Source organism: Magnetospirillum aberrantis SpK (assembly GCF_011022235.1).
GTDB lineage: Bacteria > Pseudomonadota > Alphaproteobacteria > Rhodospirillales > Magnetospirillaceae > Magnetospirillum > Magnetospirillum aberrantis.
Genome location: NZ_JAAIYP010000037.1, coordinates 170,464 through 254,366 on the forward strand (window position 1 = coordinate 170,464; position 83,903 = coordinate 254,366).

81 protein-coding genes, 2 tRNA genes and 2 pseudogenes (1 of these 85 running past the window's edge) are annotated in these 83,903 nt (G+C 65.2%); 41 read left to right on the forward strand and 44 right to left on the reverse strand.

The annotated features are described in order from the left end of the window. Positions 1 to 262 carry the start of a multidrug resistance efflux transporter family protein gene (locus G4223_RS10630; protein WP_163679018.1) on the reverse strand. 659 nt of this gene lie to the left of the window's left edge, so only the first 262 of its 921 coding nucleotides appear in the window; the start codon lies at positions 260 to 262; the stop codon falls past the left edge of the window. Positions 263 to 497: 235 nt separating this feature from the next. Here G4223_RS10630 and G4223_RS10635 point away from each other — a divergent pair, with 235 nt between their 5' ends. Beyond that, positions 498 to 809 carry an ArsR/SmtB family transcription factor gene (locus G4223_RS10635; protein WP_163679021.1) on the forward strand — a complete coding sequence of 104 codons (312 nt, stop codon included), beginning with the start codon at positions 498 to 500 and terminating at the stop codon, positions 807 to 809. On the opposite strand, the gene G4223_RS10640 is transcribed toward G4223_RS10635, so the two are convergent. Further along, positions 806 to 1,819, reverse strand: a complete 1,014-nt coding sequence (locus tag G4223_RS10640) for an MBL fold metallo-hydrolase (protein WP_338086869.1) — start codon at positions 1,817 to 1,819, stop codon at positions 806 to 808. The genes G4223_RS10635 and G4223_RS10640 overlap by 4 nt on opposite strands. Before the next feature lie 109 nt (positions 1,820 to 1,928). Between G4223_RS10640 and G4223_RS10645 the strand changes: the two genes are divergently transcribed. Then, positions 1,929 to 2,834 carry an ROK family protein gene (locus G4223_RS10645; protein ID WP_241004061.1) on the forward strand — a complete coding sequence of 302 codons (906 nt, stop codon included), beginning with the start codon at positions 1,929 to 1,931 and terminating at the stop codon, positions 2,832 to 2,834. 39 nt (positions 2,835 to 2,873) lie between these two features. Here G4223_RS10645 and G4223_RS10650 read toward each other — a convergent pair whose 3' ends face one another. Further along, on the reverse strand, positions 2,874 to 3,806 hold the full coding sequence (locus G4223_RS10650; RefSeq protein WP_163679024.1) for a histone deacetylase family protein: 933 nt from the start codon (positions 3,804 to 3,806) through the stop codon (positions 2,874 to 2,876). A 98-nt stretch (positions 3,807 to 3,904) separates the two neighbouring features. On the opposite strand from G4223_RS10650, the gene G4223_RS10655 reads away from it, so the two are divergent. Beyond that, complete coding sequence (locus tag G4223_RS10655) at positions 3,905 to 4,648, forward strand: TlyA family RNA methyltransferase (RefSeq protein WP_163679027.1); 744 nt, start codon at positions 3,905 to 3,907, stop codon at positions 4,646 to 4,648. Next, on the forward strand, positions 4,648 to 5,247 hold the full coding sequence (locus G4223_RS10660; protein WP_241004062.1) for an SOS response-associated peptidase: 600 nt from the start codon (positions 4,648 to 4,650) through the stop codon (positions 5,245 to 5,247). Before G4223_RS10655 ends, G4223_RS10660 begins: the two co-directional genes overlap by 1 nt. Here the strand turns inward: G4223_RS10660 and G4223_RS10665 are convergent, their stop codons facing one another. From G4223_RS10665 to G4223_RS10685, 5 genes are all read right to left on the reverse strand, one after another. Next, positions 5,248 to 5,505, reverse strand: coding sequence for a hypothetical protein (locus G4223_RS10665; RefSeq protein WP_163679033.1), 258 nt, complete (start codon positions 5,503 to 5,505; stop codon positions 5,248 to 5,250). A 280-nt stretch (positions 5,506 to 5,785) separates the two neighbouring features. Beyond that, positions 5,786 to 6,661: a universal stress protein gene (locus G4223_RS10670; protein WP_163679034.1), complete on the reverse strand. Its 876-nt coding sequence runs from the start codon at positions 6,659 to 6,661 to the stop codon at positions 5,786 to 5,788. 77 nt (positions 6,662 to 6,738) lie between these two features. Beyond that, positions 6,739 to 8,277, reverse strand: a complete 1,539-nt coding sequence (locus G4223_RS10675) for a bifunctional aminoglycoside phosphotransferase/ATP-binding protein (protein ID WP_163679036.1) — start codon at positions 8,275 to 8,277, stop codon at positions 6,739 to 6,741. 67 nt (positions 8,278 to 8,344) lie between these two features. Then, positions 8,345 to 8,527, reverse strand: coding sequence for a hypothetical protein (locus G4223_RS10680; protein WP_163679039.1), 183 nt, complete (start codon positions 8,525 to 8,527; stop codon positions 8,345 to 8,347). Positions 8,528 to 8,645: 118 nt separating this feature from the next. Then, positions 8,646 to 9,077 (reverse strand): NUDIX hydrolase, encoded by a 432-nt coding sequence (locus G4223_RS10685; protein ID WP_163679041.1) that lies wholly within the window; start codon positions 9,075 to 9,077, stop codon positions 8,646 to 8,648. A gap of 72 nt (positions 9,078 to 9,149) precedes the next feature. Here G4223_RS10685 and G4223_RS10690 point away from each other — a divergent pair, with 72 nt between their 5' ends. The 4 genes from G4223_RS10690 to G4223_RS10705 are packed head-to-tail and all read left to right on the forward strand — an operon-like array spanning position 9,150 to position 14,837. Then, positions 9,150 to 10,334 (forward strand): ABC transporter substrate-binding protein, encoded by a 1,185-nt coding sequence (locus G4223_RS10690; RefSeq protein ID WP_163679043.1) that lies wholly within the window; start codon positions 9,150 to 9,152, stop codon positions 10,332 to 10,334. After that, the gene (locus G4223_RS20385; RefSeq protein ID WP_163679045.1) at positions 10,331 to 12,463 is read left to right on the forward strand and encodes an ATP-binding protein; all 2,133 of its coding nucleotides are present in this window, start codon (positions 10,331 to 10,333) and stop codon (positions 12,461 to 12,463) included. The genes G4223_RS10690 and G4223_RS20385 overlap by 4 nt, the downstream gene beginning before the upstream one ends. A gap of 14 nt (positions 12,464 to 12,477) precedes the next feature. After that, a complete protein-coding gene (locus tag G4223_RS10700) occupies positions 12,478 to 12,930 on the forward strand; it encodes a response regulator (RefSeq protein ID WP_163679047.1) in 453 nt (150 codons plus the stop codon). Next, entirely contained in the window at positions 12,927 to 14,837 is a 1,911-nt protein-coding gene (locus G4223_RS10705) for a hybrid sensor histidine kinase/response regulator (RefSeq protein WP_163679050.1), read from the forward strand. The genes G4223_RS10700 and G4223_RS10705 overlap by 4 nt, the downstream gene beginning before the upstream one ends. Before the next feature lie 297 nt (positions 14,838 to 15,134). Here G4223_RS10705 and G4223_RS10710 read toward each other — a convergent pair. Beyond that, positions 15,135 to 15,350 (reverse strand): annotated as a pseudogene (locus G4223_RS10710) (transposase); the annotation flags it as partial. 311 nt (positions 15,351 to 15,661) lie between these two features. Here G4223_RS10710 and G4223_RS10715 point away from each other — a divergent pair. The 5 genes from G4223_RS10715 to G4223_RS10735 are packed head-to-tail and all read left to right on the forward strand — an operon-like array spanning position 15,662 to position 20,387. Then, positions 15,662 to 16,795: a 4Fe-4S dicluster domain-containing protein gene (locus G4223_RS10715; RefSeq protein WP_163679054.1), complete on the forward strand. Its 1,134-nt coding sequence runs from the start codon at positions 15,662 to 15,664 to the stop codon at positions 16,793 to 16,795. Between the two features lie 12 nt (positions 16,796 to 16,807). After that, positions 16,808 to 17,461: a cyclic nucleotide-binding domain-containing protein gene (locus G4223_RS10720; protein ID WP_163679057.1), complete on the forward strand. Its 654-nt coding sequence runs from the start codon at positions 16,808 to 16,810 to the stop codon at positions 17,459 to 17,461. A gap of 2 nt (positions 17,462 to 17,463) precedes the next feature. After that, the gene (locus G4223_RS10725; protein WP_241004063.1) at positions 17,464 to 18,312 is read left to right on the forward strand and encodes an FAD/NAD(P)-binding protein; all 849 of its coding nucleotides are present in this window, start codon (positions 17,464 to 17,466) and stop codon (positions 18,310 to 18,312) included. A gap of 10 nt (positions 18,313 to 18,322) precedes the next feature. Beyond that, positions 18,323 to 19,099 (forward strand): NADH-quinone oxidoreductase subunit B family protein, encoded by a 777-nt coding sequence (locus G4223_RS10730; protein WP_163679065.1) that lies wholly within the window; start codon positions 18,323 to 18,325, stop codon positions 19,097 to 19,099. Continuing rightward, a complete protein-coding gene (locus tag G4223_RS10735) occupies positions 19,092 to 20,387 on the forward strand; it encodes a Ni/Fe hydrogenase subunit alpha (protein ID WP_163679067.1) in 1,296 nt (431 codons plus the stop codon). The genes G4223_RS10730 and G4223_RS10735 overlap by 8 nt, the downstream gene beginning before the upstream one ends. A 12-nt stretch (positions 20,388 to 20,399) precedes the next feature. Here the strand turns inward: G4223_RS10735 and G4223_RS10740 are convergent, their stop codons facing one another. After that, positions 20,400 to 20,939 carry a flavin reductase family protein gene (locus G4223_RS10740; RefSeq protein ID WP_205762468.1) on the reverse strand — a complete coding sequence of 180 codons (540 nt, stop codon included), beginning with the start codon at positions 20,937 to 20,939 and terminating at the stop codon, positions 20,400 to 20,402. A gap of 86 nt (positions 20,940 to 21,025) precedes the next feature. On the opposite strand from G4223_RS10740, the gene G4223_RS10745 reads away from it, so the two are divergent. Further along, complete coding sequence (locus G4223_RS10745; RefSeq protein ID WP_163679070.1) at positions 21,026 to 21,694, forward strand: hypothetical protein; 669 nt, start codon at positions 21,026 to 21,028, stop codon at positions 21,692 to 21,694. Further along, the gene (locus tag G4223_RS10750; RefSeq protein ID WP_163679073.1) at positions 21,691 to 22,143 is read left to right on the forward strand and encodes a hydrogenase maturation protease; all 453 of its coding nucleotides are present in this window, start codon (positions 21,691 to 21,693) and stop codon (positions 22,141 to 22,143) included. The genes G4223_RS10745 and G4223_RS10750 overlap by 4 nt, the downstream gene beginning before the upstream one ends. 109 nt (positions 22,144 to 22,252) lie before the next feature. On the opposite strand, the gene G4223_RS10755 is transcribed toward G4223_RS10750, so the two are convergent. After that, the gene (locus G4223_RS10755; RefSeq protein ID WP_163679076.1) at positions 22,253 to 23,353 is read right to left on the reverse strand and encodes an NADH:flavin oxidoreductase/NADH oxidase; all 1,101 of its coding nucleotides are present in this window, start codon (positions 23,351 to 23,353) and stop codon (positions 22,253 to 22,255) included. A 122-nt stretch (positions 23,354 to 23,475) separates the two neighbouring features. Here G4223_RS10755 and G4223_RS10760 point away from each other — a divergent pair, with 122 nt between their 5' ends. Next, complete coding sequence (locus G4223_RS10760; protein ID WP_205762469.1) at positions 23,476 to 24,369, forward strand: LysR family transcriptional regulator; 894 nt, start codon at positions 23,476 to 23,478, stop codon at positions 24,367 to 24,369. 70 nt (positions 24,370 to 24,439) lie between these two features. Next, on the forward strand, positions 24,440 to 24,772 hold the full coding sequence (locus G4223_RS10765; protein WP_163679081.1) for a hypothetical protein: 333 nt from the start codon (positions 24,440 to 24,442) through the stop codon (positions 24,770 to 24,772). 98 nt (positions 24,773 to 24,870) lie between these two features. On the opposite strand, the gene G4223_RS10770 is transcribed toward G4223_RS10765, so the two are convergent. From G4223_RS10770 to G4223_RS10785, 4 genes are read right to left on the reverse strand one after another with little or no spacing between them, the layout of a single operon-like run. Further along, complete coding sequence (locus G4223_RS10770; RefSeq protein ID WP_163679084.1) at positions 24,871 to 25,737, reverse strand: M48 family metallopeptidase; 867 nt, start codon at positions 25,735 to 25,737, stop codon at positions 24,871 to 24,873. 11 nt (positions 25,738 to 25,748) lie between these two features. Further along, positions 25,749 to 26,366 carry a hypothetical protein gene (locus tag G4223_RS10775; RefSeq protein ID WP_163679087.1) on the reverse strand — a complete coding sequence of 206 codons (618 nt, stop codon included), beginning with the start codon at positions 26,364 to 26,366 and terminating at the stop codon, positions 25,749 to 25,751. Beyond that, on the reverse strand, positions 26,363 to 27,538 hold the full coding sequence (locus G4223_RS10780; RefSeq protein WP_163679089.1) for a M48 family metalloprotease: 1,176 nt from the start codon (positions 27,536 to 27,538) through the stop codon (positions 26,363 to 26,365). The genes G4223_RS10775 and G4223_RS10780 overlap by 4 nt, the downstream gene beginning before the upstream one ends. After that, positions 27,535 to 28,248 carry a hypothetical protein gene (locus G4223_RS10785; RefSeq protein WP_163679092.1) on the reverse strand — a complete coding sequence of 238 codons (714 nt, stop codon included), beginning with the start codon at positions 28,246 to 28,248 and terminating at the stop codon, positions 27,535 to 27,537. Before G4223_RS10785 ends, G4223_RS10780 begins: the two co-directional genes overlap by 4 nt. 360 nt (positions 28,249 to 28,608) lie before the next feature. Between G4223_RS10785 and G4223_RS10790 the strand changes: the two genes are divergently transcribed. Continuing rightward, positions 28,609 to 28,908, forward strand: a complete 300-nt coding sequence (locus G4223_RS10790) for a hypothetical protein (protein WP_163679094.1) — start codon at positions 28,609 to 28,611, stop codon at positions 28,906 to 28,908. Positions 28,909 to 29,421: 513 nt separating this feature from the next. Continuing rightward, the gene (locus tag G4223_RS10795) at positions 29,422 to 30,570 is read left to right on the forward strand and encodes an ABC transporter substrate-binding protein (protein ID WP_163679097.1); all 1,149 of its coding nucleotides are present in this window, start codon (positions 29,422 to 29,424) and stop codon (positions 30,568 to 30,570) included. Between the two features lie 12 nt (positions 30,571 to 30,582). Here G4223_RS10795 and G4223_RS10800 read toward each other — a convergent pair whose 3' ends face one another. Genes G4223_RS10800 through G4223_RS10810 form a run of 3 tightly spaced genes read right to left on the reverse strand, consistent with a single transcriptional unit; the run spans position 30,583 to position 32,107 of the window. Continuing rightward, positions 30,583 to 31,002, reverse strand: a complete 420-nt coding sequence (locus G4223_RS10800) for a hypothetical protein (protein ID WP_163679100.1) — start codon at positions 31,000 to 31,002, stop codon at positions 30,583 to 30,585. A 19-nt stretch (positions 31,003 to 31,021) separates the two neighbouring features. Then, positions 31,022 to 31,258 carry a hypothetical protein gene (locus G4223_RS10805; RefSeq protein ID WP_163678627.1) on the reverse strand — a complete coding sequence of 79 codons (237 nt, stop codon included), beginning with the start codon at positions 31,256 to 31,258 and terminating at the stop codon, positions 31,022 to 31,024. 9 nt (positions 31,259 to 31,267) lie between these two features. After that, positions 31,268 to 32,107: a S49 family peptidase gene (locus G4223_RS10810; protein ID WP_163679103.1), complete on the reverse strand. Its 840-nt coding sequence runs from the start codon at positions 32,105 to 32,107 to the stop codon at positions 31,268 to 31,270. 120 nt (positions 32,108 to 32,227) lie between these two features. Between G4223_RS10810 and G4223_RS10815 the strand changes: the two genes are divergently transcribed. After that, on the forward strand, positions 32,228 to 32,818 hold the full coding sequence (locus tag G4223_RS10815; protein ID WP_241004064.1) for a rhodanese-like domain-containing protein: 591 nt from the start codon (positions 32,228 to 32,230) through the stop codon (positions 32,816 to 32,818). Here G4223_RS10815 and G4223_RS10820 read toward each other — a convergent pair. Further along, positions 32,802 to 33,569, reverse strand: coding sequence for a tRNA1(Val) (adenine(37)-N6)-methyltransferase (locus G4223_RS10820; RefSeq protein WP_163679108.1), 768 nt, complete (start codon positions 33,567 to 33,569; stop codon positions 32,802 to 32,804). The two genes, G4223_RS10815 and G4223_RS10820, sit on opposite strands and share 17 nt — an antisense overlap. Before the next feature lie 114 nt (positions 33,570 to 33,683). On the opposite strand from G4223_RS10820, the gene G4223_RS10825 reads away from it, so the two are divergent. Continuing rightward, positions 33,684 to 34,703, forward strand: coding sequence for a polyprenyl synthetase family protein (locus tag G4223_RS10825; RefSeq protein WP_163679113.1), 1,020 nt, complete (start codon positions 33,684 to 33,686; stop codon positions 34,701 to 34,703). Between the two features lie 3 nt (positions 34,704 to 34,706). Here G4223_RS10825 and G4223_RS10830 read toward each other — a convergent pair whose 3' ends face one another. Beyond that, the gene (locus G4223_RS10830; protein WP_163679116.1) at positions 34,707 to 35,813 is read right to left on the reverse strand and encodes a DUF2252 family protein; all 1,107 of its coding nucleotides are present in this window, start codon (positions 35,811 to 35,813) and stop codon (positions 34,707 to 34,709) included. A gap of 189 nt (positions 35,814 to 36,002) precedes the next feature. On the opposite strand from G4223_RS10830, the gene G4223_RS10835 reads away from it, so the two are divergent. Then, positions 36,003 to 36,368 (forward strand): rhodanese-like domain-containing protein, encoded by a 366-nt coding sequence (locus tag G4223_RS10835; RefSeq protein WP_163679119.1) that lies wholly within the window; start codon positions 36,003 to 36,005, stop codon positions 36,366 to 36,368. A 1-nt stretch (position 36,369) separates the two neighbouring features. Here G4223_RS10835 and G4223_RS10840 read toward each other — a convergent pair whose 3' ends face one another. After that, a complete protein-coding gene (locus G4223_RS10840) occupies positions 36,370 to 37,284 on the reverse strand; it encodes a sulfite exporter TauE/SafE family protein (protein WP_163679121.1) in 915 nt (304 codons plus the stop codon). A 158-nt stretch (positions 37,285 to 37,442) separates the two neighbouring features. Between G4223_RS10840 and G4223_RS10845 the strand changes: the two genes are divergently transcribed. The 3 genes and pseudogenes from G4223_RS10845 (at position 37,443) to cimA (ending at position 41,112) form a co-directional block, all read left to right on the forward strand. After that, a complete protein-coding gene (locus G4223_RS10845; protein ID WP_163679123.1) occupies positions 37,443 to 37,826 on the forward strand; it encodes a response regulator in 384 nt (127 codons plus the stop codon). A 463-nt stretch (positions 37,827 to 38,289) separates the two neighbouring features. Next, positions 38,290 to 39,093 (forward strand): annotated as a pseudogene (locus tag G4223_RS10850) (IS256 family transposase); the annotation flags it as partial. A 366-nt stretch (positions 39,094 to 39,459) separates the two neighbouring features. Beyond that, positions 39,460 to 41,112 carry a citramalate synthase gene (gene cimA / locus G4223_RS10855; protein WP_163679127.1) on the forward strand — a complete coding sequence of 551 codons (1,653 nt, stop codon included), beginning with the start codon at positions 39,460 to 39,462 and terminating at the stop codon, positions 41,110 to 41,112. A gap of 10 nt (positions 41,113 to 41,122) precedes the next feature. On the opposite strand, the gene G4223_RS10860 is transcribed toward cimA, so the two are convergent. Genes G4223_RS10860 through G4223_RS10870 form a run of 3 tightly spaced genes read right to left on the reverse strand, consistent with a single transcriptional unit; the run spans position 41,123 to position 44,192 of the window. Beyond that, positions 41,123 to 41,599, reverse strand: a complete 477-nt coding sequence (locus tag G4223_RS10860; RefSeq protein ID WP_163679129.1) for a ferritin family protein — start codon at positions 41,597 to 41,599, stop codon at positions 41,123 to 41,125. A gap of 16 nt (positions 41,600 to 41,615) precedes the next feature. Continuing rightward, positions 41,616 to 42,452 (reverse strand): 2-oxoacid:ferredoxin oxidoreductase subunit beta, encoded by an 837-nt coding sequence (locus G4223_RS10865; protein ID WP_163679131.1) that lies wholly within the window; start codon positions 42,450 to 42,452, stop codon positions 41,616 to 41,618. 3 nt (positions 42,453 to 42,455) lie between these two features. Further along, on the reverse strand, positions 42,456 to 44,192 hold the full coding sequence (locus G4223_RS10870) for a 2-oxoacid:acceptor oxidoreductase subunit alpha (protein WP_163679133.1): 1,737 nt from the start codon (positions 44,190 to 44,192) through the stop codon (positions 42,456 to 42,458). A gap of 327 nt (positions 44,193 to 44,519) precedes the next feature. Between G4223_RS10870 and G4223_RS10875 the strand changes: the two genes are divergently transcribed. Next, entirely contained in the window at positions 44,520 to 44,759 is a 240-nt protein-coding gene (locus G4223_RS10875; RefSeq protein ID WP_163679135.1) for a YfhL family 4Fe-4S dicluster ferredoxin, read from the forward strand. Between the two features lie 203 nt (positions 44,760 to 44,962). On the opposite strand, the gene G4223_RS10880 is transcribed toward G4223_RS10875, so the two are convergent. From G4223_RS10880 to G4223_RS10900, 5 genes are all read right to left on the reverse strand, one after another. Next, complete coding sequence (locus G4223_RS10880; RefSeq protein ID WP_163679136.1) at positions 44,963 to 45,367, reverse strand: hemerythrin domain-containing protein; 405 nt, start codon at positions 45,365 to 45,367, stop codon at positions 44,963 to 44,965. A 378-nt stretch (positions 45,368 to 45,745) separates the two neighbouring features. Beyond that, complete coding sequence (locus G4223_RS10885) at positions 45,746 to 47,158, reverse strand: homospermidine synthase (RefSeq protein ID WP_163679138.1); 1,413 nt, start codon at positions 47,156 to 47,158, stop codon at positions 45,746 to 45,748. A 569-nt stretch (positions 47,159 to 47,727) separates the two neighbouring features. Continuing rightward, positions 47,728 to 48,630 carry an agmatinase gene (gene speB, locus G4223_RS10890; protein WP_163679140.1) on the reverse strand — a complete coding sequence of 301 codons (903 nt, stop codon included), beginning with the start codon at positions 48,628 to 48,630 and terminating at the stop codon, positions 47,728 to 47,730. A 27-nt stretch (positions 48,631 to 48,657) separates the two neighbouring features. After that, positions 48,658 to 49,998 (reverse strand): NAD(P)H-dependent oxidoreductase, encoded by a 1,341-nt coding sequence (locus tag G4223_RS10895; protein WP_163679143.1) that lies wholly within the window; start codon positions 49,996 to 49,998, stop codon positions 48,658 to 48,660. Positions 49,999 to 50,064: 66 nt separating this feature from the next. Continuing rightward, entirely contained in the window at positions 50,065 to 50,955 is an 891-nt protein-coding gene (locus G4223_RS10900; RefSeq protein WP_163679146.1) for a LysR substrate-binding domain-containing protein, read from the reverse strand. Between the two features lie 77 nt (positions 50,956 to 51,032). Here G4223_RS10900 and G4223_RS10905 point away from each other — a divergent pair, with 77 nt between their 5' ends. Next, entirely contained in the window at positions 51,033 to 52,244 is a 1,212-nt protein-coding gene (locus G4223_RS10905; protein ID WP_163679149.1) for an MFS transporter, read from the forward strand. 84 nt (positions 52,245 to 52,328) lie between these two features. Here G4223_RS10905 and G4223_RS10910 read toward each other — a convergent pair whose 3' ends face one another. Next, positions 52,329 to 55,907: a tetratricopeptide repeat protein gene (locus tag G4223_RS10910; protein WP_163679152.1), complete on the reverse strand. Its 3,579-nt coding sequence runs from the start codon at positions 55,905 to 55,907 to the stop codon at positions 52,329 to 52,331. A 181-nt stretch (positions 55,908 to 56,088) separates the two neighbouring features. On the opposite strand from G4223_RS10910, the gene G4223_RS10915 reads away from it, so the two are divergent. The 3 genes from G4223_RS10915 to G4223_RS10925 all read left to right on the forward strand — a co-directional run bounded on the left by G4223_RS10915 (position 56,089) and on the right by G4223_RS10925 (position 59,603). After that, positions 56,089 to 58,020, forward strand: coding sequence for a FecR domain-containing protein (locus G4223_RS10915; protein ID WP_163679155.1), 1,932 nt, complete (start codon positions 56,089 to 56,091; stop codon positions 58,018 to 58,020). An 81-nt stretch (positions 58,021 to 58,101) separates the two neighbouring features. After that, on the forward strand, positions 58,102 to 59,085 hold the full coding sequence (locus G4223_RS10920) for an NAD-dependent epimerase/dehydratase family protein (RefSeq protein WP_163679158.1): 984 nt from the start codon (positions 58,102 to 58,104) through the stop codon (positions 59,083 to 59,085). A 38-nt stretch (positions 59,086 to 59,123) separates the two neighbouring features. Then, positions 59,124 to 59,603, forward strand: coding sequence for a DUF192 domain-containing protein (locus G4223_RS10925; RefSeq protein WP_163679161.1), 480 nt, complete (start codon positions 59,124 to 59,126; stop codon positions 59,601 to 59,603). A gap of 3 nt (positions 59,604 to 59,606) precedes the next feature. On the opposite strand, the gene G4223_RS10930 is transcribed toward G4223_RS10925, so the two are convergent. The 6 genes from G4223_RS10930 to G4223_RS10955 form a co-directional block, all read right to left on the reverse strand. After that, positions 59,607 to 59,750, reverse strand: a complete 144-nt coding sequence (locus tag G4223_RS10930; protein WP_163679164.1) for a hypothetical protein — start codon at positions 59,748 to 59,750, stop codon at positions 59,607 to 59,609. Further along, complete coding sequence (gene feoB, locus G4223_RS10935; protein WP_163679167.1) at positions 59,747 to 61,642, reverse strand: ferrous iron transport protein B; 1,896 nt, start codon at positions 61,640 to 61,642, stop codon at positions 59,747 to 59,749. Before feoB ends, G4223_RS10930 begins: the two co-directional genes overlap by 4 nt. After that, complete coding sequence (locus G4223_RS10940; protein WP_163679170.1) at positions 61,642 to 61,932, reverse strand: FeoA family protein; 291 nt, start codon at positions 61,930 to 61,932, stop codon at positions 61,642 to 61,644. Before G4223_RS10940 ends, feoB begins: the two co-directional genes overlap by 1 nt. A gap of 153 nt (positions 61,933 to 62,085) precedes the next feature. Then, positions 62,086 to 63,168 carry an NAD(P)H-dependent amine dehydrogenase family protein gene (locus G4223_RS20235; RefSeq protein ID WP_163679173.1) on the reverse strand — a complete coding sequence of 361 codons (1,083 nt, stop codon included), beginning with the start codon at positions 63,166 to 63,168 and terminating at the stop codon, positions 62,086 to 62,088. Positions 63,169 to 63,320: 152 nt separating this feature from the next. Then, positions 63,321 to 63,395: transfer RNA gene (locus tag G4223_RS10950), tRNA-Gly, on the reverse strand. Positions 63,396 to 63,397: 2 nt separating this feature from the next. Further along, positions 63,398 to 63,472: transfer RNA gene (locus G4223_RS10955), tRNA-Asn, on the reverse strand. Between the two features lie 88 nt (positions 63,473 to 63,560). On the opposite strand from G4223_RS10955, the gene G4223_RS10960 reads away from it, so the two are divergent. Beyond that, entirely contained in the window at positions 63,561 to 64,244 is a 684-nt protein-coding gene (locus G4223_RS10960; protein WP_163679176.1) for a hypothetical protein, read from the forward strand. 84 nt (positions 64,245 to 64,328) lie between these two features. Here G4223_RS10960 and G4223_RS10965 read toward each other — a convergent pair whose 3' ends face one another. From G4223_RS10965 to G4223_RS10975, 3 genes are all read right to left on the reverse strand, one after another. Next, the gene (locus tag G4223_RS10965) at positions 64,329 to 66,437 is read right to left on the reverse strand and encodes a TonB-dependent copper receptor (protein WP_163679179.1); all 2,109 of its coding nucleotides are present in this window, start codon (positions 66,435 to 66,437) and stop codon (positions 64,329 to 64,331) included. A 336-nt stretch (positions 66,438 to 66,773) separates the two neighbouring features. Further along, positions 66,774 to 67,190 carry a DUF2946 family protein gene (locus G4223_RS10970; protein ID WP_338086870.1) on the reverse strand — a complete coding sequence of 139 codons (417 nt, stop codon included), beginning with the start codon at positions 67,188 to 67,190 and terminating at the stop codon, positions 66,774 to 66,776. Positions 67,191 to 67,303: 113 nt separating this feature from the next. Continuing rightward, on the reverse strand, positions 67,304 to 67,714 hold the full coding sequence (locus tag G4223_RS10975; RefSeq protein WP_163679184.1) for an acyl-CoA thioesterase: 411 nt from the start codon (positions 67,712 to 67,714) through the stop codon (positions 67,304 to 67,306). 95 nt (positions 67,715 to 67,809) lie between these two features. Here G4223_RS10975 and parE point away from each other — a divergent pair, with 95 nt between their 5' ends. The 6 genes from parE (at position 67,810) to G4223_RS11005 (ending at position 72,232) form a co-directional block, all read left to right on the forward strand. Further along, positions 67,810 to 69,801, forward strand: a complete 1,992-nt coding sequence (gene parE / locus G4223_RS10980) for a DNA topoisomerase IV subunit B (protein ID WP_163679186.1) — start codon at positions 67,810 to 67,812, stop codon at positions 69,799 to 69,801. A 43-nt stretch (positions 69,802 to 69,844) separates the two neighbouring features. Then, on the forward strand, positions 69,845 to 70,267 hold the full coding sequence (locus G4223_RS10985; protein WP_163679188.1) for an RDD family protein: 423 nt from the start codon (positions 69,845 to 69,847) through the stop codon (positions 70,265 to 70,267). Next, positions 70,264 to 70,590, forward strand: a complete 327-nt coding sequence (locus G4223_RS10990) for a YbjQ family protein (RefSeq protein ID WP_163679192.1) — start codon at positions 70,264 to 70,266, stop codon at positions 70,588 to 70,590. The genes G4223_RS10985 and G4223_RS10990 overlap by 4 nt, the downstream gene beginning before the upstream one ends. Positions 70,591 to 70,661: 71 nt before the next feature. After that, on the forward strand, positions 70,662 to 71,012 hold the full coding sequence (locus G4223_RS10995; RefSeq protein ID WP_163679195.1) for a metalloregulator ArsR/SmtB family transcription factor: 351 nt from the start codon (positions 70,662 to 70,664) through the stop codon (positions 71,010 to 71,012). A gap of 138 nt (positions 71,013 to 71,150) precedes the next feature. Continuing rightward, positions 71,151 to 71,981, forward strand: a complete 831-nt coding sequence (locus G4223_RS11000) for a permease (protein WP_338086871.1) — start codon at positions 71,151 to 71,153, stop codon at positions 71,979 to 71,981. A gap of 14 nt (positions 71,982 to 71,995) precedes the next feature. Then, the gene (locus G4223_RS11005) at positions 71,996 to 72,232 is read left to right on the forward strand and encodes a thioredoxin family protein (RefSeq protein WP_163679198.1); all 237 of its coding nucleotides are present in this window, start codon (positions 71,996 to 71,998) and stop codon (positions 72,230 to 72,232) included. 4 nt (positions 72,233 to 72,236) lie between these two features. Here the strand turns inward: G4223_RS11005 and G4223_RS11010 are convergent, their stop codons facing one another. The 4 genes from G4223_RS11010 to G4223_RS11025 form a co-directional block, all read right to left on the reverse strand. Further along, entirely contained in the window at positions 72,237 to 73,379 is a 1,143-nt protein-coding gene (locus tag G4223_RS11010) for a DUF3095 family protein (protein ID WP_163679201.1), read from the reverse strand. A 45-nt stretch (positions 73,380 to 73,424) separates the two neighbouring features. Then, positions 73,425 to 73,928, reverse strand: a complete 504-nt coding sequence (tpx, locus tag G4223_RS11015) for a thiol peroxidase (protein ID WP_163679204.1) — start codon at positions 73,926 to 73,928, stop codon at positions 73,425 to 73,427. A gap of 184 nt (positions 73,929 to 74,112) precedes the next feature. Further along, a complete protein-coding gene (gene ccoG / locus G4223_RS11020; protein WP_163679208.1) occupies positions 74,113 to 75,576 on the reverse strand; it encodes a cytochrome c oxidase accessory protein CcoG in 1,464 nt (487 codons plus the stop codon). 129 nt (positions 75,577 to 75,705) lie between these two features. Then, on the reverse strand, positions 75,706 to 75,888 hold the full coding sequence (locus G4223_RS11025; RefSeq protein WP_163679211.1) for a hypothetical protein: 183 nt from the start codon (positions 75,886 to 75,888) through the stop codon (positions 75,706 to 75,708). Between the two features lie 86 nt (positions 75,889 to 75,974). Here G4223_RS11025 and G4223_RS11030 point away from each other — a divergent pair, with 86 nt between their 5' ends. From G4223_RS11030 to G4223_RS11040, 3 genes are all read left to right on the forward strand, one after another. Beyond that, positions 75,975 to 76,505 carry a GNAT family N-acetyltransferase gene (locus tag G4223_RS11030; RefSeq protein WP_163679214.1) on the forward strand — a complete coding sequence of 177 codons (531 nt, stop codon included), beginning with the start codon at positions 75,975 to 75,977 and terminating at the stop codon, positions 76,503 to 76,505. Further along, positions 76,502 to 76,957, forward strand: a complete 456-nt coding sequence (locus G4223_RS11035; RefSeq protein WP_163679217.1) for a YaiI/YqxD family protein — start codon at positions 76,502 to 76,504, stop codon at positions 76,955 to 76,957. The genes G4223_RS11030 and G4223_RS11035 overlap by 4 nt, the downstream gene beginning before the upstream one ends. A 254-nt stretch (positions 76,958 to 77,211) precedes the next feature. Continuing rightward, complete coding sequence (locus G4223_RS11040; RefSeq protein WP_163679220.1) at positions 77,212 to 79,266, forward strand: methyl-accepting chemotaxis protein; 2,055 nt, start codon at positions 77,212 to 77,214, stop codon at positions 79,264 to 79,266. An 87-nt stretch (positions 79,267 to 79,353) separates the two neighbouring features. Here the strand turns inward: G4223_RS11040 and nifJ are convergent, their stop codons facing one another. After that, complete coding sequence (gene nifJ / locus G4223_RS11045; RefSeq protein WP_163679223.1) at positions 79,354 to 82,938, reverse strand: pyruvate:ferredoxin (flavodoxin) oxidoreductase; 3,585 nt, start codon at positions 82,936 to 82,938, stop codon at positions 79,354 to 79,356. A 343-nt stretch (positions 82,939 to 83,281) separates the two neighbouring features. On the opposite strand from nifJ, the gene G4223_RS11050 reads away from it, so the two are divergent. Next, positions 83,282 to 83,764 (forward strand): helix-turn-helix domain-containing protein, encoded by a 483-nt coding sequence (locus tag G4223_RS11050; RefSeq protein WP_163679226.1) that lies wholly within the window; start codon positions 83,282 to 83,284, stop codon positions 83,762 to 83,764. Positions 83,765 to 83,903: the final 139 nt, after the last annotated feature.

Here is an 83,903-nt window from a genome sequence, read left to right on the forward strand (position 1 = left end):
CGGCGTAGAACACGCCGAAGCCCACGCCACCGGTGCACAGCCAAAAGCCCAGGCGGTGGACGAAAGCCCGCACCACCACCGCCAGATAGGCCGGGCCGCGCCGAACCATCAGCCAGCCGCCCAGCAACAATGCCATGTCTCCATAACGCAGCGCAGCCGACCATTGCCATGGGCCGCCGCCCAGGCTGATGGCCCGGTTCAGGATGAAGGTGACGGAAAACAACGCCGCCGCCACCAACCCCAGGGCCAGAAGGCGGGACATGGTCGGCTGTTCTAGGACGTTGGGGGGCGGGGTGTGGGGCATGGTCCGGCTCGGTGACGTCAGGCCGACACCATAGGCAGGTGAAGTGCTCAATGCGAGGGGATAAAACACGGATCGGATGTGCATCCACCCGTCGTGGTCGAAATATGCATAACTTCAATGTTAAATATTGAAAGCTGGCTTCGGAATGGTATTGTGGTCTTTGGTATGGCCTTTAGAGGATAAGAGCGTCGCGATGGAACTGGAAAAGCTTCAGGACAGTGCTCGTCGCGCCAGTACGTTGCTCAAGGCCATGAGCAATGAGCACCGTTTGATGATCCTGTGCCAGTTGCTGCATGGTGAGAAATCCGTGGGCGAGATGGAACGCATCATTGGTCTGTCGCAATCGGCGCTCAGCCAGCATCTGGCGCGTCTGCGCCGTGACGGCCTGGTTCAGACCCGCCGTCAGGCCCAGACCATCTTCTATTCCCTGGCCGGGACCGAGGCGGCGGCGGTGATCGAGACCCTGTACGGTCTTTATTGTGCCCCCACCGCCGCTTGCGGTTAAGCTTTTCCGAACAGCCACACCCCGTCTTCGCGGCTTTCGCGGCGCCATTCGCCCCGCGCTACCAGGTGATTGGCATGCGACAGTGTCTCGCCCACGGCAAAGCCCATCTGTTGCGCGTCCAACTCGCGTCGGAACAGCACCCGTGACAGTTCCGTCGCGGTCGCCGCATTCTCGACCGTCCGCAGGCGGTCAAGGCGCTGGGCATGGTGGTCCAGCAATTCGTCGGCGCGGGTGTGCAGCCCCTTGAACGGCAGACCATGCGACGGCAGGACCAGGGTGTCGGCCGGCAGCACCTTCAGGTTTTCCAGGGATGCCAGGAAGTCGCCCAAGGGATCGTCGTCGGGCTGTTGCGGCCAGACGCCGACGATGGGGCTGATGCGCGGCAAGATCTGGTCGCCCGAGATCAGCACTCCCAATTCCTCGCACCACAGGCTGGCGTGTTCGGGGGCGTGGCCGCGCCCGACCACCACCCGCCAGGTCCGTCCGCCGATGGCAAGACGGCTGCCGTGCTTGATGGTGGAAATCGAGGTCGGCAGCGGCGACACGCGCCCGCGATAGGAACCGACGCGGGTTCGCACGCCTTCCAGCAATTCGGGGTCGAAACCGGCACGGCGGTAATGCTCGACCTGATTGGCGGCATAGTCGTCGCCGGTTTCCAGGCTCAGCATGCGGCCGAAGGTCCACTCCCCCAAGGTAGCGGTCAAGTCCACGCCTTGGTTCCGGCACAGCCAGCCGGCCAGTCCCATGTGGTCGGGATGGAAATGGGTGCAGATCAGTCGGGACAGCCGGCGTTCGGCCAGCACGGCGGTCCAGGCGGCCCGTGTGCCATCGTCGTCGACGCCGGTGTCCACCGCCACCCAGGCGTCGCCATCGGCCAAAAGCCAAAGGTTGATGTGGTCGAGCGCGAATGGCAGTGCCATGCGCAGCCAGTGGACGCCGGGGGCGACCTCGATCACGGCGGCGGAATCGGGCGGGATGGGGAAGGGATGGTCCAAGGCGGCGCGCGTCACAAGCTGTGTCCTGATGTTATGGCATGCCAGTTAACCATACTGAGGCGAAGACAGGGATAGCGCGCCGGGGTAATAGTTTTCAAGGGATCACAGCACACGCATGAGGTGCATGATGGCAGAGCGGACCAGCCTGCGCATCGGCGTCGACCTTGGCGGCAGCAAGACCGAGGTCATCGCGCTCGACCGCGAAAGCGGAAAGGAACTGGCGCGGCGGCGCGTTCCCACCGAGCGCGGTTCCTATGACGGTACCTTGCGTGTCGTCCGCGAACTGATCGAAGGGGTCGAGGGGGAACTGGGCCGTGCCGGCACGGTCGGTGTCGGTATCCCCGGCACCATCAGCCCGCGAACCGGGTTGGTCAAGAACGCCAATTCCACCTGGTTGATCGGCAAGCCGTTCGACCGCGATCTTTCGGCGGTTCTGGACCGTCCGGTGCGTCTGGCCAACGACGCCGACTGCTTCACCCTGTCGGAAGCCACCGATGGCGCCGGCGCCGGGGCGGAAAGCGTGTTCGGGGTCATCCTGGGGACCGGGGTCGGCGGTGGTCTGGCGGTACATGGCCGTTTGGTGCGCGGCCCCAACGCGGTGGCCGGCGAATGGGGCCACAATCCGTTGCCATGGCCGGGTCGGGATGAATTGCCGGGACATTACTGCTATTGCGGCAAGACCGGCTGTATCGAAACCTTTCTGGCCGGGCCGGCGCTGGAACGCGATTTTGGCGGCGGCATTCCGGCAGCCGAGGTGGTGCGTCTGGCGACCGAGGGCGACGACAAGGCCGAAGGCGTGCTGTCGCGGTACGAGGACCGGTTGGCCCGCGCCCTGGCCTCGGTCATCAACGTCTTCGACCCCTTCGTCATCGTGCTGGGCGGCGGCTTGGGCAACGTGTCGCGGCTTTACCGCAACGTGCCGAAATTGTGGGGTGAATACGTGTTCTCGGACGCGGTGGACACCAAGCTGGTGGCCCCGAAATTCGGCGATTCGTCGGGTGTGCGCGGCGCCGCCTGGCTGTGGGAGTAAAAGGAAAGGCCCCTTCCATCGGAAGGGGCCTTTCTCGTGTCACAACCCCATCAGGGCGCGAACGTGTTCCTTGACCGAAGCCACCAGGGCCGGCGGTTCGTACCCGCCCTCCAGCACCGAGACCACGCGGTTGCCGGCGCTTTCGGAAGCCACTTCCAGCAGCTTTTCCGTGGCCCAGCGGAAATCCGTGGTCTTGAGGCGCAGATGGGCCAGCGGGTCCTGGGCGTGGGCGTCGAACCCGGCCGAGATGATGATGAAGTCGGGGGCGAATTCCCGCAGCTTGTAGACCAGAAGGTCGTCGAAGGCCTGACGGAAATCGTCCGACCCGGTGCCGGCCGGCAGCGGCACGTTGACCATGCGGCCCTTGCCGCCGGTTTCATGTGCCAGCCCGGTGTTGGGATAGGCGTGTTCCTGATGGGTGGAGCCATAGAACACGTTCGGTTCGTCCCACAGGATGTGCTGGGTGCCGTTGCCGTGGTGGACGTCGAAGTCGATCACCGCCACCCGCTTGAAGCCATGGGCATCGCGGGCGTGCAACGCGCCGATGGCGGCGTTGTTGAGGAAGCAAAAGCCCATGGATGCGTCGCGTTCGGCATGGTGTCCCGGCGGGCGCACGGCGCAAAAGGCGTTGCGCGCCTGTTTGGCGGCCACCGCGTCCACCGCCGCCACCACCGCGCCGGCCGAGCGCAGCGCAGCCTCGACGGTCTTGGGCGACATCACCGTATCGGGATCGACGTAATGATGTTCCCCCGTCGCCACTTCCGTCGCCAGGAACTGCTCGATATGGTGCGGGCAATGGGCGCGCAGAATCTGTTCGTGGGTAGCCTGCGGCGCCTCCTCGCGCAGCAGGGTCATGAATTCTTCGGCTTCGAGGGCGTTCAGCACCGCCTTGAGACGATCGGCGCATTCCGGGTGATAGTCGCCTGTATCGTGTTCCAGGCAGACGGGGTGCGTGAAAAGGAGTGTGGCCATCTTGTTTCTTCGGACGTCCCTTAAAGGGTTAGTTTCGGTTATGCTGACGGATCGTAAAGGCAATTTCCATAGCCGTTTTTCGCATAGGGCCATGTCGAATGGGTGAACGCAAGCGAGTGGATCAGCTTCTGGTGGATCGCGGACTGGTTGAAAGCCGGTCGCGGGCCCAGGCCCTGGTCATGGCCGGGTTGGTGCTTTCGGACGGCAAGCGCGTCGACAAGCCGGGCCAGCAGATGACGGTCGACGCCCCCCTGGAACTCAAGGGACAGGACCATCCGTGGGTGTCGCGCGGCGGTCTCAAGCTGGTCGAGGCGCTGGACCGTTTCGCCATCGATCCCACGGGCTTTGTCGCCATCGACGTCGGCGCCAGCACAGGCGGTTTCACCGACGTCCTGCTGACCCGTGGCGCGGCCAAGGTGTTCGCGGTGGATGTCGGCCATGGGCAATTGGCGTGGAAGCTGCGCACCGACGCGCGCGTGGTGGTCATGGAACGCACCAACGCCCGCCATCTGACCGCCGAACAAATTCCCGAAGCGGTGGACATGGTGGTGTGCGACGCCAGCTTCATCGGCCTTGAGACGGTGCTGCCGGCGGCCATGGGGTTCGTGCGGCCCGGCGGTTGGCTGGCGGCATTGATCAAGCCGCAATTCGAGGTGGGAAAGGGCCGCGTCGGCAAAGGCGGCGTGGTGCGCGAACCGGAATTGCATGCCGAAGTCTGCGAGCGTATTTCCGCCTGGTTGGCGGCGCAGTCCGGCTGGTCGGTGGCGGGATTGTGCGAAAGCCCGATCACCGGCCCCGAGGGCAACAAGGAATTCCTGATCGTCGGGCGTTTCGCTCCCTGATGTGCTCGCGCTTCGAACTTCGGGGCGAACGGGATGCCGTGGCCGCGCGCTTTGGCCTGAGGGAAACGCCGCCATGGCCCAATGCCGCCGAAATCCGCCCCACCGACATGGTGCTGGCGGTGCGTGGCGGCCGGGGCAAGCTGTTCCGCTGGGGCTTGGCGGTCGACTGGGACAAGCGCCCGCTGATCAACGCCCGTGCCGAGACGCTGGACCAGCGACCGGCTTTTCGGCAGATGGCGTCGTCGTCACGGGTGCTGGTGCCCGCCACCGCCTGGTGGGAATGGAGAGCCGAGCCGGATGGTGGCCGGACCAGGATGCGTCTGGCCCGTCGCGACGGGCGATTGTTCGCCCTGGCCGGGTTGTTCGGGGGTGACCGGCTGGTGATCGTCACCTGCGCGGCAAGTCCGGCACTGGCTTCTGTGCATGATCGCATGCCGGTGGTGTTGAGCCCCGAGGCGGAAGATATGTGGGCCGACGCCAGCCTGCCGTTTACGGTGGCGGCATCGGCCCTGGCCCCCTATGACGGCGAGCTTGCGGCCGTGCCCGAACCGGCACCGGTTCCGCCCACTCCCCGACCGGCACAGGGGGAACTGTTCTGATCAGAGTTCGGGGTGCTGGGTGCGGAATTCGCTGAGCGCCCGGCCCCAACATTCGGCACAGGCCAGATGATGGTCGGCGGCCAGCTTGGCTTCCTTGGCCAGGGCGGTTTCCACCTCGTGGGTGCCGTCCGCGGTGTCGAGTGCGGTTTCCGCCCATTCGGCGGCGACGATGACCGGCACGTGCTTGTGGCAGGCGACGGCTTCCAACTGGTCGGGCGTAAGCCCGCTGAACGCGATGCAGTCAACCAGGGACAACATGGCCACCCTCCCTAATATCTGGGAATTCGGCAAGTTCCGATATGTTCTCGGACGCGTCGTCGTAAGAAGAACCATAGCATGGGTGGTTGTGCTTTTTACACCACCAATTGCATGTCGCGTTGTTTATTACACTTTAAATATGGCAGTGCACAATATTACGGGTGCAGTGCAGCGATGCCATATGGGGCCTTGCTTTGACCGTCCGTGAGGATGTCGCGGGGGGGAAACGACACGGGCGGCCGCATGGCTGACATGCGGCCGCCCGTGAATTCGCTTGGGATCAGTGGCACAGGAACAATGGAATCGGTGCGTGTCCCAGAACGTGGCGGGTGACGCCGCCCAGGATCAACTGGCGCAGACGGGAATGGGTATAGGCCCCCATGACCAGCAGGTCGGCCCCCAGTCCGGCGCATTGTTCAAGCAAAACCACGCCGGCGTTGGCGCCCGCCGGGACGACCTGGGTGGCGGCGGCGATGCCGTGCCAGGACAGGTAGGAAGCCAGTTCGGATGCCGGCGGCGGTGCCAGCGGCGCGGATTGCGAGCCGCTTTCGGTGGCGGTCAGGATGGTGACCGCTTCGGCCCGGCGCAACAGCGGCAGGGCCGCGGCCACGGCACGGCCGGCTTCGGCGCTGCCGTTCCAGGCGATGGCGACGCGGCGTCCCAAGGCGGCCGGCGGTGTCGGCGGGGTCAGCAGCAGCGGCTTGCCGCTTTCCATCAAGGCGGCATTGAGGTTGAGCAACGCCGCCGGGTCGAGCCCGTCGGCCGGTCGGCCCATGATCACTAGGTCGGCCAGACGGCCGCGCCAGGCGATGGCCTCTTCCTCGCGGCCGGTGATGTCCAGCCATGCCGCCGAAGGCCCCTCGACCGGAGTGTCGGCACGGGGAATGGCGTGGCGGGTGCAGGCGGCGTCGAACGCCGCGCGGACCTTGTCGGCGCGTTCGGCGGCCTGACGTTCGGCCATGGTCATCATTTCCTCGACCATGCCGCCCGACATGCCCTCGCCGACCAATGGAACGGCGGTGGTGGGGTCGGAGCGGACATGCAGGCCCAGTACATGGGTGCCGAAGGTGGCCGCCAGCCCGAACGCGGCGTCCAGCGACGCGTCGGCGCCCTCGCTCTCGCTCAGCGGAACCAAGGCGGTCTTGAATTCGGTCATGACGTTCCTCCCGTGATCAGGGGTTCAATTATGCGCCGCATGGTGGCGCTTGTTAATGCCGGAGCCCCGCCGCGTGGTCATAGCCCCAATGCCGTCCGGCCGTCGGCAAGGGCCTTGACCTTGGAGCCGCCGGTCTGGACCTGGGGCCACGTAATGTCTCCCAGGTCGTAGGACAACTGGTGTTCCAGCACTTCGACGGTGGCGTCGGACACGTTGGCCCGGCGGGTGCGGATGCGGTTTGCCGCCAGATCGGGCGGGGTGAACAGCCACAATCCCTTGAACGGCACGCCGGCCTCGCGGGCGACACGTTCGATGGCGTCGCGTTGTTCGGGTTTGGCGAAAACCGCGTCGGCGACCGCCGCATGGCCGGCGCGCAGCACTTGGCGGCAAGTCTCGTACAACGCCTGATAGGTCCGTTCGCCCATTTCGGGGGTATAGCCCTCGGGGCCCAGCTTGTCCAATAGACCGGCTCCCATCAAGTGCTTGCGCAAGGAATCGGTGCGCACCACCGCCGCCGCCGGCATGGCCAGAAGCGGTGCCAGTTCACGTCCCATGCGCGACTTGCCGCTGCCCGACAGGCCGCCGACCGCCAGTAAGGTGGGGGCGGGGGGCGACAGGTAATCCTGGGCCGCGATCAGGTAATCCCGTGCCGCCTGGGTCAGGCGGTCGCGTTCCGCGCCTTCGGCCCCGGCCGCCATGGTGGCCGAGACATGAGCCCGGACGGCGGCCCGCACCGACAGGAACAACGGCAGCGTGGCGACCGCCTGATAGTCGCCAGACAGGTCGAGGTAATGGTTGAAGGCATAACCGGCCAGTGGCCGGGCACCGCGCCGGTCCAGGTCCATCAACAGGAAAGCGAGGTCGTAGAAGACGTCGATGCAGGCGAAGGTCTCGGAGAACTCGATGGCGTCGAACGGTGTCGGCCGGCCGCCCACCAGACAGATGTTGCCGCAATGCAGGTCGCCATGGCAGTGCCGCACCAGCCCGGCGGCCCGCCGTTCATCGAGAAGCCCGGCCAGCCGGGCAAGGGTGGCGTGCGTCGCCTCGGTCAAGGCCGCGCATTGGGCGGGCGGCAGGATGTCGGCATGGGCGGCCATGCTGGCGGCGTTGCCATCGACCACCGCCGCCATGGCGGCGGCTCCGCCCCGGTCGGGTCGTCGCGGTGCGCCCTGGTGAAACCGCCACACCGCTTCGGCCAACGCCTGGATGCGGTGCCGGTCGACCCTGCCGGCCGGCACCAGCTTGGAAAACAAGGTGCGCTGGTCGAAGCGGCGCATGTGTACCAGCCATTCCACCGCTTCGCCATCGCCGCCCAGTCGCAACGCCCCGTCCGGGCCGCGTGTCACCGCGACCACGCCCAGATAGATGTCGGGCGCGGCGCGGCGGTTGATCTCGATTTCCGCCTCGCAGGCGCGGCGGCGGCTTTCCAGGCTGCTGAAGTCGAGAAAAGGCAGCACCACCGCCTTCTTCAGTTTCCAGGCGTGCTCGCCGGCCAGGAAGATGGTGGAGATGTGGGTGTCCAGACGTTGCGGCCGTCGGCCGCCATGGGTGGCGCTGCGGCTGAGAAAATGCAGCACGTCCGCCTGGGGGGCGGGTGGGGAAGATGGTGCGGCCATGGCGTCCTCGACCGTCGGGGCTTTGGTTCGCTAAGCGATAAAGCCTCGGACGGCCAAGGGCAAGTGTTCAACCCTGGGGGGAGGACAGCACCACCGGCCAGCCGGTCAGTTTCTCGCGTCGGCACCAATTGCTGACCCGCGCCCGAAGCTGGGCGACAGGCGTGGGCGGACGGGGCGCCGGCCCCGGCCAGGACAGGCGGTAGGCGGCGCGGATCATGTCTTCGATGGTGAGATCGGTTTCGGTGTTCATGCCGGATCTGACGTCCATTGTCGGGCCGGATGCAGCATAGGGATGGGTTCGGGGTCGCAGCGTGACGCTTTGGTGAAAATGCCGGCGACCCTCGGTGCCGGGGCGGCTTCGCTTTCCGTCAGGCCGGTGACGCATCCAGCATGGCCGCCGCAAGACGGTCCAGGTTCGGGTGACGCGGCAACGTGGAGATCTGGTCCAGGGTGAACCAGCCGGTCTCGATCACGTCGCTGGCGGGGTGCGCCTCGCCTTCGGGGGTGGTCATGCGCACGGCGTTGACCACGAAATGGGTGCGGACCCGTCCCGACGCATCGTGGACGATGATGTCGAACACCTCGACCACCCTTTCAGGCCGGGCCCGGATTCCGGTTTCCTCGGCCAGTTCGCGTTGTGCCGCCGCCAGCACCGTTTCCCCCACCTCGACGGCGCCGCCGGGAAAGCCCCAGGGGTCGGGTGTGTTTCCCTTGCCGCGCCGCGCCAGCAAGACACGGCCATCGCGGACCACCATGGCCAGGGCGGCGGGGATCGGATGGGGCGGATAGTCGCGGTTCATCGTGGCGTCGCTGTGGCGCTTGCCGGGGGAGACGGGCCATCCTATCCTAGCGCGGTTCCGTGGGGGAAGCCGATGAGACTTTTGCTGGGGCTTCTGGTTGTCGTGGCTGCTTTGGCGGCGGGGCGGCCGGTTTGGGCCGCCGAGCCGGTCCGTATCGGGCTCGACGCCGAGTTCGGCCTGTTGGGCAGTACGTCGGCCCAGGCCATCGAACGCGGCATGCGCATCGCCATCGCCGAAGTCAACGCGGCCGGCGGTGTTCTGGGCGGTCGGCCCCTGGAACTGGCCATCCGCGACAACCGCTCGGTTCCCGCCCGCTCGCGCGAGAACCTGGTCGAACTGGCGACCATGCCCGACCTTGTGGCGGTGTTTTGTGGCCGCTTCAGTCCGGTCGTGTTGGAAAACATCGGCTTGCTGCACGATCTGGGGCTGATCCTGATGGACCCCTGGGCGTCGGCCGACGGCATCACCGATAACGGCCGCAAGCCCAATTACGTGTTCCGGCTTTCGCTGCGCGACCGTTGGGCCATGCCCGCCTTGCTGCGCCACGCCGCCGCCAAGGGGGCGGAACGGGTGGGCGTGCTGGCTCCCAACACCGGTTGGGGCCGTTCCGGCGTCGCCGCCATTGACCGCTCCGCCGGGCCGGGTATGCCCCAGGTGGTCGAGGTCAAATGGTACAATTGGGGCGAGAAAAGTCTGGCGCGGCCCTATGTGGAACTGTTGCGCGCCGGAGCCCAGGCAATCCTGTTCATCGCCAACGACGCCGAAGGGGCGGTGCTGTTGCGCGAGGTCGCCATGATGCCCCGGTCGGAACAGCTTCCGCTGATCATGCATTGGGGCGTGACCGGGGGAACCTTGACCGCGCAGGTGGGGGTTCCCATGGACACGTTGGATCTGTCGGTGGTTCAGACGTTCAGTTTCCTGACCGCCGACCCGCACAAGGCGATGCGTTTCCTTGGCTTGTGGCGCGAGATGTACGGTCCGGTCGAGGCCGCGGAAATCGCCTCGCCGGTCGGTGTCGCCCATGCTTACGATCTGGTGCATCTGTTGGCGCAAGCCATCGACCGGGCGGGGTCCACCGACCGTGCCCGCGTGCGCGATGCGCTCGAGCATTCGCCGCCTTACGATGGGCTGGTGCGGCGCTATGCCCCGCCGTTCACACCGGAAGACCACGACGCGCTGGGGCCTGAGAACGTGTTCATGGCTGTTCCGCGCGCCGATGGAACCATCGTGCCGTTGCCGGCGGGAGGGGGGCGGTGATTCCCCGGTTGGGTTCCCGGCTTTCCACTCGTGTCGCGGTTTCCGCCTCGGCCTTGGCCGTGTTCTTCGTTCTGTTGATGGGCGGCGGTGCCTGGTTGGTGACGGCGCAGCTGATTCGCGGCCAGGTTTCCGAGCTGTTGTCCACCGAGGCGACCTTGCGGGCCGAGAAGGTGAGCGACCTGATCGACGGCATCTCGGCGACGTTCCATGCCTTGGCCGGTAATTCCGCCATCGCCAACGCCCTGGTGGACAGCGTCGGACGCGAAACCTACCTGCGCCCCCTGTTGGCCGACGTCGCCGAAGTGCACGGCATGCGGACGGCATTGGCGGTCACCGACTTCATCGGCCGGCCGTTGGTCGGGGGGCTTGGCGGAAGCGACATGGAACCGGACCCGTGGGTGGCGGCGGCGGTGGCCAGCGGCCGCGTGCGGGCGACGGTGACGGTGGGGGGCGACGGCCCGGAGTTACGGGTGGCCGAACCGGTGATCTATGCCAATACCGGCACTGCCGAAGGGGCCTTGGTGTGGCGTGTGACCCTGGACGAACTGGCCCGACGCGCCGCGCAACAGGCTGGCGTGGTCAGCGGCGAATTGCGGGTCGAGGCCGATGGCCGTTCGTACGTGGCCCGCTTGGACAAGGGGTTGGACGACGCCCAGGCACCCATGATCGCCGAGGCGGCGGTGCCGCTGGCTCCGCAATTGTCGGTGGTCCGTCTGTTCGTCCGTGTCGGCGCGCAGCCGCAGACCCTGGACGTGCCGCTCAGGCGGCTGACCACCACGTTCCTGGCCATCGGTGCCGCCAGCACCTTGTTGGTGGTGCTGTTCGCCGCTGTTCTGGGGCGGCGGTTGACATACGCTCTTTCTGGTCTGGCCGAGGCGGCGACATCGTTCGCTTTCGGCAAAGGCGACCGTGCCGCGTTCGTCATCGACGGCGACGACGAGATCGCCCGGTTGGGCGCGGCGTTTTCCGGCATGGTCGAACGCCTGGATGCGGCGTACCAGGATTTGGAACGCCGCAGCCAGACCTTGCTGTCCAATGCCGAACGTGTTGCCCGCATCGGCAGCGCCACCTGGGAATCGGCCACCGGTCGCCAGGTGTGGTCCGATCAGTTCCATGCTCTTTTGGGGACCGTGCCCGGCGAGGAGGACCCCAGCCGTGCCGCCTTTTTCCGGCGGGTGCATTACGACGACCGCGAACGGCTGGCCGCCGCCCTTGACGCCGCCCTGTCCCGTCAAGGCGATGGCCATGTGGTCGAGGATATCCGTTTGATGCGCCCCGACGGCCAGGAACGGGTCGGCCAGTTCCGTGCCGAGGTGGCCTATGGCGACGACGGGTTGCCGACCCGCGTCGACGTCACCATCCAGGACATCACCGACCGCAAGCGGCTCGAGGAGAAACTGGACGCCCTGGTGGTCGAGTTGAGCCGTTCCAACGAAGAACTGGAGCAATTCGCCTATGTGGCGTCGCACGATTTGCGGCAGCCGTTGCGGACCGTGCGCTCCTATGTGTCGCTGATCGAGGAAAGCCTGGACGACAAGCTGGATGTCGAAACCCGCGAGTTCATGGACTTCATCCGTGACGGCGTGCGGCGCATGGACGCGCTGATCACCGATCTTCTGGCCTATTCCCGTGTCGGCCGTGCCAGCACCGACCAGCCGGTGGACACCAGCCGCGCCGCCGATCTCGCCTTGATGGACCTGCAAACCGAGATCGACGAGGCCGGCGCCCATGTGGTGTTGCCGGCCAAGATGCCGGTGGTTCTGGGCGATGCGGGCGAGATGACGCGCTTGTTCCAGAATTTGGTCGGAAACGCGGTCAAGTACCGTTCACCCGAGCGTCGCCCCGAGGTGGTGGTGACCTTGGGGGACTGGGGTGATTATTGGCAGTTCACGGTGGCCGACAACGGTATCGGCGTCCCCCCGGAACATGCCGAGCGGGTGTTCGGTATTTTCCAGCGTCTCCATGCCCGTGACGAATACGAAGGCACTGGTATCGGCCTTGCCATTTGCCGCAAGGTGGTCGAGCGCCAGGGCGGGCGTATCTGGGTGGAGCCGGGGGCGCCGACCGGGACCATCTTCCATTTCACTTGGCCCAAGATGCGCCGGTTGCCCGAACCGGCGGGTGCCTGACAAGCGGGAACGACATGGACGAGCCGCAAGACACCTTCCACATCCTGTTGGTCGAAGACGATTTGGGCGACGCCGGGCTGGTCAGGATCGCGCTGAAGCGCGGGACCTATCCGGTGACCCTTCACCATGTGAAAAACGGGGGGGAGGCGCTGGCCTTCCTGCGGCGCATCGGTGCCGATTTCCGTTCGGCGCCACGCCCGGCGCTGATCCTGCTCGATCTCAACCTGCCGGGCCGTTCCGGGCACGAAATTCTTGAGGAGTTGAAGGGGGACCGGGCCTTGCGCGGCATTCCGGTGGTGGTCCTGTCCACCTCCGAGGCCGAGCGCGACGTCGCCAAGGCCTACCAGATGGGGGCCAACTCCTTTCTGTCCAAACCCATGGACGTCGAGGATTTCAGCCGCGCCATCCACGCGGTCCAGGATTACTGGTTTCGTGTGGTGTGTCTGCCGGCCAAGGGGGGGATATGAGCGAGACCATCCACGTCTTGCTGCTTGAGGACGATCCCGCCGACGCCAAATTGGTCGAACGGATGCTGCGGCGGGTCACCCACACCGACTTTCTGGTGGAAACCTGCGGTCGCCTGGGGGGCGCCACGCAACGTCTGGCGCTTGGCGGCATCGACGTGGTTCTGGCCGACCTGTCGCTTCCCGACAGCGCGGGCCTGTCCACGCTGACGGCGCTGACCGCCGCCGCGCCGGATCTGCCGGTGGTGGTGCTGACCGGCAATGACGACGATTTCCAGGCCATCGAGGCGTTGAAACACGGTGCCCAGGATTATCTGGTCAAAGGCGCCAGCGACGGCCACATGCTGTCGCGGGTGGTCCGTTATGCCATCGAACGCAAGGGGGCGGAACGGGCGCTGAAGGAGGCGCGCGACCGTGCCGAACTGGCGGCGCACGCCAAGTCGGTGTTCTTGGCCACCGTCGGGCACGAGGTGCGGACGCCCTTGAACGGCATTCTTGGCATGGCGCGGTTGCTGCTCGACACTCCGCTTGATGTCAAACAGCGGACCTTCGCCGAGACGGTGGTCAGTTCGGGCGAGTTGCTGTTGGGATTGGTCAACGACATTCTGGATTTCTCGCGGCTCGAGGCGGACGGGCTGACGCTGGAGACCGTCGCTTTCGACGCCCTGGATCTGATCGATGAACTGCGTCTGATGATGGCGCCGCGAGCCGCCGAGAAGGGGCTGATCCTGGGGTGCCGTTTCGGAGGCGGCGTGCCGTCTTTCGTCTCTGGCGACCCGCTGAGATTGCGTCAGATTTTGCTTAATCTGGTGGGCAACGCCATCAAGTTCACCGACAGCGGTTCCGTCACCATGTCGGTCGAGGCCATCGATTCCCTGGCCGATGGCCGGGTAGTCCTGCGGTTCGCCGTGTCCGACACGGGAATCGGTATCCCCGAGGCGGCGCGCGGCGGTCTGTTCACCGAATTCTGGCAGGCCGATTCGTCCATTACCCGCCGCTTCGGCGGTACCGGCCTGGGGCTTGCCATCTGCAAGCGGCTGGTGACGCTGATGGGTGGCGACATCGGCTATGACTGCCAGGACGGGACGGGCAGCACCTTCTGGTTCGTGGTGGCGCTGCCGCCGGCCGAAGCGACGGCGGTGCAGACGGAAGAGACGGTGGTCGATGATGACCGCCCCAGTTGCAATATTCTTCTGGTGGATGACAACCCGGTCAACCGCGAGGTGGCTGCCGGCCTGTTGCAACGCCAGGGGCACCGGGTCACCGCGGTCGAGGATGGGCTGGCGGCGATCGAGGCCATGCGCCTGGGTGGGTTCCAATTGGTCTTGCTGGACATGCACATGCCGGACATGGACGGGCTGGAAACCGCCCGACGCATCCGTGCCCTGGGGGGAACGGCGGCGACCACGCCCATGTGGCTGCTGACCGCCAACCCGACCGAACGCGACGGCCGTCTGTGGCGCGACGCCGGCCTGAACGGCTGCTTGGCCAAGCCGTTCCATGTCGAGGAGGTGGTGCGGCTGCTGGCGGCCACCGAAACGCCGGGCAGAGACGAAATCCCGGTGGGGCCCGAGGTGTCGTTGTTGGCGTTGCCCGATTTCCTGGCCGACCTCAAGGATTTGGGGCGTGACCGCATGCGCGGGCTGGTCGAACTGTTCCGCACGTCTTCGTCCGAGGATTTGCGTCAGGTTCTGGCCCATGCCGAGGCGCAATCCCTGACGCCGTTGGCGGCGTCGGTGCACCGCATGGCCTCGGCCTCGGCCAGTTTGCACCTTCTGGCGCTCAACGAACGCTGTCGCACCATCGAGAACATGGCCCGCGCCGAGGACCCGGCCAGCGTCGCCTGGGCCAAGGCCTTGCCCGACCTGTGGGAACGCTCGCTCAAGGCGCTGAGGGAAGTGGTGGAGTAGAGCAGCCTGCGTTCGATCGGACGCAGGCTGCGACCTGCGGCCGTTGAGGCCGCGGCCAAGCCCGCGGAGGAGGGCGCCCGGTGAGGGACAAAGGAAGCCCAGACCATATGATGTATATGCTTTAGCCCCTATGTTCGCCAGCCGTTTCAGGGGGCGAGCATAGGGTCTAGTTGTGAAGTCTCAGGAGGTTGCCCACTCGGTCTGAACCGAGGAAGCTGAAGTTGCTGAGATCGTGTCCCAGGGATTGGTGTAACAGCGCAGTCGCCGTTTGATCTCCGGCAGGCTTGGCCGGGTTGCTCAGGCTGCCGCGACGGGCGGCAGGCTTGTCAGCGGATCATCACCCAAGGGGGCGACGGATTCCAGGGTCATGTAGCGGGCTCGTTGGACGGCCCATTCGTCGTTCTGCTCCAAGAGGATGGCGCCGATCAGGCGGGTGATGGCTGCTTCGTTGGGGAAGATGCCGACGACCTCGGTGCGGCGTTTGATCTCGCCGTTGAGGCGCTCGATGGGATTGAAGGTCGCAACCAAACCCTACCGAAGATCGACGATGACCACCCGCGACACGCGCGGGCAAGCCTGGGGATGATGCCTCCGGGCGCTACGCGCCCTGCGCCATCATCCCCAGGCAAACGCTGCTACACCACTCGATGGGACGTGACCGGGTGACGCCTTGTTGATGGGCTCTTTCCCGCAAATCGGCGAAGAACCTAAAATATTGGCATCCATTATTTTGTATTACCAAGAACTTGCGCTGTATCCTCGGTTGGCAGAGATGCAACCAGGGTGTACAGTATTTCATCCCTTACTGAAACAAGGGGGGTGCGATGCCTGGGGTTGACGCCTCCAATGGCGCGCCCGCCATTCTGGACAAGGATGGTTTGGGCCAATTGATCGCCGCGCTGCGGACCAAGGGCTATCGGGTCGTCGGCCCCCGTTCCGCCGATGGCGCCATCGTTTACGACGACATCGACGACATCGAGGACTTGCCGGCCGGTCTTGGCGACGAGACCGAAGGCGGGCGTTACCGTCTGCGCAAACGGACGGATGACGTGCTGTTCGGCTATACCCTTGGGGCGCAGGGGTGGAAACGCTTTTTGTATCCGCCGCGCCAACGCCTGTTCGCCGCACGGCGCCAGGGGGCTGGTTTTCAGGTCGAAGCCGAGGAGGGCGAAGAGGCGCCCATGGCGTTTCTCGGGCCGCGGGCCTGCGAACTGGCGGCCGTCGCCCTTCAGGCTCGGGTGTTCGGCGACAAGACCTTTCCCGATCCCGGCTACCAGGCCCGTCTGGCCGCCGCCTTCGTGGTGGCGGTGGAATGTGGCGCAGCCGCTTCCACCTGTTTTTGCGCTTCCATGGGAACCGGGCCCGAGGTGACGTCGGGCCACGACATTCGACTGTTGGAGATCAAGGGGCAGCGCTTCCTGGCCGAGGCCGGAAGCGACCGGGGGCGTGAGATTCTGACCGGACTTTCGCTGTCCGCTCCCACCGCCGCCGACCTGAAGATGGTGGCCGCGGCGCGCAAGGCGGCGCGGGCCGGACAGGGGCGGGTGCTGGACCGTGACACGGCGGCGGCCCTTCAATCCATGCCGGACCACCCGCGCTGGGACGACGTGGCGGCGCGGTGCCTGAGTTGCGGCAACTGCACCATGGTCTGCCCCACCTGTTTTTGCACCACGGTCGAGGACGTCACCGACCTGTCGGGCGACCATGCCGAACGTTGGCGCAAGTGGGATTCCTGCTTCTCGGTCGAGTTTTCCTACATCCATGGCGGCGCCGTCCGCACCGAGGCCAAGTCGCGCTATCGCCAGTGGATCACCCACAAGCTGTCCACCTGGGCCGACCAGTTCGGCAGTTCCGGCTGTGTCGGTTGCGGGCGCTGCATCACCTGGTGTCCGGTGGGCATCGACATCACCGCCGAGGTGGCGGCCATCGCCGCCACGCGCAAGGGCACCCAAGGCTAGGGGAGGACGACCATGGTCAAGCCGCGAGATCTCGGCCGCGTCATCGACGAACATCCCTTTTTCCGCGACATGGCGCCCGATTTGCGTGCCGCCCTGGTGTGTCTGGCGGTCAACGAACGTTTCGCCGCCGGCGAGCACCTGTTCCGTGAAGGCGCGGAGGCCAGGAAGTTCTATGTGATCCGCGAGGGGCAGGTGGCGGTCGAGGTCGAGCCGCCGGTACGCAAGCCCATCGTGCTGGAAACCCTGGGGGCCGGCGACGTGCTGGGCTGGTCTTGGCTGGTGCCGCCGCATCGCGCTGCCTTTGCCGCCCGTGCCCAGACGGATTTGCGGGTCCTGGCCTTCGACGCCGATTGCCTGCGCCGGGCCATGCTGGAAAATCCGCAGTTGGGTTATGCCGTCCTGGCCCGCTTCGTGCCGGTGATGGCCCATCGTCTGGCGGCGGCGCGCATGCAGATGCTTGACCTTTACGGACCGGCCGTGGCGCCCAAGGACAAGCCGGCCAAGCCCAAGGTGGAAAAGGCGGTCAGGGATTCCAAGGGGCGCAACCGCTCGGCCGTCGCCGCCCTTGAAGGCGTCAAGGCCGAAGCCGCCGCCACCAAGGCCGAGCTCAAGCTGGCGAAAAAGGGCAAGAAAGCCGACAAGGCGCCGAAGAAGAAGGGGAAATGACCATGACGGCCCATTCCCTTGCCGAAGACCGCGACCCCATGCTGCCCCGCCTGTTCCGGGTCGAGAAGGTGCGGCGCGACCTGTCCGACACCTTCACCATGGAATTGCTGGCCGAGGACGGTTGGGAATTCGTCTTTCGCCCCGGCCAGTTCAACATGCTGTACGTGTTTGGCGTCGGCGAAATTCCCATCTCCATTTCCGGCGATCCCGCCGACCGTTCGTGCCTGGTGCATACCACCCGCGCCGTCGGACAGGTCAGCCAGGCCTTGAACGCCTTGAAGGCAGGGGACAGCATTGGCGTGCGCGGTCCGTTCGGCACCGCCTGGCCGGTCGAATCCGCCTATGGCCGCGATCTGGTATTCGTGGCCGGCGGCGTCGGACTGGCCCCGCTCAGGCCGGCCATCTACCACGCCATGAGCAATCGCGACCGTTACGGCCGGGTCATGGTGCTGTATGGCGCCCGCACGCCCGAGGATATTCTTTACAAGAAAGAGGTCGAGCGCTGGCGCGGCCGTTTCGACATGGACGTCCTGGTCACCGTGGACCGCGCCACCGGCAAGTGGAGCGGCAATGTCGGTGTGGTCACCAATCTGGTGATGAAGGGCGGTTTCGACCCGCAACAGGCCACCGCCTTCATCTGCGGCCCAGAGGTCATGATGCGTTATGGCGCCCAGGCCATGGAAAAGCGTGGTGTCGGGCGCGACCACATCTGGCTGTCCATGGAACGCAACATGAAGTGCGGTTGCGGCCTGTGCGGGCATTGCCAATGGGGGCCGCATTTCGTGTGCAAGGACGGGCCGGTGTTCCGCTATGACCGCGTTGCCGACCTGTTCAGCGTGTCCGAGTTGTGAGGAGGCTGACATGCCCGAGCGCAAGAAGCCGAAACTCGCCGTCTTCAAGTTCTCATCCTGCGACGGCTGTCAGTTGACCTTGCTCGATTGCGAGGACGAGTTGCTGGCCCTGGTGGGCGAAGTGCGCATCAGCTATTTCCTGGAAGCCACCCGCAAGGTGGAAAAGGGGCCTTACGACGTCTCGCTGGTGGAAGGGTCCATCACCACACCGCATGACATCAAGGCCATCCGCGAAGTGCGGCGCATGTCCAAGACCCTGGTTTCCATCGGCGCCTGCGCCACCGCCGGCGGCATCCAGGCGCTTCGGAACTTCGGTTCCGTCAAGGAGTTCATCCGCAAGGTCTACGCCCATCCCGAATACATCGACACGCTGACCACCTCGACGGCGGTGTCGGACCATGTGTCGGTGGATTTCGAACTGCGCGGCTGTCCCATCAACAAATACCAGTTGCTGGAAGTGCTGAATGCCACCTTGAATGGCCGGCGGCCCAACATCCCACGCCATTCGCAATGCATGGAATGCAAGGCCAACGGCGTGGTGTGCCGTATGGTGGCGGCCGGCGAACCGTGCCTGGGACCTGTTACCCAAGCCGGCTGCGGCACCCTGTGCCCCGGCGTCAACCGTGCCTGTTACGGCTGTTTCGGGCCGATGGAGACGCCGAACACCGCCTCGTTGGCCGCCGCCCTGGCCGCCCAGGGGCGGTCGCGCGACGAAATCCAGCGTCTGTTCCGCAGTTTCAACGCCAATTCCGACGCATTCCGCAAGGAGGGCGACAGCCATGGCTGACACCCGCACCATCAAGGTCGAGGCCCTGGCCCGTGTGGAAGGCGAGGGCTCTTTGTCGGTGAAGATCCGTGACGGCCAAGTCAAGGAACTGCGCTTCGGCATTTTCGAGCCGCCGCGCTTTTTCGAGGCTTTCCTCAAGGGCCGCGACTTCCGCGAGGTGCCCGACATCACCGCGCGCATCTGCGGCATCTGTCCCATCGCCTACATGATGGGGGCGGCCCAGGCCATGGAGGACATCCTGGGCCTGCGGGTGACTAGGCCGATCCGCGACCTGCGCCGGCTGGTCTATTGCGGCGAATGGATCGAAAGCCACGCGCTGCATGTCTACATGCTGCACGCCCCCGATTTCCTGGGGCTTGCCGACGCGCTGGAACTGGCGGCGGTCGATCGGTCGCTGGTGGAAAAGGCGCTGCGGCTCAAGAAGATCGGCAACGACATTCTTGAGGTGGTGGGCGGCGGCCGGGCCATCCATCCCGTCAACCTGCGGGTCGGCGGTTTCTACAAGCTGCCGTCGCGCAAGGCATTGCGCGCGTTGGAAGACGATCTGGAATGGGCGGTGGAAACATCCGTCGCCACGGTGGCGCTGGTCGGCGGGTTCGAGTTTCCCGACATCCAGCAGGATTACAACTTCATGGCCTTGCGCCACCCGGACGAATACGCCATCCACGAAGGCCGGCTGGTGACGTCGCAAGGGTTGGACATTCCGGTTTCCGCCTTCCTCGACCATGTCGAGGAGGAACATGTGCCGTGGTCCAACGCCCTGCACGGCTATGCCAAGAACGGCAGCGCCCACCATGTCGGACCGCTGGCCCGCTACAACCTCAATTACGACAAGCTGTCGGACACCGCGCGCGCCGCCGCCGCCGCCGCCGGCCTGGGGCCGGTGGTGCGCAACCCGTTCCAAAGCATCGTGGTGCGCGCCGTCGAACTGGTTCAGGCCTGCGAGGACGCGCTGGCCCTGGTGCGCGGCTACGAGGAACCGGACGTCGCCTTCATCGAGACGGCGATCCGCGCCGGCGAAGGACATGGCTGCACCGAGGCGCCACGCGGCATCTGTTATCACCGCTATCGCATCGACAAGGGGGGGGCGGTGCTGGACGCTCGCATCGTGCCGCCCACCGCCCAGAACCAGAAAGTCATGGAACTGGATCTGGCCAAGGTGGTTCAGGCCAATCTGGAAGAAGCGGACGAAACCATCAAATGGCGGGCGGAACAGGCCATTCGCAATTACGACCCGTGCATTTCCTGCGCGACCCATTTCCTGAAGCTGGAGATGGAGCGCGGGTAAAGGAACCGGCGGTCACGGCATCTTGGATTTCAGCGCGATGGTCTCGCCGTCCACGGTGAACTTGCCGAAACCGCGATGGTGGATGGTGCGCGGGTCGGGATGGTCGGGGTCGATCCACGCCTTGACCACCTCAAGGACGAACAAATTGTATTTGTCCACCAGCGTCGTGTCGGCGACCCGGCATTCCAGGTTGACGAAGCATTCCGCCACCAATGGTGCCGCCACCGCCTGGGCCGGTTGGGCCGTCAGGCCGAAAGTTGCGAACTTGTCGGTGTCGCGGCCTGACGAATTCCCCACCGCCACCACCGTTTCCGCCAGTTCGACGCTGGGAATGGCGATGACGCATTGCCCCGTTCCGGTCAGCGCGGCGAAGCTGAAATCGGCGCCGCTGACTACACAGGCGACCAAGGGCGGGGTGAACTCGACCATCATGTGCCACGACATGGCCATGACGTTGGCCCGCCCCCCTTCGGCGGTGCTCAACAGCACCACCGGGCCGGGTTCGAGCAGGCGGTAGACCTCGGACAGGGGAAAGTCGCGGAACATGGGCATGCCCTCCGACGAGAGGTCCTCACTATAGCACATTGGATGCTTTCTCGTTGGCTTGGCGGGGGTGTTGGCGGTAAAAACCGGCCATCATGATGCTGACACCCGTCGACCACGAAACCCTTCGTCCCCTGCTGCCGCAATTCCGGGGGGCGCTGTCCGATTATCCGCTGGCGCTGAAGGTGTTCGACCGCGTTACCGCCGTCATTCCAGACGGCGACCTGATGACGCTGTCGACAGACGAACGCCATCGCGCCGATGGTGTCGAACTGTGCCGCCAATTCGGCTTCGGCATCCTGGACGTGGACCCGAAAAGCCATTTCACCTGGGACGGCCAGAACGTCGCCACCCGCATGGAACCCAGCGTGCTGATCCACGAGGTCGGGCATTATCAATTGGCGGCGCCGGAACGGCGTGCGGTGCTGGATTTCGGTCTGGGGTGTGGCCCGGAAAGCGGCAAGCGCGAGGAAGCGGACGCGGTCCAGACCCTGTTCTGTCCCGAGCGCGATGTCGAGGAGGCGCTGTGTTCGCTGCTCGGCATCCTGTGGGAGGCCGAACTGGGCCACCCCGCCATCCTGGCCTTCCTGGAACAGAACTGGATGGAAGGCGGGGCCAACCTGCAAAACGTCGGCCATTTCAAGAAGATCGTGCGCTGGCTGCGCGACATGGAACTGATCGACGACGGCGGTCGGCCCACCCGCAACTTGCGCAGCGAAGGCGACGACACCTTCTTTGCCCGCTGGTTCGCCGACAATTCATGACCGTTCTGGTGCTGGGCGTCGGCCATCCGTTCCGGGGCGACGACGGGCTGGGGCCCGTGGTCGCCGAACGGGTCGCCGCCCTGGCCCGGCCCGACGTGACCGCCCTTGCCCATCATGGCGAGGGCACCAGCCTGATGGAATGCTGGCAAGGCATCGACGCGGTGGTCGTGGTGGACGCCACCCGTTCGGGCGCACCCCCCGGCACGGTGCGGTGCTGGGACGCGGGGGCGGAAAAGTTGCCGGCCGGCCTGTTTCCCAAAAGCAGCCATGTCTTCGGTTTGGCCGAGGCGGTGGAAATGGCCCGATTGTTGGGACGCTTGCCGCCGCGTCTGACCGTCATCGGCGTCGAGGGCAAGGATTTCGCCGCCGGCACCGGGCTGTCGCCCGAAGTGTCGGCGGCGGTGGACCGGGTGGTTGAGATGGCGTGCCTTATTCCAACCGGCCAATGAATTGACCGGTTGTATTGTCCCTCGCCGGGCGCAGCCATCCGGCCGCTTGGCCGCCGCCGCAATGGCGGCATGATACCGGCCAGCACGTCAAATGAAAGGCTGGCCGGTATTATTCCGCCGCTATCGGACGGGCCATGGCCGCTCCCGGCCAATAACGGCCCGAGGCGAAACGGTACTGGTTGACGTAAGGGATTTCGACCCCCAACCGTTGGGCGGCGTGCCACACCCAGCGTGGGTTGTCGAGGAAACCGCGGCCGATGGCGACCATGTCGGCCTTGCCCTCGGCCACCACCCCTTCCGCCTGTTCCGGCGTGGCGATCAATCCGACGGCCCGCACCGGCAGGCCAGACGCCTCGCCGATGGCCTGGGCCAGCGGCACCTGATAGAGCGGGCCGACCGGAATGGCCGCCTTGGGCACCACGCCGCCCGACGACACGCAGACATAGTCGATGCCGGCCTTGGCGAATTCCTGGGCGTAGATTTGGGATTCCTCGAGCGTCAGGCCGCCCTCGGTCCAGTCGGTGGCGCTGACGCGGATGCCCAGCGGCTTGCCCAGCGGCCAGACGGCCCGCATGGCCCGGATGACCTCGAGCGGGAAACGCATGCGGTTTTCCAGGCTGCCGCCATAGGCGTCGGTACGGGTGTTGGAAAGCGGCGACAGGAACTGGTGCAGCAGATAGCCGTGCGCCGAATGAACCTCGATGGCGTCGAACCCGGCGCGCAAGGCCCGCAAGGCGGCATCGGTGAAGGCGTCGCGCAGGCGGGCCAGACCGGCTTCGTCCAGCGCCTTGGGGGCCGGCCAGTCCTCGTCGAACGGCAGGGCCGACGGCGCCACGTTTTCCCAGGCACCGGTGGGGGCACCGCCCAGCCACGGCGCGTCGGAGGCGCCCTTGCGTCCGGCATGGCCCAACTGAATGGCGATGGCGCTGGGGCCGAAGCTCTTGAGCTGGGTCACCAGTTTGGTCAGCGCCGCCTCGGTGGCGTCGTCGTAAAGTCCCAGGCAAAGGTGGCTGATGCGGCCTTCGGGGGCGATTCCGGTGGCCTCCAGAACGATCATGCCGGGGCCTGACGCGGCCAGGGCGCCGTAATGCTGGGTGTGCCAGTCCTGTGCCACGCCGTCCTTGGCGCTGTATTGGCACATGGGCGCCACCACCACGCGATTGGGCAGGGTCAGGCCGGCCAGGCTGATGGGGGTGAACAATTGGGACATGGGATGGGCTCCTTGTGTCCGTGTTGGGGGCCTTGCGGGAATTGCCGCGATTGTTCACACTTTCCAAAGCGCCGGTAAAGATGGCGATATGGCAAATCAGTTTTTCCAAATGGGAAACAGTCATGGACCGTGTGCGTGAGATGGAGGTGTTCGCCCAGGTGGCGGCCAGCGGCGGCCTGTCGGCGGCGGCGCGGGTTCTGGGGCTGTCGGTGGGGGCGGTGAGCAAGCATTTGGCGGCGCTTGAGGACCGGTTGGGGGCGCGGCTGGTGCTGCGCACCACCCGTTCGCTGTCGCTGACCGACGAAGGCGCGGCTTTCCTGCCGCGCGTGCGCGCTTTGTTGGCCGATCTGGCCGAGGCCGAGGCCGTGGTCGCCACCGATGAAGGCGACCTTTCGGGGTTCTTGCGGGTAACGGTGGCCGTGGCGTTCGGGCGGCGGCACATCGCGCCACTGGCCGCAGAGTTCCTGCGCCGGCATCCTCGCCTCAGGTTGCATCTGTTGCTGACCGATCAGGTGGTGGATCTGGTCGAAGGAAACGTCGATGTGGGGTTGCGGTTCGGGGCCTTGGCCGATTCGGCGTTGGTGGCGCGACGGATCGCCGGCAACTGGCGGGTGCTGTGTGCCGCGCCCAGTTATCTGGAACGGGCCGGGCGGCCGGAAACGCCGGACGATCTGGCGGCGCACCAATGTCTGGTGATCGGCGACGGCAACGAAAAGGTTTGGACCTTCGTCGGTCCCGGCGGCGAGGTGGCGGTGCGGGTTGGTGGTTCCCTGGCCAGCAACAACGGCGAGGTGGTGCACGCCTGGGCGCTGGAGGGGCTGGGGCTGGTGCAGAAATCCATCTGGGACGTGGAAGGGGATCTGGCCTCGGGGCGGCTGGTGCCGGTGCTCGATCAATGGCGTTCGCCCGACATGGCCTTGCACGCCGTCAGTCCGAAAGCCCGCGCCAGTGCCCCACGGGTGCGCCGTTTCGTCGAGTTCGTCGCCGCGGAATTGGCCCGGCGCGGGTGTCGCTGACCCCTTTTCGTCGGTCTTCCGGCCCCCCATCTATGGGAAAGACCCACACCCTCGACGTTTCATGATTCCCATGGCTGCAATTCACGACATCCGCTTTGAACGTCTGTCCCGCGAGGCCCCCGACCGCCCCTTGGCACTGTGTCCCGAGGATTGGGCCTATGTGGCGCGCCATTTCGACGCGGTGGGGGAAGCGTTCGACGTGACGGCGTCGCCGGCCGTGCCGTTGTCCATGCTGACCGGCCGCACCCTGGCCCGTCATCTGGCTCGGGTGCGGGCGTCGGTGGTGGCGGAAACCCTGGAACAGCACCTGGCTTTGGGCCGGCTGGAAAGCGTCTACCGGCTGTTGGCCTCGGCGGTGCGGCTGGCGGGCCGGGGGCAAGGCCCCGAACGCCGCCAGTCCTGATTCCTGATACTCGTTTCAGCCCCTCGCCGGGCGCGGCTCTCCGGCCGCTTGGCCGCGCCCTCAATGGGCGCTGACCGGCACCGCAAGCGGAGCCGGTGTTACGCCTTCGGCGTGGGATACTTGGCCTTCAGCACATCCCAGCCGGTGGTCGAACCGCCGCTGCCGCCAGACGTCTTGGCCGCCGTCTGTTCGATGCGGGCGATGCGTTCGCGCGTGCCGGGGTGGGTGGAAAACAGGGACGTGGTTTCGCTTCCCGATTCGGGATAAAGCCGCATCAAGGTACGAAAGAAGTCGTCGGCCCGGCTGGGATCGTTTCCGGTCTGCTGGAAGATGCGCAGGATGTGGGCGTCGGCTTCGAACTCGTGGGTTCGCGAATAGCCGGTCAGGATCATGGTGTAAAGCGGACCTTCCAGCGCGCTCAGCACGTCGCTGCCCAGGGTCCCGCCGCCCAACCAGCCCGACAGCGCTTCCTTGCCCAGGTTGCCGACCGAGGAAACCAAGGCTTGGTTACGGATCTGGGTCAGTGAATGGCCGTGGTCGGCATGGCCGACCTCGTGGGCGATGACGCTGGCCAGTTCGTCCGGGTGGGCGCATTGGCGCACCAGTTCGGAATTGACGGCGATCTTGCCGCCCGGCAGCGCCCAGGCGTTGACCTGCTGGTTCTCGACCAGGGTGATTTCCCACGGCAGGGACTTGCGGTCGGCGACGGCGAACAGCGGCTTGGCGAAACCGCGCAAGGCTTCCTGGACATTGCGGTCGTCCACCGCGCCACCCGATTTCGTGAGGTAGTCGGGATAGAAGCTTTCGCCCATCTTGATCTCGTCGCCTTCGCCGGCGGCATAGGCGCCCACCACCTGGCTGGCGGAATTGATCAGGTTGCCCAGGCTGAATTGGGCGTGGGCGGGAAGGGCGGCCGAGGCGGCGGTGCCGGCCAGGCCGGCAAGCAGGGTGCGGCGGGAGGTCATGGTGTCGGGCGTCAACTCTTCTTGTCGAACCGGAACGCGGCGATCACTTGTTCGGCGTCGTCGCGGTGTTTCTGGAAATGGTACATTTCCGTCCCGTAGTAATGCACCAAGGTGAGTTTGGAATCCACCACCGCGCCGACGGCGATGCCGATGCGGCGCACTTCGTCCTTGCCGGTGAACGCGTACTCGAAGCGGAATCCCGGCTCCCCGCCCAAGGTGGCCGGGCGCAGGTTGGTGGCGGTGACCGGGGAACCGAAGATCCTGGCGTAGCTGGCGGTGAACAGGTCCATGATCTCGGGTTCGGTCATGGCTTTGTTGAAGCGGTAGGACACTTCGTCGGGTACCGTTCCGAACAGCACGGCCAACGGATCGAAAGTCCGTTCCACATCCAGTCCCTTGGTCAGGGTCTTGCCGTCCTTGACGTTGATGTGGAACAGCATGTTCTCCAGCAACGGTCCATCTTGGGTCCAGGTATAAAGCGATTCGGTGTTGTGGCCGTTCCAGGCGACGGGCGTCGAGGTGGTGGCGCCGTCATCGACGAACTTCACGTTGCCGGCCGGCACCAGTTGGTATTGCGAGCACGCCGCCACGGTCAGCAGCAGCCCCAGGACGAACAGGCGCTTCATCATGCCCCCACCAGATAGGATTGAATCATTGCACGATCATCGGCGTCGGGTTTGACCGCCAGATAGCGTTGGAAATATTCCCGCGCCTGTTCCTTCTCGCCGCGCCGCCAGCGCATCAACCCCACCGAACGCAACGCCTCGGGTGGCGCTCCCGGGGCCTCGCAGGCTTCGTGGTAGAACCCCAGTGCCATGGCTTCGTCGCCGTCCTTGCCTCGGCGGCGGTACAGCTCGCCCTTGTAGTAAAGCACCTCGCCGACGTCGCGGCCGGCATGGATCAGACGGTTGAAAACGGTTTCGGTCTGCTTGAAATGTCCCAGATTGATCTCGTCGGCCATCATCATGCCGCGAATGGGGGCAATGGCGTCGGCCAGACGGTCGGAGGCGCCGCGTCCCTGGTCTTTCGCCTGCTTGGCCAATTCGGTCAGCGTCTCGATGCGTTCGTCGGTGGGAGGATGGGTGGCGGTGAAGGCGTCGAAATCATCGTCGATGTCGCCGGCGTCGCGTTCCTCGGCCACGTTCTTCCAGATGGTGGCGGCGGCTTTAGGATCGTAGCCGGCCTTGACCATCAGGCGGAAACCGACCTCGTCGGATTCGCGTTCGTTGTCGCGGGAATAGCTCATGCGGCGCAGTTGCAGGATGTTGTGGCGCAATACCTGGACGTTGGGCGAATTGCCGAGCACGATCATGGCGTTGGTCCACGCCTGCCATTCACGGTCGTCGCGGATGCGCTGCATGGTGTGGCGGTGCAGGTAATGACCGAATTCGTGGCCCAGCACGGCGGCCAACTGTGATTCCGAATTACAGCGCAGCAACAGCCCCGTGCACACCTGGACCATGCCGTTGGGGCTGCAAAAGGCGTTGAAGATGGGCTGGCGCACCACGTATGTGCGCAGATCCGGGCAATATTCGCCCACCAGCCGGCACATCATGTCGGCTACCAGGGCGTTGACTTCCGGGTTACGGATTCTGGTTGCCGAGGTCCGCAGAAGCTTCTCGTTCTTTTCGGCGGTCAGCCAGACACCCGCTTCGTCGGTGTTCAGGTCTGGTCGGTATCCTCGTTGCACCAGATCGGTGGTGGGGCCGGCGGTCTGGTAGCCGCCGGTGACGCAGCCTCCGAGTGAGCTGATGGCGCAACCGGCAAGGCCGAAGGCGAAAGTGCGGCGCGACAGGGTCATTTCGGCAGCTTGTCCAGCAACAGGGCGACGGTTTCGCGTGCCTTGGCGGCATCGCGAAGGTCGCCATCCTGACGGGCGTGCAAGGCGTTGAACCACACCACCTGTCCGGTCTTCAGGTCGACCAGGGAGGCATGTCCCAATTGCATGCCGCCGCCAACGCTGACCCCGGCAAGGGCCGCGACCATGCGCAAGGCCACCCGGCCGGGGGTGGAGTAGCTGTCGCGCACCCAGAGGAACAAGGCGTAGTCGGCCTCGGCGTGCTCGCCCAGGGCCTGTGCCTCGGACCCCAGGCTCCAGTCGAACTGTCCGTTCTTGGCCGGCAGGCGGTTGTTTTGGTTGAAATGGTAGGTGCGGATGGTGGTGCCCACGGCGCCGTGCAGTTTCTGCACCTGATCAAGACGCATCGCTTCGGGGCTGTCCTCGGCCGGTGGCGAGAAGGACGCGAAGCGGATGTGCATGTCTTCCAAATGGGCACGGGTGCCGGAGGCCAGATGAGAGGCGGCGTCACGTGTCCACAGCGCGTTGACGTCGAGGTTGCCGGTGGCGTCGAACTCGTACAATTCGACGTCGGGGGGCATCATCAGGATACGGGGGGCGTGACCGTCCCCGTCACGTCTCAGGGTCTCGGCCGTATAGTAGCTTTGGGTGGCACAGGCGGACAGCGCGAGAGCCAATGCGGCCACCCACGCCAATTGACGCAACAAACGCACGGTTCCCCTCCAACGTCGTCTGCCGCCATTCTACCGATCACTTCGCGTGGCACAACCCCTGATGGCTGTCGTTGGCGGGTCAATATTGTTCGGAAAAGACCATGCCTTCGCCCTGGTGCCAGTTTCCCAAAGGGAACTTGACCTCTTGGCCGGGGTCGAAGCGCGGCCACCGGGAATCCCACCGCCGGCCGATGCCTTGACCGTCTTCGCCTTTTCGTCGTCCGATAACCGGTGGAGGTGGTAACTCGATCGTATAGGATTCCTCGTGGCACTTGAAATCCGGTATGCGAAAAGCGCCAAAATACATGCGGGTATTTGATGAGGGTCCTGCCCTGGCATGACCCTCGGGGGAGGTGCCCGATGAGTGCGCAGGCTGTCGTTTTGTCCGCCGTTTCGATCCTGGTTGCCTATTCCATTCTCCGCGCGCGTCAGGGGCTGTTGATGGTGTCGGTCATGGCCTATGCCGCCGTGGTCGCCTGGATCATCCATCATGGCATGGAAATGCTGATGTTTGCCCTGGGGGGAGCTATCGGGCTGGGGGTTCTGGGGCTTGGCGTCATGGTCTGGCGGCTGGTTTCGACACAAAATGATTCAGAACGTCACTCTTCGACGGAAGAGAATACAAACAATGACCCGCTCACTGAAAATATAGGGTCATAACCTGATTGCCTTTCGTTCTATGGTAGAGATACTTTTAGTCATTCATGGCTATTTCTTTTGGTTTAGACCATGCTTTCTTCCATGCCGCCGGAATGTCTTGCTTCCCGTGTCGCTCGGTTTGCCCGCCACCGGGAACGGGGCGAATGGGCCAGTTGTCATGCCATCCTGAATGGGCTGCGGCAATGTGCGGAACGCGAAGGGTGTGCCGAGCGACTGTCCTGCACCGAAGCGGCGGGCACCTTGCGGGTGCAGTTGCAGGGGTTGCTGGAAACCCCGTCGGCTTCCCGTTTCGGTGCTGTCTGATTTTAATTTTCCGCCAGGAAGGTCGCCATGTCCGCTCCCCGCTTCCTTCAGGCCATCGCCCTTGACCTCTGTGTTGCCGCCCTGGGCATGGCTATCGTAGCCATTCCCATGGCTGTCATCGGGATCATGTCCTGACGCCGTGGTCTTTGCCGTCGCTGCGGTTCGTGCCATAACCCAAGGTGTGGTGCACGAGAGCGGGGGAGAGAGGGCATGCTGTCACGCCGGAGGTTTTGTGGGGCGTTGACCATGGCCGCGCTGGCGGCACGGGGCGCGGCGGCAGCGGCGGATGAGTTGCGTCTGGGCGCCTTTTTGTCCACCACCGGCACCTATACCATCATGGGCGATCCCGAACGCAAGGCGCTCGATATGATGGTGGAACGCACCAATGCCGAAGGCGGCGTGCTGGGGCGCCCCTTGCGTCTGATCTGGTATGACGACGCCTCCGAGCCGGACCGGGCCATGAGCGCGGTCAAGCGGTTGATCGACAACGACGGAGCCCACCTGCTGATCGGCGGATCGGGAACCCCCACCAGCATGGCGGTGCTGCCGCTGGTCGAACGGGCGGGAATTCCCTATGTGTCGATGGGCGGCGGTGTCGGCATCGTCGAGCCCTTGCGCAAATGGACCTTCAAGGTGCCGCATACCGACCGCATGGGGGCGGAGAAGGTGCTGGCCGACCTTAAGCGCCGTGGGCTGACGCGGTTGGCGTTGCTGTCGGAGAACGTCGGTTTCGGCAGGTCGGGTCGCGATCAGGTTCTGGCCTTGGCGCCGGCCTGGGGCATCCGGGTGGTGGTGGACGAAACCTACGGCCCCAAGGATGCCGACGTCACGCCGCAACTGACCAAGGTGCGGATGGCCTCGGATGTGGACGCCCTGTTCGTGTTCGGCACCGGCCAGGGGCCGGCGGTGGTCACCCGCAACATCCGCCAATTGGGGCTGACCTTGCCGGTTTACCAATCGCACGGAGTGGCGTCCAAGGACTTCCTGCGGCTGGTGGGGGGCGCCGCCGACGGCATGCGCTTGCCGGCCATGGCCTTGACCGTCGCCCGGCAATTGCCCGCCGATGATCGGCAGAAGCCGGTGGCCCTGGCCTTCAAGGCGGCGTACGAGGCCCGGTGGGGGCAGGAGGTGACGCATTTCGCCGGCCATGCCTACGACGCCTTCGCCATCGTCATGGACGCGCTGCGCCGAGCCGGCAGCGCCGATCCGGCGGCGGTGCGCGACGCCATCGAGACGACCAAGGGACTGGTCGGCACCGGTGGCGTCTTCACCATGAGCGCCCAGGATCATCTGGGGCTCGACCTGTCGTCCTTTCATATGGTGGAAATTCAGAATGGCGACTGGGTGCTGGTGGATTAGGCGCGGTTGCGCTTACCATCCATGCTCGTCGTTTCTGGTTCCCTCGACCAAGTTCAGGTCGCGTTCCGACACCAGACAGGTGGTGCCGTCCCCTGACAGCCGTCCGCCCAGCGGTGCCGCCACCGCGTTGACCATGCAGGTCTTGGCACAGGTGTCGGCGCAAATGATCAACTGGTTGTCGAAATTTTCAGTGGCGCCGACATCCACGTATCCGTGCATGGTTTTGATCTCGGCCTCGGTATAGCGGCCGGCGACGGCGCGCGGATAATCGGCCAGCATGCGGTCGCGGTCGATGTCGGAACAGCCGCAATTGGCCACCAACCCCAGGAAACGGCCCATACGGTTCGGGGTCGCCGGCTGGTCGGGCGGCGGCAGGGCGCATGAGGCGAGAAGCAGGACGGCAAGAACGCAGGCAAGGGTGCGCAAGGGCATGGTCAGCCTCCTGTGCCGGTCAATAGGGGCAATCCTTGCGGCCGCACGGTCCCTGGTTCGGCGCCCGATAGGTGGCACAGCGGGGGCATAGAGCCAGGTCCTGGGCGGTCTGGCTTTGGGTCGGGGCGGAAGGGGGATGCGGCGCGTCGGGCGGTGACGGCCGTCCGGCCCGCAATTCGGCGATCCGTTGCAGGTACTTGAACCCGAACCAGATGATGGCGACGACCACGACGGTCAGCAGGATTTTCGAGAACATGGCCCTATTTTACAGCCCCCAGCGGGCCCAGGCCAGCCGTTCTTCGGCCGCCGCCAGAACGTCGGCGGCCATCTGTCCGCGCGGGAAGAACAGGCGGGCCCACGGTGTTCGCCGTCCGCCCACCGGCCGCAGCCGTACCTTGTCGCCGAACCGTGTCCGCATCACCGTGCGCAAATCGCCCAATCCGTCCACCAGCCCCAGTTCCACCGCCTGACGGCCGGTCCAGATATCGCCGTTGAACAGGGTTTCCTCGGCGGCTTTCAGCCTGGATTCCCGGCGGGTGCGGACCCAATCCTTGAAACCGGCGTGGATGTCGGCCTGAAGCGCCTCAAGCCGCGCCACATCCTCGGGACGTTCAGGCAGGAAAGGGTCGAGCATGCGTTTGCGTTCGCCCTGGGTGTGCACGCGCCGTTCGATACCCAGCCGCCCCAGCGCCTCGGCGAAGCCGAACCCGGCCGAGACCACGCCGATGGAACCGACGATCGAGGCCGCGTCGGCGTAGACCTCGTCCGCCGCCAATGCCAGCCAATATCCGCCCGAGGCGGCCACGTCCTCGACGAAGGCGAAGACCGGGACCTTGCGCTCGGCGGCGTGGTCGCGAATGCGTCGTGCGATCAGTGCGCTTTGCACCGGCGACCCGCCCGGCGAGTTGACCGCGAGCGCCACCGCCGCCAGCCGGCGTGGAGCGAAGGCGGTCTTGAGCGTGCCGGCCAGGGCGGCAAGGTTCAGCCCGCCGCGCCCCAATCCGCCGCCGGCGCTGATCACCCCGGACAGGCGGACCACCGTAACCACGGGGGCGGGACGGATGACGCCACTGACGGCGTCGGCAAGAAATCGAGGAATCGTCATGCCTTTCACCATAGGGCCTTGGCCGGCGCTTCGATAGTGAATTAGGTTAATATCATATGCTAATGTATGTAGGGCATGTCACTGATGCCGTCGCCTTCCCCAACCAACAAGGAAAATCCCATGCGGAAACTGTCCCACGCCGCCCTTGTCGCCCTTGCTCTGGGCGTTGCCTCCGTCCCGTCGGCCATGGCCGCCGACATGCCGTCCTCGCCCACCGCCCAGGTGAAAAGCGGGCTTTACGTCACCGCCAAGGAAGCCGCGCAATTGATGGCGGACGACAAGGGCACGGTGCTGGTGGACGTGCGCGATCCGGTCGAGATCATGTTCACGGGCTATGCCCCGGCCACCGCCGTCCATGTGCCTTACCAGACCGCGGACCGGACCCGCTTCAACGCGGAAAAAGGGGTTTTCCTGATGGAGAAGAACCCGGCCTTCGCCGATCAGGTCGAGGCCAAGCTGACGGCCCTGGGTGCCGACAAGGAAAAGACCAAGGTGGTCTTCATGTGCCGCTCGGGCAGCACCCGCTCGGCCCCGGCCGCCGACCAGCTTTTCGCGCGCGGCTGGAAGAACGCCTACACCATGGTTGACGGTTTCGAAGGGGAAACCCGTAAGGACGGGCCGTCCAAGGGCGTGCGCGACGTGGACGGCTGGCGCAATTCCGGCCTGCCGTGGGGGTACAAGCTCGATCCCAAGGTCATGGCGCCGAACTGACCAGCGGCAGGTCGGCGCCAAGGCGCAAGACTGCGTCGGCCGGCGCGGTGTAGGTGCCGTCGTCGTGGTGCAGCACCAGACCGGGCAACAGGGCAAGCGGCGTCTTTGCATCCTTGCGGGCCGTCACCACGACGCGGGTGGCGGCCTTGCCGGCCTTGGGCCATAACGGCAACACGCGGATGCCGCCGACCTTGAGCGGAGAAAGCGCCGCCAGGATGTCGCCCAGCCGGTCGGCGCGGTGGACCACCCACAACCGCCCCTTGGGCCTGAGGAAGCGAATCGCCTGGATCAGCCATTCGCTCAGGCTCACCTCTTCCATGTGGCCGATGGCCTTGGTCTCGGCGCTGGGCGGCTGGATGGTGCCGGGCTCGTACCACGGCGGGTTGGTGATCACATGGTCGAAATGGTGCAGGGGAACGGCGGCCGGTGGCCGGGTGACGCAGCCTTCGACCACGGTCAGGCGGTCTTCCAATCCGTTGGCGCGGGCGTTGACGCGAGCGAGCTCCGCCAAGGGGGGTTGAAGTTCCAGGCCGGTGACTTCGACATCCGCCAACCGTGCCAACAGGCACAGCGAGGCGGTGCCGACACCACAGCCCAGGTCCAGCACCCGTTGCCCGCGTTTCGCCGTCACCGCGGCGGCCAGAAACAAGGGGTCCGAACCGGCGCGATACCCGTTCTCCGGTTGCCGCACCACAAGCCGGCCGCCCAGAAAGTGGTCTTCGGTGGTGGCGAACGGGGCGGGGGTGGTCATGTCGAGTCCTGGAAACTGGTTGCAAGCGCCGATGTAAGCTTGACCGACTTTCCATGGCAACACTATGTTCGTGCGCGCGGATGGGGGACTTCCGCGATCAAGGAGTGGGATATCGTGGCGATTGCGGCCAATCTGCGAAAAGAACCGGGCGAAAAGGCGAAAAGCTTCGACTCACTGGTGGCTTTGGTCCAGGACGACCTGGAGAAGGTCAACCGCCAGATCGTCGAGCGGATGCACAGCCCGGTCGACCTCATTCCTCAACTTGCCGGTCATATCATCGCCGCCGGCGGCAAGCGTCTGCGCCCGGTGCTGACCCTGGCTTCGGCCCGTCTCGCCGGTCACCAGGGCGAACGCCACGTCAAGCTGGCGGCTTGTGTCGAGTTCATCCACACCGCCACCTTGCTGCATGACGACGTGGTCGACGAATCCGAATTGCGGCGTGGTCAGGCTTCGGCCAACGCCTTGTTCGGCAACAAACCCAGCGTCCTGGTGGGCGACTTCCTGTTTTCGCGTTCGTTCGAACTGATGGTCGAGGACGGCTCGTTGCCGGTGCTGGCCATCCTGTCGCGCGCTTCGTCCATCATTTCCGAGGGCGAGGTGTTGCAACTGATCACCGCCAACGACACAGAAACCACCGAGGAAGCCTATCTCGAAGTCATCCGTTCCAAGACCGCCGCGCTGTTCGCCGCCGCCTGCCGCATCGGCGCGGTGGTGGCCGACCGTCCCCAGGCGGACGAGGAGGCGCTGGATTCCTATGGTCTCAACCTGGGCATCGCCTTCCAGTTGATCGACGACGTCCTGGATTATTCCGCCAAGCAGGCGGTGCTGGGCAAGACGGTGGGCGACGATTTCCGTGAAGGCAAGATCACCTTGCCGATCATCCTGGCCTTCCGTCGCGGCGACGACGAGGAACGCGAGTTCTGGCGCCGCACGGTGGAACGTCTGGAGCAGCAGGATGGCGACCTGGAGCATGCTTTCCACCTGATGGAAAAGCATGGCACGCTGAACGACACCATCGCGCGGGCCCGCGAATACGGCGATCTGGCGGTGGCCGCTCTCGACGTGTTCCCCGACAGCCCGCTGAAGCAGGCGATGGCCGACGTCGTCGATTTCTGTATCGAACGCGCCTACTGATCGTTACGGATCGCTGTCCACGCTTTCCCGGAACTTCCGCCAATCGGCCGTGGTGGCCTCGGCCATGCTCAGGGCGGCGTCGTGCAGCCAGCCCATGGGCAGCGCCGCCAGCCAATCCTCGATGTCGTGACGGCCGGCCTGGCCGCGATGGATGTTGGCGACCTCCCATCCCATCCAACGGATCAGCGCCTCGGCCTGGACGTGGCCGCGCAGTTGCTCGACCACCACCTTGTGGTTTTCCGGGCTGAGACGGCGGATCACCCAATCCTCGGTCAGGGTCAGCCATGGATCGGGCGAGCGGAAGGCGGCGGCCAGGATCATGCGGTAATCCAGCGTGGCCGGGCCCAGGGCGTCGTCGCCCTGGTGCCAGCGTCCGGCTGACGGCAGGGCGCGCTTGCCTTCACGCGCCACCGGTCCACCCCGCCATTGCCCCAAGGCCACCGCGCGCGGCCGGCCCAACGATCCCTTGCCGGCGGTGCCGCGGTTCAGGAACTCCTCGACCGGGACGCCTTCGGGCATGTGCTCGGCCAGCAATTCCCGCAGGTCGTCGAGGCCGTGTGCCGCGACAAGGTCGCTGAATTCCTTACGCCAATAAAGGGCGGTTTCGGACCAGTGCGGGGTGGAGGCCGGCAACAGCCACGCCGCCTCGCCTTCCAGGATCACCGGCCGTCCGGCCGGTTTGACCAGATTGGCGTTATAGCCTTCCAGCAACGAGGCGCAGGCGACACGGCGGTCCAGCTTCAGGTGACCCTCGTCGATGGACAACAGAACCGAGGTCGCCAACCGCACCAGATCCATGGTGACGGGAAAGGGATAAGCCTCGTCGAAATCGTTGATGCCCCACACCATGCGCCCTTCGGCATCGCGCCAGGTGCCGAAATTTTCCAGGTGCAGGTCGCCCACCGACAGGATTTTCGGTGCCTGACGGACCGGCTGCGGCATCAACTCGTCCCACCGCACCAGCCACCAATAGAAGGTTCCGCGCAAGAAGGCGAAGGGGTCGGCGCTCAGGGCCCGGCGACGATGGACGACGCCGGCCGGGTCGAGGGGAAAGCGTGTTCCCATCCATTCCAGATAGGACCGGGTGGCGTCGGCGAAGCTGGCGGCCATGGGCACATGTCCTCCTGTTTATATTCTTTGGACCGGTTTTATTCTTTGAGGGAAGAGGATGACATGGGTTCGCCTTTTCGTCATCCCTTGCCGGTGGGAATAGGGCGAACGCGTCGTGTTCATCTTGAATCTGTGCCCACTCACGCTAAATTAGAGCAGTCATAAACCAATTCCTGGATTTCCATTCCCATGTTCAACCGTCTGTTCGGCCGGTCCCCGGAATCCGAAGACACCCGCGTCAGCATCGTTCCCGCCTACGACGTCAAACGCTGGATGGAAGCGGGGGAGGTGGTTCTGATCGACGTGCGCGAGGCGGTGGAATATCGGGCCGAGGCGATCCCCGGCGCCATCAACATGCCGCTGTCGTCGTTCGATCCGGCCGAATTGCCGCCAATTCCCGAGGGAAAGCGTCTGGTGTTGCATTGCCGTTCCGGCGTGCGCTGCGGCACCGCCGCCGAACGCGCCCTGATGGGCGGTTACAAGGGCGATCTCTATCGTCTCGAAGGCGGGATCTTCGGTTGGAAGGCGGTGGGCGGGCCGACCGTCCAGCCCTGACTCAGCCCGGCGTGGCCGCTTCCAGAGTAAACAGGTCGTCCGGGGTCACCACCAGGTCGAAGGTCAGGCGCAAGCACACCGCCAGCACGATCAAGGCCAAGGCGAGGCGCAGTTGTTCGCCACGCAGCCGGACACCAAAGCGCGCCCCGATCTGTGCGCCGACCACGCCGCCCACCAGCAACGTGACCATCAACACCGCGTCCACCGTCTGGGTGTGCACCGCCTGAAGGAAGGTGACGTTGGCGGTGACGAACAAAATCTGGAACAGCGACGTGCCCACCACCACCGCCGTCGGCATTTCCAGGATGTAAATCATCAACGGCACCATGACGAAGCCGCCGCCGACCCCCATGATCGCCGACAATACGCCGCCGAACATGCCGACCGCCGCCGGCATCAGCACGCTGATGTAAAGCCCGGAACGGGGAAATCGCATCTTGAGCGGCAGTCCCGGCCAGGGATGGCGGTGGCGCTTGCGGGTGGCCGGGCCGCCGCTGCCTCGCTTCAGCGCCATCAGCGATTCCCAGCCCATGGTGACACCGATGAAGCCCAGGAAGACCACGTAGCACAGGGAAATCACCAGATCGATCTGGCCCAGGCTTTTCAGCCAGCCGAACAGGGCCACGCCGATCGTCGAGCCGACCACGCCGCCCACCAGCAGCACCAGCCCCATGCGGAAATCGACGTTCTTGCGCCGCCAATGGGCGATCAGGCCGGAAACCGACGCGCCCACCACCTGGTTGGCGCCGGTGGCCACCGCCACCGCCGGCGGAATGCCCATGAACATCAGCAACGGCGTCAGCAGGAAACCGCCGCCCACGCCGAACAGACCCGACAGAAAGCCGACACCGCCGCCCAGGACCAACAGGGCGTAGACGTCCACCGACAGACCGGCGATGGGAAGATAGATGCTCAAGGGGGTGTGGTTCCCGGAAAAGAGCGGGGTGTGCTTCCAAGACGTTAGCAAACCCGTTCGCGGACGTCTAATCACAAGGTGGCTTGTCCGCAGATGGGGATGGGGCAGGGGGCACCGGCGTTCTAAAATAACAGTCAAGAACAGGTCGGGAGGATGTCATGGAACGCATGGGCGTGCTGTTCGTCGACGACGACGAAAATCTCCTCAACGGCCTTCGCAGGCTGTTGTACGGCGAAACGCGGTGGAACATCATGTTCGCCAACAGCGGTGCCGAGGCGCTGGACATGTTGACCACCAACGAAATCGGCGTGGTGGTCACCGACATCGCCATGCCGGGGATGGACGGCGAGCAACTGATCCTGCGTCTTTATCAGGACCATCCCGACGTCATGCCCATTGTGTTGTCCGGGCATTGGGACGAACGCGCCTCGAACCAGCATCTGGGGCCTTACATCCAGTTCCTGTCCAAGCCGGTGCCGCCGCAGAAACTGCGCGAGGCGTTGGAGACCGCCGCCGGCTACGCCCAGTTGGTGATGCAGTAATCCCGTTGCCTTCTGACTGCCCCAAACGGGAACGGCCCCCCCGGGGTTTCCCCAGGAGGGCCGATGGTGGGCGGTACAAGGATCGAACTTGTGACCCCTTCCATGTCAAGGTAGTGAACCCCTGTAAAATCAAGGGGATGGTGTCACGATTGCCTTCCAGGCGTTCACGCTGTCCTGCGGGTTTCGGGGCGTATCGACACAAGTGCGCGGTCACGTCCCATCGAGTGGTGTAGCAGCGTTTGCCTGGGGATGATGGCGCAGGGCGCGGAGCGCCCGGAGACATCATCCCCAGGCGGCCCCGAATTCGGGGTGGTCATCGTCGATCTTCGGTAGGGTTTGGTTGCGACCTTCAACCGAACCAAGGATCAAGACGATGACCAATGAGATGATGAGCCTTCGTGGCCTGCTGGAAAAGAGCGCAGACGCCGACCTGCTGCGCGAGATGATCGGCTTTGCCGCCGAGCGCCTGTGCGCCGAGATCGACGGCAAGATCGCCACCTTTCTTGAGCGGCCGATCGAGGGCGACTGGCCCTATGTCTGGCTGGATGCCACCTACGTGAAAGTTCGCCAGGACGGCCGCATCGTCAGCGTGGCGGTGACCATCGCGGTCGGCGCCAACACCGCCGGCCGCCGCGAGGTGCTGGGCATGGCCATCGGCCCCAGCGAGGCCGAGACCTTCTGGACTGACTTCCTGCGCAAGCTGGCCCGCCGTGGCCTGCGCGGCGTCAAGCTGGTGGTGTCCGACGCCCACGAGGGACTGAAGGCCACCATCGACAAGGTGCTCAACGCCACCTGGCAACGCTGCCGCGTCCATTTCATGCGCAACGTCCTGGCCCATGCCGGGAAGCAGGGGCGCCGCGTCGTCTCCGCCTTCATCGGCACCGCCTTTGCCCAGGAAACCGCCACCGCCGCCCATGCCCAATGGCGACAGGTCGCCGACCAGCTTCGCCCGAGGGCGCGCAAACTGGCGGACCTGATGGACGAAGCCGAGATGGATGTCCTTGCATACATGGACTTCCCGCAACCCCACCGCACCAAGTTGCACTCGACCAATCCCATCGAGCGCCTCAACGGCGAGATCAAACGCCGCACCGAGGTCGTCGGCATCTTCCCCAACAAAGCAGCCATCACCCGCCTGATCGGCGCCATCCTCTTGGAGCAGAACGACGAATGGGCCGTCCAACGAGCCCGCTACATGACCCTGGAACCCGTCGCCCCCTTGGGTGATGATCCGCTGACAAGCCTGCCGCCCGTCGCGGCAGCCTGATCAAACCGGCCAAGCCTGCCGGAGATCAAACGGCGACTGCGCTGTTACACCAATCCCTGGGACACGATCCAACTGATTCATCGGACTCAAGAACCTTCCGGACGGGCTCTAAGAATGCTGGCTTCGACCTCAGGGGCAAGAAATATACGAACTTACGTCATGTAAATTAGTGTTCCGCAAAAGTTCCGCGTGTCTGCGAGCGTTTCGGTTGGCTCGCGCGCCAGCATTCTATATGTTGTTGGCCCTGCGCAGGAAACGCGCCCGTGATCTGCACGCGCTAGCTTTGAAAGTGCGATCTGCGGTGAAGCGGACTGATACACAAACTGTACACAGCGCGTTTCTGCGGCTGTAATTGGTTGAAAAACAATGGAAAATAGCTCCAGAGTTTATCTGTACGACACCACCTTGCGCGATGGCGCCCAGACCCAAGGTGTGGACTTTTCCGCCGCCGACAAGGCGCGAATTGCTCGTGCGCTTGACGCGTTGGGATTGGATTATATCGAGGGCGGCTGGCCGGGGGCCAATCCCACCGATGATTCCTTTTTCTCCAATCCCCCTGATCTGGGACAGGCCCGGCTGGCCGCCTTCGGCATGACCCGTCGTGCCGGCCGTTCGGCCAACAACGATCCCGGCCTGAACGCGCTGTTCGCCCATGACGCCGTTTCGGTGGTGACCATGGTCGGCAAGTCATGGGATTTCCAGGTTACGGTGGCCTTGGGCATCGAACTGGACGAAAACCTGCGCATGATCGGTGATTCGGTCGCTCATGCCCGCACCCGTGTGTCCGAGGTCATGCTGGACGCCGAACATTTCTTCGACGGTTACAAGGCCAACCCGCAATATGCCCTGGCCGCCCTGCGGGCCGCGCTGGACAACGGCGCACGCTGGGCGGTGCTGTGCGACACCAACGGCGGCTCGCTGCCGCATGAGGTCGAGCGTATCGTGTCCGAGGTGGTGGCCGCCGGTATTTCCGGTGACCGGCTGGGGGTGCATTGCCACAACGACACCGATTCGGCGGTGGCCAACTCGCTGGCGGCGGTCAAGGCCGGCGTGCGTCAGGTTCAAGGCACCATCAATGGCCTGGGCGAACGCTGCGGCAACGCCAATCTGGTGTCGATCATTCCCAATCTGATGCTGAAAATGGGGTTCGAGACCGGCATCTCGGAAGAGGGGTTGAAGCATCTGGTGGCGGTCAGCCGAACCCTGGACGAAGTTCTGGACCGCAAGCCCAACCGCAGCCAGCCCTATGTCGGCGCTTCGGCCTTCGCCCACAAGGGCGGTTTGCATGTGTCGGCGGTCGCCAAGGACCCGGCGTGTTACGAGCACGTCGATCCCGCTCGTGTCGGCAACGCCCGCCAGATCGTGGTGTCGGATCAGGCCGGACGGTCGAACATCGTCGCCCGCATGGCCGATCTGGGGATCGAGATCGAAAGCGTCAAACGCGACGCGCTGGTCCGTGTGGTCGAAGCCATGCAGGTGGATTTCGACCCGCACGAGGTGGCCGATCTGGTCGATCTGATCAAGCGTCTCGAGCACGAGGGCTACGCCTACGACACCGCCGCCGCCAGTTTCGAGTTGCTGGTGCGACGCGCCCTGGGGCAGGTGCCGGATTATTTCACTTTGGAACGTTATCGCGTCATCGACGAGCGCCGCCGCAACGCCAAGGGCGATTGGGTGACGCTGTCGGAAGCCACCGTCAAGGTCGAGGTGGATGGCCGCGAGTTCATGCAGGTGGGCGAGGGCAACGGTCCGGTCCACGCTTTCGACGTGGCCTTGCGCGCCGTGCTGATGGGGGCTTATCCCGAATTGGCCGGGCTGGAACTGGCCGATTATCGCGTGCGCATCGTCGAAAGCACGGCCGGCACCGGGGCCAAGACCCGCGTCACCATCGAAAGCACCGACGGCCAGGGGCATCGTTGGACCACGGTGGGCGTGCACACCAACGTCCTGGAGGCCTCGCTCGAGGCGCTTCAGGACTCCATCGCCTACATGCTGTTCCGCTTTCGCGAAATTCGCTGAGACAGGACCTTCAGTCGGAATCCCAATTGGGGCCGTCCTGGTCCTCCCACCATCCCGGATGGGGGGCGGGGCAGGAATCGCGACGGGTGCGGAACTCGTCACGGCGGGTCTTGCTGGCGCTGGCGTATTCGTTCGCGCCCGATTGGCCGTCCCAATAAGCCGCCACCCGTTCCTCGGCCCGTTGGGCCAAGTCGAAGACGTGCCACGGCAGCATCATGTAATGTACCGAATCGGGATCGGCGATCTCGGGCGAGCGTTCGAACCAGTCCAGGGCGCCGCGCGGCGGCGGCGGCGCGGGAGGCAAGCTCTCGGCCAAATCCTGATAAAGCGCCGCCAACAAGGCGAAGGTTTCGGCGGTGGCCAGATTGCACGATACGGTGAAGGCTTCGGCCAGTTCCCCATAACGCTCCGCCGACCGTTCCGCCACCGCGCGGGCGATGGCGAGAAGGTCGGCGGAGGTTAGGGCTGGCCCGGATGTGTTGGTCATGTCCGGGCCGTGATCCCTAGAGGGCGAACTGGGCGTCCAGGTCGGCCACGGTCTTGCCGGTGCCGGTCACCGGCTTGTACGACCGGCGATCACCCTTGTACAGGACGCCGATATTGTAGCCGTCGTCCTGCAACAGCCGCTTGGCCGCCTCGGAAGCGTCGGTGGCCGGGGCGGTTTCCGTCTTGCGGACCACGTTCTTCCAGTCGCGCTGTTCCTCGCGGAAGGTGACGCAGGGGCTCATCACCGCGATGAACGAGAAGCCGGGATGGCGGATGCCCTCGGCGATCAGCGCGGCGGTGCCGTTGGGGTCGCCGGCGAAGGCGCGGGCCACGAAGTTCGCCCCGGCCGACAGCGCGATGGCCAGCGGGTTGAACGGCGTCAGGCCGGTGCCGCCGGGCGGAGCCATGGCGGAAGCGTCCCAGTCAGCCTCGGTGGTGGGCGAGGGCTGGCCCTTGGTCATGCCGTAGACGCGGTTGTCCATGACCACATAGGTCATGTCCACGTTGCGGCGGCATGAATGCAGGAAGTGGTTGCCGCCGATCGAGAAGCCGTCGCCATCGCCGCCGGCGACCAGGACGGTCAGGTCGGGACGGGCCAGCTTCAGGCCGGTGGCCACCACCAGCGAACGGCCGTGGATGGTGTGGAAGCCGTAGCAATTGGTGTAGGCCGGAATGCGCGACGAGCAGCCGATACCCGAAATCACCGCGGTATTGTGCGGCTCAAGGTTCAGGTCGGCGAACGCCTTGGTGATGGAGGACAGCACGGCGTAGTCGCCGCAGCCCGGGCACCAGACCGGCTTGACCTCGGACTTGTAGTCCTTGGCGGTGTAGGTGATAGCGGTGCACTCGGTCATGGCTTACTTCCCTCCCATGGCAAGAAGGCGCGAATGGATTTCGTGCGGGCGGAAGGGCAGCGGGCCGGCACGGTTGAGCAATTGGGTTTCCGGCAGGTCGTATTCAGCCCGCAGGTACTTGTGGAACTGTCCGGTCTGGGACATTTCCACCACCAGGGCCTTCTTGACGCCGGCCAGAGCCTTGCCCATGGCCTCGGGGCGGGAAGGTGCCAAAAGACGCAGAGAAATCAGCTTGGCCTTGATGCCGTCGGCACGGGCCCGTTCGACCGCCTCGCGGGCGGCGCCGGTGCTCGAACCCCAGGTGATGACGGCAAGTTCGCCTTCACCTTCGACGGTGGCCCAATGGTCGCCGTATTCGTGGCCGGTCAGCTTGCGCAGACGCTTGTCGGTTTGGGCGAAGTGGTCGCCCGCCTGCGACGACGGCAGACCGGTCTCGGTGTGCTCCAGACCGTCGGCGGTATACTGGCACCCCGGGGTGCCGGGCACCGGCATGGGCGATACGCCGGTGTTGGTCAGGGCGTAACGCTTGAACGTCTCGCCCTCGGCCGGGCTTTGCGCGATCGAGCGCTTGCCGGTGAAGGCCACGTCGGCCGGGGCCGGGATGATGCCGCGGCTTTGGCCCAGGGACTGTTCCGACAGGACGATGCACGGCGCCTGAAGGGTTTCCGCCAAATTCACCGCCCATTGGGTGGTGAAGATGCAGTCGCCGATCGAGTTGGGCGCCACCACCAGATGGGGGGCGTCGCCATGCATGCCGTAAAGGGCGATGTTCAGGTCGGACTGTTCCGACTTGGTGGGGATGCCGGTGCTGGGGCCGCCGCGCTGGACGTCGACCACCACCACCGGGGTTTCGGACGCCAGCGACATGCCCAGCGCCTCGGTCATCAGCGCCAGGCCGGGACCGGAGGTGGCGGTGATGGACGGCGCGCCGCCGAACGAGGCGCCGACACACATGTTGATGGAGGCCAATTCGTCCTCGGCCTGGACGAAGGTGCCGCCGATCTTCGGCAACGCACCGGTCAGCCATTCCAGGATTTCAGTGGCCGGAGTGATGGGATAGGCGGCGCAGAAGGTGACACCGCCGCGCACGGCGCCAAGGCCGGCGCCTTCGTTGCCGGTGATGGACCAGCGCAGGGGCTTGTCGGAAACCGGGGGCAAACGCTTGGTGGTTCCCATGGAACCGGCCGCCTCGGCACCCTTCTTGACCGCGGCGACGGACGCTTCATAGGCGTCGGCGCGCTTCTTCTTGAGCGACTTGCCCAGAACCTCGGTCACGGTGTCGATGGGCAGGCCGATCAATTGGCAGATGGCGCCCAGGGCGATCATGTTGGGACGGCCGCCGGGAATTTCCTTGGCCAGATCCTTCATGGGCAATTCGACGATGCGGGCACCGGATTTGGCCATCACCTCGGGAACGTCGCCCTGAGTCGGGTCGGTGATGATGACGCATTTGGCGTCGAGCGGCAGCTCGGCGGCGAAGCGGTGCACGTTCTGCCAGTCGATGGCCAACAGAATCTCGGTGGTGTCGTCCACCGAGGTGACCGGTTCCGAGCTCAGCCGCACCAGGGCCGCGGCTTCGCCGCCACGGATCTGCGGACCGGCGGAACGGCCGAACAACGCGTAATAGCCAGCGTCTGCGGCGGCGTCCAACAACATGTTGGCGGCGGTCATCACGCCGGCACCGCCACTGCCGCACATGGCAATGGAAACGGAACAGGAAGCACCAGCACTTCTGGTCATGTCTTCATACCCCCGAAAGGCCCACGTCGGATGGGCCCAGCCATAGTTTGACCTCTCAACGATCGGGCGCGCGCCGCGAGTTCCTCGTCTGTCGCAGACCCTAGGGACCGGCGGGCGAAGACAGGCGCCCAACACCGGAGAGCAGGATCATACCCGTGCCTTCGGGCAGGTGCACGCGCGAAATGTTGATGCCCTGAGTATGGGGTGCCGCGACATTTCATTAAAAGGTGAATTGTCATTGTCAAGGCGGGGTCGCGGGGGCTATACGCAAAGCAGTTGGGTTGCCATCCGGGCTGCCCGATGGGGGAAATCGAGAGAGGTAGAACCATGTCTCTGAAGATCACCGACGATTGCACCAGCTGCGATGCGTGCGTTTCCGTCTGCCCGAACCAGGCCATTTCGGCCGGTGACGTGATCTATGTGATCGACGCCAACCGTTGCTCCGAGTGCGTCGGCGCCGAGGATAGCCCCCAGTGCCAGTTGGTCTGCCCGGCTGACTGCATCGTCGCGGGTCTGGCGGAAAGCCAGGACGCGCTGATGGCCAAGTACAAGGCGCTGCACGCCTGATCCCAGGCTACGCCTTCGGCCACGCGGTCGATTGATGTGAAAACCCCTGGCGCGGTCGCTGCGCCAGGGGTTTTTCGTTGTCTGGAAACAAGGGGAAGGGAGGGAGCTCGGCCCCCCGAAACTCCCTCCCTTTTCCCGCCTCACGGGGGTGTCCTGTCGGAGATGGAGGCGGGAACGTGTTCCGTGGCGGCGTGTCCCTGGGCTCAGGCCGCACAGGGGTGCGCGCAGCGGGCGGCATAGGTGTCGGTGTCGCTGCCGCGCAGGTGCGACACCAGAAAGCACACCAGATTGAGCAGCAGCATGGCTGATATGTCGGAACCGCCAGCCAAGGATTGGGCGAGGTAATCAAGCACCTCGGTCATGCGGCGGTGTTCGCCCTCGTGCTGGATGCGCAGGTCATCTGGATGGCTGGCCAACAACCGGGACTCGATTTCGAACTGCATGGCGAATTGCTGACGCAACAGCGGCAGCATGAATGCCGCCACCCGCCGGTTGTCCTCGGGCGTGTCGACTTCGTTCAACTGGTTGATGGCTTCGATGGTCAGGCCGTGGCCGTTGTCGATGGCATCTATGCCAAGCGTGAAATGTTCGTTCCAGGAGATCAGCATGTTTTCCGTCCAGGCGGTGGCGTTGCCGTGGTGCGGGGAAAATGCTTCCTGAGGGCGCTGTGCGCAATCGGGTGTAAACCGGAGATAACTTACTTTTAGAGTTTTTACTATGTACTTATATTAACGCATGGGTTCTTTACCTTATGGCTTTCGTCATAAGTACAGTTCGCCTCACTCTTGAGCGGTTCTAGTGAAAGGGTGTATTGCCGCCCGCTGTCGTCATGAATGACGGGCGGTGGTGGAGGGGAGACGGAAAGGCTTGTCGCCTCTTGCCCGGTGCGGGCGGCGGTTTGGGCCTCGGCGACCAGTTCGTCCCCCGGCCAGCGGCCGGGGGTGGCACCGATGCGGATCAGATCCAACTGCGCGTCGTTGGCCAACTCAGCACACGCGCACGTTCTTGAACTGCCACGGGTCGTCGTGGTCCAGATCCTCGGGGAACAACTGGCCGCGGCCGGCAAGTGGCGTCCAATCGGTGTAGGCGCCGACCACCGGCCCCAGATAGGGGGTGGCGATCTCCAGGATGCGCTGGAAGTCCACGTCCTCGGGTTCGACCATGCCGCGCTGGGGGTTTTCCAGCGCCCACACCATGCCGCCCAGCACCGAGGCGGTGACCTGAAGGCTGGTGGCGGTGTTGTGCGGCGCGAGATCGCGGGCCTCGTCGATGGACAATTGCGAACCGAACCAATAGGCGCCCTTGTCGTGTCCGGCCAGCAACACGCCCAATTCGTCGATGCCGTCCACGATCTCGCGGCCCATCAGGCGGATTTCGGGCTGTATTTCCCAATTCTTGCCGGCCAGTTCGTGCAGCGAGGTCACCGCGTCGTCGCACGGGTGATAGGCGTAATGCACGGTCGGGCGATACCGCACGTCGTCGCCATCGCGCACCGTGTAGAAATCGGCGGTCGAGATGGATTCCGAATGGGTGATGAGGAAGCCGTGGAAGTTCCCTTCACGGGGGGTCCAGGTGCGGACGCGGGTGCTGGCGCCGGGACGCATCAGATAGATGGCGGCGTCGCAGCCGAAATCGTGGCGCTGGGCGTCGTCGGGCCAATGGCGTTCGTGGGTGCCCCAGCCCAATTCGGCCGGCTGGCAACCTTCACCGACGAAGCCGTCGATGGACCAGGTGTTGACGAATTCGCCGACCTTTTTCGGAACGTTGGCCACCTGGGTGTCGCGTTCGGCCACATGTATGGTCTTGACGCCCAAGCGTTCGGCCAGTTCCGCCCATTCCTCGCGGGTTTCCGGCTCGTCCACGTCCAGGCCGGAATCGCGGGCGATGTCCAACAAGCCCTGTTTGATGAAATGGCTGACCAATCCGGGATTGGCGCCATGGGTCAGCACCGCCGTCGGCTTGCGGGGGCCACCCTTGGCCCTGAGCTTGAGCGCCTGTTCGCGCAAGGCGTAATTGGAGCGCAGGGACGGCGACAGCGACGGGTCGGTATAGCCGCCGGCCCACGGTTCGATGCAGGTGTCGAGGTAAAGCGCCCCGCGTTCCCAGCACAATTCGATCAGCGCCAGCGAGGAAACATCCACCGAGACGTTCAACAGGAAGTCGCCGTCGCCCAGCAGGTGGGTCAGGTTCTGACGGTAATTGTCGGGCGTCAGCGGGTTGATGATGAAGCGGATGCCGTATTTCTCGGCCACGTCGCGGCCCCGCTCGTCGGCGGTGATGATGGTGATCCGCGACGGATCCATGTCGAAATGACGCAGGATCAAAGGCAGGCTGCCCTGACCGATGCTGCCGAAGCCGATGATGACCAGCTGGCCGGCAAAGGTGGCGTGCTTGCTCATTTCCTGAAACTCCTCTTCAACGATTCTGACCTCTCGGCCTGTTGTTTGCGCGATGGGGATATGGTGGGCCGCGGCCCGTTGTCTTCAAAAGCATCTTTCCACCGATGCGGATTCGCACCGATGACGGATGAAAGGCTTATGGTTTGAAACGCTTGTGGCGCATGGCCGGAACCTCCTCGCGGCGGCGAGACGACGGGGCGCGTCCTCCGGGACATCGGTTCCCAGGAACGCGGCTCGACGGGACGACAGCGGGGGCGGGACGCGAAAAGGCGCGTTCCCCGACTGTCGTCAGATACTGGAAATATTGATGAGGATCGGGTTATTCCCGTGGGTCGTAACGACCATGTCCACCTCCCTTAAGGGGCTGCCGGCCCACCTGACCGACTCTCCACCGAAAAGGACGCGTCCGTCGTTGCTTGACCCCCTGGCCGGAAAATCCTGGCCACCCACTGGCTAAACGGCGAATCGCCGCAAGGGCCATAGGCACGTGCGTTATGCGTCTGACAAGGTATATACCCGCTGTCCTCGTGGGGATCAAGCCCGATTAATGGTAGGCGTTCCCCAGCGACCTACCGGGAATGGGGGCGGGGCAGGTGCGACAGATAGGCCCAGGCGACCGACGCCGCGGCCAGGGCGGTGGTTTCGGCGTGGTCGAAAGGCGGTGCCACCTCGACCACGTCCATGCCGCGCCAGTCCATTCCGTCCAGCCGGTTCAAGATGCCCATGGCCTGCCAACTGGCCAGTCCCCCCACCTCGGGCGTGCCGGTGCCGGGGGCGAAGGCGGGGTCCAGGGCGTCGATGTCGAACGACAGATAGGCAGGGCATCCGCCCACCACGGCGCGAATGCGTTCGGCCACCGCCGCCGGGTTGGACAGGTGCACCTGTTCCGCCGTGACGACGGTGACGCCCTTGGCCGGTGCCCATTCGGCCACGGCGTTTTGCACCGGGCTGCGGATGCCGATCTGGATCATGCGGGTGGGATCGACCAGTCCTTCCTCGATCACATGCCACATCACCGAACCATGGGCCAGCACCTGTCCGAAATTGTCGGGCCAGGTGTCCACATGCGCGTCGAAATGCACCAGGGCCAGCGGTTCGCCCACCTTTTTCCGCAAGGCCCGCAACAGCGGCAAGGTGACGGTGTGGTCGCCGCCCAGCGTCACCAGATGGGAAAACGCTGTAGCCTGACGCTCGATCAGCGCCAGCGAGGCGGGGATGTCGCCCAAGGCCACGGCGAAGTCGCCCAGATCGGCGATTCCCATGGCCGAAGGGTCGCGCCAGTTGGCCGGGTTCTCGCCGTCCACCAGCATGCGGCTGGCGGCGCGGATGGCGTTGGGGGCCAGCCGGGCGCCGGGGCGGTTGGTGGTGCCCAGGTCGAACGGAATTCCCGCGACCACCACGGGGGCGTCGGCGTCGCGGTTGGTGGTGCCCAGGAAAGTCGGGGGCAGTGCGAAAGTGGGCGTGGCGGCCATGGAATTGCTTTCGACGACAAAAGACGTTTAACGGGGAAGCCAGCTTTCCAACTCGCGGCGCAGGGCGACCGGCGTGTCGTCCTCGGCCAAGGCGACGTCGCCCCAGGTCAGCGCCTGACCGGCGGGAACGGCGCGCAGCAAGGTCACGTCCTGGGCCAAGGACAGCGGCAGGAAGCCCTGGCGCACCGAATCCTCGGCCGGCATCAGCTTGCCGTATGCGGCGAAACCGCCGGCACCGTCCAGTTCGGTGCCGGCGGCCAGATCGTCCTTGGCCACCGCCACCACGTCGGCGACGAAAGAGTTCGGGCATCCGGTGGGAAGGCCCAACAACGCCACCGAGGCCACCGAGACGCCGGCTTCCATGCCGGCCATGTGATGGGTTCGCCACCGCGCCGCGTAATCGCCGGGGCCGTCGCACGGCAGACCGTATTCGGCAAAGCATTGCATGGCGTATTCCGACGCGGTGCGGAAGGTGACGAAGGCCCCCCAGCGCAGGTCGCCGACGACGGCGCGGCCATCGGGTTCCAGCGACGACACCGCCTCGACCATGCCCATGTCTTCCAGCCGGCCACCGTCCCAATGGGGCTTGAAGATGCGTGCCAGGTCGTGGGCTCCGCACGGTGGCGCCGCAAGCCCCGCCGAAGGGGGGCGCAGGCCGGTGGCGTTGGCGACCGCCGCCAGTTGTTGGGCGGTGCGGGTGCCGTCGATGGCGGCGGTGAACACCCGCGCGCTCATGCCGGCCGCCCTGGCCCGTTCCGGGGTGCTGCCCCAATATTGCCAGACGCTGTCCGGCGTCGCCGTCTGGTATCCCGGAAGCCAGCGCACGCCGCGCCCGGCCGCCGCCACTTCAAGGCCGGCGGTCCGTGCCCAGTCGACCATCTGGCAGATCACCGCCGGCTGGTCGCCGTAAGCCAGGGAATACACCAGCCCTTTTTCCCGTGCCCTGGCGGCCAGGATGGGGCCGGCCAGGCTGTCGGCGGCCAGGTTGACCATCACCACGTGCGCGCCGCGTTCGATGGCGGCCAAGGCATGACGGATGCCGTGGGTGGCCTGGGTGGTGGCCTCGACCACCACGTCCAGGCCGGGATGTTCGAACAGGGCCATCGGGTCGGCGGTGACCCAGGTGCCGCCGCCGGCCAGGGCGTCGGCCAGGGACCGCGCCACCGCCTTGGCCGGCGGCCATTGTGCCAGCGCCAGCGCGGTGGGACCGCGTTCGGGATCGATGTCGGCCAGCGCCGCCACATGGACGCCTTGCATGCGTCGCGCCTGGGACAGGAACAAGGTGCCGAACTTGCCGGCGCCGATTACTCCGACTCGGATCGGCTGGCCGATGGCGTCCCGTTCCTCAAGCAATGCACTCAGGCCCATGGTTTCCTCGAAATCGGCTGACGGCGCCAGCCTATCGCCAAGACACCGGCACGCAAAGGGGGGAACTCAACTTTCGGAAGGCGGTGCGGTAGCGCATTCCGCCGCCAGCCACCGGGCGAAGGCTTCGGCCTCGGCGGTGGGCGGGGTGGCCGGACGCAACAGGGAATAGGTGCCGGTGACCGCTTCCGCCCCGCTCAGCGGACAGCTCAGGCGGCCGGCCTTCAACAGGCGCTTGGCGAAGATCAGCGGCACCATCGCGACCCCCAGCCCGTCCTCGGCCGCTTGCATGGCGACGAAGGTGTGGTCCACGTCCTGGCGTGGCCCCAGGGCGGCGGGCGCCATCCCCTTGGCCCGGCACCAGGACGGCCACAGGTCGGCACGGGCGCGGATATGCAGCACCGGCACGCGGCCCAGGTCGGCCAAGGTCTCCAGATGATGAAGGCGGGCGAATTCGGCGGAACAGACCGGCACGCTCCATTCCGTCATCAGCGGCGTGGCGGTCAGGCCGGCGAAATGGGCCGGATCGCGGCGAACGGCCAGGTCGAAGGGCTGTCGGGTGTCCACCGGGCCGGTGGCGGTTCGCACGTCCACCAAAATGTCAGGATGGGCGAGGCGGAAAGCCGGCAATCGTTGCATCAGCCAATGCATGGCCAGGGTCGGCAGGCAATCCACCACCACCTTGCCGCCGTGGTCATGGTCCAGCACGGTGCCGGCACGGGCGATTTCGGCCAAGGGGGCGGCGACGGCGGCGAAATAGCGGCGGCCTGCCTCGGTCAAGGTGACGCAGCGGTTGGCGCGGACGAACAGGCGGATGCCGAAATATTGTTCGAGCGCGTTGATCTGGCGGCTGACGGCACCGGGGGTGACGCACAATTCCGCCGCCGCCAGGGTGAAGTTCTGGTGACGGGCAGCGGCCTCGAAGGTGCGCAGGGCGTTGAGCGGTGGCAGCTTGTGCATTCGGTTGAGTTTATCTCAACGATTTCCGGCGGCAAACTCGTTTGTCCCTTGTCGTTTGTCCTGTCTAGGCTGCGGTCATGGAAAACGTTGTTCGCCTTCGTCTGCTTTACCTGTCGCGGCTTGCCACCTGCACCGTCGCCATGACCTATGCCGGGGCGTTGCCGTTCCTGCGCCCGGTGTGGGGAATGGACGCGGCCGCTGCCGGATCGGTGCAATCGGCCTATAACCTGGGGGTCGCCCTGGCGTTGTTGGTGGCGTCGTGGCTGGCGGGGCGGGTCGGGGCGCGGCGGGTGTTCCTGGCGTCGTCATGGGCGGCGGCGGTGGCGGCGGTGGCGATGGCGCTGTTCGCGCGGTCGCATGCCAGCGCGCTGGTGCTGGTCGCCCTGGTCGGCGCGACCCAGGGCGGCGCCTACGCGCCAGCCCTGATGCTGGTGGCGGAATTGGCGCCGCCGGCCCGACGCGGCATCGCCATGGGATTTCTGCTGGCCTCGGGCTCGTTCGGCTATTGGCTGTCGGTCAGCGGCGGGTTGGGGATTTCCGCCTGGGCCGATTATCGTTGGGCCTTCGCGTTGTGCGCGGTGGGGCCGCTGATCGGGGCGGTGGCCGGATGGCTGGCCCTGCGTGGGCATCCCGACCGGCCGGGCGGCGGCGCCTCGGCCGCCGGGGCCGGGGTGTGGGCGGCGCTGTTGTCGCCCGCCGCCCTGTTGCTGACCCTTGGCTATGTGGCGCACACCTGGGAATTGCTGGGGCTGTGGACGTGGCTGCCGGCCTTTTTGGCCCATGCCCTGGATGGGGCCGGGCTGGGGGCCGTGGCGTTGGGATTGGTGGTGGCGTCGGCGGTGCATCTGGCCGGCATCGTCGCCACCTTGCTCGCCGGCACCGCCTCGGACCGGCTGGGGCGTCGGGTGGTGCTGATCGGCGCGGCGGCGATGGGCGGGGTGTTGACCGTGGCGACGGGATGGAGCGCGGGGGCGGCGCCGGCCCTGGTGCTGACGCTGGCCGCCGCCGCCAGTTTCGCGGCCTATGCCGATTCCGGGGTGTTGTCGGCGGCCATGACCGAAACGGTGCATCCCCGTCATCTCGGCTCCGTGCTGGCGGTGCGTTCGCTATTGGGGTTCGGTGCCGGCGCGGTGGCACCGGTGGTGTTCGGCGCGGTCCTCGACCATACCGGCCATTGGGGATGGGCGTTCGCCGTGCTGGCGGCGGGCGGGGTGGTGGCCGCCGTCGCCGCCCTGGCCCTGGGAGCTAATGCATTGAAGCATTCAGATGATTCAATGCACCAAGCCTGAGCGGCGCCTGAGCCTGGCTTGTGCCGGAGGCACAGCCGCCAAAGGCAAACCTAGGGCGATGACGCATCTGAATGCGTCATCGCCCTAGCGCCCCGCCTTGCCGGCGGCCATGACGCTGGCCGCTTCGGCGACGCGGGCCATGGCGGCGTGCCACGATCCATCCATCGATTGGCGGAACACCCGCATGGTCGGATACCAGACGCAGTCGTCGCGGTTGTCCACCCAACGCCAGTCGCAGGTGGTGGGCAACAGTACCCACACCGGCTTGCCCATGGCGCCGGCGATGTGCGCTTCGGCGGTGTCGGCGGCGATCACCAGATCCAGCCCGGCGACCAAGGCGGCGGTTTCCGCCAGATCGCCGCATTCCTTGCCCAAATCGGGCAGGAAGGGGCCAGCACCGAAGGTGGCGATGTCGGCGGCCCGCGATCCGCGTTGCAGGCTGACCAGTGAAATGCGGGGATCGGCGGCCAGACGCAGCAGCATCGGCAGCGGCACCGCCCGGTCGGTCGGTCGGCCGCTCCAGGCGATGCCGACACGCAGGCGGCGGTCGTCGGGAAAGTTTCGTGGCGCCAGGTCGTCGGGCAGATGCAGATAGGGGACGTCGCGCGGTGGAGTGGTGCGCGAGGTGGTGCCGATCAGGCGCGGCACGTCGGGCAACTGCACCACCACGTCCACCGCCGGCAAGCTTTCGCCGCGTGGCACCACTTGTTCGACGCCGGGCAACCCAGCCAGCAATCGCGCGCAGTCGGGGCGGCATTCCACCACCACCAAGCCGCCGTGGCGGGCCACCTGGGGAATGAAACGGGCCAGCATCAGGGTGTCTATCGCGTCGTCCTCGTCGCGCACCAGGATGGTGCGGGCGTCCAGTCGGCCACCGTCCCAGGTCGGGGCTTCGACCGGTGCCGACGAAAAGGCCGGGCGGTGGGCCATTTCGGCCATGCCGCGCGCCAGGTTTCCCGATTTCAGCAACGCACCGGCCAATTCGACCCGTGGCACCAGACCGGGACGAAGCTGTTCGGCGCGTTCGAACAACGCCACCGCCTCGCGGGCACGGCCGCGCTCGCGTTCCAGCAGCCCCAATCCGTAAAGGAATTGCGGGTTGGCCGGCTCGGCCGCCAGGGATTCGGTGAAATATTCCTCGGCGGCGAACAGGTGGCCCAACTCGCGCAGCACGTTGGCGAGGTTGGCGCGGATTTGGGGAGAGGCACCGTTGGCCAACGCCCGGCTCCAGCACGCGGCGGCGGCGTCGCCGCGTCCGACCCGGCGCAACAAGGTGCCAAGATTGGCCAATGCCTCGGCGTTGTCGGGATCATGCGCCAGCGCACGCGCGAACAGCCGTCCGGCGTCGTTCAGCCGTCCGGCCAAGGCGGCGGCGGTGCCTTCGCCCGACAGGCGGCGGGAATCTGTCGCGGCACGGGCCATGGCGGCGGGCGAGGTGGGGTCGGCGACATCGCCGTACAATTCGGCCTTGGCGGTTCCGGGGGCCAGCGCCAGCACGGGGCCGGCCTGTCCGTCGAACGGCGTCACCGGGCCGCCGGCGACGGCGTCCGGGAAGCGCCACAGGGCATAGCCGGCCTGGTTCAGGCGTGCGGCCACGTCCGGCCCCGCGCGATGTTCGAAGGTGACCACCGCCGGCTGGGCGGACAATCCGGCCAGCACGTCGTCTTCGGCCCCTTTGGCGCCCAGATGCAGCAACAACCGCCGCCCGGCCAGATGCGGGCGTTCCGCCAGCAGGGAATCCAGGGTCACCGTGGTCGCTTGGCCGCGCACCCAGTTGGGCAAGGCGAAGACGGTGCGGCCGCCGCGCGGGCGTGCCGCCACCACCGCCGGCCGGGCTTCGGCCGCCAGCGGTGTGGCGATCACTTCGACCATTTCCTCGGCGCCGGAAATGGCGATGGTGTCGGCCAGGATGGCGGCCTCGACCGGGCGGGCCTCGATGGCCAGAACGCGGATGTCGTCGGCCGGGTGGGCGGCGGCGTCCAGCGCGATGGTGCCGTCGCCGGCCCCGACGTCCAGCAACAGGTCGCCGGCTTGAAGGTGGGTGGCGAGAAAGGCCCGCACTGCCTCGCGGGTGCCGGTATGGGCGGCGGCGCGGGCGGTGCGTTCGGCCGTGGTGGTCGCCATGCGCTGGCGCAGCGCGGCGCAGATTTCCTGAACCGGACGGTTCCAATTGTCGGCACGGACCTGACGGAACAGCCGGGCCGAGGCGTACCAGGGCGAATCGTCGCGCTCCAGCATCCAGCGCCAATCCGGGACCATCGGCACCAGCACCCACACCGGCTTGCCCATGGCACCGGCCAGATGGGCCACCGCGCCGTCGGCGGCGACCACCAGATCCATTTCGGCGATGCGGGCGGCCAGATCGGCGAAATCCCCCAGGGACGGCGACAGGTCGGCCAACAGCGACGGATGGGCCAGGGCGTCGGCGTCGCGGGCGCGCGGCCCGGTCTGAAGGCTGTAGGCGGCGATGCCGGGAAGCGCCAGGATCGGCATCAATTGCGTCAACGGCACTGCGTGGTCGGGGCGGCTGCCGGCCCAGGCCAGCCCCACCTTGAGCAGTGCCGTGATGGGGGCGCGCACCGGCTGGTGGCGTGGTTCGGGGGCGTCCAGATACGGCTCGGGCGGCAATTGCGCGAGGTTCGAACCGAACAGACGGGGCAGATCGGCCAGCGATGCCTGATAATCGAGGACAAGCCCCTGGGGCAGCGGGCTGCCGGAAACCAGAACCCGCTCGACGCCGCGCAAGCCGGCGGCCAGGGACCCCAGGCTGGCCGGCACCCCCAGTACGATCCGGGCGCCGCGATCGGCCACCATGGGCACGTAACGCAACAGGTGGATGGTTTCTGCCACCCCGTTCTCGGCCCACAGCAAGATGGTGTGCCCGGCCAGGTCGGAATTGCCGTCCCACGGCACGCCCGGTGGTTCCGGCCGGCGGAAGCCGGGTCTGGACCAGCGCCATTCCAGGTCTTCCCACGCCGCCGCCAGATTGCCCGACAGCAGATTGAGGCGGGCGCGGGCCAGATGGGCGACAACGTTTCCGGGTTCCATCACCAGGGCGCGTTCCAACTGGTCCTCGGCTTCCTGAAGCCGGCCCAGTCCGATCAATGCCTGACCCAGGCCGGCATGGGCGGCGGCGGTGCCGGGATGGATGTCCAGGACGCCGTGGAACAGGTCGGCCGCCTCGGCCAGGGCGCCCCGCCGGGCAAGCTGATCGGCAAGGTCCAGGCGGGCGCCGACGTTGCCCGGAGCCAGGGCGGCGGCGCGGCCCAGGCAGGTCTCGGCCGCGTCGTCGTGGCCTTCGGATTGGTTGAGCAGCGCCATGCCGTGCCAAGCCTGCGCCGGAGCATCGGGATCGCGCAGCAACAGGCCGTACAGCACGCGGGCTTCGTCGCGCCGGCCGGTCTCGCGCAGTGCCAGGGCCAGTTCCAGCCGGGCCATGGCGTGGTCGGGGGCACGGCTCAGCGCCTCCAGCAGCGCCAGCAGCGCCTCGCGCGGGCGGCCCAGGGCACGCAATGCGCCCCCCCGTCCGGCCAGGGCGTCGGCAAGGTCGGGATAGATCGACAAGATGGCGTCATAGCGGGTCAGCGCCAAGGCGTAGTCACCGGCGGAACGCGCCGCTTCGGCCTCGGCCAGTTCGGGCGCCTGCCCCTCCAACGTCCCCATTCCGGTCTCCCCAGTTTCGGTTTGTGTGCGCCCCCGCAGGGCCGAGTCAACCGTGCCCGACGCAAGGGGTCAAGCCCAAAGCGGCAAAGACGAGGGGGAGGCATCGGCTTGCCGCGCATGGCGTGATTAGTTGTTGCGTGTTAAATAACACCAGGGGGGCGTCAGGAGCAGGGGGACGGCTTTGGCTACGAAAGTCATCGGTACTGTCGGCAAGATGCAGGGCGGGGCCAGCGTGCGCCACGCTGACGGCAGCGAAGAACGGTTGGCCGTCGGTGGCGAAATCCGCGAAGGCGACGAAATCCGCACCGACAGCAACGGCAGCCTTGCCGTCAATCTGGTGGACAAATCTTCCGTCTCGCTTGGTCCCGGAGGACGCCTGTCGCTGGACGACATGGCGTTCGACCCTGCTGACCTGGGGGGCGGCCATGCCCACTTGACCGTTCATGACGGCACCTTCTCGGTGGTGTCGGGCATGGTGGCGAAGACCTCTCCCGGCGCCATGCAGGTCAAGACGCCGGTCATGACCATCGGTGTGCGCGGCACCACCGTCGCCGGCCAGGCCGCTGGCGAGGGACAACGGAACACCATCGTCCTGTTGGCCGATCCCGACGGGCACGTGGGCGAAATCGTGGTCAGCAACGCCGGCGGTTCGCAGGTCGTCAATTCGCCCATGGGCGCCATCTCTCTGTCCAGCGCGTTTCAGCCGCCGCCGCCGCCGGTCATCCTGCCGCCATCGCAGATCATGGGCATGTTCGGTTCGGCGTTGTCGGTGCTGCCACAGCCGCCGGCGTTGCCGCCGGAGCCACAGCCGCAAGATAATGGCAACCAGGGCGACCAGGGGGCCCAGTTCATCAATGGCGGCACCGGGGAAGGCGACGCCCTGATCCCTTCGGGCGAAGTGACGGGGATGATCGGCCAGCTTGGGGATTTGGTCGGTCAGGAAAGCGGCGCGGCGCAACAGGCCATCGCCCAAGCTGTCGTCGCCGCCGCCGCCGGCAAGGAGGCTTTCCAGGATTTCCTGGACGCTCTTGACGACGACAACGACGAGCAAGTGGACGAAGTTCTGGATCAGTTGACGCAGGTCAACGTAATCACCGGGACGGCCAATTCCGACACCCTGACCGGCACGAGCGGGGTGGACTGGATCTATCCCGGTCAGGGGGGGGATAAGGTCTACGCCATGGCCGGAGACGACGTGATCTTCGCCGACCTTGACGCAAGCTACGACACTTTCTTCGGTGGCGACGGCAACGACACCATTTCCTACGTGTTGTCAGGGATGGGCGTGACCATCGATCTTGGCGACCAGATGGTTTACGGCGACGGCGACACCGACGGGCTTAACAGCATCGAGAACGCCTCGGGCTCCAATCATGACGACGTCATCGTCGCCAGCAACGGGGCGAACACCATTCACGGCAATGCCGGCGACGACATCATCAAGGTGACGCTGGACGTGGCCAACGACCTGTTCGACGGTGGCACCGGCACGGATACCTTGTCTTTTGAAGACGAGGTTCAATCGGTCGAGGTGTCTTTTAACAATGGTTCGTTCAGCTATGTCGGCGACGACATGCAGACCTATACCGACACTATCGCCAATTTCGAGAATCTAACCGGTGGTTCGGGAGATGACCGGCTGACCGGCGACAGCGGCGTTAATGTTCTGAACGGCAACGGTGGCGACGACACGTTGGAAGGTGGTGCCGGCGACGATACCTTGTATGACGGGACGGGCAATGACAGCCTGATTGGCGGCGACGGCAACGATTTGATCGAGTTGACCGGCGACAACCAGGCCGACGTCGTCAAGATCACCGGCTCAAGTGCTTCCGCCGCTGGCAACGACACCATCACCAACTTCGAGGCCGGTTCCGACACCATTCAGATCGACAGCGACGTTTTCGTGGGCCTGAGCTCTTTTGTTGTCAATTACGCCACGGATCTGGCGACGGCGCTGACCCAAAACACCACTCAGATCATCGGTGTCGAGAATGGCGGTTCGGTGGAGCTCTATTACGTGACAAGCGATCACGAATCCTATCAGATCGCCACGATCTCGGACACCACGGCCGGCAATCTGTCCTCGAATGGGTCGGTCATCGTGACGTGACCCCAACGTTTCCGGGGATGATTCCTGGGCCGGTTCAGGCTATATCAGGGCGGCCTTTGGTTTCACTCGCGGGATCGCCTTATGACCATCCTCGTTACCGGCGCCGCCGGCTTCATCGGTTTCCATACTTCGTTGCGGTTGTTGGCGCGGGGGGAAAAGGTGGTGGGCGTCGACAACATGAACGCCTATTACGATCCGGCGTTGAAGCAGGCGCGTCTGGCCATTTTGCGCGGCCATCCCGGTTTTTCCTTTCATCAGGCCGACATCGCCGACCGTGTCGCCATGGCCGACATCGCGACAGCCCATCCCGAAATCGACAGCTATGTCCATCTGGCGGCCCAGGCCGGTGTGCGCCATTCGCTGAAGGCGCCGCACGACTACACCCACTCGAACGTCGAGGGGCATCTGGTCATGCTGGAACTGGCGCGGGCCAACGACAAGTGCCGGCATTTCGTCTATGCCAGCTCGTCCTCGGTCTACGGCGCCAACACAAAGCTGCCGTTCTCGGTCGAGGATCGGGTGGACCAGCCCATCTCGCTTTATGCCGCCACCAAGCGGGCCGGCGAACTGATGAGCCATTGCTATTCCCACCTGTACCGCATTCCCACCACCGGCTTGCGCTTCTTCACCGTCTACGGCCCGTGGGGGCGCCCGGACATGGCGGCCTATCTGTTCGCCCAGGCCATTCTGGCGGGCAAGCCGATCACCATCTTCAACAACGGCGACATGCGCCGCGACTTCACCTTCATCGACGACATCGTTTCGGGGATCGTCGGGGTGCTGGACACCCCCATGGCCGATGACGGGGTGGCGCCGCCGGCGCGGGTCTACAACATCGGCAACAACCGTTCCGAACGGTTGATGGATTTCGTCGGCCTGGTCGAGCAGAACCTGGGGCGCAAGGCCGAATACAAGTTCGAGCCGATGCAGCCCGGCGATGTCAAGGAAACCTATGCCGACATCGACGCCATCGCCCGCGATGTCGGCTACGCGCCGACCACGCCGATCAGCGTCGGCGTGCCCAAGTTCATCGAGTGGTTCAAAGAGTTCCACAACGTGGGTTGAGCAGTTGCCATCAGGCAACGGACAGAGCGAGAGGCGTGATGTCTAGCAGACGGCGTGTGATGGCGGTGCTGGTTGGCGCCGGTTTGATGTTGGCGTCGGCTGTGGCGTCGGCCCAGGCGCTGGTCGCCTTTCCGCGTTCGGACGTCGAGGTGGTGACGGCCGATGGACGCCACCATCGTTTCACGGTGGAGGTGGCCACCACGCCCGAGCAATTGGCCCAGGGACTGATGTACCGCCGCAAGATGGCCGCCGACGCTGGCATGTTGTTTGATTTCAGAATGGAACGCCCGGTTTCCATGTGGATGCGCAACACGCTCATGCCCCTGGACATGCTGTTCATCGCCAAGGACGGTAAAGTGGTGGGGTTCAAGGAACGCGCGGTGCCCGGTTCGGAAGAGATCATCAGCGCGCCGGGCATGATTCGTGCCGTGCTGGAATTGAACGGCGGCACCGTGGCCCGGCTGGGGCTGGCGACTGGCGATCGGGTGGTTCACCCTATCTTCGCCGCGGCGCCCTGAGGCTCATCCGCATTTTCCGCAGTTGCCGCACCCGCCGCCGCTGTCCGCCGGGCGGCAGCGCTTGCGGATGGCGCGATACAGTTTGAACACAAGCCAAGCGGCGGCCAAGCCGACGATGGCGGCGACGGTCAGGTCCTGGCCGTTCATCCGCCGGTCATCCAGCCGGCGATGCGGTAGGTGGCGAAGGCTGCGCCATAGGCCAGCGTGGTCAGGAACACGAACATCGCCGCCGGCCAGAACCGGGAATTCAGTTCGCGCCGGACCACGCCCAGCGTCGCCAGACATTGCGGCGCGAACACGTACCACGCCAGCAACGACAAGGCGGTGGGCAAGCTCCAGGAATGGGACAGCACGTTGGCCAGCGACCCGCGTAACGAATCGCCGCTGTCGGACAAGGCGTAGATGGTGCCCAAGACCCCCACCGCCACCTCGCGCGCCGCCATGCCGGGAACCAGCGCCAGGGCGATCTGCCAGTTGAAGCCGATGGGGGCGAGAAGGGGTTCCAGCGCGTGGCCGATGGCGCCGGCGATGGAATAGCGGATAGCCGGATCGGTGGCGCCGTCGGGCGGGGCGGGAAAGCTGGCCAGGAACCACACCACCACCATCAAGGCGAAGATGGTGGTGCCGGCCCGCATCAGGAACGCCTTGCCCTTGTCGTACAGGCCCAGCAGCACGTTGCGCGGATGCGGCAGGCGATAGGCCGGCAACTGCATCAACAGCGGTTCCCGCGCGCCCTTGAGCACCGTGCGCTTCATGACGAAGGCGACCAACAGCCCCGACAGGATGCCGGCGGCGTAAAGAGTGAACATCACCAATCCGCGCAGCCCGACCCAGCCGCCCAGGACGTCGTGGTCGGGCACGAAGGCGGCGATGATCAGGGTATAGACCGGCAACCGGGCCGAACAGGTCATCAGCGGCGCGATCATGATGGTGGCGATGCGGTCGGTGCGGTTTTCGATGGTGCGCGCCGCCATGATGCCGGGAACGGCGCAGGCGAAGCTGGACAGCAGGGGAATGAAGGCGCGGCCGTGCAGCCCGACGCCGCCCATCAGCTTGTCCAGCAGAAAGGCTGCACGGGCCATGTAGCCGGAATCCTCCAGCACCTGGATGAAGAAGAACAGCACCAGGATCTGCGGCAGGAAGATCACCACCGAGCCGACGCCGGCGATGACGCCGTCGGTGACCAGGCTGCGCAACGCCCCGTCGGGGAAGGACGCGGTGATCCAGTCGGTGCATGCCGCCAGACCGGCGTCGATCAGTTCCATGGGGGCCTGGGCCCAACTGAACACGCCCTGGAACATCAGGAACAGCACCGTCAGCAGGATCATGAGCCCGGCGAAGGGGTGCAACAGAACCTTGTCCAGCCGTCGCGTCGCCATATGCGGCTGGGCCGGGGCGTGGATGGCGCGGGCCAGGATGCGTTCGACCTCGCGCGTCAGGTCGCGCAACTGGTGCGAGGACGGCTCACTCCAGCCGCATTCGGTGCGCCGTACCGCCCAACCTTCGCTTTCGGCCACCTGGAGGGTGCGGTCGATCTGGTCCAACAGCGGCTGGATGCCGCCTTTCTTGATGGCGACGGTGGGCACCACCGGCATGCCCAGTTCCGCCGACAACACCGCCGGGTCGACCCCCAACCCCTGTTTCTCGGCGGCGTCCATCATGTTGAGCGCCAGGATCGCCGGCAGGCCCAGTTGTTTGAGTTCCAGCGCCAGCCGCAGCGCCAGCCGCAGGTTGGTGGCGTCGGCGACGAAAACGATGGCGTCGGGCACGTCCTCGCCGTCCATGCGGCCCAGCACCACGTCGCGGGTCACCGCCTCGTCGGGCGAGCGGGCGCGCAACGAATAGGTGCCGGGCAGGTCCAGCACCTTGACGCGGGTGCCGGCCGGGCTGTGGAAGTTGCCTTCCTTCTTTTCGACGGTGACGCCGGCATAATTGGCCACCTTATGGCGGCTGCCGGTCAGGGCGTTGAACAGGGCTGTCTTGCCGCTGTTGGGGTTGCCGACCAGCGCGACGCGCGGCGGCGGGATGTCGTCGCTCATCAACTGGCCTTTTGCACGTCGAGACGGCGCACCAGGATGGCGTCGGCCTCGGCCCGGCGCAGGGCGACCGTGTGATCGGCGACCCTGACGGCGATGGGATCGCGCCTTGGGAAGCCCTCGTGCAGGATTTCCACCACGGCCCCTTCGACGAAGCCCATTTCGATCAGCCGGCGCTCAAGCTCTCCCTTGGGCAACGGGGTTTTGACGGCGTTTTCGTCCAAGGCGGTGATTTCCGCCCGCGTGCCCTTCGCCAAGGTGCCCAGGGGCAATGTCTTTCCTGTGTCCTGCATGGGGAAATGCCTCGATGCCTGATCCTCAGGCTGGGGAAGGGCGGCGGATTTCATACATTCGTGAAATTACGAATAAGCTGCAATGGGAAAATCAGCAAAAGATATATGACCCAGGGGCCGGGCGGCCATGTGCCGCCCGGCATAGGCTTCTCTTCAGCCCTTCACATAACTTTCCATCGAACGGACCAGATAGACGTTGTTGGGAAGCTTGTCCGTCGAGATGTAGCCTGGGGCGGCGTCGATCAAGGCCGGTATGCGGTTGACCAGGGTGGCGCAGGTCAGTTCCACCGTGGCTGGACGGTCGACGGTGATGGTGACGTCGGGTTCGCCCTCGAAACACCATTCGTTGCGGTCGAACTCGTCCGGGGCGTAGACCTTGCCGATGCATTGGGTTTCGAGCGTGATGCCTTCGGCGGTTTCGGTGACCACCACCGCCGACATGCCGGTGGCGCAGCCGGCCTTGATGGTCATGCCCAACGTCGAGGAGTGCAGGTCGGTTGCGTGGGTCATGGGCAGGCATTTTTGCACCTGCGACACTGCCGTCAGGCCCAGCCGCGCGCATAGCCAGCCGTTCTGGTTCCACATGTAGCTGGGGGCGACCTCGCCGGTGGTGATCTTTTGTGCGATGTCCCGAGAGCCGAGATCGTTGTTGCAACCCAGCTGTTCCGCGAACTCGGCCAGGGTCAGGCCGGCACCATGGGCACGGGCCAGGGCGATGCCGTAATCCTCGACGTTGTAGCTGCTGGAGCCGACGATGCGGGTCAATTTGTGCAGCGACCCGGCCAAGGTGTCGACCAGGACGCCCCAATACATGTCGGGATAGCCGCTGCCCGCCAGGGTGCAACCGTGCTGTTTGGCAAGGGCGTCCAGTTCGGCGGTGATGGCGGGGGACGAGTTCCACGGGAAGATGGCTTCCTCGGCGGTGGCGATGGCGTTGACGCCGTTACGCGCGCAGGCGGTGAAGGCTTCCCCGACGTCCGCCATGGTGCTGAGGGTGGCGATGACGCAGACGTCGGGCTTGCGTTCGGCCAGGATACGTTCAGCGTCGCGGGCGTCGGACACGACGACCCCCAGGGTTTTTCCGCCGCCGATGATTTCGCCGATGTCCTTGCCGATCACCGCCGGGTTGACGTCGAAGGCGGCGACGATGTCCGCCCCCTTTTCCAGTAGATAACGCATCAGATAGACGCTCATCTTGCCGCAGCCGTACTGGGCGGCCTTGACCTTGCGGAGCATGGTGTCCCTCCGTTTCATGATCGTCCGATCATTTTGCTCCGGGGGAAGGGGCGGACCAACCGGCATTTCCGGGAGGCTGAGTCGCGAAACAAGCCGGGCGCCGCCGTGGAATACTCCACGGCGCCCCGACAACACGGACAATAAGGAAAATTTGGAGCGGGCGAAGGGATTCGAACCCTCGACCCCAACCTTGGCAAGGTTGTGCTCTACCCCTGAGCTACGCCCGCTCTGGCTCTGGAGGAGGGATTCGAACCCCCGACCAGCCGGTTAACAGCCGGCTGCTCTACCGCTGAGCTACTCCAGAAGCGGGCGTGCTTTTACGGCCCCTCGGCCGCCAAGTCAACCGCTTTTATACGAGCATGCGTGTCGGCCTTGGTCCAGGCGCGGACCGCGTGACAAGGTTGCGTGTGCCGCTTATCATCGCCGCCATGCGTGTTTTCATCCTTGCCTTGGCTGCGATCGCGGCTGCGCCCTCCGCCCATGCCCAGATGACTTGCCGTGACAATGGCGGTTTGCCGGAACCGGCGGCGGTCACGCAAGATCAGCCGGTTGCCGGACATTTCCACCGTATCGAGGGGAAGGGACTGGCCTGTGCCGTCAGCCAGGATGCGGGCGACGCCATGAGCCGCCATCAGCAGCCGGTCAGCTTCCTGCCCTGCCTGAAGATTGGGGCGGTAGCCATTGCCGATGGCCGCACCCAGGTCGAGGAATTGCTGGGCGAGCCCAGTCATGTCAACGACCTGGACTGGCGAACCGAGGTTCGCGTCTATCCCATTCACCAGCGTTCCGTCCCCGAGCCCTATTATGTGGTCACCTACCAGGACGAGGTGGCGGTGGCGGTGCAATTGATCGGCCCGCCGACCGAGATGCCGGTGAGCTTTTCCGGCCTGGCGCTGGGCGATTCCCAGCAGATGGTGTTGGACCGACTGGGGAAGCCCGACAAACGCTGTGTCATTGGCGGCGCCCGGCCCGACACCTGGATGTGGGCGTCGTTCCCCATCGGCGTTGACGTTCTTGACAGCCGGGTGGTCGGGTTCAAGGTGACCTGGCCGGCGGGCCGGCCGACACCAAACTGATTTCGGCGGGCCGGCCGACACCAAACTGATTTCGGCGGGCCGGCCGCGGGTGTTTCCACGCCCGCGGCCTTTCCTTGCATGCCGTCAGAAGGCGACGCGGGTGCGTAGATAGAAAGAACGTCCCGCTTCGTTGACTTGGGTGACCGCGTTGTCGAAGGAACTGGAGCGGTTAAGGTGTTCGGCGTAGGTGTGGTCGAGCAGGTTGGTGATGCCGGCATCCAGCACGAAGCCTTCGGTTACGGCATACGAGCCGTAAAGGTCGAACACGGCGTAGCCCGATGTTTCACCGGTGTCCTGGCCACTGCCTGTGGTGACGTCGTTGTCCACCCGTGTCTGGGTGGCCGCCCAACGCATCCGCGAGCCAAGAGACCAGCCTTCGGGGGCGTAAGCCACTGATAGGCTACCAGAAAGCGGGGGAATCTGGGCGATGGCGCTGTCATCGTCCAAATTCTTCGCGTAGGTGTAGGCGATGTCGGTGGCGATGGTCCAGTTGGTGGCGACGCGGTATTGCCCGCCGATGTCGAGGCCGGCCATATGGGCGGCGACGTTGCGGTAGATGGTGGCGTTGTCGCTCTTGAGGATGCCCGACTGGCCACGGGCGGAATCCCTGAGGATGAAGTCCTGAACCCGGTCGTAATAGACCGAGCCGTTCAGGCTCCAGTCCTGGGCCTTGGTCGTGGCTCCCAGGTCGAGTTGATGATGGGCCTCGGGGTCGATGTTCGGGTTGCCCACCCAGGCCTTGTTGGTTCCCAGGGGTTTGTGGGCGATGCCGCGTTCGGTGGCGTCGGCGGTGCGAACCGCACGGCTGAGACCGGCGAACAGGGTTGTTCCGCCCACATCCTGTTCGAAGCGAATCAGGCCGCCGAGGTTGTTTTCCGTTTGGTCGCCCGCACGTTTGCCGTAATAGGCGCTGTAAAGGTCGTTGGCTGTGTTGTAGGTGCCGGTGTTTTGGCTGGTGGTCTGGTCGGCGGCGCCGTAATCCACCGCGACATGATCGTATCGTGCACCCAGCTTGAGACGGCGGGCCGACTGGAATGGAATGGTGCCTTCCCCGAACAGGCCGTATTGGCCGATGGTGACATCGGGCCAGGTCACGGACTCGAGATAGGCGTCGCTTTCCAGATCGACTGCACTGCCGACCCGGCTATAGCGGCGGGCGTCGCGGTTGTTGACCTGGACATCCATGCCGGTGGTCAGTTTGGTGTCGCCCACCAACCAATCCGCGGCGAACTGGCCGCCATAGGTGTCCGAATCGGCGTCCACCACGTTTCGTCTGGTGGCGGCTGAGGCCGGGACGCGCAGGGAGTAATTGTCCATCACATGGTCGAGCAGCGAGGCGTAGGCGTTGAAACGCACCGTATCCAACGCACCGGTGGCCAGCCTGCGGGTTTCGAACTTGAGCCGGATGGTGTCTGTTTCGTCCAGGGGGGCGTCCATGCTCGCTCCGGCGAACAGCACGTCCTCGGCTTTGTTGTATTGGTAGCCAAGGGACAACAGGGTGTCGCGGGGTGTCCACCCCGCTTCGAGCCCGCCGCCGAATTGACTGAAGGCGGCGCGGACTTTCTGGTCGTTGCCATCCTTGTAATTCTCGCCACTTTTCCAGTTGCCGCCGCCACGGACGTAGCCGGCTTCGGTGCCGCCGGTGGCCTGAAGCCAGCCGTCACGGGTGGCGCCGTTGGAATCGTAACCGCCGCCGGCCTTGACCGCATAGGGTTTGTCCGCCGTCACCTTGGGAGGGTCGCGGTCGAAACGGATCGTGCCGCCGGTGGCGCCGGGACCGTTGGTGACGCTTTGATAGCCCTTGATCACCGTGACCCTGTCCATGGTTTCGGGGGCGATGGTCGAGGTTGGAGGGTCCATGCGGTTGGGGCAGCCGCCGAAAGTGAAGGCGCCGTCGTTGATGATGTTGAGTTGGTTGCTTTTCTGTCCCCGGATCACGGGGTCGACGCCGTGTCCGCCCATGCGGCCGGCGCTGATTCCTGGAACCGAACGCAGCAGTTCGCCAGCATCGACGGCGGGCGGGATCGTGGGATCGTTCAGATCGATGGTGATCTGATTAGGATCGGCGGGTGGTTCGGCGATGACCTCCACCTCGGGCAGAACGTATTGAGCCCAGGCGTGAGTGGGGGCGACGGCCGACAGTGTCAGGGCCGCCAGTGATACGCCGGACAGCCGGAAAGAATGGCTCTTCATATGGAAAACTCCCCTTATTACAGACGGTTCAGGTTGTTCGTGTCATCCGGGGAGGTGGCGAGCGGGCTTGATAGGGCACAGTGCGGGCGCTCGCCCGTTCGAAAGGAACGGCCGTGCAATGCCCGGTCTGGGCATGCGTTCCCATTGAGCCGGGCTGCTGCCATGGCTGCACCTGGAACGGTGTGGCAAGGGTGTTGGATATGCCACGGCACACGTGTTTCGGCATGCCAATGGCGAAAGCCGGTGACGTGGTGGTCACGGCCTGCTCCAGACGCAGGAATTTCCAAGGTGGCCGGAGCGGCGAAGCCGCCGGCCAGACGGATCATTCTGTCGGGATCAGCCCATGGGGGGCGCGCGTGGGCCGACGGCCCCCGGCGGCAAGGTGGGGAACAGATGGTCGTCGACGAAGGACGCAAGCGCCACGGCTTCGCCGGATGACGGCGGTGGCGGCAACGGCGGTGCCGTTGGCGTTTCCGAGGCCGAGGCGTGCATCAGCGGCAGGCAGAACACGCACAGAGGATCGGGCGCTGTCTGTTCCTGTCGGCCGTCGGCGTCCACCGAGATCATGCCGTAGGCGGTGCAGACCACGAAGCGGCTGGACAGCAGGTCCGATGACGGGGGCGCCATCGGCAGCATCGTTGCCACCAAGTTGAACGCCAGCACCACCAAACCAAGCCAAGCTGCCAAAATTCCCCGTTTCCGCATCGATAAGGCGGAGCGAAGAATGGGCTTCTTGGCAGTCTTGCGCATCATGGTGTGTAAGACTGTTGTGATAATTACGCATTGTCAATGCGGATAGTCACCTATGAATATTGATGTGGTGCCCCTGTACCATCATGAATATTGATAATTGTCAATTTGCGCCTCTATTCCTCGTCTGGAACTGGCATTTTCTTGCCATTTTCGTCGATGGCTACATAGGTGAAGGTGGCGCTGGTGACCTTGAGCTGGTTGGCGTCCAGACAGCGGCGGCGCACCCAGGCTTCGACCCGGATGGCCAGCGACGTGCGGCCGATTCGGATGATGTCGGTGTAACAGGTCAACTCGTCGCCGACATGGACCGGCTGGTGGAATTCCATGGCGTCCACCGCCACCGTCACCACCCGGCCACGGGTCCGCTGGAAAGCGTGGGTGCCGCCGGCAAGGTCCATCTGGCTCATCAGCCAGCCGCCGAAAATCTGGCCGTTGGGGTTGGTGTCGGCCGGCATGGCGACGGTGCGGATGGACAGCCGGCCCTTGGGCGCGGTGGTCGTCTCGATGCTTTCGGGGGCGCTCATCGGCGGGAAAACTCCACGCTTACAAGATGTTGTGTGGAACGCTGGCGGACGCAGCCGCCGCTTGCGCGCGGGCGCGCCGCCCCTATAATGCGCGCATGTCTGATCTCTTCCAACAGCTTGCCCCCAAGGGCACCGAATATTCGGCCAAGGACATCGAGGTCCTCGAGGGTCTTGAACCTGTCCGCCGCCGTCCCGGCATGTATATCGGCGGCACCGACGACCGCGCGCTGCACCATCTGGTGGCCGAGGTCCTGGACAACGCCATGGACGAGGCGGTGGCCGGCCACGCCAGTTGGATCGAACTGGAGTTGGACACCACCGGCTGCGCCACCATCCGCGACAACGGCCGCGGCATTCCGGTGGATCCGCACCCCAAGTTCCCGGACAAAAGCGCGTTGGAAGTGATTCTGACCACGCTGCATTCCGGCGGCAAGTTCGGCGGCGACGCCTACAAGGTGTCGGGCGGTCTGCACGGTGTCGGCGTGTCGGTGGTCAACGCGCTGTCGGACCGGCTGGTGGTCGAGGTGGCGCGCGAACGCAAGCTCTATCGCCAGGAATTCTCGCGCGGGGTGGCGCAGGGACCGTTGATGGAGGTGGGCGCGGTGCAGAACCGGCGCGGCACCACCGTCATCTTCCATCCCGACCCCGAGATTTTCGGCGATCGTGCCCGGCTGCGGGCGCGCACCGTTTACCGCATGACCCGTTCCAAGGCCTATTTGTTCCGGGGCGTGCAGATCCGCTGGAAATGCGATCCGCTGTTGATCGACGACGGCGACGACATTCCTGCCGAGGACACGCTGCATTTCCCCAATGGTCTGTCGGATTTCCTCGACAGCGTGCTCAAGGGGCGGCCGTTGTTGACGCGCGGCTTCTTCGCCGGCACCTCTCCCTTGGCCGACGACATGGGCCAGGTGGAATGGGCGGTGGCTTGGCCCGACGACGACGAGGACGGCTTCCTCAACACCTATTGCAACACCGTGCCGACGCCCGAGGGCGGTACCCACGAACAGGGGTTGCGCAACGCGCTGACCAAGGGGTTGCGCTCCTACGGCGATTTGCTGGGCAACAAGAAGGCCGCTTCGGTCACCGCCGAGGACGTGATGGGCGGCGCCTGCGTCCTGGTCAGCCTGTTCATCCGCGACCCGCAATTCCAGGGCCAGACCAAGGACAAGCTGGTCAGCGTCGAAGCCGCCCGTCTGGTGGAAAACGCGATCAAGGACCATTTCGACCATTGGCTTTCCGCCGACCCTGAATCGGGCAAGGCGCTGTTGGGCCGGATCATCGACCGGGCCGAGGAACGCCAGCGTAAGAGGGCGGCCAAGGAAACCAGCCGCAAGACCGCCACCAAGCGCTTGCGCCTGCCGGGCAAGCTGGCCGATTGCACGCGCCAGATCAATGTCGGCACCGAACTGTTCCTGGTCGAGGGCGATTCGGCCGGTGGTTCGGCCAAGTCTAGCCGCAGCCGCGAGACCCAGGCCATCCTGCCGCTCAAGGGCAAGATTCTGAACGTCGCTTCGGCTTCGGCCGATAAGATGCGCCAGAATCAGGAGGTCAAGGACCTGATCGAGGCCTTGGGCTGCGGCACCCGCGACGGCTACGACGGCGAAAAGCTGCGCTATGAGCGTGTGATCATCATGACCGACGCCGACGTGGACGGCGCCCACATCGCCAGCCTGTTGATGACCTTTTTCTATCAGGAAATGCCGGACCTGATTCGCGATGGCCACCTGTTCCTGGCCTTGCCGCCGCTTTATCGTCTGGCGCATGGCCAGACCGTGGTCTACGCCCGCGACGACGCCCACAAGGACGAGTTGCTGCGCACCACCTTCGCCGGCAAGAAGAACATCGAAATCAGCCGCTTCAAGGGTCTGGGCGAAATGCCGCCGGCCCAGCTCAAGGAAACCACCATGGACCCGCGCAAGCGCACCCTGATCAAGGTGACGCTGCCATCGGGCCGCACCGAGGAAGACAAGGAAGAGGCCAAGGATGCCGCCAATCTGGTGGAAACCCTGATGGGCAAGAAGGCGGAACTGCGCTTTCACTACATCCAGAAACACGCCCGCTTCGCGCGCGACCTGGATATCTGAGGCAGTTGTGGGGATGGCCAGCACGTCTCCGCATTCTTCCCGCGTGACCAGGACGCTTTTCCTGCGCTGGCTGTTGGCCTGCGGAATCGATTATCTGCTGCTGGCGGCGGCCGTCGTGATTCTCGTCCTGGGGTGGCCCGGTGTTCGGGAGCCGCTGAGCACGATCGCCATGATTTTCGCTGTCGGCCTGTTTTCCCAGCCGTTGGGCGAAATCCTGGGTGGGACCGTGGGCCAGCGCCTTGCTGGCATTCGTCTGGTCTGGACGTCGGGCGATCCGTTGCGAGGCGCCGTGTTGCGGCACGGTTACCGCTTGGGCATGCTGTGGGCGGTCGTGGACGCCATCCGCTATTGGTATCTGCACCGGCCGCTGGGGTGGGAATGGCATCCGCGCCGCCCGCTGTCTCTTGCCCAGGCGGCATGCGACCCTATTTCCGCCGAACAGAATATGGGAGGGCCGAGTTCATGATTCTCACCACCACCGACGGCGTCGACGGCGCCACCGTCAGCCAGTACCTGGGCATCGTCTCGGGTGACACCGTTCTGGGCACCAACATCTTTTCCGACTTTTTCGCCTCGATCCGCGACATCGTCGGCGGCCGTTCCGGGTCGTACGAGGGCAAGCTTCAGGACGCCAAGGACACCGCGCTCAAGGAAATGGCCGAGCGCGCCAAGAACTTGGGCGCCGACGCGGTGATCGGCATCGACCTCGACTATCATTCCATCGGCGGCGACAACAAGACGCTGTTGATGGTGGTGGCCAACGGCACGGCGGTAAAGCTGGCGCGGTGACGCGGACGACGCGGGGCTGACCCGCGCAATATGCTCTGGCGGGGATATGCGTTCCGGCGCATATTCTCTCCATGGAATACGCATCCTCTTTATTCGCGGCCCTGTCCGATCCGTTGCGTTTACGCTGTCTGGCGTTGCTGGCGCGTCGCGGCGAATTGTGCGTGTGCGAGTTGACGCACGCCCTGGCGGTGGCCCAGCCCAAGGTTTCCAAACATCTGGCGGTGCTGCGCGAAGTCGGGCTGGTCCGTGACCGGCGCGAGGCGCAGTGGGTGCTGTACGCTCCGGCTGACGACCTTCCCGATTGGGTGGCGGACGCGGTGGACGCGGCGGTGCGTGGCGTTTCCGCCTCGGCCGTCTGTGCCGAGGACACCGCCCGTCTGGACGGCGTGACCCTTCGTCCCTCGAAGATCGCAGCGGGGTAAGCATGTTCCATTGGTTCACCTTGCTGGCCGATTGGGCGGTGTTCGACCTGGTGAAGCTGGAGCGGGGAAGCAAGCTGGCTGACGCGCTGCATTTTTTTTGTCGAGGACACCACCAAGATATTCTTTCTGTTGTTCGCCGTGATGTTCGTCATGGCGCTGTTCCGCCGCTGGCTGGCGCCGGAAAAGGTGCGCGCCATGATCGACGGGCGGTCGCGCTGGGTCGCCTATGGACTGGCCGCCCTGTTGGGGGCGGTGACGCCGTTTTGTTCGTGCTCGTCGGTGCCACTGTTCATTGGTTTCCTGGAAGCCGGCATCCCGGTGGGGGTGACCATGGCCTTCCTCATCACCTCGCCTCTGGTCAACGAGGTGGCGGTGGTCATCCTGGGCTCGGTGGTGGGTTGGCAACTGACGGCGGTTTATGTGGCGGTCGGCATGGCGGTCGGCGTGGTCGGCGGCGTGCTGATCGACCGGTTCCGCCTGGAACGTTATGTCGAGGACTATGTCTGGCAGATCCGCATGGGGCAGTTGGCGGTGGGCGAGGTGGATTACAGCCTGCGCGGATTGATGCGTTATGGCTGGGACGAGGCCACGGCGCTGGTGCGGCGGGTCTGGCTGTACGTGGTTGCCGGCATCGCCATCGGCGCCGCCCTGCATGGCTATGTGCCGGCCGAGTTCTTCGCCGCCCATGCCGGCCCCGACAATCCCTTCGCGGTGCCGTTGGCGGTGCTGGTGGGCCTGCCGCTTTATTCCAACGTCACCGGCATCATTCCGGTGGCCGAGGCGTTGTTGGGCAAGGGGCTGCCGGCCGGCACGGTCATCGCCTTCATGATGAGCGTGGTGGCGCTGTCGCCGCCGGAATTCGTCATCCTGCGCAAGGTGCTGAAGCCGCGGCTTCTTATCTATTTCGCGCTGTATCTGGCGCTGGCCTTCATGCTGGTCGGCGTCTTGCTGAACGCGGTCATGTCGTGATGGGAGGAAGGATCATGAAGACGGTCAAGGTGTTGGGCTCGGGTTGCAAGAATTGCACGACGACGGCCAAGATGATCGAGGAACGTGCCGCCGCCCTGGGCGTCGAGATCACGCTGGAAAAGGTCACCGACATGGCGGCTATCCTGGGGCATGGCGTGATGAGCACGCCCGGCGTGGTGGTCGACGGCAAGGTGGTTCATGCCGGGGGCGTTCCCTCCGCCGACAAGATCGAGGGCTGGCTGAAGGGGTGAGCGGTCAAGGGATACGTTTACCCTTCAGCATCACCGAAGCACGCCAGAACCCCAACCCCTGGCCATCGACGAAGTGTACATGCCGGTCGGCGGCGAAGTCGCCGACCATGCAGGTAAGCGTGGTGGCCTTGGCGCGTGCCGTGCCGAAGCGGATGTCGCCGCGCGCTTCGGCTTCGGCCAGGAGGGTTTCGATACGTGCGGCCTCGCTCTCGGTGACGTCGAGCACGAAGCGCGGCCCGCCAGATTGCTTGCGGTAGTCGGTGCGTTCGGCCAGACGGCGGCGGTAGAAATCGGAATCCACCCCCAACAGCCGTCCGCCCGCCACATGGGTCAGGCGCAGGATGACGCCGCCGGCCAGGGCGCGCAGCTTGCGCGCCAGCCGCCGGGCCTTGGGCTCGGTTCGGGCCTCGATCTCAAGCGCGTGGGCATCGGGAATGCCACCGGGCACCAGGCTTTCACCGTCGCCCAAGGGGGCGGCCGCGCCGGTGGGTATCACGCCTTCGATCTCGGTTTGCAGCCGACGCAGATTCGCCAGTCCCTCGGCGCCGGGGCGCAGGGGGTCGATGATGACGCACAGCACCCCGCCGCGCCGGGGGGGAACCGGTCGCCACCGGCACGACAATCCCTCAAGGCCGGGCAACTCGCCCGCACGGGGGGATAGACGCCAACGCGGGTCGGTCTTCAGCCAGTGTTCGGCCATGGCGGCACCGTCCCCCAGGAACTGGCCGAAGACGTTGCCGTTGCCGAAATCCTGAAGCGCGGCCAGTACGGTGTGGCCGGCGCGCCGCAACTCGGCCACCGGCACAACGCCGACCCGCAAGGTGATATCCAATTCGCTGGCCGCCCAATGGGCCAGCGCCGCCAGCGCGTCACGCGCGGAATCGGCGTATCCGGGGGGAACGGCGGCCATGGCGCCGTCGCCGCCGAACTGACAGGCGGCGGGATTGTCCGGGGTGCCGCAAACAGCGGACAAGGCGGCGACCACCGCCCCGGCGACATAGTTGACGTCGCGGTCGCGACCCTGGTCGGCCAGCCGGGTGCTGCCCTCGACATCCGACACCGCCATGGCCCAGTCGTCGGGCAGAACCGCATAGCGGGCGGGGTCGAAGGCCTCGGCGGCGAAATCGCGAAGCGTCGGCAGGATCATGGGGACAAGGGGACGGGAACCGGAGACGGTTCCGCCCCCGACTCCTCAGGCCTTGGCCGCGGCCAGGGCGGCGTCGTAATCGGGTTCCTCGGCCACTTCCGACACCAACTGGGTGTACTTGACCTTGCCGTCGGCGCCGATCACCACCACCGCGCGGGCCAACAGGCCGGCCAGCGGGCCATCGACGATGGTCACGCCATAGCGCGTACCGAAATCCTTGTCCCGTAGGTCGGACACGCTGGCGACGCGCTCAAGGCCCTCGGCGCCGCAAAAGCGCTTATGGGCGAAGGGCAGGTCGGCCGAGGCGCACAGCACGGTCACGGTGCCGGCCTTATCCAATTCGGCATTGAACCGGCGCACGGAGGCGGCGCAGGTGGGGGTGTCGACGCTGGGGAAGATGGAAAGCACCACGGTCTGGCCGGTCAGATCCTTGAGCGACACCGCCGACAGGTCGGTCTTGACCAGGGTGAAGTCGGGGGCGGCGGTGCCCACTGCCGGCAGCTCGCCGGCGGTGTGGATGGGGTTTCCCTTCAACGTGACGGTAGCCATGGGGTGCTCCTGTTCGAGATGAATGACAGGAGTGTGGGACCTTCCCCTGTTCGTGGCAACCCCTGCCGCGGAGCTGTTCCGCCGCCATGGCGCAATCGCCCGAGGCTTGTATTTAAAAAAAAGACGCACCCGCCCAAGTCATGGGCAGGTGCGCGTTTAATAGCCCTTTGTTTCTATGCTGTGATCAGCGATCCGGGGCGGCGAACATGCTCTCGTTGCGGATCACCTGACCGGTGCTCTTTTCCGTCAGCACGAACACAACCGGCTGTCGGGCGCTTTTCAGCGAGCTGTCGGGCGCCGAGACGAAGATGCGGAAGGTGCCGACGGTGTCGCCCTCGACCTCAAGCTCGGTCTGGGTGGCGTTGCTGTCACCGCCGACCACGTCGATGGTCGCCCCGTCGATCCCCTGGGTGGTGAGGATATAGGTGCGGTCCTCGCGGATCATGTTGAGGATCTTGTAGGAATAGCCGTTGCGGACACCACCATCGGACAATTGCACGAACAGCGGGCTGCGTTCATGCAGCACGTTGACTTCGATGGTCGAACGGTTCAGCAGCGCGGTCAGCATCACCGTCCCGACGATGGTCAGGATCGCCATATAAAGGATGGTGCGCGGACGGACGATGCGCTTGCCGGGCGGGGTGGCGCCGGCGTTGCGGGCTTCCTGGTTGGCCGAGGAATCCAGGCTGATCAGACCGCGCGGCAGGCCGAACTTGTCCATCACCGCGTCGCAGGCGTCGATGCACAGGCCGCAGCCGATGCAGGCCAACTGGTTGCCGAAGCGGATGTCGACGCCAGTGGGGCAGCTTTGGACACACAGCTTGCAGTCGATGCAATGGCCGCGCCCTTCGAAGTTGCGGTCCTTGGGGGCCGGGGCCCGCGGCTCGCCGCGCCACGCTTCGTAGGACACGATCAGCGAATGTTCGTCCAGCATGGCCGACTGGAAACGGGAATAGGGGCACATGTAGACGCAGACGCGCTCGCGGGCGAAACCGGCCAACAGGAAGCAGAAGCCGCCGATGACACCGATGAACAGATAGGTCGCCGGCGCCGCCTGAAGGGTGAAGATTTCACGCACGATGACGAAGGCGTCGCCGAACCATAGGACCAGCCCCAGGCCGCACAGGAACGACACCACCGCCCAAAGCAGATAGACCAGACCCTGGCGCGCGGCCTTGCCGGCGGTCATGGGCTGGCGGCCAAAGGCGATGCGGGCGTTGCGGTCGCCCAGCACCCAATGCTCGATCTTCTGGAACAGGTCGGTATAGACCGTCTGCCAGCACAGGAAGCCGCACCATACGCGCCCCGCCAGGGCGCTCATCAGGAACAGCGAGATGGCGGCGATCAGCAACAGGCCGGTGACGTAATAGACTTCCTGCGGCCAGATTTCGATGTTGAAGAAATAGGCGCGACGGCCAGCCATGTCGATCAGGATGGCCTGATCCGGGGCGCCCGGACCACGGTCCCAGCGCATGAACGGGGCCAAATGCCACCAGCCCAAAAGGATGATCATCAACCACCACTTGATGGAGCGGAAGATGCCCTTGACCGACCGCGGCTGGGCCTGGCCCTTTTCGCGGTAGAACGGCACTTCGCCCTTGTGGATGGTGCTGGTGGGAACCGTTTCTGGTTCTGAGACCGTACTCATGCCTGGAGTCCTCCTGTCCTGTCGGAACCCTTTCTAATATACTGAAGGGGTAGTGCGCTATGCTTGTCTGAGCGAAGCGCCCATGTCCTGGCCGCAAGTACTTTGTGTGCGAATTGTCACTGACTTCGCTCACGGATCCACATAGCCGGCATCGACAAGACAATCAGGACGATCCATGTAGTAATGCAAACGCTGTTGCAGAAGCGGGCTGCGGTGTTGTTGTTCCAGGCGATGCGCCACTTCGCCGAAACGCAGAAGGTCGCCGGGGACACGACAACTGATCCGATGGGGACAGGTGGCGCAACATTTCATGGGATGCCTCTGCGAATTGTTGTTTTCTCGACCTTAGCGGCGGACGGTGACGCGGCGGTGTCGTGCCGGTGATGGAATGATGACAAATGGTTGTGCTTGATGGGGAGAGGGTGCGGCTGCGTCCCTGGCGGGCCGGGGATCGTCCGGGATTTCGCGCGATGGGGGCCGATCCCAAGGTGATGGAGTTCATGCCGTCCTTGCTGTCGGCGGAGGCGGCGGACGACTTGGCCGGACGGATCGCCGCCGACCTGGATCGGCGCGGTTGGGGGCTGTGGGCGTTGGAGGTGCCGGGAAAGACCGAATTCGGTGGTTTCGTCGGTCTCAAACCGGTGCCGGAGGACCTGCCGTTCGTCCCGGCGGTCGAGGTGGCGTGGCGACTGGATCCGATGTTGTGGGGACAAGGCTATACCACCGAGGCGGCGCGTCTTGCCCTGGATCATGGCTTCGCCGTGCTGAAGCTGCGCGAAATCGTGTCCTTCACCGCCTTGCCGAACCTGCGCTCCCAGGCGGTCATGCGGCGGCTGGGGATGACGGCGGCGGGAGAGTTCGAACATTCCGCGCTGCCACCGGGGCATTGGTTGCGTCGCCACGTGCTGTACCGTAAAAACGCGCCATGACCGTTCCCACGCTTTACATCGACGGTGACGCCTGTCCGGTGAAGGACGAGGCCATCCGTGTCGCCGAACGCCATCAGGCGCCGGTGGTGATCGTTTCCAACCGCTGGCACCGCATCGACCATTATCTGGTGACCCAGGTCGTGGCGACCGAAGGCGCCGACGCCGCCGACGATATCATCGTCGACCGGATCGGTCCGGGTGACGTGGTGGTCACCGCCGACATCCCGCTGGCCAATCGCTGCCTGGAAAAAGGGGCGCATCCCATCGACCCGCGCGGCCGTCCGTTCGAGGAAGCCAATATCGGCATGCAGATGGCCATGCGTGAATTGATGCGGGGCCTGCGCGAGACCGGTGAAGTGACCGGCGGCCCGTCGGGTTTCACCAAACAGGACCGCTCGCGGTTTCTCGACGGTCTGGAAAAGGTGATGCAGGCGGCCAGACGCGGGCGCTGATCAGCGCCCGTTACGGCAGCGATGGCGGCCAGGGGACATGAACGGCGCACATCTAATGCGGTTATTTTTCTTGGTGTATTGGTAATCAGAGGTTTCTGGCGTGCTGCGGTGAGTACTGTTCATCGGGAATAGTTTTTCGGATAAAGCGGAATAAAACGTCTCTGCGTTCTGTAATAAATTGTTCTGACGATATGAAATATAGGCTATTTTCGTGAAGCCGGATGGGTGAGACGGTTCGTATGGGGAGCGGGCACATGAAGTTGCGGGGCAAAGTCCTTCTGGGAAACTTGACCATCGCCGCCTTTGCCGCGGTGGTCTCGTGCACGATGGCATGGGAAGCGGCCAGCGACCTCTCGGCGCAATCGAAAGCGGGAAAGATCCTGGCGGCCTTCGAAAGGGGACTGGCGGTCAACGGTTTCATCGGCGCCGAGCGCGGCGCCTGGGGGCGGGCGCTACAGGCGCCGGACCCGGCGACCCAGGACCAACTTGCCGATATCTCCAAGTTCACGAAAACCACCGACGACCTGTTGGAGAGCGCGATCGATTCGACGCAGGCGGCCGGTCTGCCGCTGACCCAACTGGAAAACGCCCGATCGACCTTGAAGAACCTGCGGGCGACAAGCCTTGCCGCGCTGGCCAAGGCGAAGTCCGAACGCCCCGAGAATGCTCTGCTCGCCAATGTCGACGGTCTGGGAAAGGTGGTCGTGGCACTGAACTCGGGCATCAACCAAAGCTACAGCGCGTTGTTGTCGGCGGCCCCCAACCTGGGTGACGCCGCCAGTCTGGCGTTGATGGCCCAGGATATGCGTACAATCGGAGGTTTGCGGTCGTCGTCCTTGGGCATTTATGCCCGCAATCAGCCGTTCACGCCCGAGCGCTTGCGTGGCGTGATCGAGGAAACCGGCCAGATCGCCCTGTTGTGGCAGATGGTGCAACAGCAGGTCGTCAACATGGGCGAACCCCAGGTGTTGAAGGACGCCATCGACTCTGTGCGCGGCAGCTTCATGGGGACGGGCGAGAAGCGTTTCCAATCCGTCCTGGAGGCGGCGCGCCAGGGTTTGCCGTCGCCGGAAAAATGGGGCACATGGACCACCGAGAATCTGGACACCGTTTTCGTGCTGCGCGACGCCGCCGTGAAGGATGCCTATGAGTCGAATGCCCAGGCCGTCAACGAAGCCCGCTTCCGGTTGGGATTGTCGCTCGCGGTCCTGGCTGCCGTGGTGGTCGCCAGCGTCATCGTGCTGTTGGTGATGTCGCGCCAGGTCATCCAGCCGTTGGGCACCCTGACCCTTGTTCTGGACCGGTTGGCACGCCATGACCTGACGGTTGATATTCCCGGCTGTGACCGAGGGGACGAGGTCGGGTCGATGGCGACCGCCGTGCGGGTGCTTCGCGACAACGCGGTGAAGGCCGACAAGGTCGCCGAGGAGCAGGAGCGCGACCGTCTCGCCCGTGAGGAACGGGGACGCAGGCTGGAGGCGTTGGCGCACGGCTTCGATACCCAGGTTTCCGGGGTGTTGACCGAGGTGGGCGAGGCGCTGTCCGTGCTGGAGAACACCGCCGCCGCCATGCACCGGATTTCCCGCCAGACCAGCGAGCAGGCGACGAACGTGGCGACGGCGTCGGAAGAAGCGTCGTCCGGCGTGCAGACGGTGGCCAGTTCGGCCGAGGAACTGTCGGCCTCCATCGCCGAGATCGCGCGTCAGGTCACCCAGTCCAGCCAGGCGTCTCAGGCCGCGTCCGAGGAAGCGCGACAGACCAACATCCTGGTCCAGGGCTTGGCCTCCACGTCGACCAGGATCGGCGACGTGGTCAAGCTGATCAACGACATCGCGTCGCAGACCAACCTTCTGGCGCTGAACGCGACCATCGAGGCGGCCCGTGCCGGCGAGGCCGGCAAGGGTTTCGCCGTGGTCGCCGGTGAGGTCAAGAACCTGGCCAACCAGACGTCAAAGGCCACCGAGGAAATCACCTCGCAGATCCAGGCCGTGCAATCGGCTACGCGCGAGACGGTCAACGCCATCGCCAGCATCGTGTCGCGCATCGAAGAGATCAACCAGATCGGTACCGCCATCGCCTCGGCGGTCGAGGAACAGTCGGCCGCGACCCGCGAGATCGCCCGCAACGTTCAGCAGACGTCGGCGGGAATGCAGCAGGTTTCCGCCAACATCGCGGGAGTGACCGGTTCGGCCAGGGACACCGGTGAAGCCGCCGGACAGGTGTTGAACAGCTCGAGCACGGTGTCGCACGGCACCGACAACCTGCGCGGGACGGTCAACGCCTTCCTGGATAACGTCCGTCAGCTATAGGCATTCCCGCCGATCCGGGACCCCTTCCCCAAAGTAAAATCCCCCTCCCGCCAATGGCGGGAGGGGGATTGATTTTTGTCGAGGTTATTAGCCCGCGTTTTCCGCCGCACCGCCCTCGGGCAGGCCGGCGAAGCGGCGCAGCTTGGCGAAACGGGCGTGGATGGCGTTTTCGGCCTGGGACACCAGGGCGCGGAAACGCTCGGGATCGTGGCGTTCGACCATGGTGAAGCGGGCTTCGTTCTTCAGGAAGTCGTACAGATGGCCGACGGGTTCGGCGCTGTCGAGCGTCAGCGGATGTTCGCCGGTGGTCAGCTTGCGCGGGTCCCAGCGGTACAGCGGCCAATATCCCGACTGAACCGCCAGCTTCTGTTGGTCCAGACCGTGGGCCAGATCGTAACCGTGGGCGATGCAGTGCGAATAGGCCACGATCAGCGACACGCCCGGCCACGACACCGCGTCCTGGATGGCGCGCTGGGTCTGGACGTCCTTGGCGCCGAAGGCCACGTTGGCGACATAGACGTCGCCATAGGCCATGGCCATCATGCCCAGATCCTTCTTGGGCAGGGACTTGCCGGCCACCGCGAATTTGGCGGTGGCGGCCAGCGGCGTCGCCTTGGATTGCTGGCCGCCGGTGTTGGAGTAAACCTCGGTGTCCATCACCAGGATGTTGACGTTCTTGCCCGACGCGAAGACGTGGTCGAGACCGCCGTACCCGATGTCATAGGCCCAGCCGTCACCGCCGATGATGAAGATGACCTTTTCCACCAGATAGTCGGCGACATCGTTCAGGCGTGCCGCCTCGATTCCCGGAACCGCGGCCAGGATCTTGCGCAATTCATCGACGCGGGCACGTTGGGCGGCGATCTCGGCGTCGTTGGCCTGCGTCGCGTGGATCAGGGCGTTGGCCAGTTGCTCCGGCACTTTGCCGGTCCCGGCCAGATGGGTCAGCATGTGCTTGGCGTGCGACTTGTGGGCATCCACCGCCAGACGGTAGCCCATGCCGAATTCGGCGTTGTCCTCGAACAGCGAGTTGGACCAGGCCGGGCCACGGCCGTCGGCGTTGGTGGCGTAAGGCGTGGTCGGCAGGTTGCCGCCATAGATGGAGGAACAGCCGGTGGCGTTGGCCACCATCAGCCGGTCGCCGTAAAGCTGGGTCAGCAGCTTGAGATACGGCGTCTCGCCGCAGCCCAGGCAGGCTCCAGAGAATTCGAACAAAGGCTGAAGGAACTGCGCCGTCTTGACCGTGGGGGCGGTCAGCACGGTACGGTCGGCCTCGGGCAAGGCGTGGAAGAAGTCCCAATTGTCCTTTTCGTCGGCCAGGATCGGCTGCTTGTCGACCATGCGCAGGGCGGTGCGCGACGGGTCCTTCTTGTCCTTGCCGGGGCAGACCTTGACGCACAGCGTGCAGCCGGTGCAGTCCTCGGGCGCCACCTGCAACAGGTATTCGGCGCCCTTGAACTCGCCCCCCTTGTAGGGGACGTGCTTCAGCGTGCCCGGTGCCGCGTCCAGCGCGGCGGGGTCGGCCACCTTGACGCGGATGGCGGCGTGCGGGCAGACCAGGGTGCACTTGTTGCACTGGATGCACACGCTGGCATCCCATACCGGGATTTCGGCGGCGATGTTGCGCCGTTCGAAGCGCGCGGTGCCGGTGGGCCAGGTGCCGTCCGGCGGGAAGGCCGAGACCGGCAACAGGTCGCCCTTGTTGGCCAGCATCACGGCCGAGACGCGCTGGACGAATTCGGGCGCTTCCTGGGGCACGATCGGCGGCTTGACGCGGGTCGAAGTGACGGCGGCGGGGATGGTCACCTGTTCCAGGTGGGCCAGCGCCTGATCGACGGCGGCGAAGTTCTTGGCCACCAGCTTTTCCGACTTGCGGCCATAGGTCTTTTCGATGGCCTTCTTGATGTGCTTGATCGCCTCGTCCTTGGGCAGCACGCCGGACAGCGCGAAGAAACACGTCTGCATGATGGTGTTGATGCGCTGCCCCATGCCGGCGGCCATGGCCACCGTACGGGCGTCGATCACATGCATCTCGATGTTCTTGTCGATGATCTGCTGTTGCACTTCACGCGGCAACTGGTCCCACACCTCGTCCTTGGAATAGGGCGAGTTGAGCAGGAAACGCGCGCCCGGCGCGGCGTGTTCGAGCACGTCGTACTTGTCCAGGAACACGAAATGGTGGCAGGCGACGAAGCCGGCCCGGTCCAGCAGATAGGCGCTGCGGATCGGCTCCGGGCTGGTGCGCAGATGCGAGATGGTTACCGCGCCCGACTTTTTCGAGTCGTAGACGAAATAACCCTGGCCGTAGAGCCCGGCCTGTTCGGCGATGATCTTGATGGAGTTCTTGTTGGCGCCCACCGTGCCGTCGGCCCCCAGGCCGAAGAACAAGGCGGTGCGTACCTTACCCATGGGCAGGTGGAAATCGTCGTCCACCGGCAACGACAGGTGGGTGACGTCGTCCATGATGCCGACGGTGAAATCGTGGCGGGGCTTGGGCGCGGCCAGTTCGTCATAGATCGCCTTGACCATGGCCGGGGTGAATTCCTTGCTGGCCAGGCCATAACGGCCGCCGATCACCACCGGATCGGCGGCGGCGGCGCGCAAGCCTTGCGCCTTGGCCTGAGCCAGGGCGGTGACGATGTCGAGATACAGCGGCTCTCCCACCGCGCCCGGTTCCTTGCAACGGTCAAGCACGGCGATGGCGCGCACGGACGGCGGCAGGGCGGCGACCAGAGCATCGACCGAGAACGGCCGGAACAGCCGCACCTTGATCACGCCCAGCTTGGCGCCCTGGCTGTTCAGGTAGTCCACGGTCTCGTGCACGGTCTCGGCGCCCGAGCCCATGACGACGATCACCCGGTCGGCGTCAGCGGCGCCGTGATAGTCGAACAGCTTGTAGGCGCGGCCCGTCAGCTTGGCGAAGGCGTCCATGGTTTCCTGGACCAGGCCGGGACAGGCCATGTACCAGGGGTTGCGCGCTTCCTGCATCTGGAAGAAGGTGTCGGGATTTTGCGACGACCCGCGCAGCACCGGACGGTCGGGGCTGATGGCGCGGTGGCGATGCGCGGTGATCAGGTCTTCGTCGATCAGGGTGCGCAGGTCGGCATCGGTCAGTTCCTCGATCTTGGCCACCTCGTGCGAGGTGCGGAAGCCGTCGAAGAAATGCAGGAAAGGCACACGGGCCTTGAGCGTGGTGGCGTGCGCGATGGCCGCCATGTCGTGCGCTTCCTGGACGCTGGCGGAAGCCAGCATGGCAAAGCCGGTCTGGCGGCAGGCCATGACGTCGGAATGGTCGCCGAAAATGGACAGCGCGTGGGTGGCGATGGTGCGGGCCGACACATGCATGGCGAACGAGGTCAGCTCGCCCGCGATCTTGTACATGTTCGGGATCATCAACAACAGGCCCTGCGAGGCGGTGAAGGTGGTCGCCAGCGCGCCGGCCTGAAGCGCGCCGTGCACGGCGCCGGCGGCGCCGCCTTCGTGCTCCATCTCGGCCACGTCGGGAATCGAGCCCCACAGGTTGGGGTGTCCCTCCGACGCCCATTGGTCGGCCAGTTCGCCCATGGTCGAAGAGGGGGTGATCGGGTAGATGGCAGCCACTTCGCTGACGCGATAAGCCACCGAGGCGCAGGCCTCGTTACCGTCTACGGTGATGAGTTTCCGTTTCGCCATGTTGTCCGCCTGCTGTTCTTCTAAGCTAAAAGGCATACACCTATCGGGTGTGGCAAATGCGCCGACAGTCGGCAGCATAGGCATCGCTTCATCAATCCTGCAAGTCAGTTTCGGTCTATACCAGTCCTGCTGCAAATGAATACTTGCGAATTGTTCTCATAACAAAAAATCTTTTGCCAAGGCACTGTCAGAGTGTCTCCGCATGTACATCCTTGACGGGTGATGTATCCTTCCAACTTTCGGATACGCTCATGTAATTGAGGGGGGTATGACAACAAGTAGTTGCTATGTGTGTGGTTTTTATGACACCATGCAACTGGGGCGTTGTGTTACAGGAACCAAGATGACTGCTACCGCCAAATTGGCCGATCAAACCATTACCCGTCGTCACTCCAGCCGTGGCCGTACTCCTTCGGGCAAGCCCAATCCCGTTGACGTGCATGTGGGTGCACGCGTGCGCTTGCGTCGCACGCTTCTTGGCATGAGCCAGGAAAAGCTGGGCGAAGCCCTGGGACTGACTTTTCAGCAGGTGCAGAAGTACGAACGCGGCGCCAACCGTGTCGGCGCCTCGCGCTTGTTCGACCTGTCGCGCGTTCTCGACGTTCCGGTCAGTTTCTTCTTCGACGACATGTCCGAAGAGGTGGAATCCTTGTCGCCGCGTCTGATCTCGGGCATTTCCGAGGAACCGACCGGTTTCGAAGCCGATCCCATGACCAAGCGTGAGACGTTGGAACTGGTGCGCGCCTATTACCGCATCACCGACCCCCAGGTACGCAAGCGGGTGCTTGACCTTGCCAAGGCGCTTGGTGCCAGCATGGAAGAATAGCCGGCACTAGTGCATTGAAGCATTCAGATGATTCAATGCACCAAGCCTGAGCGGCGCCTGAGCTTGGCTTGTGCCGGAGGCACAGCCGCCAAAGGCAAACCTAGTGCGATGACGCATCTGAATGCGTCATCGCACTAGA

What these genes read in the sequence shown, in the direction of transcription:
- G4223_RS10660 (WP_241004062.1), top strand. Translation starts at nt 4,648, where the DNA reads ATGTGCTCGCGCTTCGAACTTCGGGGCGAACGGGATGCCGTGGCCGCG.
- G4223_RS10940 (WP_163679170.1), bottom strand. Translation starts at nt 61,932, where the DNA reads ATGCAGGACACAGGAAAGACATTGCCCCTGGGCACCTTGGCGAAGGGC.
- feoB (WP_163679167.1), bottom strand. Translation starts at nt 61,642, where the DNA reads ATGAGCGACGACATCCCGCCGCCGCGCGTCGCGCTGGTCGGCAACCCC.
- G4223_RS10830 (WP_163679116.1), bottom strand. Translation starts at nt 35,813, where the DNA reads ATGGCCGCCAGCTTCGCCGACGCCACCCGGTCCTATCTGGAATGGATG.
- G4223_RS10835 (WP_163679119.1), top strand. Translation starts at nt 36,003, where the DNA reads ATGTTCAACCGTCTGTTCGGCCGGTCCCCGGAATCCGAAGACACCCGC.
- G4223_RS10760 (WP_205762469.1), top strand. Translation starts at nt 23,476, where the DNA reads ATGGACCGTGTGCGTGAGATGGAGGTGTTCGCCCAGGTGGCGGCCAGC.
- G4223_RS10970 (WP_338086870.1), bottom strand. Translation starts at nt 67,190, where the DNA reads ATGATGCGCAAGACTGCCAAGAAGCCCATTCTTCGCTCCGCCTTATCG.
- G4223_RS10925 (WP_163679161.1), top strand. Translation starts at nt 59,124, where the DNA reads ATGTCTAGCAGACGGCGTGTGATGGCGGTGCTGGTTGGCGCCGGTTTG.
- ccoG (WP_163679208.1), bottom strand. Translation starts at nt 75,576, where the DNA reads ATGAGTACGGTCTCAGAACCAGAAACGGTTCCCACCAGCACCATCCAC.
- G4223_RS10700 (WP_163679047.1), top strand. Translation starts at nt 12,478, where the DNA reads ATGGACGAGCCGCAAGACACCTTCCACATCCTGTTGGTCGAAGACGAT.
- G4223_RS10920 (WP_163679158.1), top strand. Translation starts at nt 58,102, where the DNA reads ATGACCATCCTCGTTACCGGCGCCGCCGGCTTCATCGGTTTCCATACT.
- G4223_RS10780 (WP_163679089.1), bottom strand. Translation starts at nt 27,538, where the DNA reads ATGACCCTGTCGCGCCGCACTTTCGCCTTCGGCCTTGCCGGTTGCGCC.
- parE (WP_163679186.1), top strand. Translation starts at nt 67,810, where the DNA reads ATGTCTGATCTCTTCCAACAGCTTGCCCCCAAGGGCACCGAATATTCG.
- G4223_RS10930 (WP_163679164.1), bottom strand. Translation starts at nt 59,750, where the DNA reads ATGAACGGCCAGGACCTGACCGTCGCCGCCATCGTCGGCTTGGCCGCC.
- G4223_RS10635 (WP_163679021.1), top strand. Translation starts at nt 498, where the DNA reads ATGGAACTGGAAAAGCTTCAGGACAGTGCTCGTCGCGCCAGTACGTTG.
- G4223_RS10975 (WP_163679184.1), bottom strand. Translation starts at nt 67,714, where the DNA reads ATGAGCGCCCCCGAAAGCATCGAGACGACCACCGCGCCCAAGGGCCGG.
- G4223_RS11010 (WP_163679201.1), bottom strand. Translation starts at nt 73,379, where the DNA reads ATGATCCTGCCGACGCTTCGCGATTTCGCCGCCGAGGCCTTCGACCCC.
- G4223_RS10730 (WP_163679065.1), top strand. Translation starts at nt 18,323, where the DNA reads ATGCCCGAGCGCAAGAAGCCGAAACTCGCCGTCTTCAAGTTCTCATCC.
- G4223_RS10645 (WP_241004061.1), top strand. Translation starts at nt 1,929, where the DNA reads ATGATGGCAGAGCGGACCAGCCTGCGCATCGGCGTCGACCTTGGCGGC.
- G4223_RS10745 (WP_163679070.1), top strand. Translation starts at nt 21,026, where the DNA reads ATGATGCTGACACCCGTCGACCACGAAACCCTTCGTCCCCTGCTGCCG.
- tpx (WP_163679204.1), bottom strand. Translation starts at nt 73,928, where the DNA reads ATGGCTACCGTCACGTTGAAGGGAAACCCCATCCACACCGCCGGCGAG.
- G4223_RS10965 (WP_163679179.1), bottom strand. Translation starts at nt 66,437, where the DNA reads ATGAAGAGCCATTCTTTCCGGCTGTCCGGCGTATCACTGGCGGCCCTG.
- G4223_RS10690 (WP_163679043.1), top strand. Translation starts at nt 9,150, where the DNA reads ATGAGACTTTTGCTGGGGCTTCTGGTTGTCGTGGCTGCTTTGGCGGCG.
- G4223_RS10740 (WP_205762468.1), bottom strand. Translation starts at nt 20,939, where the DNA reads ATGCCCATGTTCCGCGACTTTCCCCTGTCCGAGGTCTACCGCCTGCTC.
- G4223_RS10905 (WP_163679149.1), top strand. Translation starts at nt 51,033, where the DNA reads ATGGAAAACGTTGTTCGCCTTCGTCTGCTTTACCTGTCGCGGCTTGCC.
- G4223_RS10680 (WP_163679039.1), bottom strand. Translation starts at nt 8,527, where the DNA reads ATGAACACCGAAACCGATCTCACCATCGAAGACATGATCCGCGCCGCC.
- G4223_RS10670 (WP_163679034.1), bottom strand. Translation starts at nt 6,661, where the DNA reads ATGACCGAATTCAAGACCGCCTTGGTTCCGCTGAGCGAGAGCGAGGGC.
- G4223_RS10865 (WP_163679131.1), bottom strand. Translation starts at nt 42,452, where the DNA reads ATGACCGAGTGCACCGCTATCACCTACACCGCCAAGGACTACAAGTCC.
- G4223_RS20235 (WP_163679173.1), bottom strand. Translation starts at nt 63,168, where the DNA reads ATGCTCCGCAAGGTCAAGGCCGCCCAGTACGGCTGCGGCAAGATGAGC.
- G4223_RS11050 (WP_163679226.1), top strand. Translation starts at nt 83,282, where the DNA reads ATGACTGCTACCGCCAAATTGGCCGATCAAACCATTACCCGTCGTCAC.
- G4223_RS10990 (WP_163679192.1), top strand. Translation starts at nt 70,264, where the DNA reads ATGATTCTCACCACCACCGACGGCGTCGACGGCGCCACCGTCAGCCAG.
- G4223_RS10650 (WP_163679024.1), bottom strand. Translation starts at nt 3,806, where the DNA reads ATGGCCACACTCCTTTTCACGCACCCCGTCTGCCTGGAACACGATACA.
- speB (WP_163679140.1), bottom strand. Translation starts at nt 48,630, where the DNA reads ATGGCCGCCACGCCCACTTTCGCACTGCCCCCGACTTTCCTGGGCACC.
- G4223_RS11030 (WP_163679214.1), top strand. Translation starts at nt 75,975, where the DNA reads ATGGTTGTGCTTGATGGGGAGAGGGTGCGGCTGCGTCCCTGGCGGGCC.
- cimA (WP_163679127.1), top strand. Translation starts at nt 39,460, where the DNA reads ATGGAAAATAGCTCCAGAGTTTATCTGTACGACACCACCTTGCGCGAT.
- G4223_RS10665 (WP_163679033.1), bottom strand. Translation starts at nt 5,505, where the DNA reads ATGTTGTCCCTGGTTGACTGCATCGCGTTCAGCGGGCTTACGCCCGAC.
- G4223_RS10815 (WP_241004064.1), top strand. Translation starts at nt 32,228, where the DNA reads ATGCGGAAACTGTCCCACGCCGCCCTTGTCGCCCTTGCTCTGGGCGTT.
- G4223_RS10845 (WP_163679123.1), top strand. Translation starts at nt 37,443, where the DNA reads ATGGAACGCATGGGCGTGCTGTTCGTCGACGACGACGAAAATCTCCTC.
- G4223_RS11005 (WP_163679198.1), top strand. Translation starts at nt 71,996, where the DNA reads ATGAAGACGGTCAAGGTGTTGGGCTCGGGTTGCAAGAATTGCACGACG.
- G4223_RS10880 (WP_163679136.1), bottom strand. Translation starts at nt 45,367, where the DNA reads ATGCTGATCTCCTGGAACGAACATTTCACGCTTGGCATAGATGCCATC.
- G4223_RS10795 (WP_163679097.1), top strand. Translation starts at nt 29,422, where the DNA reads ATGCTGTCACGCCGGAGGTTTTGTGGGGCGTTGACCATGGCCGCGCTG.
- G4223_RS10725 (WP_241004063.1), top strand. Translation starts at nt 17,464, where the DNA reads ATGACGGCCCATTCCCTTGCCGAAGACCGCGACCCCATGCTGCCCCGC.
- G4223_RS10705 (WP_163679050.1), top strand. Translation starts at nt 12,927, where the DNA reads ATGAGCGAGACCATCCACGTCTTGCTGCTTGAGGACGATCCCGCCGAC.
- G4223_RS10870 (WP_163679133.1), bottom strand. Translation starts at nt 44,192, where the DNA reads ATGACCAGAAGTGCTGGTGCTTCCTGTTCCGTTTCCATTGCCATGTGC.
- G4223_RS10775 (WP_163679087.1), bottom strand. Translation starts at nt 26,366, where the DNA reads ATGATGAAGCGCCTGTTCGTCCTGGGGCTGCTGCTGACCGTGGCGGCG.
- G4223_RS10765 (WP_163679081.1), top strand. Translation starts at nt 24,440, where the DNA reads ATGGCTGCAATTCACGACATCCGCTTTGAACGTCTGTCCCGCGAGGCC.
- G4223_RS10735 (WP_163679067.1), top strand. Translation starts at nt 19,092, where the DNA reads ATGGCTGACACCCGCACCATCAAGGTCGAGGCCCTGGCCCGTGTGGAA.
- G4223_RS10685 (WP_163679041.1), bottom strand. Translation starts at nt 9,077, where the DNA reads ATGAACCGCGACTATCCGCCCCATCCGATCCCCGCCGCCCTGGCCATG.
- G4223_RS10750 (WP_163679073.1), top strand. Translation starts at nt 21,691, where the DNA reads ATGACCGTTCTGGTGCTGGGCGTCGGCCATCCGTTCCGGGGCGACGAC.
- nifJ (WP_163679223.1), bottom strand. Translation starts at nt 82,938, where the DNA reads ATGGCGAAACGGAAACTCATCACCGTAGACGGTAACGAGGCCTGCGCC.
- G4223_RS10885 (WP_163679138.1), bottom strand. Translation starts at nt 47,158, where the DNA reads ATGAGCAAGCACGCCACCTTTGCCGGCCAGCTGGTCATCATCGGCTTC.
- G4223_RS10790 (WP_163679094.1), top strand. Translation starts at nt 28,609, where the DNA reads ATGAGTGCGCAGGCTGTCGTTTTGTCCGCCGTTTCGATCCTGGTTGCC.
- G4223_RS10720 (WP_163679057.1), top strand. Translation starts at nt 16,808, where the DNA reads ATGGTCAAGCCGCGAGATCTCGGCCGCGTCATCGACGAACATCCCTTT.
- G4223_RS10910 (WP_163679152.1), bottom strand. Translation starts at nt 55,907, where the DNA reads ATGGGGACGTTGGAGGGGCAGGCGCCCGAACTGGCCGAGGCCGAAGCG.
- G4223_RS11035 (WP_163679217.1), top strand. Translation starts at nt 76,502, where the DNA reads ATGACCGTTCCCACGCTTTACATCGACGGTGACGCCTGTCCGGTGAAG.
- G4223_RS10770 (WP_163679084.1), bottom strand. Translation starts at nt 25,737, where the DNA reads ATGACCTCCCGCCGCACCCTGCTTGCCGGCCTGGCCGGCACCGCCGCC.
- G4223_RS10995 (WP_163679195.1), top strand. Translation starts at nt 70,662, where the DNA reads ATGGAATACGCATCCTCTTTATTCGCGGCCCTGTCCGATCCGTTGCGT.
- G4223_RS10755 (WP_163679076.1), bottom strand. Translation starts at nt 23,353, where the DNA reads ATGTCCCAATTGTTCACCCCCATCAGCCTGGCCGGCCTGACCCTGCCC.
- G4223_RS10810 (WP_163679103.1), bottom strand. Translation starts at nt 32,107, where the DNA reads ATGACGATTCCTCGATTTCTTGCCGACGCCGTCAGTGGCGTCATCCGT.
- G4223_RS10675 (WP_163679036.1), bottom strand. Translation starts at nt 8,277, where the DNA reads ATGGCCGCACCATCTTCCCCACCCGCCCCCCAGGCGGACGTGCTGCAT.
- G4223_RS10895 (WP_163679143.1), bottom strand. Translation starts at nt 49,998, where the DNA reads ATGGGCCTGAGTGCATTGCTTGAGGAACGGGACGCCATCGGCCAGCCG.
- G4223_RS10820 (WP_163679108.1), bottom strand. Translation starts at nt 33,569, where the DNA reads ATGACCACCCCCGCCCCGTTCGCCACCACCGAAGACCACTTTCTGGGC.
- G4223_RS11025 (WP_163679211.1), bottom strand. Translation starts at nt 75,888, where the DNA reads ATGAAATGTTGCGCCACCTGTCCCCATCGGATCAGTTGTCGTGTCCCC.
- G4223_RS10900 (WP_163679146.1), bottom strand. Translation starts at nt 50,955, where the DNA reads ATGCACAAGCTGCCACCGCTCAACGCCCTGCGCACCTTCGAGGCCGCT.
- G4223_RS10805 (WP_163678627.1), bottom strand. Translation starts at nt 31,258, where the DNA reads ATGTTCTCGAAAATCCTGCTGACCGTCGTGGTCGTCGCCATCATCTGG.
- G4223_RS10715 (WP_163679054.1), top strand. Translation starts at nt 15,662, where the DNA reads ATGCCTGGGGTTGACGCCTCCAATGGCGCGCCCGCCATTCTGGACAAG.
- G4223_RS10800 (WP_163679100.1), bottom strand. Translation starts at nt 31,002, where the DNA reads ATGCCCTTGCGCACCCTTGCCTGCGTTCTTGCCGTCCTGCTTCTCGCC.
- G4223_RS10875 (WP_163679135.1), top strand. Translation starts at nt 44,520, where the DNA reads ATGTCTCTGAAGATCACCGACGATTGCACCAGCTGCGATGCGTGCGTT.
- G4223_RS11040 (WP_163679220.1), top strand. Translation starts at nt 77,212, where the DNA reads ATGAAGTTGCGGGGCAAAGTCCTTCTGGGAAACTTGACCATCGCCGCC.
- G4223_RS10860 (WP_163679129.1), bottom strand. Translation starts at nt 41,599, where the DNA reads ATGACCAACACATCCGGGCCAGCCCTAACCTCCGCCGACCTTCTCGCC.
- G4223_RS10655 (WP_163679027.1), top strand. Translation starts at nt 3,905, where the DNA reads ATGGGTGAACGCAAGCGAGTGGATCAGCTTCTGGTGGATCGCGGACTG.